Source organism: Apibacter sp. B3919 (assembly GCF_026537405.1).
In the GTDB taxonomy this organism is placed as follows: domain Bacteria; phylum Bacteroidota; class Bacteroidia; order Flavobacteriales; family Weeksellaceae; genus Apibacter.
Genome location: NZ_JAFNMG010000002.1, coordinates 288,358 through 403,700, shown reverse-complemented (window position 1 = coordinate 403,700; position 115,343 = coordinate 288,358). Strand labels below are relative to the sequence as shown.

102 protein-coding genes and 1 tRNA gene (1 of these 103 running past the window's edge) are annotated in these 115,343 nt (G+C 30.7%); 37 read left to right on the top strand and 66 right to left on the bottom strand.

The window, feature by feature from the left end; translation table 11 throughout:
- Positions 1-4 precede the first annotated feature (4 nt).
- From J3U20_RS05115 to J3U20_RS05100, 4 genes are all read left to right on the top strand, one after another.
- Positions 5-1,672 carry an amino acid permease gene (locus J3U20_RS05115; protein WP_160541899.1) on the top strand — a complete coding sequence of 556 codons (1,668 nt, stop codon included), beginning with the start codon at positions 5-7 and terminating at the stop codon, positions 1,670-1,672.
- A gap of 352 nt (positions 1,673-2,024) precedes the next feature.
- Positions 2,025-3,644, top strand: coding sequence for an aldehyde dehydrogenase family protein (locus J3U20_RS05110; RefSeq protein WP_160541898.1), 1,620 nt, complete (start codon positions 2,025-2,027; stop codon positions 3,642-3,644).
- A 370-nt stretch (positions 3,645-4,014) separates the two neighbouring features.
- Complete coding sequence (locus tag J3U20_RS05105; protein ID WP_160541897.1) at positions 4,015-4,926, top strand: DnaJ C-terminal domain-containing protein; 912 nt, start codon at positions 4,015-4,017, stop codon at positions 4,924-4,926.
- A 13-nt stretch (positions 4,927-4,939) separates the two neighbouring features.
- Positions 4,940-5,227: a chaperone modulator CbpM gene (locus J3U20_RS05100; protein WP_105298088.1), complete on the top strand. Its 288-nt coding sequence runs from the start codon at positions 4,940-4,942 to the stop codon at positions 5,225-5,227.
- Positions 5,228-5,325: 98 nt separating this feature from the next.
- Here the strand turns inward: J3U20_RS05100 and J3U20_RS05095 are convergent, their stop codons facing one another.
- The gene (locus J3U20_RS05095; protein ID WP_160541896.1) at positions 5,326-7,131 is read right to left on the bottom strand and encodes a TonB-dependent receptor plug domain-containing protein; all 1,806 of its coding nucleotides are present in this window, start codon (positions 7,129-7,131) and stop codon (positions 5,326-5,328) included.
- Positions 7,132-7,247: 116 nt separating this feature from the next.
- Here J3U20_RS05095 and J3U20_RS05090 point away from each other — a divergent pair, with 116 nt between their 5' ends.
- The gene (locus J3U20_RS05090; protein ID WP_160541895.1) at positions 7,248-8,741 is read left to right on the top strand and encodes a PLP-dependent aminotransferase family protein; all 1,494 of its coding nucleotides are present in this window, start codon (positions 7,248-7,250) and stop codon (positions 8,739-8,741) included.
- A 179-nt stretch (positions 8,742-8,920) separates the two neighbouring features.
- Here the strand turns inward: J3U20_RS05090 and araJ are convergent, their stop codons facing one another.
- Positions 8,921-10,075, bottom strand: coding sequence for an MFS transporter AraJ (araJ, locus tag J3U20_RS05085; protein WP_160541894.1), 1,155 nt, complete (start codon positions 10,073-10,075; stop codon positions 8,921-8,923).
- A 114-nt stretch (positions 10,076-10,189) separates the two neighbouring features.
- On the opposite strand from araJ, the gene J3U20_RS05080 reads away from it, so the two are divergent.
- Together J3U20_RS05080 and J3U20_RS05075 are read left to right on the top strand one after the other, a co-directional pair.
- Positions 10,190-11,047 (top strand): aldo/keto reductase, encoded by an 858-nt coding sequence (locus tag J3U20_RS05080; RefSeq protein ID WP_160541893.1) that lies wholly within the window; start codon positions 10,190-10,192, stop codon positions 11,045-11,047.
- Positions 11,048-11,328: 281 nt separating this feature from the next.
- Positions 11,329-12,465, top strand: coding sequence for a glycosyltransferase family 4 protein (locus J3U20_RS05075; protein WP_160541892.1), 1,137 nt, complete (start codon positions 11,329-11,331; stop codon positions 12,463-12,465).
- Here the strand turns inward: J3U20_RS05075 and J3U20_RS05070 are convergent.
- The 7 genes from J3U20_RS05070 to J3U20_RS05040 form a co-directional block, all read right to left on the bottom strand.
- Positions 12,462-13,487, bottom strand: a complete 1,026-nt coding sequence (locus J3U20_RS05070) for an FAD:protein FMN transferase (RefSeq protein ID WP_160541891.1) — start codon at positions 13,485-13,487, stop codon at positions 12,462-12,464. The two genes, J3U20_RS05075 and J3U20_RS05070, sit on opposite strands and share 4 nt — an antisense overlap.
- A 26-nt stretch (positions 13,488-13,513) precedes the next feature.
- The gene (locus tag J3U20_RS05065) at positions 13,514-15,712 is read right to left on the bottom strand and encodes a PepSY domain-containing protein (RefSeq protein ID WP_160541890.1); all 2,199 of its coding nucleotides are present in this window, start codon (positions 15,710-15,712) and stop codon (positions 13,514-13,516) included.
- 4 nt (positions 15,713-15,716) lie between these two features.
- Positions 15,717-16,199: a DUF2271 domain-containing protein gene (locus tag J3U20_RS05060; protein ID WP_160541889.1), complete on the bottom strand. Its 483-nt coding sequence runs from the start codon at positions 16,197-16,199 to the stop codon at positions 15,717-15,719.
- Between the two features lie 6 nt (positions 16,200-16,205).
- Entirely contained in the window at positions 16,206-17,675 is a 1,470-nt protein-coding gene (locus J3U20_RS05055) for an ankyrin repeat domain-containing protein (RefSeq protein ID WP_160541888.1), read from the bottom strand.
- Positions 17,676-17,815: 140 nt separating this feature from the next.
- Complete coding sequence (locus tag J3U20_RS05050; RefSeq protein ID WP_160541887.1) at positions 17,816-19,048, bottom strand: DUF4374 domain-containing protein; 1,233 nt, start codon at positions 19,046-19,048, stop codon at positions 17,816-17,818.
- Between the two features lie 30 nt (positions 19,049-19,078).
- A complete protein-coding gene (locus J3U20_RS05045) occupies positions 19,079-20,311 on the bottom strand; it encodes a DUF4374 domain-containing protein (RefSeq protein WP_160541886.1) in 1,233 nt (410 codons plus the stop codon).
- Positions 20,312-20,324: 13 nt separating this feature from the next.
- A complete protein-coding gene (locus J3U20_RS05040; protein ID WP_160550004.1) occupies positions 20,325-22,706 on the bottom strand; it encodes a TonB-dependent receptor in 2,382 nt (793 codons plus the stop codon).
- Positions 22,707-22,844: 138 nt separating this feature from the next.
- On the opposite strand from J3U20_RS05040, the gene J3U20_RS05035 reads away from it, so the two are divergent.
- The 10 genes from J3U20_RS05035 (at position 22,845) to recG (ending at position 35,266) form a co-directional block, all read left to right on the top strand.
- Positions 22,845-23,834 (top strand): helix-turn-helix transcriptional regulator, encoded by a 990-nt coding sequence (locus J3U20_RS05035; protein WP_160541884.1) that lies wholly within the window; start codon positions 22,845-22,847, stop codon positions 23,832-23,834.
- A 190-nt stretch (positions 23,835-24,024) separates the two neighbouring features.
- A complete protein-coding gene (gene serS / locus J3U20_RS05030) occupies positions 24,025-25,293 on the top strand; it encodes a serine--tRNA ligase (protein WP_160541883.1) in 1,269 nt (422 codons plus the stop codon).
- A 10-nt stretch (positions 25,294-25,303) separates the two neighbouring features.
- Positions 25,304-25,723, top strand: a complete 420-nt coding sequence (locus J3U20_RS05025; RefSeq protein WP_160541882.1) for a SufE family protein — start codon at positions 25,304-25,306, stop codon at positions 25,721-25,723.
- A gap of 12 nt (positions 25,724-25,735) precedes the next feature.
- Positions 25,736-26,734, top strand: coding sequence for a glycosyltransferase family 9 protein (locus tag J3U20_RS05020; protein WP_324125474.1), 999 nt, complete (start codon positions 25,736-25,738; stop codon positions 26,732-26,734).
- Positions 26,735-27,004: 270 nt separating this feature from the next.
- Positions 27,005-27,985, top strand: coding sequence for a pyruvate dehydrogenase complex E1 component subunit beta (locus tag J3U20_RS05015; protein WP_160541881.1), 981 nt, complete (start codon positions 27,005-27,007; stop codon positions 27,983-27,985).
- 117 nt (positions 27,986-28,102) lie between these two features.
- The gene (gene clpX, locus J3U20_RS05010; protein WP_160541880.1) at positions 28,103-29,299 is read left to right on the top strand and encodes an ATP-dependent Clp protease ATP-binding subunit ClpX; all 1,197 of its coding nucleotides are present in this window, start codon (positions 28,103-28,105) and stop codon (positions 29,297-29,299) included.
- Positions 29,300-29,394: 95 nt separating this feature from the next.
- Entirely contained in the window at positions 29,395-31,383 is a 1,989-nt protein-coding gene (locus tag J3U20_RS05005) for a T9SS type A sorting domain-containing protein (RefSeq protein WP_160541879.1), read from the top strand.
- A 15-nt stretch (positions 31,384-31,398) separates the two neighbouring features.
- Entirely contained in the window at positions 31,399-31,659 is a 261-nt protein-coding gene (locus J3U20_RS05000) for a hypothetical protein (RefSeq protein WP_160541878.1), read from the top strand.
- Positions 31,660-31,711: 52 nt separating this feature from the next.
- A complete protein-coding gene (locus J3U20_RS04995; protein ID WP_160541877.1) occupies positions 31,712-33,031 on the top strand; it encodes a TlpA family protein disulfide reductase in 1,320 nt (439 codons plus the stop codon).
- A 132-nt stretch (positions 33,032-33,163) separates the two neighbouring features.
- Entirely contained in the window at positions 33,164-35,266 is a 2,103-nt protein-coding gene (gene recG / locus J3U20_RS04990; protein ID WP_160541876.1) for an ATP-dependent DNA helicase RecG, read from the top strand.
- Positions 35,267-35,279: 13 nt separating this feature from the next.
- Here recG and J3U20_RS04985 read toward each other — a convergent pair whose 3' ends face one another.
- The 5 genes from J3U20_RS04985 to sppA form a co-directional block, all read right to left on the bottom strand.
- On the bottom strand, positions 35,280-36,515 hold the full coding sequence (locus tag J3U20_RS04985) for a M50 family metallopeptidase (RefSeq protein WP_160541875.1): 1,236 nt from the start codon (positions 36,513-36,515) through the stop codon (positions 35,280-35,282).
- A gap of 3 nt (positions 36,516-36,518) precedes the next feature.
- A complete protein-coding gene (locus J3U20_RS04980; protein ID WP_255571475.1) occupies positions 36,519-38,537 on the bottom strand; it encodes a penicillin-binding transpeptidase domain-containing protein in 2,019 nt (672 codons plus the stop codon).
- A 514-nt stretch (positions 38,538-39,051) separates the two neighbouring features.
- On the bottom strand, positions 39,052-39,879 hold the full coding sequence (mreC, locus tag J3U20_RS04975; protein ID WP_105298110.1) for a rod shape-determining protein MreC: 828 nt from the start codon (positions 39,877-39,879) through the stop codon (positions 39,052-39,054).
- 28 nt (positions 39,880-39,907) lie between these two features.
- Positions 39,908-40,936: a rod shape-determining protein gene (locus J3U20_RS04970; RefSeq protein ID WP_055425343.1), complete on the bottom strand. Its 1,029-nt coding sequence runs from the start codon at positions 40,934-40,936 to the stop codon at positions 39,908-39,910.
- A gap of 153 nt (positions 40,937-41,089) precedes the next feature.
- Entirely contained in the window at positions 41,090-42,856 is a 1,767-nt protein-coding gene (gene sppA, locus J3U20_RS04965) for a signal peptide peptidase SppA (RefSeq protein WP_160541874.1), read from the bottom strand.
- A gap of 31 nt (positions 42,857-42,887) precedes the next feature.
- Here sppA and folK point away from each other — a divergent pair, with 31 nt between their 5' ends.
- Both folK and J3U20_RS04955 read left to right on the top strand, forming a co-directional pair.
- Complete coding sequence (folK, locus tag J3U20_RS04960) at positions 42,888-43,298, top strand: 2-amino-4-hydroxy-6-hydroxymethyldihydropteridine diphosphokinase (RefSeq protein WP_160541873.1); 411 nt, start codon at positions 42,888-42,890, stop codon at positions 43,296-43,298.
- Positions 43,299-43,392: 94 nt separating this feature from the next.
- A complete protein-coding gene (locus J3U20_RS04955) occupies positions 43,393-44,814 on the top strand; it encodes an OmpA family protein (RefSeq protein ID WP_160541872.1) in 1,422 nt (473 codons plus the stop codon).
- 521 nt (positions 44,815-45,335) lie between these two features.
- Here the strand turns inward: J3U20_RS04955 and rplQ are convergent.
- The 28 genes from rplQ to rplC all read right to left on the bottom strand — a co-directional run bounded on the left by rplQ (position 45,336) and on the right by rplC (position 58,833).
- Positions 45,336-45,848 carry a 50S ribosomal protein L17 gene (gene rplQ, locus J3U20_RS04950; RefSeq protein WP_160541871.1) on the bottom strand — a complete coding sequence of 171 codons (513 nt, stop codon included), beginning with the start codon at positions 45,846-45,848 and terminating at the stop codon, positions 45,336-45,338.
- A 9-nt stretch (positions 45,849-45,857) separates the two neighbouring features.
- Positions 45,858-46,850 carry a DNA-directed RNA polymerase subunit alpha gene (locus J3U20_RS04945; protein WP_160541870.1) on the bottom strand — a complete coding sequence of 331 codons (993 nt, stop codon included), beginning with the start codon at positions 46,848-46,850 and terminating at the stop codon, positions 45,858-45,860.
- A gap of 24 nt (positions 46,851-46,874) precedes the next feature.
- Positions 46,875-47,486 (bottom strand): 30S ribosomal protein S4, encoded by a 612-nt coding sequence (gene rpsD / locus J3U20_RS04940; RefSeq protein WP_105298115.1) that lies wholly within the window; start codon positions 47,484-47,486, stop codon positions 46,875-46,877.
- Between the two features lie 27 nt (positions 47,487-47,513).
- Positions 47,514-47,906, bottom strand: coding sequence for a 30S ribosomal protein S11 (rpsK, locus tag J3U20_RS04935; protein WP_160541869.1), 393 nt, complete (start codon positions 47,904-47,906; stop codon positions 47,514-47,516).
- An 11-nt stretch (positions 47,907-47,917) separates the two neighbouring features.
- Complete coding sequence (rpsM, locus tag J3U20_RS04930; protein ID WP_105298117.1) at positions 47,918-48,295, bottom strand: 30S ribosomal protein S13; 378 nt, start codon at positions 48,293-48,295, stop codon at positions 47,918-47,920.
- Between the two features lie 4 nt (positions 48,296-48,299).
- Positions 48,300-48,416, bottom strand: a complete 117-nt coding sequence (ykgO, locus tag J3U20_RS04925) for a type B 50S ribosomal protein L36 (protein ID WP_073961215.1) — start codon at positions 48,414-48,416, stop codon at positions 48,300-48,302.
- 13 nt (positions 48,417-48,429) lie between these two features.
- Positions 48,430-48,645 carry a translation initiation factor IF-1 gene (gene infA / locus J3U20_RS04920; RefSeq protein WP_055425352.1) on the bottom strand — a complete coding sequence of 72 codons (216 nt, stop codon included), beginning with the start codon at positions 48,643-48,645 and terminating at the stop codon, positions 48,430-48,432.
- Between the two features lie 3 nt (positions 48,646-48,648).
- Positions 48,649-50,028 (bottom strand): preprotein translocase subunit SecY, encoded by a 1,380-nt coding sequence (gene secY, locus J3U20_RS04915; RefSeq protein ID WP_105298118.1) that lies wholly within the window; start codon positions 50,026-50,028, stop codon positions 48,649-48,651.
- A 6-nt stretch (positions 50,029-50,034) separates the two neighbouring features.
- Positions 50,035-50,484, bottom strand: coding sequence for a 50S ribosomal protein L15 (gene rplO, locus J3U20_RS04910; protein ID WP_160541868.1), 450 nt, complete (start codon positions 50,482-50,484; stop codon positions 50,035-50,037).
- Between the two features lie 6 nt (positions 50,485-50,490).
- On the bottom strand, positions 50,491-50,667 hold the full coding sequence (rpmD, locus tag J3U20_RS04905; RefSeq protein WP_055425355.1) for a 50S ribosomal protein L30: 177 nt from the start codon (positions 50,665-50,667) through the stop codon (positions 50,491-50,493).
- 4 nt (positions 50,668-50,671) lie between these two features.
- Positions 50,672-51,193, bottom strand: a complete 522-nt coding sequence (gene rpsE / locus J3U20_RS04900; protein ID WP_055425356.1) for a 30S ribosomal protein S5 — start codon at positions 51,191-51,193, stop codon at positions 50,672-50,674.
- A 14-nt stretch (positions 51,194-51,207) separates the two neighbouring features.
- The gene (gene rplR / locus J3U20_RS04895; protein WP_105298120.1) at positions 51,208-51,564 is read right to left on the bottom strand and encodes a 50S ribosomal protein L18; all 357 of its coding nucleotides are present in this window, start codon (positions 51,562-51,564) and stop codon (positions 51,208-51,210) included.
- Between the two features lie 11 nt (positions 51,565-51,575).
- Positions 51,576-52,121: a 50S ribosomal protein L6 gene (gene rplF / locus J3U20_RS04890; protein ID WP_105298121.1), complete on the bottom strand. Its 546-nt coding sequence runs from the start codon at positions 52,119-52,121 to the stop codon at positions 51,576-51,578.
- Positions 52,122-52,133: 12 nt separating this feature from the next.
- The gene (rpsH, locus tag J3U20_RS04885; protein WP_160541867.1) at positions 52,134-52,532 is read right to left on the bottom strand and encodes a 30S ribosomal protein S8; all 399 of its coding nucleotides are present in this window, start codon (positions 52,530-52,532) and stop codon (positions 52,134-52,136) included.
- Between the two features lie 63 nt (positions 52,533-52,595).
- On the bottom strand, positions 52,596-52,865 hold the full coding sequence (rpsN, locus tag J3U20_RS04880; protein ID WP_055425360.1) for a 30S ribosomal protein S14: 270 nt from the start codon (positions 52,863-52,865) through the stop codon (positions 52,596-52,598).
- An 8-nt stretch (positions 52,866-52,873) separates the two neighbouring features.
- Positions 52,874-53,425 (bottom strand): 50S ribosomal protein L5, encoded by a 552-nt coding sequence (gene rplE, locus J3U20_RS04875; RefSeq protein ID WP_105298123.1) that lies wholly within the window; start codon positions 53,423-53,425, stop codon positions 52,874-52,876.
- A 16-nt stretch (positions 53,426-53,441) separates the two neighbouring features.
- Positions 53,442-53,756 carry a 50S ribosomal protein L24 gene (gene rplX, locus J3U20_RS04870; protein WP_105298124.1) on the bottom strand — a complete coding sequence of 105 codons (315 nt, stop codon included), beginning with the start codon at positions 53,754-53,756 and terminating at the stop codon, positions 53,442-53,444.
- 15 nt (positions 53,757-53,771) lie between these two features.
- On the bottom strand, positions 53,772-54,140 hold the full coding sequence (gene rplN / locus J3U20_RS04865) for a 50S ribosomal protein L14 (protein ID WP_055425363.1): 369 nt from the start codon (positions 54,138-54,140) through the stop codon (positions 53,772-53,774).
- Positions 54,141-54,147: 7 nt separating this feature from the next.
- A complete protein-coding gene (gene rpsQ, locus J3U20_RS04860; protein WP_055425364.1) occupies positions 54,148-54,402 on the bottom strand; it encodes a 30S ribosomal protein S17 in 255 nt (84 codons plus the stop codon).
- A 32-nt stretch (positions 54,403-54,434) separates the two neighbouring features.
- Positions 54,435-54,611: a 50S ribosomal protein L29 gene (gene rpmC, locus J3U20_RS04855; protein WP_105298126.1), complete on the bottom strand. Its 177-nt coding sequence runs from the start codon at positions 54,609-54,611 to the stop codon at positions 54,435-54,437.
- 12 nt (positions 54,612-54,623) lie between these two features.
- Positions 54,624-55,046 carry a 50S ribosomal protein L16 gene (rplP, locus tag J3U20_RS04850; protein ID WP_055425366.1) on the bottom strand — a complete coding sequence of 141 codons (423 nt, stop codon included), beginning with the start codon at positions 55,044-55,046 and terminating at the stop codon, positions 54,624-54,626.
- Positions 55,047-55,065: 19 nt separating this feature from the next.
- Positions 55,066-55,761, bottom strand: coding sequence for a 30S ribosomal protein S3 (rpsC, locus tag J3U20_RS04845; protein ID WP_055425367.1), 696 nt, complete (start codon positions 55,759-55,761; stop codon positions 55,066-55,068).
- Positions 55,762-55,763: 2 nt separating this feature from the next.
- Complete coding sequence (gene rplV / locus J3U20_RS04840; protein ID WP_055425368.1) at positions 55,764-56,168, bottom strand: 50S ribosomal protein L22; 405 nt, start codon at positions 56,166-56,168, stop codon at positions 55,764-55,766.
- Positions 56,169-56,174: 6 nt separating this feature from the next.
- Positions 56,175-56,453, bottom strand: coding sequence for a 30S ribosomal protein S19 (gene rpsS, locus J3U20_RS04835; RefSeq protein WP_055425369.1), 279 nt, complete (start codon positions 56,451-56,453; stop codon positions 56,175-56,177).
- Positions 56,454-56,459: 6 nt separating this feature from the next.
- Complete coding sequence (gene rplB, locus J3U20_RS04830; RefSeq protein ID WP_105298127.1) at positions 56,460-57,281, bottom strand: 50S ribosomal protein L2; 822 nt, start codon at positions 57,279-57,281, stop codon at positions 56,460-56,462.
- A gap of 13 nt (positions 57,282-57,294) precedes the next feature.
- Positions 57,295-57,585 (bottom strand): 50S ribosomal protein L23, encoded by a 291-nt coding sequence (gene rplW / locus J3U20_RS04825; RefSeq protein ID WP_105298128.1) that lies wholly within the window; start codon positions 57,583-57,585, stop codon positions 57,295-57,297.
- A 4-nt stretch (positions 57,586-57,589) separates the two neighbouring features.
- The gene (gene rplD, locus J3U20_RS04820) at positions 57,590-58,219 is read right to left on the bottom strand and encodes a 50S ribosomal protein L4 (protein ID WP_105298129.1); all 630 of its coding nucleotides are present in this window, start codon (positions 58,217-58,219) and stop codon (positions 57,590-57,592) included.
- Complete coding sequence (rplC, locus tag J3U20_RS04815) at positions 58,210-58,833, bottom strand: 50S ribosomal protein L3 (RefSeq protein WP_055425373.1); 624 nt, start codon at positions 58,831-58,833, stop codon at positions 58,210-58,212. The genes rplD and rplC overlap by 10 nt, the downstream gene beginning before the upstream one ends.
- A 574-nt stretch (positions 58,834-59,407) precedes the next feature.
- Here rplC and J3U20_RS04810 point away from each other — a divergent pair.
- Positions 59,408-59,752: a hypothetical protein gene (locus J3U20_RS04810; protein ID WP_221410877.1), complete on the top strand. Its 345-nt coding sequence runs from the start codon at positions 59,408-59,410 to the stop codon at positions 59,750-59,752.
- Between the two features lie 438 nt (positions 59,753-60,190).
- The gene (locus tag J3U20_RS04805; protein WP_221410878.1) at positions 60,191-60,430 is read left to right on the top strand and encodes a hypothetical protein; all 240 of its coding nucleotides are present in this window, start codon (positions 60,191-60,193) and stop codon (positions 60,428-60,430) included.
- Positions 60,431-60,832: 402 nt separating this feature from the next.
- Here the strand turns inward: J3U20_RS04805 and J3U20_RS04800 are convergent, their stop codons facing one another.
- The 14 genes from J3U20_RS04800 to dut all read right to left on the bottom strand — a co-directional run bounded on the left by J3U20_RS04800 (position 60,833) and on the right by dut (position 78,965).
- Complete coding sequence (locus J3U20_RS04800) at positions 60,833-61,162, bottom strand: hypothetical protein (protein WP_160541864.1); 330 nt, start codon at positions 61,160-61,162, stop codon at positions 60,833-60,835.
- A gap of 154 nt (positions 61,163-61,316) precedes the next feature.
- Positions 61,317-61,727 (bottom strand): hypothetical protein, encoded by a 411-nt coding sequence (locus J3U20_RS04795; protein WP_160541863.1) that lies wholly within the window; start codon positions 61,725-61,727, stop codon positions 61,317-61,319.
- Between the two features lie 76 nt (positions 61,728-61,803).
- Positions 61,804-62,262, bottom strand: coding sequence for a hypothetical protein (locus J3U20_RS04790; protein ID WP_160541862.1), 459 nt, complete (start codon positions 62,260-62,262; stop codon positions 61,804-61,806).
- A complete protein-coding gene (locus J3U20_RS04785; RefSeq protein WP_160541861.1) occupies positions 62,255-68,920 on the bottom strand; it encodes an RHS repeat-associated core domain-containing protein in 6,666 nt (2,221 codons plus the stop codon). Before J3U20_RS04785 ends, J3U20_RS04790 begins: the two co-directional genes overlap by 8 nt.
- A 29-nt stretch (positions 68,921-68,949) precedes the next feature.
- The gene (locus J3U20_RS04780) at positions 68,950-69,411 is read right to left on the bottom strand and encodes a T9SS type A sorting domain-containing protein (protein ID WP_160541860.1); all 462 of its coding nucleotides are present in this window, start codon (positions 69,409-69,411) and stop codon (positions 68,950-68,952) included.
- A 144-nt stretch (positions 69,412-69,555) separates the two neighbouring features.
- On the bottom strand, positions 69,556-71,670 hold the full coding sequence (locus J3U20_RS04775; protein WP_160541859.1) for a prolyl oligopeptidase family serine peptidase: 2,115 nt from the start codon (positions 71,668-71,670) through the stop codon (positions 69,556-69,558).
- 84 nt (positions 71,671-71,754) lie between these two features.
- Positions 71,755-72,675: a PfkB family carbohydrate kinase gene (locus J3U20_RS04770; protein WP_160541858.1), complete on the bottom strand. Its 921-nt coding sequence runs from the start codon at positions 72,673-72,675 to the stop codon at positions 71,755-71,757.
- Between the two features lie 194 nt (positions 72,676-72,869).
- Complete coding sequence (locus J3U20_RS04765) at positions 72,870-73,784, bottom strand: DUF3078 domain-containing protein (protein WP_160541857.1); 915 nt, start codon at positions 73,782-73,784, stop codon at positions 72,870-72,872.
- 430 nt (positions 73,785-74,214) lie between these two features.
- A complete protein-coding gene (locus J3U20_RS04760) occupies positions 74,215-74,823 on the bottom strand; it encodes a DUF4254 domain-containing protein (RefSeq protein WP_160541856.1) in 609 nt (202 codons plus the stop codon).
- Between the two features lie 37 nt (positions 74,824-74,860).
- Complete coding sequence (tatA, locus tag J3U20_RS04755) at positions 74,861-75,055, bottom strand: twin-arginine translocase TatA/TatE family subunit (protein ID WP_160541855.1); 195 nt, start codon at positions 75,053-75,055, stop codon at positions 74,861-74,863.
- Between the two features lie 76 nt (positions 75,056-75,131).
- Positions 75,132-76,670, bottom strand: coding sequence for a murein hydrolase activator EnvC family protein (locus J3U20_RS04750; RefSeq protein ID WP_160541854.1), 1,539 nt, complete (start codon positions 76,668-76,670; stop codon positions 75,132-75,134).
- A complete protein-coding gene (locus J3U20_RS04745; RefSeq protein ID WP_160541853.1) occupies positions 76,670-77,464 on the bottom strand; it encodes a DUF4292 domain-containing protein in 795 nt (264 codons plus the stop codon). Before J3U20_RS04745 ends, J3U20_RS04750 begins: the two co-directional genes overlap by 1 nt.
- Before the next feature lie 5 nt (positions 77,465-77,469).
- A complete protein-coding gene (locus J3U20_RS04740) occupies positions 77,470-78,480 on the bottom strand; it encodes a sugar phosphate nucleotidyltransferase (protein ID WP_160541852.1) in 1,011 nt (336 codons plus the stop codon).
- A 50-nt stretch (positions 78,481-78,530) separates the two neighbouring features.
- A complete protein-coding gene (gene dut, locus J3U20_RS04735) occupies positions 78,531-78,965 on the bottom strand; it encodes a dUTP diphosphatase (protein ID WP_160541851.1) in 435 nt (144 codons plus the stop codon).
- A gap of 222 nt (positions 78,966-79,187) precedes the next feature.
- Between dut and J3U20_RS04730 the strand changes: the two genes are divergently transcribed.
- The 7 genes from J3U20_RS04730 to J3U20_RS04700 all read left to right on the top strand — a co-directional run bounded on the left by J3U20_RS04730 (position 79,188) and on the right by J3U20_RS04700 (position 86,585).
- Positions 79,188-80,747 carry a helicase HerA-like domain-containing protein gene (locus tag J3U20_RS04730; protein ID WP_160541850.1) on the top strand — a complete coding sequence of 520 codons (1,560 nt, stop codon included), beginning with the start codon at positions 79,188-79,190 and terminating at the stop codon, positions 80,745-80,747.
- Between the two features lie 26 nt (positions 80,748-80,773).
- Positions 80,774-82,039, top strand: a complete 1,266-nt coding sequence (locus tag J3U20_RS04725) for an exonuclease domain-containing protein (protein ID WP_160541849.1) — start codon at positions 80,774-80,776, stop codon at positions 82,037-82,039.
- A 165-nt stretch (positions 82,040-82,204) separates the two neighbouring features.
- Positions 82,205-83,221, top strand: coding sequence for a ferrochelatase (gene hemH / locus J3U20_RS04720; protein WP_160541848.1), 1,017 nt, complete (start codon positions 82,205-82,207; stop codon positions 83,219-83,221).
- 71 nt (positions 83,222-83,292) lie between these two features.
- Complete coding sequence (locus tag J3U20_RS04715; RefSeq protein WP_160541847.1) at positions 83,293-84,168, top strand: lysophospholipid acyltransferase family protein; 876 nt, start codon at positions 83,293-83,295, stop codon at positions 84,166-84,168.
- Positions 84,132-85,148, top strand: coding sequence for a glycosyltransferase family 2 protein (locus J3U20_RS04710; protein WP_160541846.1), 1,017 nt, complete (start codon positions 84,132-84,134; stop codon positions 85,146-85,148). Before J3U20_RS04715 ends, J3U20_RS04710 begins: the two co-directional genes overlap by 37 nt.
- Positions 85,149-85,216: 68 nt before the next feature.
- Positions 85,217-86,431, top strand: coding sequence for a diaminopimelate decarboxylase (gene lysA, locus J3U20_RS04705; protein ID WP_160541845.1), 1,215 nt, complete (start codon positions 85,217-85,219; stop codon positions 86,429-86,431).
- Positions 86,432-86,500: 69 nt separating this feature from the next.
- Positions 86,501-86,585 (top strand) — tRNA-Ser (locus J3U20_RS04700).
- Positions 86,586-87,038: 453 nt separating this feature from the next.
- Here the strand turns inward: J3U20_RS04700 and J3U20_RS04695 are convergent.
- The 4 genes from J3U20_RS04695 to J3U20_RS04680 all read right to left on the bottom strand — a co-directional run bounded on the left by J3U20_RS04695 (position 87,039) and on the right by J3U20_RS04680 (position 92,224).
- A complete protein-coding gene (locus tag J3U20_RS04695) occupies positions 87,039-87,506 on the bottom strand; it encodes a hypothetical protein (protein WP_160541844.1) in 468 nt (155 codons plus the stop codon).
- Positions 87,507-87,708: 202 nt separating this feature from the next.
- Positions 87,709-87,900 carry a hypothetical protein gene (locus J3U20_RS04690; RefSeq protein WP_160541843.1) on the bottom strand — a complete coding sequence of 64 codons (192 nt, stop codon included), beginning with the start codon at positions 87,898-87,900 and terminating at the stop codon, positions 87,709-87,711.
- A gap of 684 nt (positions 87,901-88,584) precedes the next feature.
- Positions 88,585-90,444, bottom strand: coding sequence for a hypothetical protein (locus J3U20_RS04685; RefSeq protein ID WP_160541842.1), 1,860 nt, complete (start codon positions 90,442-90,444; stop codon positions 88,585-88,587).
- Positions 90,445-91,006: 562 nt separating this feature from the next.
- The gene (locus J3U20_RS04680) at positions 91,007-92,224 is read right to left on the bottom strand and encodes a DUF6051 family protein (protein WP_160541841.1); all 1,218 of its coding nucleotides are present in this window, start codon (positions 92,222-92,224) and stop codon (positions 91,007-91,009) included.
- Positions 92,225-92,642: 418 nt separating this feature from the next.
- Here J3U20_RS04680 and J3U20_RS04675 point away from each other — a divergent pair, with 418 nt between their 5' ends.
- Positions 92,643-93,587, top strand: a complete 945-nt coding sequence (locus J3U20_RS04675; protein WP_160541840.1) for a 3-oxoacyl-ACP synthase III family protein — start codon at positions 92,643-92,645, stop codon at positions 93,585-93,587.
- A 556-nt stretch (positions 93,588-94,143) separates the two neighbouring features.
- Here the strand turns inward: J3U20_RS04675 and J3U20_RS04670 are convergent.
- Positions 94,144-94,692: a hypothetical protein gene (locus tag J3U20_RS04670; RefSeq protein WP_160541839.1), complete on the bottom strand. Its 549-nt coding sequence runs from the start codon at positions 94,690-94,692 to the stop codon at positions 94,144-94,146.
- A 253-nt stretch (positions 94,693-94,945) separates the two neighbouring features.
- On the opposite strand from J3U20_RS04670, the gene J3U20_RS04665 reads away from it, so the two are divergent.
- Positions 94,946-96,466 (top strand): lipopolysaccharide biosynthesis protein, encoded by a 1,521-nt coding sequence (locus J3U20_RS04665; protein ID WP_160541838.1) that lies wholly within the window; start codon positions 94,946-94,948, stop codon positions 96,464-96,466.
- Between the two features lie 783 nt (positions 96,467-97,249).
- Positions 97,250-98,581 carry an HTTM domain-containing protein gene (locus tag J3U20_RS04660; protein WP_160541837.1) on the top strand — a complete coding sequence of 444 codons (1,332 nt, stop codon included), beginning with the start codon at positions 97,250-97,252 and terminating at the stop codon, positions 98,579-98,581.
- A 94-nt stretch (positions 98,582-98,675) separates the two neighbouring features.
- Here J3U20_RS04660 and J3U20_RS04655 read toward each other — a convergent pair whose 3' ends face one another.
- From J3U20_RS04655 to J3U20_RS04635, 5 genes are all read right to left on the bottom strand, one after another.
- Entirely contained in the window at positions 98,676-99,623 is a 948-nt protein-coding gene (locus tag J3U20_RS04655; protein ID WP_160541836.1) for a DMT family transporter, read from the bottom strand.
- Positions 99,624-99,746: 123 nt separating this feature from the next.
- Positions 99,747-100,937: a hypothetical protein gene (locus tag J3U20_RS04650; RefSeq protein WP_160541835.1), complete on the bottom strand. Its 1,191-nt coding sequence runs from the start codon at positions 100,935-100,937 to the stop codon at positions 99,747-99,749.
- A gap of 47 nt (positions 100,938-100,984) precedes the next feature.
- Positions 100,985-102,391, bottom strand: a complete 1,407-nt coding sequence (locus tag J3U20_RS04645; RefSeq protein ID WP_160541834.1) for a T9SS type A sorting domain-containing protein — start codon at positions 102,389-102,391, stop codon at positions 100,985-100,987.
- Between the two features lie 229 nt (positions 102,392-102,620).
- Positions 102,621-103,814: a hypothetical protein gene (locus J3U20_RS04640; RefSeq protein WP_160541833.1), complete on the bottom strand. Its 1,194-nt coding sequence runs from the start codon at positions 103,812-103,814 to the stop codon at positions 102,621-102,623.
- 42 nt (positions 103,815-103,856) lie between these two features.
- Positions 103,857-105,239 carry a T9SS type A sorting domain-containing protein gene (locus J3U20_RS04635; protein ID WP_160541832.1) on the bottom strand — a complete coding sequence of 461 codons (1,383 nt, stop codon included), beginning with the start codon at positions 105,237-105,239 and terminating at the stop codon, positions 103,857-103,859.
- 191 nt (positions 105,240-105,430) lie between these two features.
- Here J3U20_RS04635 and J3U20_RS04630 point away from each other — a divergent pair, with 191 nt between their 5' ends.
- The 6 genes from J3U20_RS04630 to J3U20_RS04605 all read left to right on the top strand — a co-directional run.
- Complete coding sequence (locus tag J3U20_RS04630) at positions 105,431-108,226, top strand: hypothetical protein (RefSeq protein ID WP_160541831.1); 2,796 nt, start codon at positions 105,431-105,433, stop codon at positions 108,224-108,226.
- Positions 108,227-108,366: 140 nt separating this feature from the next.
- Entirely contained in the window at positions 108,367-111,030 is a 2,664-nt protein-coding gene (gene metH / locus J3U20_RS04625; RefSeq protein ID WP_160541830.1) for a methionine synthase, read from the top strand.
- 151 nt (positions 111,031-111,181) lie between these two features.
- The gene (locus tag J3U20_RS04620) at positions 111,182-111,859 is read left to right on the top strand and encodes a response regulator transcription factor (protein ID WP_105296639.1); all 678 of its coding nucleotides are present in this window, start codon (positions 111,182-111,184) and stop codon (positions 111,857-111,859) included.
- Positions 111,856-113,214 carry a HAMP domain-containing sensor histidine kinase gene (locus J3U20_RS04615; protein ID WP_160541829.1) on the top strand — a complete coding sequence of 453 codons (1,359 nt, stop codon included), beginning with the start codon at positions 111,856-111,858 and terminating at the stop codon, positions 113,212-113,214. Before J3U20_RS04620 ends, J3U20_RS04615 begins: the two co-directional genes overlap by 4 nt.
- Positions 113,215-113,343: 129 nt before the next feature.
- The gene (locus J3U20_RS04610; protein WP_160541828.1) at positions 113,344-114,468 is read left to right on the top strand and encodes an efflux RND transporter periplasmic adaptor subunit; all 1,125 of its coding nucleotides are present in this window, start codon (positions 113,344-113,346) and stop codon (positions 114,466-114,468) included.
- A gap of 15 nt (positions 114,469-114,483) precedes the next feature.
- On the top strand, positions 114,484-115,343 hold the 5' end (the start) of the coding sequence (locus J3U20_RS04605) for an efflux RND transporter permease subunit (protein ID WP_160541827.1). Its footprint extends 2,233 nt past the window's final position; the window shows 860 of its 3,093 coding nt (coding positions 1-860); its start codon is at positions 114,484-114,486; its stop codon lies off the right edge, out of view.

Sequence of the window (115,343 nt, the reverse complement as noted above, 5' to 3'; positions counted from 1 at the left end):
CGGAATGAATTTTAACACATTTTTTCGTAAAAAAAATATTTCTGATTTACAGGATACAACACAAAAATCTGAATTAAGCAGAGTATTAACTGTAAAGGATTTAACTTTTTTTGGAATTGCTGCGATTATAGGCGCCGGCATTTTCAGTACCATCGGAAGAGCCTCTTATGAAGGAGGACCCGCCATTTCATTACTCTTTATCTTAGTGGCTGTTGCTTGTATTTTTACCGCATTATGTTATGCGCAATTTGCTTCTATGATTCCGGTGAGCGGCAGCGCTTATACTTATGCTTATGTTTCTTTAGGTGAAATATTTGCTTGGACTATCGGGTGGGCTTTAATACTTGAATATGCTGTATCAAACATGGTGATCGCAATCTCTTGGTCGGGATATTTTGTGTCTATGTTGCAAGGTTTTGGCATTCATTGGCCTGATTGGCTTTCCATTGATTATTGGAATGCTCACAGAGCTTATCTTGAATATCTTGCACATCCTCAAAGTCTATCCCAAAATGATCTTAGATTATCGGAAATATATCAATCTGCTCCGGAAATTGCCAACATAAAAATAATATTTAATTTACCGGCGGGATTAATTACCTTATTAGTTACCACCCTGGCGTACGTAGGAATTAAAGAATCTACCCGTGTAAGTAATGCTTTAGTTTGGATTAAATTATCTGTAATCATAGGCATTATTTTAATTGGTGTATTTTATATAAAACCGGATAATTGGTCGCCTTTCTTTCCTAATGGTTTAGGAGGAGTTATGGGAGGAGTGGCTGCCGTATTTTTTTCTTTTATCGGGTTTGATTCTATATCAACTACAGCTGAAGAAGCTAAAAATCCACAAAGGGATTTGCCTCGTGCCATGCTATATTGTATTATAATTTGTACCGTTTTATATGCTTCAATTGCATTAATATTGACCGGTATGGTTAATTATAAAGAATTACGTGTTGATGACCCGTTGGCGTATGTTTTCAATAAAATAGGAATAAATTTTATAGCCGGAATCATTTCCGTGAGTGCAGTAATTGCCATGACAGGAGCCATTCTTGTTTACCAGATCGGACAACCGAGAATATGGATGACCATGAGTCGAGACGGTTTATTGTGGAAGCCTTTTGGTACTATTCATAAAAAATATCATACCCCCGGATTTGCAACTATTATTGCCGGTTTCTTTGTGGGAATACCTGCTATGTTCCTGGATATGCAGTTGGTTGTGGATTTGACAAGTGTGGGAACTTTTTTCGCTTTTATTTTAGTTTGTTCCGGAGTTTTATATTTAGATAACAAAGGTCTTTCTCATCAAGCAAAATTTAAATTAATTTATATCAACGGTCAATATTTAATTCCTTTATCTTTTTGTTTGGCAATTATTTTGTTCTTAACTCAAACCAATTATAAGGAAATCCTTGCCGATAAACCTTTATTAGCTATTTTTTGGATTATCTGGTTCGGTTTATCTTTAGGTGCATTCAAATATAAATTTTCGCTAATACCTATTCTCGGTATTTTGTTTAATTTATATTTAATGACGGAATTAGGATGGTCTAATTGGGGAATGTTTATATTATGGCTATTGATCGGATTATCAATTTACTTCTTATATGGAAGGAAAAACAGTAAACTCGAAAAATTAATTCAAACTTCTCATAATCATTAATTATTTTAAATTATTTATACTATAGTAATTTTATCTTCAAATAATTTTGTATTAAATAAATTACATTAATCTTAAATATTTTCATTTTCATAAAATTTTGCGTCTTTCCAATATAAATTTTGGATACAAACAATTAAAATATGCTAAAAGATATTTTTGTTTCAATTAACTATATATAATTATCCATCAATACTTTAGAAAATAAAGTTTCTTTTAATTTCAATATTTATTTTATTTCTTTCATATGAATTTAAAAATAATCATGACGAAAAAAAATAAACTTATTATCTTTGCAAACGCTAATTAGCTTGAAAGTAAATTTTTTCTTGCTCAATAAATATAATTAAGTATTATGAATCAGAACTTAATAAATTTTTTTCCAAAAGAAAATGAAATTCCTGAACATTTTCGACTTCAAAACGAAATCTCTCAGAAAAGAGTATTGATCGATGGAGAATTTATTGAATGGGAAGGTCCATTTCAAGAAGTTTATTCTCCTATTTATACCCGTTCAAACTCTACAGATGAGTTAGTACAAACTAAATTAGGGAGCTATCCAATCTGTACTTCTCTAGAAGCTGAAAAAGCCTTACAGGCTGCTTTAAAAGCTTTTAACGGAGGAAGAGGAGAATGGCCGTCTATGTCTGTTTCTCAAAGAATCTCTGCGATGGAAAATTTCATCGTTAAAATGGTTGAGCAAAGAGAAAAAGTAGTAAAATTACTAGTTTGGGAAATTTGTAAAAGCTATAAAGACTCCGAAAAAGAATTCGACAGAACGGTTGATGCAATAAAATGTTCTATTGAAGCTCTGAAAGAATTAGATATAAATTCATCTCGTACAAAAACAGATGAAGGGGTGGTTGCTCAGGTTAAAAAATCTCCATACGGAGTTGTCCTTTGTATGGGTCCTTACAATTATCCGTTAAATGAGACTTTTGCGACTTTGATACCTGCTTTATTAATGGGTAACACCGTATTGTTCAAACCACCGCGTCGTGGGACATTATTGTTTGAACCTTTATTAAATGCATTTAAAGAATGTTTTCCTGCAGGGGTTATCAATACTTTATACGGTAGAGGTAAAGATGTTATACCTACTTTAATGCAATCAGGTAAAATTAATGTATTAGCATTTATCGGATCCAGTAAGGTAGTAAATGGAATGATTAAAGAACATCCTAATGCAAACAGTCTTCATTCCGTGTTAGGATTAGACGCCAAAAATGCGGCTATTATCGACAAAACTGCTGATATCGATTTGGCAGTTAAAGAAGCTATTTTGGGTACTTTTTCTTTCAACGGACAAAGATGTACGGCTTTAAAAATACTATTTGTACATTCTTCAATTGCTGATGAATTCAATAAAAAATTCACTGAGGAAATATCTAAATTGAAAGTGGGAATGCCATGGGAAGATAATGTAACCATTACTCCGTTAGCTGAACCGGACAAACCTCAATATGTTCAAAAATGTATTGATGAAGCTTTAGAAAACAACGGTGAAATTATCAATAAAGAAAATGGAGGAGGACAAATTTTAAATTCATTAGTTAGCCCAACTGTAATTTATCCGGCTAATGAGAAAATGAATCTATTATATAATAATGAGCAATTTGCTCCTATCATTCCGATAGTTCCTTTTGACGATCTTGAATCTCCGATTAGCTATATTACCAATTCAACTAAAGGACAACAAGCAGCCATCTTCAGTAATGATGAAGATACTGTATCTTATCTTGTTGATGCCCTATGTTGTCAAGTAGGTAGAATCAATATTAATGCTCAATGTCAACGTGGACCTGATACGCTTCCTTTTAACGGTAGAAAAAATTCAGCTTTAGGTACTTTATCAACCATTGACGCATTATATGCCCTATCTATCGACTCTGTTGTAGCTACCAAGGATACTAAATCAAATGACAATTTGATTGACTCTGTTATAAAGAGTGGTAAATCTTCAAGATTAAGCTAATTTGAGGTTTTTTATCTTATAATATCAATTATTTTATAAAATGGAACCATCTATCTTCGTATAGATGGTTTTATTTTTTATGAAATATGCTAAGCTTTATTAAAAAGGGAAATTCATACATTTAAAAATTTATATCATTAATCGATCATTTCCTCATATCTCTTTTTTATCTTTTCAAATGCGGGACTCCGTTTTAGTTAACACTATTTTTTATTCTGTTAAATTTATAATAAGTTTAGAAAAAGTTTTCAATAGTGAAGTTAAACTGCATATATCAGATAAATATATGACAAAGTGTACTTTGGTTTAGAATTTGTACCGATACATTATACACGAAATATCCACGTATAAAAAATTTGACTTACACTATATGGCATATATTGATTATTATAAAGTTTTAGGATTAAGTAAAAATGCTTCTCAGGATGATATCAAAAAGGCATACCGAAAATTAGCCCGAAAGTACCATCCGGATTTAAATCCTAATGATAAAGAAGCTAATGTAAAATTTCAGCAGATAAATGAAGCTAATGAAGTTTTGGGCGATCCCGAAAAACGTAAGAAGTATGATCAATACGGCGAAAATTGGAAACATGCAGAACAATTTGAACAAGCACGTCAACAACAAGGAGGCGGTGGCGGTCAATACTATTATGACAATTCCGGTAACCCTTTTGAAGGTTTTTCCCAAGGTTTTGGTACGGAAGGTTTTTCTGATTTTTTTAGTGATCTTTTTGGTGGAAGAACCGGTAGAACTCATCGAAGAAGTTCTCAATTTAAAGGGCAAGATTATACCACAGAATTACGTCTTTCCTTGCGAGACGCAGCAACCACACATAAACAGACTCTTAACGTCAACGGTAAACAAATACGTATTACCATTCCTGCAGGCATCTCTAATGGTCAGCAAATAAAATTGAAAGGTCAAGGGGGCCCGGGTGCAAACGGAGGGCCTAACGGAGATTTATATATTACTTTTACTCTTTTGGAAGATCCTAAATTTAAAAGATTACATAATGATTTAACCACTACTGCAGAAGTAGACCTTTATACAGCTGTTTTAGGGGGAGAAATAACCGTTGATACTCTGGATGGCAAAGTTAAACTCAAAGTGAGTCCGGGTACACAAAATGGAACTAAAGTGCGATTGAAAGGTAAAGGATTTCCTGTGTATAAAAAAGAAGGAGAACATGGAGATTTATTCGTGATTTACCAAGTAAAAATACCTACTCACCTTTCTGAAAAGCAAAAAAATTTATTTAAACAATTAGCAGAATCATAAAATTATCTGATACATGAAAAATGATTTGATAACTATAGAAGAATATTCCATACATTATAATGTAGATGTATCATTTATTGAGGATTTAGAAAATTTGGGTATTATCCATACCGTTCAAAAGGAGGAAATAAAATACATTCCTTTTGATATTCTTTCCGATTTAGAATCTTATTCCAGAATGTTTTATGATATGGATATAAACCTTGCAGGAATTGATGCTGTAAAAAATTTACTTTTTAAAATACGTAAACTCCAACTTGAGATGACCGAACTTAAAAATAAGCTTAAATTTTATGAATAAATAAAAATATTCTGTTATTTAAAAATTTAATTTAGCTTTAGTAATATAATAGCCATACATTTTAAAAATGTATGGCTATTAACATATATGTACAAACTTTATAAAAAATTCTTAAAAATTACTCCTCCTTGTATCCATCTACCCGGCATGGGTACCAAATTTGATTCTGTATATTTAGTATTGAGTATATTGGTCATTTGGATGTATAACTGTAAATGATTGGTTTGATACATAAGACGATCATCCAATAAATGGTAATCATCTAAGTTTACTCTGTCATTGTATCTATAAATTATTTGATTGGATATATTCTTGAGAAGTTTATGCTCTACTTTTACTACTAACTGATGTCTTAAATTATCTAATGAATATCTAGAGTACGCTCGGTCAGAATATTTTAAATTTTTATCCAAATAAGTATAACCTAAATTGATTGATTTTATGAAGAGTGCCGTAAAAGAATAATTAAAATCAACTTCTACACCATCCGTATTTATTCTTGAAATATTTTCGGGCTTCCATTTACCTTCTTCACTATCTTTTGTCCAATCTATACTTTTTCTTGATTCCCTTCTAAAAAGGCTGATGGTAGTTTTTATGTTTTTATGATTCAATCGATATCCCAATTCATAAGACAAAGCATTCTCCGGTTTTAAATTAGTATTTCCTTCTGTGACCGGATCTGTATAATTAAGATCTGTATACGTAGGAACTCTATAGGTTTTTCCTAAATTAGCAAATAATTTATTTTGTTGGTTTATACTGTATCCAATATCAATTCCCGGATACCAAAAATTCCCAAAATCCGAATAGTCGGAAAAGCTAATTCCCGGAGTAATATCCAATCTGTTTTTAAAAAACATAAATCGATGTTCCAAAAATGCAAAATAAACTGTCCGATGATTTTTTCCTAAATTATTGGAAGATAAATATTCCTTTCTAAAGTCCAATCCAACGCCGGTGATTCCTAAAGAAAATGAATAGTTTGTATTGGCTTCGATTCCTGCATTATTACCTATATGAAGGTTTCTATATTTTGAGGGATTATGTCTTTCGAAAATATATTCGTCTTGAGACCTTCTCCAATAAGCATTGGATTCCCATTTGAATTTACCTGATTTTTGATTCCAACCAATGCTAACCAAGGAAGTTTGAATTGCTTCGTATTGATCTTTTGCTAAAGGGGAGGAATAAAATCCGTTAGCTCCAAATTTTTTATCAATAAATCCTCCTTGTAAACGAAGTTCTCCCCCGTTTAATTTATACTGATTCTGATACCATACATTTTTAACTTGATAGTCCGTATTATAACGATATCCATCAGATTGTGAAGTTTCCGCTTGAATAAACTGAGAAAATTTTTTTCCTGAAACATTTAATGATGCACCTAAAGATGTCGTATTAAAATCACCTAAAGATCCTGAAATTGTTAAATCATTCTTGGTAGACGGACGAGTAACAATATTAATAGCACCGGCATATGCATTTTGCCCAAAACGACGAGCTGCAGGACCTTTAATTATTTCAATTCGTTCAATGGAAGCTAAATCTAACGGAAGATTCATGGTATTATGTCCGGTTTGGCTATCATTCATGCGTATTCCATTGATAAGAATTAATACTTGTTCAAAAGAACTTCCTCTTATACTAACATCGGCTTGTACTCCATGCGCTCCTCTTTGTCTTATATCTATTCCTGAATAATAAGAAAGAACTTCTTCAATACTGGAGGCAGGCATAGCTTTGATTTGTTCTTTCGTAATTATCTGAACATCTTGTGAAGTTTTGTTAAAAGGTAAGGAAAGTGTTTTCCCTTGAATTACAACTCCTTCAAGTTCCTTACTCTCCTGCGCAACCAGTACTAAACATATAAACAAGGCAATAATTGAATAAAATAGTTTCATATTCTATTGTTCACAGCAAATTTTCGCAGTAATTAGTTAAAATTTATTTTTATACTAGTTAGTTTATACAAAAGTAGTAACTTTCCGGATGATTAAACTATACCAGTTTTATTATTATGACTAGTCCGGATTTACTACCTTATTATAGCTTGATACATATCGACCGAAACGCTAAAGTTTCTGTATATCTTCAAATTACCACTCAGATCATCAATGCTATTCAAAGAGGTTATTTAAGTATAGGTACGAAACTTCCCGGAACGCGTATTTTAAGTAATCTTATTCAAGTAAATCGCAACACAATCGTTAAAGTATATGATGAATTGCATGCACAAGGATGGATTGAAGTTCATCCCAATAAGGGCAGTTTTATCATTCAAAAAGACAATGTGACTAATAAAAAAATTAAATCCATATCTAAAGATTCTTTGACTCATTATCCTTCTAAAACGGGATTTTCATATAGAACTTCCAATTTATTGGATAACCCTTTTGAATCTTCAACTTGCTCATGGATGTTAAACGATGGTGGACCCGATACTCGACTTTTACAAATGAATACCTTATCAAGCCTCTATTCATCAAACCTTAAAAGAAAAAGACATTTTACCAAAGGAAATAATGAAGTTCCTGAAAAAAGTGAATATCTAAAAAAAAACTTATCTAATTTTTTAAATCTATCTCGGGGATTACATATTTCACCAAAAAATCTACTTATCACGCGAAGCATCGAAATGGGAGGTTATATCGCGGCAGAATTACTTATTACCCCAAAAGATATTGTATTGGTCGGAGAACCTAGTTATTTTTTGATCAATATGATTCTGCAAAAAGTTGGTGCAGATATAATAACCATTCCTGTTGATGATGAAGGTATATCTCCGGATGCTGTTAAAAAAATTTGTCAAAAAAGAAAGATTCGTATGTTATATATAACTCCGCACCATCATTATCCAACAACGGTTTCTTTAAGTGTAAAACGTCGTATGGAATTGTTGGAATTATCTCAACAGTATGGATTCATTATTTTAGAGGATGATTATGATTATGATTTTCATTACGAAAACAATCGGATTCTGCCTCTTGCTAGTGCAGATACCTCGGGAATGGTCGTTTATATCGGTTCGTTTGGAAGATCTTTAGCCCCGGGATTCCGTAAAGGCTTTGTGATCGCTCCTGAGAATTTAATTTTAGAAATGCAAAAATTATCAAACATGCTTGACAGGCAAGGAGATATTTTTATGGAATATGCTTTGGGCGAACTTATTGAAGAAGGTGAATTTAACAGACACCTGAGACGTACCTCTGCTATTTACAAAGAAAGAAGAAATTTTCTGGCATCTATATTAAACACTCATTTGAAGGATTATTTAAATTTTTCTTTGCCAACCGGTGGATTGGCTTTTTGGACACAATGGAATTCATCGGTAAATTTGATGAAATTACGAGAGTATTGTCTAAAGGAAGACTTGCTCATTCCTAAGTCCTTGCTCTATCAAACGCACAATTTATCTGCTATGAGATTGGGATTTGGAAGTTTTACCACAGAAGAAATGGAGGAAATCATCTATAAAATCAAATCAGCTTTATCACGTTTAGAAAAAAAATAGATCCATTATCCACAATTAATCAATCATTTAATAAAATATTTATAAAAATTATATTAGATCGTAACGACATTTTTCAACGTTACTACTTTTCGTTTTGAAATTTTAAAACCGACAGTCTATAAGTAAAATTTGAAGTTTTTAAGTTGATTTTTGAATCAATTAGATAATAGTACAATTACTCAGTTACTCAGCTTGGCTCTGAAATGGGTGTAATATATAAACACTAGAAACCCAATGAATGTTAATACAACACCCGGCAAAGCACTATATTCATAGGGATAATTTTTACTGATAGGAATACCTCCTAAATAAGCGCCTAAAGCATTTCCTATGTTAAAAGCTACCTGTGCCATTGCTGAACCTAACATCTCTCCTCCTCTTGAGTTATGCAACAATAAAATTTGTTGAGGAGCTGATACAGCAAAAAGACACCCCGTACAAAGGAACATAAGTAGTAACGAAAGGATTTGAGATTTGCTGAATAAAAAGAAAAATAATAAGGATAGCATCGCCAACCCTTGGGTAACTGTAGCTACCTTTTGCGGAGAATATTTATCCGATAATTTTCCACTCAACAGATTTCCAACTACCATTCCCAAACCTGCAAACATCATTACTCCTGTCATAGATTCTTCTGAAAAGCCAACCGAATGGGTCATAATTGGATTTATATAACTATACCAACAAAATATACCTCCATTTCCTAAAATGGTTGTTACGACAATCAGCCACGGATTCAAGTTCTTCAAAAAATGAAATTGATCTTTAAATCTAGTATAGGGAAGCGGTTTCAATTCAGGAACAAATTTTTTAATGGATATGAAAATTATGATTCCTAATAAAGCTATAAGAAAGTATGTAATTTTCCACGAAAAATGATGGCTTATGAATGTACCCAAGGGAACCCCTAAGAGGTTAGCAATCGTCATTCCTGAAATCATTCCCGAAACGGCAGAAGTTCCTTTTCCCTTAGGTGCCAGTTTACTGGCAACAATGGAACCGACACCAAAATAAGCGCCATGTGGAAGACCTGAAATAAATCTGAACAATACATTCAATTCATAATACGAAGTCAAAGAAAAAAATAAATTACCAAATATGAAGATTAAAATAAGAATTAACAATATTCTTTTTAAGGGAAGTTTACCGGATATTAACACCAGTAAGGGGGCTCCGATAGCAACCCCGAGAGCATAGGCCGATATAAAATGCCCCGCTTTTGGTATGCTTATAGACATATCTCGTGCAATATCCGGTAGTATGCCCATCATGCCAAATTCAGACATTCCCAATCCTAAAGTACCTAAAGCTAACGCTATGGTAGATTTTTTCATATTTTTTCAACTGCCTGTTTACTAAACAAAATTATAGGAAATTATTCCTTATTCCGCAGTTTCCGGCAAAAAAATATTTATCGTATATTTGGTTAAATTATAATACAGGAAATCATGAATATAACAGATATTTCAGGAACAACTACTCTTTCCAACGGTGTAAAAATGCCTTATTTGGGTTTAGGCGTGTATAAAGCTGACGGAGGGCAAGAAGTAATCACTGCTATACATGATGCCTTAGATGCAGGATATCGTCATATTGATACGGCTGCTTATTATTATAATGAAGAAGGAGTTGGAAAAGCCATCCAATCTGCTTCAATTCCTCGTGAAGAAATTTTTGTAACTACCAAAATATGGTTCAGCAGACAAAGATATGAGGACACTTTTAAAGCATTTGATGAATCTATGGAAAAACTTGGTCTTGATTATCTTGATCTATATTTAATCCATTGGCCTCATCCGGATTTCTATTTGGAAGCATGGAAAGCAATGGAAGAATTATATAAGGCGGGTAGAATACGTGCAATAGGTTTATGTAATTCTTTGCAGCATCATATCCAAAAAATTATAGATTTGGGACAAACCGTTCCTATGGTTAATCAAATGGAATTCCACCCCAATTTAGTACAACAGGATTTATTGGATTTTTGCAAAAAAAATCAAATTCAATACGAAGCTTGGTCTCCTTTAAAAAGAGGGGCTTTGTTTAACGATCCTTTACTTTTAGAATTAGCTCATAAGTATAATAAAAATGTAGCACAAATTATTATTCGATGGGATTTGCAAAAAGGGGTAGTTACTATTCCTAAAAGTACAAAAAAAGAAAGAATTATTTCCAATGCTGATGTTTTCGATTTTCATTTAAGTGATGAAGATGTAAAAAAAATAGATTCTTTAGATTCCAATGATCGAACCGGTGCTCATCCCGATCATTTTTTGGAATATTTTGCTAAAAAGGGAATCAAATAATGCAACTATCATATAACTCATTTTTTAAAGAACGATTCATTTAAACTCAAAAAAATATATCAATTTTTTTGGAGTTTAATTATACATATTGAAATATTTATTAATTCTTTTTTATAAATACTATTTCTTATAACCTTGAATTTGCTTTATAGACAAAAAGTATATACTTAATGTAAGAGTAAACTTTCCTAAATTAAATTTCAACTAATTACAGCTAAAAAATATTTACATAATATTGTAAAAATTTTTTAGACGTTATCGTAATTAAAACCAATTCCTAAATGAAAATTGCATACTGTATAGGTAACATTCATAATTCCGGAGGAATAGAACGTGTGATTTCAATTAAAGCCAATTATTTGGTTGACAAAGGCTATGAAGTTCATATTGTCGTTATTTATCCATCTTCTCAAAAGCCTTTTTTCAACTTTGATTCCCGTATTAAATTTCATTATTTGAATTTGGATTTTGAAAAAGATAGGGGATTGAAAAAACATATTAATTTTAAAAAAAATAAAAAAATTTTTCTTCAAACTATCGGAAATCTTTTTCAGAAGATTAAGCCCGATATAGCTATATCCACTTTTTGTAAGTACTCGAAATATATTTTTGAGTTAAATGATGGAAGTAAAAAAATTATTGAACGACATTTCGCTAAATACAAACGTGCGCAATATTATTCAAAATTGGATAATTATTTTCTAGGAAGAATCATAACGTATTTATACCGTAAAACAGATTATGATATTGGTAAGAATTTTGACCGATTTATAGTTTTAACGAATGAAGATAGAGAATCCTGGGGAAATACTCTTCCCAACCTTGAGGTAATTGAAAATCCACTTACTATATTACCTAAAACTCATGTATCTCTTGAAAATAAAATAGTAATTAGCTTAGGCCGATTAAACCAGCAAAAACAGTTTGATCATCTTATTGAAATATGGAACACTATTGTTCAAAAACATCCGGATTGGAAATTGTTACTATATGGAAATGGTGAGAAAAAAAGAGAGCTTGAAGAAATGATTGATCGATTAAATTTAAATTCCAACATTGAATTACATCCGGCGACTTCGGATATAAGCTCTGTTTTGATAAATAGTTCCATTTATGCTATGACTTCAAAATATGAAGGATTTCCATTGACATTAATTGAATCTATGGTTCATGGAGTCCCTCCTGTTTCCTATACCTGCAAATGCGGACCTAAAGAAATTATCCATGATGAAGTAGACGGATTATTAGTTCCTTTTAATGATAAAGAAATTTTTGCTCAAAAGCTCTCCTACTTAATAGAAAATGAAACTATTAGAAAACAAATGGGAAAAGCGGCTTCTGAAAATATTCTGCGTTATTCACAGGATATAATCATGCAAAAATGGATGAATTTGTTTCAGCGATTAGTAGAAAGTTAAAGTCGGGGTGCAGACTTTATCTTTTTATTATAAAATTCTACTTTTGTTTTAAAATACTTTGATTTACGAATTTTCCCCGCATCTGTAATAATGAGGCAACTATAATCCGGATAGTGGTTAATGAGTTTGCGTCCGGCTTTTACTCCTAGTACCATTATTGAGGTACTGAATCCATTGGCCGTTTCTGCATTCGGACCTATCACACTGACACTTTTAATTCCTTTTACGGGATATCCCGTGCGAGGATCGATAATATGAGAATATTTTTTTCCTTCTAATTCGACATATTTTTCATAAGAACCGGATGTTGTGACGCATTCATCTTTAAGTGTAAAAAAACCTGTTATGTCTGAAGGCTCAAAAGGATTAATTATTCCAATGTTCCAATATTCTCCATTAATTTTATGCCCCCAGACACTTATATCTCCTGAAGCATTGATTATCCCCGCTTTTACATTATTCTTCACCATTAGTTCTTTTGCTTTATCAGCTGCATATCCTTTTCCAATGGATCCAAATCCTATTTTCATTCCGGGGAGCTTTAAAAAGAGAGTAGAGTGTAAAGTATCTATAATGATATTTTTATAGCCTATTTTCTTTATGGATTCTTTGATTTGCTCCTCTAAGGGCACTTTTTTCATAGAACCGTCAAATTTCCAAATTTTATCCATAGCTGCAAAACTTATATCAAATGCTCCTTCTGTAATCTCTGAAATTTTAATTGCTCTTCGGGTAAGTTCCAATACTTCTCGATCTACTTTTACGGGTTGTATACCTGCATTTTGGTTAACCTTTGAAACTTGCGAATCAGGCTTCCAATCCGATATTAAATTTTCAATCCGTACTATTTCATCGATAGCCTTATCTATGTATTTTTCTGCTTGTAGGGAATCTTCTGCTAGTATTGAAAAGTCAAACTTACAACCCATTAAAGTTGCCGTGCGGTTTCGTTGTACTTGCGAATTACCGTTTATGCAAGATAATACAAATAATGCTGCCAATAGTACATATTTCCCTCTCATATTTTTACTACTTCTCTTGAAATTGATTAATAACAATCGGTTACAATTTGTCCTTTTCTTTTGTAATCATTACATTTTTTTAGACTATTTACAAAAACTACCTCATCCAAGACTTTTTCTACCTCCAGTTGCATTTGCAAAGCTCCACAAATCATGATTACTCCTCCCTCTTCCAATAAATTAACAAAAAAATCTCTGTCATTTTGAATTAAATCCATCACATATTTATTTTCTGTATCTGATGAATACGAAAAATTATATTGTTCTAAATATCCTTGGTTCATTTGTTCCTTCAAAAAACAAATATATTGATCTACTATTTCACATCGCTGTCTGAATCCGCAATACAAATAAGTTTTAACTTTGGTTAAATTTTGATCGATCATTCCTAAAAAGGGACCTATTCCTGTTCCATTGGCAATCATAACTACTTTATTTGCTTTTTCGGGAAAATGAAAAGAAGTGTTAGTTAAGATTTTCCCGTATATGGTATCTCCTTTTTTCCGATTTATTAAATATTCTGACGCCAAGCCGCTCGGATAATATTTTATTGATAACTGTATGTTATGATTGACTTTAGCTATGGAATAATATCTTTCCTTATTGTCTTTACAGGGATAAACAGCAAGGATATCTCCTGAAGTAAATTTTTGTTTACCGGGATGTATTTGTACTATAAAAGTTTCTTTAGAATCATTAGGTATGTAAACCTCCTCTATCTTCATTTTTATACGATTTTTGGGTTTACTTGTATAAAATTTGGCATCAGCATATAGTTTGATACCCGTTTTATTATTCCATTCTTTTATCCATGTTGTGAATTCATCTATTGATTGGTCGTTTACTGTGTGTAAATCTAATATCGATTCGCTCCATGCCTCTTTTTTGATTTGTTCGTCTACAGTTTTAGCAAACAAACAGTAATCTTCATAGGATTTTGATCCAAACCCAACTACACTGAACTTAACGTTTTGGTTTTGTGGATTTTCTTTTAGAAGTGTTTCGAATTTACGCGCATTTGAAGGAGCATCTCCCAGTCCATAGGTTGAAGTTAAAATTAGTATATATTCCGCTTTTGGAAATACTTGGTACTTATTAAGCTCTGTTAGATAGGATCGATAATTTTGCGAAACCATTTGTTGATGAATTGAATGAGCCATGTTGAACGTACTTCCATTTTCTGATCCTACCAAAAGTATAATTTGACTATCTTCAGGTAGGTATTTATTTTTAAAATTACGTTTTCCTCTTTTCCAAGTTATTGTAAATCCTGAAACTATAAAAAACAATATATATACACCGGCTATAAAAAGAATGACAGCCCAAACTACATGAGTTCTGCCGGTATGAAGGTCTAAACTTAGAGTTGCTAACTTTTTTGAAATCGGATCATTAACTTGAGAGACAACCTCACCTGTTAAAGGACTGACGGTTAATTCTTTATCTTTTAATTTTAAAATTAAATATTCGTCGGGATCATCGGAAAACGGAAATTCTATTTTACGAACTTCTGAAAGTTTAATTCGTGAAAAAAGAGGGATATCTTTATATAATAGTTTCTTTGTTGTAGTTTGATCTTGAGGGGAATGAAAAATAATTTTCTCACCTTCTTTGGAAAAAAAATGAAACCTTTCTAAACATAGATAACTTCCGGTTAATGAAATTATACCAATAGGTATAAGCAGTACACGTCCAAACAAAGTATGGTAATATTGAGAAAAAGATGCTTTTTTTATTTTTGAAAAAAAGTTGCTGAATTTTTTCTGTCTTTTTATTATAAGTATGCTTCCCGAAGTTGCTATTAAAAAAAGTAAAAATGAATTGATACCCACAAGTATGCGTCCTGTTTCATGCATAAACAGGGATCTATGTAATGAGGCAACCCACAAGATAAAAGAATTGTTTTTTTGTGGTTTTCCTATGATAGTTCCCGTTTTAGGGTTTATATATCCTACTACCTCCTCCCCATTCGTATCGGTTCCTTGTAATTTTACAAACGATTTTTCATTAATTTCCAATTCAGAAATTTCCTGAACAGTAGATTGTAATGCTGAAAGAGTCTGCGCAATACTAATACGATTTAAATCATGAATGCAATATGGTGACGTATTTTCTTCAATGGTATAAAAAGCAAGTATGGATCCCGTTATGGAAGCCATACTCAAAAATATGAAAGAAACTAATGCTAAAGTTAAGTGAGCATATCTCCAAATGGAAAGCGTCATTGAATTATTGAATCTTACTTAGTCTCACATAATTTATATATCCCGTTCCGGATATTTTACCCGTAAAGGCTTGAGAATTTAAAGGGATTTCCAGATCTTTTACATAATAATTTTGATCTTCAACAGCGGTTTCAAATCGGAGTTTATATCCCTTATCAATTTTAGAATCTTCAATTTCCAACGTGGTTATGCTACGGTCTCCGCCGGTTACGGATGCTCCGGTTTTAGCATCTATAGTTTTCTTTTTTGAATTGTATTTATGCCATTCTTTTAAGGTATTATACCATCTTTTATCTTCTCCCATTATATATAATGTCTTTTCATATTGACCTTGCGGAGAAATTAATGATACTACTATGTAGGCACCTTCTCCTATATAATTATTCATTTGAAGTAAACATTTATATTTATGAGTCTGTGCATGGCCCATAAAAGGCAACAACATTAGAAGTAAACTGTAAGCTGCTATTTTAATATTCATCTTCATAATAGATTATTTTAAGAAATCAACGGATACTTTATTTTGAGTTAAGATTTTGTTTTCTTTTGCTAAATCATAGGCTGTTTCTCCAAACTCTGTTTTTAGGTCTTTTTTTGCACCTAAAGATAGCAGATATTTCAAAATAGTATCGTCTTTAGCAATCATTGCGGCTCTTTGTAAAGGAGTTATCCCCTCGTTATTAGCTGTATTAACGTCTACTTTCAATCCTGAAATTTTTTTAATCAAATTGATATCATTTTTACCGACTGCTAAATGATAGAAAGTATTGCCTTCTTCTTGTTTTGCATTAAAATCTACTCCTTTATCTTTTAGTAATTCTAAATTTGCATCAAAATCTTTATTTCTAGGATGATAGGATTGGATAAGATAATAAACCAAACTGTTTCCTTTGTTATCTTTCTGATTTATATTAGCTCCATTAGCAAGTAACAAAGCAATCATTTCCGGTGTACTAGATTTTACTGCTAACATTAGAGCACTTTCTCCTTTATTGTTAACTTCATTGATATTTTTAACTAAAGGTAAAAATACTTGTGTATTTTTAATATCTTTTCCTGAAGCACTTTTTATAAATGCTGTATTTCCTTCTTTATCTTTTTTTTGTGAATCAACCTTTTTAGAAATAAAATAGTTGATAATTTCTGCCTGATCCGGTTTTGTTGCGACTATATGAAGTACGGTTTGTTGATCGTCATTAACGACTAAAGGATTTAATTTTATATCTTCTACCAAATATTTAAAAACATCTAAGGTATTGGCTGTTCTCCGTGTAGCTTCAGCTGCCAGTAAGAGAGCATTGTTGGTGCTTTTTACCCCTCTTGTTTTCAATTTTTTTAGTAATTCTATATCGCCTTTTCTGGCCGCATAATCAAATGCTGTGCTTCCTTTATCGTCTGTGTCCAATAAAGAAAGACCTTTGGATTGTAAATAATCGGTAAGGTGAAGATCAGAATCATAGGGAATAGCTAAAAGCAATATGGTTGCCCCGTTTTTATATTTTTGCTTAGGATTTAATCCGGCATCAAAAAACAAGCGATAGATTTCAACATTGGTTTGACCTGCATTTGCTGCAAATACTAAAGGAGTGAGCCCGTGGGAATCTTCTAAATTGATATTGCTCTTTTTATCGATTAAATATTTTATTAATTCAGTATTTCCTTTTAAAGCTGCCCAATGTAAATAAATTCTGTTATCATGAGTTAATTTATTTATGTCATTTCCTTTCTGTTTTAACAGGTATTTAATAGTTTCTAAAGGGGCTTCATTTAGTATGGCAACTGTAACAGCGTCAAATTTGTTATCATTAAACTCATTCGGACTGTTACCTTTTTTAATTTCTGTTTCAACTGCTTGTAAATCGGGTTTATTTTTCCAAAAGTTATTATCTAACAAGGTATTATTTATTTGAGCATTCATCCAAATGGATGCCATGCAAAGTAGAGTTACGAAACTTCTTTTCATTTTTTTTATATTTTAAATGAGAGCACTATAATAGTAATTTTTTTGCAATAATACTTATATAGACTAAATAAAAACAAAATAGTTTAAAGCAGTTGAATAAATCAACTGCTTCTATTAAAAAATTATCTGAGTAAAATTAATTAATTTTTCAAGAAAGTGACCGCTCTAATATGCTCCTTATCATTGGAAAGTTCAAATCCTTTATTTGCTGTTGCTGTTACCGGATCTATGGCATATATGGCTGAATTTCCGCTTACCGGATTTAATGGTAAATATATTTTACCTTTATATGCTAACGGCCATCCGTTACTTGACACTTGGGTATAGTCCATAATTCCTTCTACCCATTTAAAAGATTTAGATTCCATTTTAACGACTGCAAAACGTGTTGCTTTGGAACCGTTTCCGGTATTTGCTGTTTCGTTGTAAAATTCAAGTAAAAAGTAATCTTTAGTAATCGGAAAAACTTTTCTGAATTTATATCCTCCTGAAGCGGTTTCAATATCAAAATAATAATTTGAATCGAATGTTTGAGAACCTTTATTTATTTTTAAAGCCCCTGCTTTTTTAGCAGTGGTATTTCCGGATCCGGCACCTGAAAATACATATACGTTTCCTGAGCCATCCGGCCAAATTTGAGAATATACAGCACCTTTCCATTGGCCTCCTGAAAAGCTTAGACGCGAATCGTTGATGACAGATTTAATAGTCATGTTATAATCCATCAAGGCTACATAAACATTATCTGAATTTGTATATTTAAATGCAGCAGCTATTTCATTATTTCCTCTATCTGCAATTCCTGTAATGGTTGGTTTTTTGTCATCAATCATATGCGAACTTAAATCGATAGGTTTATCTATCATGGAAATATTATCTCCATTTCTTTCATACAGGAAGCTGTTGTCTTTATTGGATATGGCATAAATATATTTTCCAAAATTTCCTGTTACTGAAAATCTACCAATAATTATCGGACTTCCTTGTAATTCTTTCATTTTATCATCTGTGTCATATTTAAATGCTCTGCATCCTGATTTTCCTTGCCCTAAATCTGATCCGTTGGGATAAATAAATCCAACCAATGTGCTTGCATTGTTTACTACGATCTGTGTAAATGAACTGGTTGTTTTCACTGAATTAGAATTTCCTGAAATACTATCTCTACCGCTATCTAAATGATTGACAGTCAAAAAATAAGTTCCTGTACCTAATTTTCCACTCCCGGGAGCAGCTGCTATTACAAACTTATCTGCTTTAGTAGGAATGGGTTGTGTGGCTACCGTATTATCATCATCGCTACTACATGATATAGTCATGCATCCGGCCAAAAAGCTTACTAATACTTTTTGGATAAAATTTGTTTTTTTCATACTATATTTTATTTAAGAGTTTATTGAAATTTATTGTTTTTTTAATAGGGATAATCCCGTAATACCATCTGCTTCAACCACTAATCCTGCTTTAGCTGAAGTAGTTTTAGGATCGATCACGTATACGGTAGGCTGCTCATTGGATGTGGTAACCGGCAGATATATTTTACCGTCATAACTTAATGGCCATCCCGTTGCCGTAATTTGTTCTTTAGATGGGAAACCATCTCTTAACCAATTAAAATTTTTGGTGCTCATTTTTAGAATTGCATATTGAGAGGCAGGACTTATAATGTTATAGTCTAATTCGTTATAAAATTCTAACAGAAAATAGTCTTCCGTTATATGAAATACTTTACGAAATCGATAGCCCCCTGAGGCTTGTTCAATATTAAAATAGTAATCTTTATCGAAGGCAGTACTTCCTTTTTTTATACATAACGCACCCGCAGGTTTTGTGGTAGCGCTTTCGTATGAACCTGAAAATACATAGGTATTTCCGTTATCATCTTTTCCTATTTGAGAATACATGGCAGATCTCCATCTTCCTGCAGAATAACTGATTCTATCATCCGAATAAATTCGTTTAACATTTAAATTTGCGTCTAAAGCTAACACATGCACTTTATCGGGATCATTGGGACTAACGGCTGAGGTAAGAAATTCTCCATTTTCGGTATCAACAATTCCGCTAATCGTTGGATTATAACCGTTTCCAACTATATTATCGGTATGTAATGTTTTTTGGGTTATAGACATATTTGTTCCTTCTTGTTCTATAAAACTGAAGATGGCTCCTGTCGTTCCGTCTGCTAAAGCCTGTGATCCTCGTGCAGAAATCATATAATTTCCGAAATTTCCAACGGTATTATAACTGTTTACTTGAAATCCCATATCCTGATCTCCTTTTAATTTTTGAATTTTGCCGTTTGGAGCCAAAATGAAACAATATCCAACGTATGCCCCTCCTTGTCCGTATACCAGCCCTACTAATGATTTATAGTGGTTATTTATAAAATGTGTAAATACTCTTCCTACTTCCACGCCATTTCCCGATAGCGAGATTCTGCCTATATCCAGATTATCGGAAGTTAACATATAGCTGGAACTGCCCATAGTTGCAGCTATAACAAATTTTTGTGTAGCAGAATCTGTTCCCGGATTTTCTGATAGGTTATCATTGTCATCGCTCCCACATCCGATTATGAAAACTGATAGTGCTGCTATTAAAAGGAATTTTCTTTTAAATGATCTATTTCTCATATTATTGATTTATTTACTTTTTATGTGATTTTGAAAATGAATATCTTAGCTTGATATAGTAAGCCCTACCGGGCTTTTGTAAACTGTAGTTGTCATAAAGAAATTCATTGGTGATATTTTTAAGTTCCAATGAAACACTCAATGCACTTTCGTTGAGAGTGTAATTTATAATTAGATCATGTGATAGTTGTTGGGGTAAAGTGTATTTCGACTTTTTATTTCCCAAACTTTCCCAATTAAGATAAAATTTCTCAATAAAGTTGAATGTATAACCAATACTTAAATTATTTCTTCTTTTTACCCGATCGTTAATAAAATATGCTGCATCAATTGCTCCGAAAAAATAAGGTACATTGGGTATTCTGTCATTATAGGTGATATCTTTCCTATTTCCACTGACGGAAGAATATCGCTCTTTATTCCTTAAATTTTGGTAAGTTACATTTCCTCCTAACGAAAATTTATTTCTGTAATAGAATTTTATTTCAGCATCTATTCCAATATTTTTTACTTTTCCGTGGTTGACATAAGTTGCTGTTCCATAATGTTGTTCAATAATTCTTCGGATATAATCTTTAGTATCTCTTATATAAACACTGATATCAAAGTAGATAACATTATTATTTTTAAATTGTTTATTTAAAAGGATTCCTAGATTGTAATTCATGGAATTTTCAGCTTTTAAAACTGAATTTCCCAATTCTAATACTTCATCTCCAAAGAGTTCATTATCTGTGGGCAGACGGTATGCCTTTTCTAATGATCCCTTAAACTGAAAATCTTTCAAAAAATAAGTGACGGCTAAGCCATACCCGTTGGTGTTAAATTTTTCCGTGTTCTCAATATATTTTGTACTATTGGTTATGGTAGAAATATTTTTAGGACCTTTCACTTTTTGATAGTAATATTTACCAAAAACAGTCGTATTCCATATATTTTTATAATTAAAATTATAAGAACCTCCTAAAATATTTTTCAAATTGGTTCTTCTCATAGTATCGCGCACGGAACCGATTTCCACTATAGAAACCCGATCGGATTTCTTTCTTTTGTAGCCGGATAGAACATCATTTATTGCAAAGGAATGCATATCATTCCATCGATAAGTTAAATTTGCTGTTGATGAATAGTTATCATTATAAAATTTTGAAAGAGAATAAATGCCTTCTCCTCTGGTTTTTTTGGGTACATAGTCTCCTAACCAATTGTATTGTCTGGCTGCCGTGTCCGTATTTTTATTATAATTTCTATTATAATTTGCTGTGATTTTAACATTTAATTTATTGATCAAAAAATTATTTTTTCCGTAAACTAAAGAAGGCATAACAGTTGTACCCATTCTTTTTTTCATTCCGTAAACAATTTCCATTAAATTGGCATTTTGTATGTCGGAAAATTCTTGTCCTAATGTAATCCCTATTAGAAATTTATCTGCCCATCGTTTCTTAATAAAGCCTAATTTTAAAATACCTGTTTCATTGTGATATTTTCCATGAAATCTTTTGACCCAAAATTTTTCGGATGAAAAGACATTTGTTTTCAAATCCAATATAGAAGTCTTTACTTTGTAATTATTATCTGAATAATTTTGAAAAGCATTAAGTTGAATCGTAAATCCTGATTTTGAGGTATGGCCCATATTTAAATCGGTTCGGTAGGTATTAAATGAGCCGGAAGAATACGATAAATCCATATAGGTTTTAGTACTTTGAGCCGTCACAATGTTGATCACTCCACCTATTGCATCAGTGCCAAATTCAATAGGCACCACTCCTTTATATATCTCGATTCGATCCGCTATATTTACCGGAATATTATTTAATTGAAAAGCAGAACCGAAACCCTGCATAGGAACACCATCCATGAATATTTTAACATGTTTTCCCGTAAAACCATTTAAAGAAATTGACAGATCCGAACCTACTCCTCCGGCTTCTCTTATTTTTACTCCGGGTGCTTTCTCAAGCATATGAGCTAAATCTAATGAGCTATTATAAAATGATTTAGCATCTAAAACTGTTACATTATACGGAGTTTCTTTAGTTTTTTGTAAGGCTGATTTTCCGATAATTACAACGTTATCGATATCGGTAAAAGTGATAGGTTTAAGTTTAATGGATATATTTTTCTTTTCTCCTTTTTTTAAATAAACAGGAATACGTTGGGTTTCAAATTTAGGATTTGAAAACGTTAACCCATAGCTTCCCTCAGGAAGAATTATCTTATAATATCCTTTTTGATCGGTTTTAGTTATATAATCTATATTGTCTACCTGAACAGAACAATTTTCCAACACTTGATTATTAGAGGTAACTATTCCTTCTACTACTGCCATTTGAGAGTATAAACAGGTTGAAAATGAGCATATAATTAGAATATTGATAATTACTTTCATGGAGCAGTAAGTTTAAGACCACAACAATTTTTTATTTCTTATTTTTGTTTAGACTAAATAAATATTATTTGCGAAAGTATAATTTTAGAACCATATAATAATATCATATTTGGTATAAAAAATAATATAAACAGTATCATGAATATTTATTCGGAAATAAATCAAGATCTTTTACTGACTATTGAATTGGAAGACAGATTAAATATTAATTCACCTATAATTACTAAGAAAAACCATTTTAAAAGACATTTTGCCAGTGGTATTCAAAAAAGTATATATACCGATGGCTTATGTATTCTTATTCAAAAATTTACTGTAGCGCATAATTGTATTCAAACATTAAATATTGAAAAGGATTACATTCAAGTATCATTATTATTACAAGGAAAAGCAACTATTGAATCTTCTAAAAATAAAACCATTTATGGTATTAAGCCCGGTATTTTACAAATGACTTATCAAAATAAAAATAATATAAAAATTAAGATAGATTCTTATGAAAAGACATTTTATTCTATTAGTATTTTCATATCTAAACCTTTTATTTTTTCAATCTTAAAAAATGAAAAATGGTTTTTGGATAGTATTTTTTGTAAAGATATTCAACGGAATACTTATTCTGATTTCAACAAAATAGTTTTACCGATAGATTTCAATATGCTTACCGTTATAAATGAATTAATTGAAATTAAAGATACGGGAGTATTCGGTCACAGTTATTATCAAATTAAGTTAAAAGAGTTATTTTTAAAAATCTTTATAAAATTATCAACCAACAAGAAAGAAATAAAGTCTATAAAAGAGGAAGATTTCAAAAAAATTGAACAAGCTAATGCCTATCTAACTACCCATTACGAAGAACCGCCTACCATTAACCAGCTATCTAAAATTATTCATTTAAATGAACTAAAATTAAAAACGGGATTTAAACAGGCTTATAGTTGTACCATTCATTATTATATTATACAATTACGCATGAAAAAGGCACTTCAAATGTTGAATAACCATTACCCAATAAACGAAATTGCATTGGCAACAGGTTATAAAAGCACTTCTCATTTTATAACCTCCTTCAAAAAAATGTTTGGAAAAACACCTAAACAATACATACTAGATGAGTCACTTTAGACTTTAAATAAATCGATCGTTTCTTATTTGAAAAGATTTTTCGTTCTTTTTCCATCTTATTAATTCTTTAAATGATTTTTATTCATCAGATATTTTTTAATGTCTGAACGTATATTTAACTGAGCTTTTCTATTCCTTATTAGATATTTATTTTTTTACACTAAATTTGCCATTTAAAGTTTACATTGATATGTTACAGGTTGCATATATTAAAGATAATAAAGAAAAGGTCTTAGCCGGATTAAAAAAAAGAAATTTCGGCAAATTAGAACTTATCGATGAAATTATTTCACTGGATGAATCCAGAAAAAAGATTCAATTTGATTTGGATTCCCAGCTTTCGGAAATGAATAAAATTTCGAAAGATATTGGAATTCTAATGAAAGCAGGTAAAAAAGATGAAGCCGAAAATGCTAAATCACAAACTCTTTCTTTAAAAGAATCCACTAAAAAGTTGCAACAAAATTTATCTGAAACAGAGGAAAAGTTAAAATTAACTTTATATGAAGTACCCAATATTCCAAACGATTTAGTTCCTGTAGGAACAAATGAAGAGGATAATCTAGAGGTATTTAAGCATACTGCACATGAAAATATCATAAATAATGCTTTACCTCATTGGGAACTTACTAAAAAATACAATTTAATAGATTTTGAATTAGGAGTAAAAATAACCGGTGCCGGTTTTCCCGTTTATAAAGGAAAAGGAGCTCGATTGCAACGCTCTTTGGTTCAATATTTTCTAGATAAAAATGCTGAAGCCGGTTATATGGAAATTGTTCCGCCATTTGTAGTAAATGAAGCTTCCGGATACGGCACCGGACAACTTCCTGACAAAGAAGGTCAAATGTATTATATTAATGAAGACAAATTATATTTGATTCCTACCTCAGAAGTTCCGGTAACCAATATGTACAGGGATGTATTGCTTAACGAAAATCAACTACCAATTAAATTAACTGCTTATTCTCCTTGTTTTAGAAGAGAAGCCGGTTCTTATGGTAAAGATGTTAGAGGGCTTAACAGATTACATCAATTTGAAAAAGTTGAAATTGTTCGAATCGAAAGATCAGAAAATTCTTATGAGGCATTGGAGGAAATGGTTGAACATGTAAAATCTTTATTGGAATCACTACAACTCACTTACCGAATACTACGACTATGTGGTGGGGATTTAGGCTTTACCTCAGCAATTACTTATGATTTTGAAGTTTGGTCGGCTGCTCAAGAAAGATGGTTGGAAGTTAGCTCAGTATCAAATTTTGAAACCTTTCAAGCAAACCGATTAAAATTACGATATAAATCAGAAGGAAAAAATCAGCTTTGCCATACACTTAATGGTTCATCTCTTGCATTACCTAGAGTTTTAGCTGCTTTACTTGAAAATCACCAATCGGAAGAAGGAATTAAAATTCCGAAGGTATTAGTTCCTTATACCGGTTTCGACTTAATTAATTAAATATTTTTCCATGACAATTTCTGAAATACAACAAGGACTTATAAATGAATTTAATTTATTTGACTCTTGGGAACAACGGTATGAATATGTTATTGAATTAGGTAAATCTCTGCCCGAAATGCCTGAAAAAGACAAAACTCAAGATAAATTAATCAAAGGATGTCAGTCTCAGGTTTGGCTAACTACTCGTTCGGAAAATGGTAAACTATTTTTTGAAGCAGATTCTGACGCCATTTTACCGAGAGGAATAGCTGCCATGTTAGTACGCATCTATTCAGGACAACCCATTGAAGACATTTTAAAATCGGATGAAAATTTTATTGAAGAAATAGGTCTTCAAGAATTTTTAACTCCTACTCGAGCTAATGGGTTATTGGCAATGATTAAACAAATTAAATATTACGCAATTGCTTACTCTGCAAAAAAATAATTAGTAAAAAAAGTGAGTAAGATCAAAGAAAAAATTTTAGTCTTTCGTTTTTCTGCAATGGGAGATGTCGCAATGACTGTACCCGTTATAAGAGAATTTATCGAGCAAAATAAAGATGTTGAGTTGCTGATAGTTACCCGCCATTTTTTTGCTCCCTTTTTTCAATCAATTCCTAATATAACCTTTATAGGAGTGGATATCGAAAACTATAATGGAATTTTAGGTTTAAAAAAACTTGCTGATGAATTAAAGGTTTACGAACCTACTATGGTAGCTGATTTACACAATGTCTTAAGAACTAAAATTTTAAAATTATTTTTATCTAAACATGTAAAAAAAATTGCTACCCTTGATAAAAATCGTAAAGAAAAAAAATTATTAACTCGAAGAAAAAATAAAAAACTTTATCCACTTCGCCCTGTATCCGAATATTACGCCGATGTTTTCAGAAGATTGGGATTTGATTTAAAATTATCTCATAAATTATCATCAAACCCTATAAAGAAGAAAAACTCCATAGGCGTTGCACCTTTTGCAAATTACAAGGAAAAAATGTTACCTTTAGATAAAATGAAAGATATTTGCATACATCTTGCAAAAGATGATTATCAAATATATTTATTTGGAGGCGGAAAGGAAGAAACTGAAATTCTTGATTCTTGGCAGAAAATGCATTCAAATATTCATTCTTTATCAGGGCAAATTACCTTAAAGGAACAAATGAATTTAATTAGCCAATTGCCTTTAATGATAACTATGGATTCTGCCAATATGCACATATCTTCTTTAGTGGGAACCAAAGTTATTTCCATTTGGGGAGCTACTCATCCTTTCGCCGGTTTTTTAGGTTATGGTCAACAATTAAATGATGTGATACAAATAAATGATCTTCCTTGCCGACCTTGCTCGATTTTTGGAAATAAACCTTGTTATAGAAATGATTGGGCTTGTACAAGAAATTTGGAATGTTCCTATATCTTAAATAAAATAAAAAGTCAAACTATTTTATAATTAGTATTTTTATACTGTCTATATACCTAAAATTATTTCATAATCACAACATCTCTAATTACTTAGATTAAAAACTTACAGTATATCAAAAATTGATAACGTTCGATAAATTAACTTATTAACAATATAAAATACTACCAAAACCTATAGTCAATTTATTTTATATAAAATTATTTCTTAATTTTTATACAAATTTTCTTTTCTTTTTAAACATAAAAGAATTTGATTGTTCAAAAAATTTGTACTTTTGCCGTAATAATTTTAAGTACAATGAAGGAAGTTCAATTTAGACAAGCAATTTGTGAAGCTATGAGCGAAGAAATGAGAAGAGATCCTTCCATTTATCTGATTGGCGAAGAAGTTGCTAATTATAATGGAGCTTATAAAGCTTCCAAAGGAATGGTAGACGAATTCGGTGCCAAAAGAGTCATTGATTCCCCTATTGCAGAAAGTGGTTTTACCGGAATTAGTGTTGGCGCAGCCATGAATGGATGCCGTCCTATTGTAGAATTTATGACATTTAATTTTTCCTTGGTTGCAATCGACCAAATCATAAATAATGCAGCTAAAATTTATCAAATGACCGGTGGTCAATGGAATGTACCAATCGTATTTCGTGGTCCAACCGCTTCAGCCGGACAATTAGGAGCTACTCACTCTCAAGCTTTTGAAAGTTGGTTTGCCAATTGTCCCGGATTAAAGGTTATCGTACCTTCTAATCCTTATGATGCCAAAGGATTATTGAAATCCGCTATTAGAGATAATGACCCTGTTATTTTCATGGAATCTGAGCAAATGTATGGTGACAAAATGGAGATTCCTGAAGATGAATATCTTATCCCTATAGGTGTTGCAGACATCAAGAAACCAGGATCCGATGTTACTATTGTCTCTTTTGGTAAAATAATGAAAGTTGCTTTACAAGCTGCTGCTGAACTTGAAAAAGAAGGCATAAATGCAGAAGTTATTGATTTAAGAACTGTTCGACCTTTAGATTATGACACTGTTATTAATTCCGTTAAGAAAACCAATCGTTTGGTATTATTAATTGAAGAATGGCCTTTTGCATCTGTTGCTAGTGAAATTGCTTATATGGTACAACAAAAAGCTTTTGATTATTTGGATGCACCTATAAAAAGAATTACAACTGCTGATACTTCAGCCCCTTATTCTTCTTCTTTATTTTCTAAATGGTATCCGAATGTGAACCAAGTAATAACCGCAGTTAAAAATACTTTATATAAAAAGTAATCGTAGTTATTTTCTTTAATAATATAAACTAAAAAATATTTTTTCAGGTTTCAATTTTAATTAATAAATTAATTTTGAAACCTGAATTTTAAATTAATATCAGCTTTATTAAAGCTTATGGAACAAAAATGTACTTTTTGCGGAAGAAAAAAATCTGAAGTTCAACTATTAATTGCCGGACTTCACGGACATATATGCAATGATTGTATTGAACAAGCACATAACATTGTTGTACAGGAAGAAAATTTTAAAGACGACAGCAATTTTGAATTGCAAGTAAAAAAACCTAAAGAAATAAAAGAATTTTTAGATCAATACGTAATAGGTCAAGAAAACGCAAAAAAAACGTTATCTGTTGCTGTTTACAATCATTATAAAAGGTTAGCACATTCTTTAGAAGTTGACAGGGAGGTTGAAATTGAAAAATCCAACATATTGATGGTTGGTGAAACAGGAACCGGAAAAACTCTAATTGCCAAATCAATTGCTAAACTTTTGGATGTTCCTTTTACTATAGTTGATGCAACTGTTTTAACAGAAGCCGGATACGTGGGTGAAGATGTTGAAAGTATATTAAGTCGATTATTACAAGCTGCTGATTATAACGTTGAAAAGGCTGAACAAGGTATAGTCTTTATAGATGAAATAGATAAAATTAGTCGAAAAAGCGATAATCCAAGTATAACCCGCGACGTTTCCGGGGAAGGAGTGCAACAAGCTTTATTAAAACTTTTAGAAGGAAGTATTATTAATGTTCCTCCTCAAGGCGGCAGAAAACACCCCGATCAAAAATACATTCAAGTAAATACACAAAATATTTTATTTATTGCAGGGGGAGCTTTTTCAGGTATTGATAAAATTATTTCAAACAGACTAAATAAAAACACGATAGGTTTCAGCAAAACGGATGAAAAGACACTTGAAGAAGAACACATTTTATCTCAGGTAAATGCTACCGATTTAAAAACTTTCGGACTTATTCCCGAACTATTAGGAAGATTCCCTGTAATAACTAATTTAGAGCCATTGGATGATGAGGCTATGTTACAAATTCTTACTAAGCCTAAAAATGCAATAATTAAACAATATCAGGCACTATTTAAATTAGATGGAATCAATCTCTCCATTACCGATGAAGTATTAAATGAAATTGTAAAAGAAACCAGAATTTTAGGTTTAGGGGCAAGAGGGTTGCGAAGTATCTCAGAAAACATATTTTCTAAAATTAGTTATGATATTGACAATTATAACGGAGATTTACTTATAGATATGGATAAATTTGTTGCGTTAACGAAACACAAATCAATAAAATAAAAAAAAAAGACTTGCGAATAATATTTTTATTTATATTTGCACTACTAGTATATATTATATTTAATAAATAAATTTAACTAATAAATGCTTAATAAATGAAAATGAAATTTATACCCTTGCTTTTTGTACTGGGTTGTATTGCAAGCAATTCACAAATAACCACCACTAACGGTGCTAAGTTTTTTGTGAGTCCAGGTACGACTTTATTTAGTACTGGAGATATAACCATAGACAACAGTTCTGATGTATTTACTAATAAAGGTAATGTTAAAATATCAGAAGGTACTCTAAAAAATAATGGAAGTCCAAATAAGTTTGTTATAACTTATGACGATGAAAAAAATTATGGTCAATTAATAATCGTAAACAATAAAAGTACTGTTGGAGGTGTTACCATCCAAAAACATCTATATGATTATGGTTCCGGTGAGGTTCTTTTTGGTGTGCCTTTTATCAAATATACCTATGATAATTTCTCAGGTGATTTAACTAATAAACTACTAAAACCAGAGCTTATTTGTGGACTATTTTATATTAATAATAATTGTAAAAATAGCTCTAGATGGAATCGTCACCCTTTATTTACATGGAGAGAAGATCGATTTAGATACGATCCATTTCAAAAGGATGAAAATTTTGTTCCCGGAAAATATTATTCTTTTAGAAAAGAATTGTATAATACCGGATCAAATTTTGATGGTGTAATTTCATTTCAAGGAACTCCTTATGTTGCGGGCACTAAACCTACTGACGGAGGTACAGCCTCTGCAGCAGATCTATCTGTACCTATAAGTAGTAGAGTTGCTTCAGGCTATAATATTGGTAATAATGCTAAAAATCCTTATGGATTATATTATTGGACTTATTTGGATGATCCATTTGCTGCTACTATTAAATTTACTAAAACTACTACCGATGAAGTGTTAAATTCAAACCGATACTGGGATAGGATGTTGCGTATGGTAAATCCTTATACTTCCAATATTGACATAACTATATTACTTAAAGATCAAATTCCAAACTTAATAGGAGGCGCAAGTGATGGACCAATCACTAATAAAATTGTGGATGGAACTACCCGATATGAAGGAAAAACACAAATGTTTACATTTGATAATGATGGAAAATTAATTGGTGATGATATAAGAATTATCCCTCCAATGACTAATTTTTTCATCAAAGCGAAAAGTGACTACGTAAAAGTTGATTTATATAAAGATAGTAAACCTCAAACATTTGAACAATCCAAATATGAATTTAATAAGGGGAAAGTATGGGGTACACGATCAAAATCTAATTCACAAGATCTATATCAATTAAATCTTGAATTAGTTTCCGGTAAAACTTTCTATGGTAATACATATCTAGCAGCCGGTCCAAATTTGATCACCGGAGAATTAAATGAATTTGAAGCCAAAATCAAATCCAATACAGAAAATGATAATGATGTAACTACCAATATCTATACCATACCGGAATCTATAAATGGTGGAAAATACCCCGGATATGAAGATACTGAATTATATATTAATGTAATTAACTCGGATAATTCTTCTAAAGTTGCTGTTCCAGTAGGAGTAACTGTTAATACTATGGATAAAGGAAAAGAATTTACCTTTAAATCAGAACTTAAGTATAACATGAATCCTATAAAAGAAGAAGGAAAATCTAACTTTGATAATCCTAATGCAAAATTTTATTTTCATGATAAACAATTAAAAGTTATTAAAGAAATAGATTCCAATTTTTCCTATTCTGTAACTCTTAATGAATCAACTAACGACAGATTTGAAATTTTCTGGAAAGAGCCTGGAACTTTAGGAAATGAAGACATTACTACTTTAAATGGTTTAACAACTATTTATAAGACCGGAAATGAATATAAAATTCACTTTGATCAAAATTGGAAAAAAGCAGAAGTAACTATATTTAACGTTTTAGGTCAGTTAATTTCCACAGAAACAAATATCGATACCCAAAATGATTATTTGCTACCCGTTCATACTACATCGTCATCTTTGTACGTTATAGTAGTGACTAATCAAATTACTGGTGAGAAAGTAACTAAAAAAATAGTTAAATAATAAAGTAAAATTGAAATGAAAAAATTGTTTTCCATAATATTTATAGCTTTAGTTTATAGTCAATCTTTTGCTTACAATATTTTGCAAGTTGTAGTTGAAACGGAAGAAGTACCTCCAATTCCAAACGCCGAAGGTGAGGTAGTAGCCTATGGTGGTGGGATAGGTATAATGGAACCAAACTCAACTCCAATTAATTTTATAGTGCCTTTTTTATTAATAAGTGCTATTTTTATAATGTTTTATATCTTTAAAAAGAAAAGAATTAAATCTATATAAAGATTTAAATTTCATAAATTAGCCTTGTTAAATAAATAACAAGGCTTTTTTTATGAAAAAAATTTCAATTACATTCTTATTAGTTCTAATAAGCTTAATAGCTCAAGCTCAATTTACTTTTAAAGGTACTATTGCCAATTATTCTAATAAAAGAATATTAGTTAAAATAGATAGAGCATTTGATGATATTTTAATAGGAAACATAACTACAAATTCAAATGGATCTTTTTCAATTCCTGTTAAAGATAACTATTCCGGTATAATTGAAATTTCATTACTGGATGCCAAGAAGAATTACATATTCATTTCTGATAATACCGATATAGATTTTAGCGCATCAATTACTACAAATGATGAATTTATTATAAATATACCGGGTAATCAAATTAATGAACGTTATCAAAATTATTTAAACTATGACATTAAAAAAAATTCTATTCTTCCTCAATTACAAAATATAAATTTTTATTATAATTCTAAAGATGATTTTTATTTACCCTTAAAAAATGAAATTCAAAGAATATCTGAAATGAATGAACCTGATATTTCAGAATTTCCATTTTTATCCTATTATTTAAAAACTTCAGATCTAATTAAAAACACTGAAATAGGAAACGGCGATGCTATTTCTAATAAAAATTTAATTTTAGATCATTTTAAAAATGCCGGACAACAATTTGAAACTTCCGGTGTAGGTAAATCTCTTTTATATAATTATTTTAAACTGTCTGCAATGGGAGCCACTTCTCAAAAAGATTGGGAAAATAAAATTGATAAAGCTATAGAAGTTTTATTGGATGAAGTTGGTGAAGAAACAAGCAGGGGACAAGAGATATTATCCGCAACTATCAATTTTCTAAATGGATATGGTTTAGTAAATCTTACTGATAAATATATGAAAAGAGCTGAATCACTAACATGCGAAATAAGTGCGGAACTTAAAAAAACAATTCAAGACAATAATTCTATAAAGGAAGGAAAAATAATTCCAAACATAAAATTTACGCATAAATTAAACGATAAGTATACGTATTTATATGACATTAAAACTAAATATAAATTAATTATGGTATGGGCTTCTTGGTGTAGTCATTGCCAACAAGAAATGCCATATGTTAAACAGTTTTACGAAAATTTTAAAAAATCGGGTGGAGAAATTATAGCCCTTTCTGTTGATTATAACAAAGAGGATTGGCAAAATGCTATTAAAGAAACTTCATGGTTAAACGATTCAGATTTAATATACTGGGATAGTAAATTTGTAAAAGAACTAAATATAACCGGTACCCCTACTCTAATTTTAGTAGATCAAAAAAATAAAATTTTAAAAATTACTTCTAAAATATCTGATATCAATAATTTAATTAAATAAGATACTCAAATATATTCTTTCACGTAAGAAGGGAATAATTCCCTTCTTATGTGTTTTCTTTAAATAGTAAATTTCAATTAATTTATATCGCTATTGCTAGTTATAGTAAGATCAGTTTCTTAATTTTGTAGAATGAGTGCATTATATCTTCAATCTTCTATTGAATATGTTAAAGGTATAGGAACTGAAAAAGCGAACTTATTAAAAAAGCAGCTTAATATTCACTCATGCGAGGATTTACTTAATTATTTTCCTTTTAGATATGTAGATAAAAGTAAAATTTATAAAGTAAATCAACTAGGCTCTTCTTCAGCTGAAATTCAATTAAGAGGTAAAATAATATCTTTAAAAGAAACAACTTTAAATAAGAAAAGCAGATTAACCGGTATATTTGAAGATAGTACCGGAAAATTAGAACTTATATGGTTCAATGTAACGAATTGGTTAGTAAAAAGCATTCCCTTACATGAAGAAGTTTTAATATTTGGTAAAGTAAATGCTTTTAATGGAAAATTAACCCTTGCGCATCCGGAAATCGAAAAAATGAATGATGCAAAACTAGCTCCTATAGTTTTAGAACCAATTTATTCAAACTCGGAAAAATTACAAAAAAGAGGGATCAATCAACGTTTTTTTAAAAAATCAATTAGGGAAATTTTAGTCGCTATTGATGATCAAATAGAGGAAAACTTATCGCAAGAAATTTTAGTAAATTATATATTAATTTCTCGTAAAAAAGCTTATCAACAAATTCATTTTCCAAATTCTTACGTTGATTTACAACAGGCCGAATACAGGTTGAAATTTGAAGAAATGTTTTTTTTTCAACTTGGTTTTGGATTACAAAAAATTCATAGACAACGTATAAATTTAGGAAATCCTTTTTCTAATGTCGGACATCATTTTAATGAATTTTATAATTTTCATCTTCCGTTCCAATTAACAAATGCTCAAAAAAAAGTAATTAAAGAAATTCGTAAAGACCTTAGCCGAAATATTCAAATGAATAGGTTATTGCAAGGTGATGTAGGAAGTGGAAAGACGATGGTCGCTCTCTTATCCATGCTTTTAGCTATTGATAATGGTTTTCAAGCTTGTATGATTGCTCCCACCGAAATTTTAGCCGTTCAACATTATAAAAGCATTTGTGAATTGGTTGATGAAATGAATATTTCTGTCCATCTATTAACGGGATCAACTTCGACCTCGGAAAGAAAACTAATCCATCAAGAATTACTGTCGGGAAAAATAAATATATTGGTGGGTACACATGCTTTACTTGAAGAAAAAGTACAATTTAAAAATTTAGGTTTAGCTATAATTGATGAACAACATCGGTTTGGAGTTGAACAACGCTCTCGATTGTGGGGAAAAAATTCGATACCTCCTCATATATTAGTGATGACAGCTACTCCTATACCGAGAACATTGGCCATGAGTTATTATAGTGATTTGGATGTATCCATAATTGATGAATTACCAAGTGGCAGGAAAGAAATTAAAACCTATCATAGAACAGATTCAAACAGGCTATCCGTTTTTGGTTTTCTTAAAAATGAAATTAAAAAAGGCAGACAAGTATATATTGTATATCCCCTTATAGAAGAAAGTGAAAGTCTTGATTATAAAGATCTTATGGATGGATATGAAAGTATAGTCAGAGATTTCCCAATGCCTGATTATCAAATAAGCATCGTACACGGGAAAATGAAAGCAGCGGATAAAGAATATGAAATGCAACGATTTGTCAATAATCAGACGCAAATTATGATTGCCACTACTGTTATTGAGGTGGGAGTAAATGTTCCGAATGCAAGTGTCATGGTTATTGAAAGTGCTGAGAAATTCGGATTATCTCAATTGCATCAATTAAGAGGAAGAGTGGGTAGAGGTGCTGAACAATCATATTGCATTTTGATGACCAAATCAGAGCTATCGAATGATGCTCAGAAAAGGATTAAAACAATGTGTGAAACAAACGACGGATTTAGAATATCTGAAGTGGATTTGGAATTAAGAGGACCCGGTAATATTTTAGGAACTCAGCAAAGCGGTACCATTGATTTTAAAAAAACAGATTTGATTCATGATAAGGTAATAGTATCATTATCTAAATCATGTGTTGATCATTTATTACAAGATGATCCTGATCTTACAAAGGAAAAAAATCAAGCTATAAGAAAATTCTTCTTAAAATATCATAAGAATAAAATCAAATGGTCAAAAATTAGTTAATACCAATGGATATTTAGATAAGGCTATTTTTGTCAGAATAATTCAAGCGCAAAAATATAAAAATAAATAAAGAAAATCCTAATAGTGAACTACCACCATAACTAAAGAAAGGTAATGGGATTCCTACGGTTGGAAACAATCCTATGACCATTCCTATATTAATTAAAAAATGCATAAATAATATGGACGCTAATGAATATCCCATAACTCTGGAGAATGCGCTTTTCTGTGTTTCTGCCAAATAATATATTCTTGCTATTAAACAAGTATAAAGCCCGATCAATAGGGTACATCCTACAAATCCCCATTCTTCGCCCACTGTACAAAATATATAGTCAGTCTGTTGCTCCGGTACAAATTTACCTGCTGTAACACTACCTTGTTTATATCCTTTACCCCAGAAACCTCCCGATCCTATGGCTGTTTTAGAATAAAGCAAATTATATCCTGCGGTATCTCTGTATTTTTTTTCTCCTTCGTATAGTACTAATATTCTTTCTTTTTGATGCTTTGGTAAATGCTCGAATATAAACGGTGAGGATATGCTTATAACACTTGATATTAGTACAAATACTATGATAAATAAAATATTAAAGTGTTGATTCCATTTAATTTTCTTTCTAAGCAAGAATAATAATAGAAATAGTAAAAGTGTTAATATTAAAATAACGATCCATGATGGAACCCAGATAGAAGTTAGAAATAAAATCGCAAAATAAAAACCAATGATGAACAACCATCCTGTCATTCCTTCTCTATATAAAGCGATAAAATAAGCAGTAAACACTAAAATGGATCCTACATCGGGTTGCAGCAAAATTAATACTATGGGAATAAATATAATTAGAAATGTTATTCCTAATGATTGATTATTTTTAATATTAAAATTAGGAGAATCTACGTAATTAGCTAACATTAATGCTGTGGAAATTTTAGCTAATTCTACCGGTTGTAAACTGAAACCTCCAATTCGATACCAGGCTTTAGCTCCATTAACATAGCTTCCAAACAGTAAAACACCGGTAAGTAAACATAAGCCAAATAAGTAAAATAAGCCCGCAAAATTCTCAAAAAATTTAGGACGAACAAGAAAGGTTGAAGTTCCTACTGTTAAAGATATTAACAGCCAGATGAATTGTTTAGTACCACTGGAACTATCAACGCTGTATATATTTGCGATACCAAATAAGGCTATAAGCAAATATAAAAATAACATTAAACCATCTACTCCCCTAAAAATTTTATTCATTTTTTAATCACCAATAAAATTATCTAATTTTTTTGCTGCTTCTCCCTGATTAATTATATTTTGTATTAATCGTTGCTTTTCTTTTAAGGATAGTTTTTTATTCGAATTAATCTTATTTATACTATCTTTTAAAGCTTGAGGTAAATTATTTGGAACATATTTTCCTGTTCTTTTTAAATAATCGTTCCATTGTCTCAAATATTCATTACTGAAATCAGATTTTATGATGCTTTCCTCCATTGATTTTCTTTCAATGGTTCCGGTAAGATATTTTTCTGCAAGTAGAGAGGCCATGGGTCCGGCATAAGTTGCTCCAAAACCTCCATTTTCAACGACTACAGCAATTGCTATTTTTGGTTTATCTACGGGAGCTATTAAGACAAATATGGAATGATCTTTTCCATGAGGATTTTGCGAGGTACCTGTTTTTCCTTCCTGACTAAATGTATTGGTAAAAATCCTATGACCCGTACCCGACAAAACTACCATACTCATTCCCTTATTAACAATATCAAAATATTTTTTCTCGACTTTTACTTGTTTGGGTACAGTAAATTGAGGATCTGTTATCGGTTTTCCATCTATAGCTTTTACAATATGAGGGGTGTAAAAAAATCCTCTGTTGGCAATAACAGCCGTATAATTTGCGATTTGTAATGGAGTTGCCAAAACTTCACCTTGCCCTATTGAATTCGAAATTATAGTATAGATATTCCATTTATCCTTTCCGTAACGTCTATTATAATAATTAGCATCCGGAATATTTCCTTTACTTCCCACTGCTAAATCATTATGCATAAATTCGCCGACGGCAAAACTTTTAACTATATCACTCCATTCATCAATGCTTTTTTCAATGTTACCCGGATACTTGTTAAGTATTCTTACGTAAGCCTCTGCAAAGAAATTATTACATGATTTTTGAATAGCTTTATCCATAGCTATAGGAGTATAAAAATATCCACAATGGCAACCTATCTTCCTGTTTCCATAATGAAAACCATGTTTACATATAAATGTTGTTTTTTCATCTATTACTCCCATTTGTAAAGCAGCTAAACCATTTATCAATTTAAAAGTAGATCCTGGAGGATATGCTGCTTGAGCCGCTCGATCAAACATTGGCTTATTCATAGAATCCATTTGAAGAGCATATATATGTTTATTCTTATCTCTTCCTACAAATACTGACGGATCAATAACAGGAGCTGAGGCCATAACCAATATTTCTCCATTATTGGGATCTAAAGCTACGATACCGCCTCTTTTATTAACTAACAATTTTTCTGCCAGATTTTGTAAATCATAGTCAATTGAGAGTGTTATATCTTTACCACTATGCATTTGCTGGTCATACTCTCCATCCTTATATGAGCCTATACTTCTTAATCTTCTGTCTTTTTGTATATATTTAATTCCTTTTATTCCTCGTAAATATTTTTCATACGATTTTTCTACTCCTGTCATACCAGCTAAATTACCGGGCATGTAATAGGACGAATCAGATTTTATATACTTTTCATTAACTTCATTAATATAACCCAATATGTTTCCTGCAGAATGGACCAAGTAATTTCTTTCTGGGGTTCGAACAATTGAAAATGCATTATATTTAAAAAGTTTTTCTTGTATTCTGGCTAAATCTTCACTAGTCAGACCTTTCATAAAGGTCATAGGAACCAGGTTATTGTAAATTTTCTTATTTGATTTAATACTTTTGATTTTTTTTATAAAATCAGCTTTCGAAATATTAACTAATTTGCAAAAACCTAAAGTATCAAAATTTTTTTCCATCTGGGATTGGGTAAAAGTCAACTCATAGGAAGGAGTATTTCCTACTAATATTTTACCGTTTCTGTCCATTATATATCCCCGTAATGGAATTTGATATTCTGCTTTTATTGAAGTATTTGCTGCGTTAAGCTTATATTTTTCTGTAAATAATTGTAGGTAGGATATACGCGCGATAAACAGTAACGCTAAGAAAATCAACACCCCTATTATAATCTGAAATTTTTTCACTATCCAATCTTATTTTTAAAGAAAGCGTAAATTATAATGATAAATAAAAATGAAAATACTGATGTTATAAGAGCGTCTTCTACTACATCTAATATCATAGATATTTTAAAACTTTCTAAAATAAAAAGACTTAAATGATGAATTAATATAATTATTATTATATACGATAGTAATTGAAGGAAATTTAAATCTGAAAAGTTTAATATTTTCATTTCTCGATCTAAATCTGAGATATATCGAAGTACTGTATTTCTTATAAAAGAAATTAATACGGATGAGAAAGCATTAACGCCTCCGGTGTCCATAAAACAATCAATTCCAAATCCCAAAAGGAATGAAAAAATTAGAAACAGATAATTAAAAGATTTGTCATATGGATAAAAAATGATCCAAATAATATATATGATAGGATTATATTTATGGAAAAAATAGATGTTATTAAATACAAAAACTTGCAATAATAGTAAGATGGGAATTAAGATGAGATTTATTAATGTGTATCTGTTAAGCATTATTAATTTATAGAATCTTTCAAACTTTTAATTTCTTCTCTATCCAGTTTATCCACTACATATACTTTTTGTATATTTCCCATATCTTGAAATAATTCAACTGAAATATTCCAATTACCAGTCTCCTCATCTATGGATTTACTGCTCACTCTTCCAATTAATATACCTTCCGGATATATTTTAGATTTTCCATCCGTTTCAATAGTATCTCCTATCTTTACACCTACATATTTAGGTATATCTGATAAATGCATGATTCTGGGATCTTCTCCCTGCCATAATAATGTACCGTAATATTTACTTGATTTTAATCTGGCATTTATCCTGGTATTCCTATTAAGAATGGAAATAACTTTGGAATAATTTTTCGTACAATTGATAATCATTCCTACAACTCCGGTTGAGGTAACAACGCCCATTTCCGGACTCACACCTTGATCTGTCCCTCGATCTATAATTAAATAATTATTTGACCTTGTAATTGAGTTTGATATTATATCAGCAGTTGTATAATAATATTTTTGCTTATATTTTGTAGAATCTAACATAGCAAAAAACTCAGGCTTAATTTTTCCCGTTTTTCCTAGAAATTTATTTCTATATTCTTTATTCTCTTCTATTAGACGTTCATTTTCCTTTTTGAGATTTATATAGTACGTTAAATAAGATATTTTAGAATCTACATAACCGGTGAATGAAATTATTTTTTCTTCTAGTATCGAATTATGATAAACATTTCTGTTAAACGTAAAAAAAAGAGCTAATATCTGCAAAAATAGAAATAGCAGAAATCTACTATTTTTTGATAGAAAATTTATCAATACAGACATTAATAAGTTTTATCTTAAGAATAATTTATTATTTGATTAAAAAATTCTCAAATTTTTCAATATTTTTTAGTGCAATTCCAGTACCTCTCACAACTGCTCTCAATGGATCGTCAGCTATGAAAACAGGTAATCCTGTTTTCCTTCCTATTCTTTGATCGAGACCTCTAAGTAAAGCCCCTCCTCCTGCTAAATATATACCGGTATTATAGATATCTGCAGACAATTCAGGAGGTGTTCTTGATAAAGTTTCCATGATAGCATCTTCGATTCTTAAAATTGATTTATCTAGAGCTCTGGCCATTTCTTTATAATTAACCATAATTTCTTTAGGTTTACCGGTAATTAAATCTCTACCTTGAACTGGTAGATCTTCAGGCGGATTATCCAGTTCTTCAAGTCCTGAACCTACCTCCATTTTAATGTGTTCTGCTGTTTTTTCTCCGATAAACAAATTATGATGAGTTCTTAAATAATATAAGATATCATTATTAAATACGTCTCCTGCAATTTTAATAGAGTTATCACAAACAATTCCTCCCAAAGCTATAACTGCTATTTCAGTAGTTCCTCCCCCTATGTCTATAATCATATTACCTTTAGGCTGTGTAACATCAATACCAACCCCTATGGCTGCAGCCATAGGCTCATAAATTAATTTTACATCCTTAGCATTTACTTTAGCTGCAGAATCTTTTACTGCTCTTTTTTCAACTTCTGTAATACCTGAAGGAATACAAATAACCATCCTCAATGAAGGATTAAAAATTTTTCCTTTAATTCCCGGAATTTGTTTTATAAATTCTCTGATCATATGCTCGGACGCGCCAAAATCAGCTATTACACCATCTTTTAGAGGTCTAATAGTTTTTATATCATCATGCGTTTTCCCCTGCATTTGCTTAGCTATCTCTCCGACTGCAATAGGCTTCATGGTCCTTCTATCTATAGCTACTATAGAAGGACTGTCTACTACTACTTTATTATTATGAATGATTAGGGTATTTGCTGTACCCAAATCAATTGCTATTTCTTGTGTAAGAAAATCAAATAATCCCATTTAACTTTTAAATAATTGTACTATTTGGTTGAATAAATTCTCGAAAAAATTATAAAAATACTTTTCTCAAACTTTTAAGTTTTGCAAAGATATAACATCTTTATTGAAAATGATATATTAGTTAGAATATTTTTATTCAAGACTTTTTATCTGTTATTTAATTTCTACATCATACGGCATTAAGTACATTATTCCTTGATTACTTTCTATATTTTTTATTTTTTGATATAATTTATAATGATCCTTACCTAATTCATATTTAATAAGGTTTTCTATTATACCCGATTGATTCAAATCATTGTCATCAGAGGTAAACATATTTACTATAAGATCCCAATTGGTTTTTTCTTCGGGATAGGAAACTAAATTATAGGATGTTACCCCTGCTTTTTTTGCAGCATATTCAATTGCCTCATTGAATCCGCCAATTTCATCTACCAAACCCTTTTCTAATGCATCCCTTCCGCTCCATATTCTACCTTGTCCCACCGAATCTACTTGAGCATAGGTCATATGTCTACCCTTCATTACTTCATTAACAAATTTATTATATGTTATATTAATCCCCTTATTCATTATTTCTTTAAATCCTTGAGATGTTCCCTGAGTAATTGAGTAATATTTTGAGTTTGTATTTGTGGAAACATAGTCTGAAGTAATGCCAATAGTATTGGCTAATTTTTTAACATCCGGGATCATGCCTAAAACGCCTATGGATCCTGTTAGTGTGTTATCTTGGGCATAAATTTTATCAGCAGCCATAGAAATATAATATCCTCCGGAGGCTGCTATATCACTAAATGATACTATTAAAGCTTTTTTCTTTTTTAGCTCATATAATTCATACAAAATTTCAGCAGAAGCATTAGCGCTTCCACCAGGTGAATTTACTCGTAAAACTACTGCTTTAATATCATCATCATTTTTTATTTCATTAATAAGGTTGATAAACGTTTTGGAGTAAACCTCTGTGTCTCCTTTACCTGTATATATTTGCCCTGATGCATATAATATGGCTATTTTATCATTAAAAAATGATACATCGTCAGTAAATTCTTTATATTGTTCCAAAGATATTTTATTAATGGAATCCTCATCTGTCAAACCTAATCTCTTCTTAATTAAATTATCATATTGGGATTCATAGATCAACCTATCTACTAATCTATTTTTATATGCTAATTCCGGAATAAAACCATATAAACTATCTACAGAATTATTTAAACTCTCGTTAGTAATTTTTCTTGAAGAGATTATATCAGATGATATTTTATTCCAAAAATTCTGTAACAAATTTTTTAACTGATATCTATTTTCTTCTGAAAGATTATCTCTAAGATACGGTTCAACGGCTGATTTATATTTACCGTGTCTTATAACTTCAAAATTTACTCCAAACTTTTGTCCTAAATTTTTATAAAATAAAACTTCTGCAGATAAACCCGCCAATTCTATACTTGCATTTGGATTAACGTATAGAGAATCGGCCACAGAAGATAAATAATATGATCTTTGATCACATTCATTACTATATGAGTATATAAACTTTTTACTTTCTTTAAAATTTAGCAAGGCTTGACGAATTTCTGCTATTTGAGAGTATCCGGCATTTATATTGGATAATTTAAGACTTATTCCTTCTATTTTATCATCTGTTTTAGCATGATTTATTACATCTAAAATATCTTTTAAATAAACATGCTTAACATTATTTAATAGTGAAATTGGTACTTCTCGATCATTTGAGGATTCCAAAATGGAATTGTTTAGATTTATTTCTAAAATTGATTTATCTTTAACAACAAATTTAGATGGAATAAATGCTATAATATTTATTAAAATCAAGCTAAATACAACTATACTGGTTAACAACACAATACCAACAACGGTTGCCAATACTTGAATGATAAATTTTTTCATTTCTTTCTATTAACAAATAATTAATTAGTAGATGAATAAGGTTACTTTGTTACTAGGCAGCAATTTAGGAAATAAAAAAAATAATATATCATCAGCTATAAATTTAATAGATTCCAAAATTGGTTCAATTTTGAAAAAAACCAAATTAATTGAATCTGAACCTGAAGATTATTATTCGTCAAATACTTATCTAAATATTGGAATTATCGTTAGTACCGATTTGTCCCCTATTAAACTTTTAAAATCTATTAAAGAAATTGAAAGATCATTAGGTAGAATTAATGACAGTTATTTTAGCGGAAAATATGAGGATAGAACTATAGATATTGATATAATATATTTTAATTCTATAACATATTACTCCACTTCTTTAAATATACCTCATATTAATCATATTTCAAAAAGAAATTTTTCTAAAAAAATTTTATATGAACTGGTTTAATATATTTTTTTATTTAAAAAATTTTGATAATTTTACAACCTTCAATCATTTTGTATAGGAGAAGACTTAATATACTTACTAATTAATTATAGTTATGAATAAAAAATGTATTCTATTTTTACTTGCAGTTATTTGTACATGCTTAAATGTACAAGCTCAAAATGTAGATAGTAGTAATTTCACTGATGATTATGTAAAATTTACTAATGATCAAAAGCAATTTAATGACTGGTCTGTATCTATATATGGAGGTGTTCCGTGGTTAATTACATCTGACTTTACCTCTATAGATAACGGGGCATCTAGCAAATGGAGAGTTGGATATGATTTTCAAGCTTCGATAAATAAACAAATTTCACATGTCTTTGGATTAAGTTTATTAGGTCAGTTTGGTGAAACTAAGCAAGGATATGGTTCAAATAAAGTAGATGCTAAAACTAATTATTTCGCATTAAGCGTTTTAGGAGATTTAAACGTTTCTTCTTTATTTAGAAGAATTGATAACAGATCTCCTTACAGATGGGCTCTACATACATATGCCGGTTTAGGAACAATACAATATAAAGCTAAAACTAAATTTATTGAAAAAGGTTCAACCGTTTATGAAACTATGGCTGATGAAGATATGGGACTTAAGTCTATATTTGCTCAGGTAGGTACCGGATTAACATATAAAATTAATAAAAGATGGGATGCATCTTTAAGAGCTATGTATGTAATCACCGGTGATGAACTATTTGATGGGTCCGGTAATAACGGACACTATGCCGAATTGCATAAAGGTGGTAAATCCGATAATTTTTTAACAACATCTTTAGGTGTTACCTATAAAATAGGAAAACATAATGAATATTTAGGTTGGGTTGATCCATTACGTGAAATGTTTACAAAAATCAATGATGTAGCAAGTCAACAACAATTAGAAGTTTGCGTATTTGGTGATAAAGATGATGACGGTGTTTGTGATGATTGGGATAGAGAATTAGACACTCCTAAAGGTGCTCGTGTTGATGGTTCCGGTAGAGCATTAGACGTAGATATGGATGGCATTATAGACTTATATGATAAATGTCCTACTTTCCCTGGTCCTGCATCAAACGATGGATGTCCTGAACCGCAAAAACTTGCTGAGGATGCTATTAATCCATTAATTGCTACAATGGGAGGTATCCAATTTAATCTTGATTCAGACAAAATTCTCTTAGAATCGCAACCTATTTTAGATCAAGTAGCAGATATTATAATTAAATACGGTCAAGGTACAAGATTTTTAGTTGAAGGACACACTGATGCTAGAGGAACAGATGCTTACAATCTTAATCTATCAAAAAGAAGAGTAACTTCTGTGATTAAATATTTAGTTTCTAAAGGTGTGCCTCCTTATCAATTAACAGGTAAAGGTATGGGATTCACTAACCCTAAATATCCTGAATGTAAACCTGCTTCTAAATGTCCTGAATGGAAAAATAAAGAAAACAGAAGAGTGGTTTTCAAATTACTTGATTCTGCAGAATAAAAAAACTAATGATATAAAAAAAGCCTCTTATATAAGAGGCTTTTTTTATTTAATAATATTTAAAACCTACCACTTCAAAGTTATATTTATTTACTATTTATATAAAATAATTAGTTGTTTTTAAGTATTTAAAACAATTTTTAAAACTTTAAAAACCACATATAAAGCATGATTTTATTATTTATAAGTGAAACTATTTAAATAAATAAAAATATTACATTAAACATTCAGTTTGGACCTGCGACCTGCATAGAGTATTTTATTTTAATAAAATTTAATTTATTATTAATATAAAAGACCTTTTAATCTATTTTATTGAAATACTGTCATATTTAAACGTTTATAAATAATAATATAGTTTCAATTAATTATTTTATCTAATATATAAGTCTTTAATGAATAGATACTAATATGTTGATCTATAATTAATCGATTTGTAAATCTATGTAAGTAAAAAGGGATAAGTATAAAATAAAAAAGCAGGTTTAAAAACCTGCTTTTTTTTAAATTGAATTTATTTTTTATTCTTTTGTTTCATCTGATTTATTCTCAGATTCAACTTCACTAGTTTCATTAACTACAGCTTCAGATGTTGATTCTGCAGAATCCGCCTTTTTAGTTGAACGACGACTTCTTCTAGTTACTTTTTTATTAGATTCTCCTGAATTATAGGTTTCATTAAAATCCACTAATTCAATAAGAGCTGTATCTGCACCATCTCCTAGCCTAAAACCAGTTTTAATTATTCTACAATACCCACCATTTCTAGAAGAAATTTTGGTTGCTACTGTTCTAAATAATTCAGTAACCGCCTCTTTACTCTGAAGATAACTAAAAACCGTTCTTCTATTATGAGTAGTGTCTTCTTTAGATTTAGTTAATAATGGTTCTATATACGTTCTTAATGCTTTAGCTTTAGCAACAGTTGTGTTAATTCTTTTATGAAGAATAAGGGAAGTAGCCATATTGGAAAGCATAGCTTTACGATGTGATGCAGTTCTCCCTAAATGATTAAACTTTTTTCCGTGTCTCATGATTTCTTATTATTCTGCTTCTAATTTATACTTTGAAACATCCAAACCAAAAGTCAGATTCTTAGAATAAACTAAATCTTCCAATTCGGTCAGAGATTTTTTACCAAAATTCCTAAACTTCATTAAATCTGATTTTGTAAAGGAAACTAATTCTCCCAAAGTTTCAACTTCTGCAGCCTTAAGACAATTAAGAGCTCTAACAGATAAATCCATATCAACTAGTTTAGTTTTTAATAACTGTCTCATATGAAGAGCTTCTTCGTCATAAGTGTCTGCGGATGAAACAACATCTGCTTCTAATGTTATTCTCTCATCAGAAAATAACATAAAATGATGAATTAATATTTTAGCTGCTTCTGTTAAAGCTTCTTGAGGAGTTATTGAACCATCTGTTTGAATATCTAAAATAAGCTTTTCATAATCAGTTCTCTGTTCTACACGATAATCTTCAATGCTATAACTAACATTTCTAATTGGAGTATAAATAGAGTCAATTGCTATAGTTCCTATTGGAGCGTGATTAGATTTATTTTGTTCTGCAGGTACGTACCCTCTTCCTTTATCTATATTAAAAGTTATATTAAATTTAACTGATTTATCCATATGACAAATCACTAAATCAGGATTTAAAACTTGATAAGAAGAAATAAATTTACCTAAATCTCCGGCTGTCAATTCTGATTTTCCGGATATTTGAGCTGTTACAATTTCATTTCCACCTTTATTGATTTGATTTTTAAATCTAACTTTTTTAAGATTCAATATGATTTCAGTCACATCTTCTATTACACCCGGAATAGTTGAAAATTCATGTTCAACTCCTTCAATTCTTATTGATGTAATAGCATACCCTTCCAACGAAGATAATAAAACTCTTCTTAAAGCATTTCCAACGGTTAATCCAAATCCAGGCTCTAAGGGTCTGAATTCAAATTGACCTTTAAAATCATCTGATTCAACTAAAATTACCTTATCAGGTTTTATAAAGTTTAAAATTGCCATATAAATCTTAGCTAATTTTTTGTTTTATTTAGAATATAATTCGACTATCAATTGTTCTTTGATATCTTCAGGAATTTGAATTCTTTCAGGAACTACTTTAAAATCTCCTGATAGTTTTTCATCATTCCATACTAACCATTCATAAGTTTTATGAGAATTATTAGCTAAAGCATCTTTAATTACTTGTAATGATTTAGATTTTTCTCTAACTCCAATCACATCACCCGGTTTTAAAAGATAAGAAGGTATATTTACAATCTCTCCATTAACTGTGATATGTTTATGTGATACTAATTGACGAGATCCTGCTCTAGTATTAGACAAACCGAATCTATAAACTACGTTATCTAGTCTAGATTCACATAATTGTAATAATACTTCACCGGTAATCCCTTTACTTCTTTGTGCCTTGTCAAACAAATTTGCAAATTGTCTTTCTAATATACCGTAAGTATATTTTGCTTTTTGTTTTTCAGCCAACTGAACTGCATATTCAGATTTTTTAGCACCTCTTCTCTTGTTCGGACCGTGTTGTCCTGGAGGGTATTTTCTTCTTTCAAAATACTTATCTTCCCCATAAATAGCTTGTCCGAATTTTCTAGCTATTTTCGTTTTTGGACCAATATATCTTGCCATTATAAAATTTGAATGATATTAATAGTATTAAACTCTTCTTCTTTTTGGTGGTCTACATCCATTATGTGGTATAGGAGTCACATCAATGATTTCACTAACTTCAATACCAGCATTATGAATAGTTCGAATAGCGGATTCTCTTCCAGCTCCCGGACCTTTCACAAAAACTTTTACCCTTCTTAATCCTAATTCATACGCAACTTGCGCACAATTTTCAGCTGCCATTTGTGCTGCATAAGGGGTATTTTTTTTAGAGCCTTTAAAACCCATTTTTCCAGCAGATGCCCATGATATTACTTCTCCGTTTTTATTAGTTAAAGAGATAATAATATTATTAAATGAGGCTTGGATATGAGCTTCTCCTACTGCTTCAATTTTAACTTTTCTTTTTTTAGCTGTTTTTGATGCTGTTTTTGCCATGTTTCTATTTATTATTTAGTGGCTTTTTTCTTATTAGCTACAGTTTTTCTTTTACCTTTTCTTGTACGAGAATTATTTTTGGTTCTTTGACCTCTAAGTGGTAAACCCAGACGATGTCTGATACCTCTCTGACATCCAATATCCATTAAACGTTTAATATTTAATTGAATTTCAGAACGTAATTCTCCTTCTACTTTAACGTTTTCGGAAATGAATTTTCTGATAGCATTAACTTCATCGTCATTCCATTCAGAAACTTTTTTATCCTCACTAATTCCTGCATCTTTTAAAACTTTAGCTGCAGTACTTTTACCAACACCGTAAATATAGGTAAGGCCTATAACTCCTCTTTTATTTTTTGGTAAATCTACACCGGAAATTCTAGCCATAGTATTAACCTTGTCTTTGTTTAAATTTAGGATTTTTTTTGTTTATAATGTATAGACGACCTTTACGTCTTACAACAATATCATCTGAACTTCTTTTTTTAAGTGATGCTCTAATTTTCATTTTTCTTTCTATTTTAATATCTGAAAGTTATTCTTCCTTTTGATAAATCATAGGGTGACATTTCCAACCGTACTTTATCTCCAGGTAATAGTTTAATATAATGCATCCTCATTTTACCAGAAATATGTGCGGTTAAAATGTGGCCATTTTCTAATTCTACTCTGAACATTGCATTAGACAATGCTTCAATAATAGTTCCGTCTTGTTCTATATGTTTTTGTTTTGCCATATATTAATTCGGATTTCTACTTAATCTTGACTGCATTAAACCATCATAATGGTGGTTTAATAAATAAGTATTAATTTGTTGTACAGTATCTAATAATACACCTACCATAATTAATAAAGAAGTTCCACCAAAAAATAAAGCAAATTTATCGGTTGCGGTGAGACCGATAATTTTAACTATTGCAGGAAGAACTGCTATAAGAGCTAAATAAATAGCTCCAGGTAGTGTAATTTTAGATAAAACATCATCTAAATAATCAGCTGTTTCTTTACCTGGTTTTACACGTGGAATTAATCCTCCATTTCTTTTTAAATCATCAGCCATTTGATTTATAGGAATTGTAATAGCTGTGTAGAAAAAGGTAAAGACAATTATTAATAGGGCAAATAATAAATTATATTGCCAACTAAATACTTGACTAAATCCTGCCCAAAAAGTATTAGTAGTTGTTTCAGAACGAACCAATAAACCCGGTATGAACATTAGTGCTTGTGCAAAAATGATAGGCATTACACCGGCTGCATTAACTTTTAATGGTATATATTGCCTAGCCGCATTTGTTATGGAACGTAATGATCCAGATTTTGTTCTACTTACGTATTGTACAGGAACTTTTCTTACGGCTACAGTCAACATAATACATAATATGATAACTAACAACCAAGCAATTACTTCTATAAACATCATGATAAGTCCTTTTCCGGTATCTCCCATTTGTACACCAACTTCTTGAACAAATGCTGTTGGAAAACCTGCTAAAATACCAACCATAATTAAAATAGATATCCCATTACCGATTCCTTTGTCAGTTATCTTTTCCCCCATCCACATAGCAAAAATTGTGCCTGAAATTAAGATTATAATACTAGGCACCCAAAATAAGAAAATATTATTGGGATCTACTAAATAGGCTGTTCTAAATTGCTCAATAGGTAGAAAGACTTGTGTAATAGATGTCAAATAGGCAGGAGCTTGTATTAAACATATTAAAATTGTCAACCACCTAGTAATCTGATTAACCGTCTTACGACCGCTTTCTCCCTCTTTTTGTAGTTTTTGTATATAAGGTATAGCTAATCCCATTAATTGCACCACAATAGAAGCAGATATATACGGCATAATACCTAAAGCAAAAATTGATGCTTTACTGAATGCACCTCCCGTAAATGAAGATAATAACCCTAACAGGCCGGTAGCCTGTTGGTTTCCACCATTGTTTTTGTAGATTTCAAGAATATTATCTACTTCTACCATATTGATAGCAGGAAGTGAAACATGCGTACCAAATCTGTATACCAATACTAGAACAAAAGTGAAAATAAGTTTATCTCTTAACTCTTTTATACTCCAGATATTCTTTAATGTCTGTATAAATCCTTTCATGCTATTTTATAAGATGTTAGCTTTCCCTCCGGCTTTTTCTATAGCCTCTTTTGCTGATTTAGTATATTTATCAACAGTTATATTAACGGTTGATTTTAATTCTCCTCTACCAAGAATTTTAACTAAATCATTTTTAGAAATTAATCCATTTTGGATTAAAGTTTCTTTAGTGATTTCAGTAGAAATTTTATTACTATCAATTAAACCTTGAATTGTGTCTAAATTAATACCCACATATTCTTTTCTATTGATATTCTTAAAGCCAAATTTAGGAATCCTTCTTTGTAAAGGCATTTGACCTCCTTCAAATCCTACTTTATCTTTATGTCCTGAACGAGATTTATCTCCTTTGTGACCTTTAGTAGAAGTACCTCCTTTACCACTTCCTTGACCTCTACCTAGTCTCTTGCTATTATGTGTTGAACCTTGTGCAGGTTTTAAAGTATGTAAATTCATATCTTATTATTCTTCAACAGTTACTAAATGTTTTACTACTGCAACCATACCTAATATTTGTGGGGTTGCTTCATGTTCAACGGTCTTATTCAATTTAGTTAAACCTAATGCTTCTAAAGTCAGCTTTTGATTTTTCGGTCTTTTAATTGAACTTCTTTTTAAAGTTATTTTTATCGTTGCCATGTTCTTATCCTTTAAATACTTTAGAAAGTGAAACTCCTCTTTGTTGTGCAATGGTTTCAGCACTTCTTAAGTTTAATAGTGCTTTTACTGTTGCTTTTACTACGTTATGTGGATTTGAAGATCCTTTAGATTTTGAAAGTACATCTTTAACTCCTGCAGATTCCAATACGGCACGAACTGCTCCCCCAGCAATCAAACCTGTACCATGAGATGCCGGACGTATAAATACATCAGCACCGCCATATTTTGCAGATTGTTCATGTGGAAGTGAACCGTTTAATATCGGTACTCTAACTAAATTTTTCTTAGCATCTTCTACAGCTTTTGAAATAGCGCTAGCTACTTCTTTTGATTTACCTAAACCAAATCCTACAACTCCTTTTTCATCACCTACAACCACAATAGCTGAAAATCCGAATGCTCTACCACCTTTGGTTACTTTTGTTACTCTTTGTACACCTACTAAACGATCTACAAGTTCTAACCCACCTGGTTTTACTCTTTCAATATTATTTATTCCTAACATAATTTTTTAATGTATTAAAATTTTAAACCTCCTTCTCTAGCACCATCAGCTAAGGCTTTCACTCTTCCGTGATATATGAAGCCATTTCTATCAAAAACTACAGTTTCAATACCGGCTACTTTAGCATTTTCAGCTAATTTCTTACCTACTAAAGCAGAAATTTCAGTTTTAGTTCCTTTTTCTCCGGCAATTTCTTTTTGACGCGAAGATGCGTAAGCTAAAGTTTTGCCAGAATTATCATCTATAAGTTGAGCGTAAATTTCTTTATTACTTCTAAAAACTGACAAACGAGGTTTTTCAGCTGTACCGAATATATTTTTACGTACTCTCCTTTTAACTCTTATTCTTTTTTCTCTTTTAGTTAATGCCATAACTTAATTTTTTATGCAGATTTACCTGCTTTTCTTCTGATTTGTTCTCCTACAAATTTAACTCCTTTACCTTTATAAGGTTCAGGTTTACGAAGTGATCTTATTTTTGCACAAACCATCCCTAATAAATGTTTATCATACGAAGATAAAGTAATTATTGGATTTTTACCTTTTTCAGTTAAAGTTTCCACTTTTACTTCCTGAGGTAACTCTATAACTACTAAATGCGAAAATCCTAAAGCCAATTCTAATTTTTGGCCTTGATTAGATGCTCTATAACCTACCCCCGCTAATTCCAATTTTTTGGTGAATCCTTCAGATACACCAACTATCATGTTATTAATAAGGGCTCTGTATAATCCATGCAAAGATTTATGTTCTTTACTGTCGGATGGACGTTGAACTGCTAATTCAGAATTTTCAATATTTATAGTTATTCCTCCGGTAAGTTCTTGTTTTAACTCGCCGTTTTTTCCTTTAACTGTAACTACATTATCTTTATAATCAATGGTAGTACCTGTTGGAATATTTATTATTGCTTTTCCTATTCTTGACATTTCTTCAATTTTTTAATAAACATAACAAATTACCTCTCCACCAACATTTTCTTGTCTAGCTTTCTTATCTGTCATTACTCCTTTTGAAGTTGAGATAATAGCGATACCTAATCCATTTAAAACTCTTGGAAGTTCTTTACAACCGGAATATTTTCTTAAGCCCGGTTTAGATGCTCTTTGAATTTTTTTGATAGCCGGAAGATTAGTTGCTTTATCGTATTTTAAAGCAATTTTAATAACTCCTTGTACACTACCTTCTTCAAATTTGTAGTTAAGGATATATCCTTGATCGAAGAGAATTTTAGTAATCTCTTTTTTAATTTTTGATGCAGGAATTTCAACAACTTTGTGTCCTGCTCTCATGGCATTTCTTACTCTTGTTAAGTAATCTGCAATTGGGTCTGTAACCATATTTATTTAATTTTAGAGTATAGAATTTAAATTCTACTTTTAAAATCTGTTATTTTTTAATTTTTACCAACTAGCTTTTTTAACTCCCGGTATTAATCCTTCGTTAGCCATTTCTCTAAAAGTTACTCTGGAAATTCCAAAAACTCTCATATATCCTCTTGGTCTTCCTGTAAGCTTACATCTATTATGTAATCTTACCGGAGAAGAGTTTTTAGGAAGCTTTTGAAGTGCTTCGTAGTCTCCGGCTTCTTTTAAAGCTTTTCTTTTAGCGGCATATTTAGCTGAAAGTGCTTCTCTTTTGCGCTCACGCGCTTTCATTGATTCTTTAGCCATACTATTAATTAATTCTTTTTAAATGGTAATCCAAAGTGGGTTAATAATGCTTTTGCTTCCTTATCGGTTTTTGCATTAGTTACAAAGGTAATATCCATACCTTGAATTTTCTTCACTTTATCAATATTTATTTCTGGAAATATGATTTGTTCAGTAATTCCTAATGTATAGTTACCTCTACCGTCAAAACCATCTGATTTTATTCCATTAAAATCTCTAACACGAGGTAAAGCAGCAGTAATTAATCTATCTAAAAACTCATACATTCTATCACCACGTAAGGTAACCATTGCGCCGATAGGCATTCCTTTTCTTAGTTTGAAACCGGCTTCATCTTTTTTAGATAGACATGGTATTGCTTTTTGTCCTGCAATTAAAGAAATTTCTTCAACTGCATAATCAACAATTTTTTTATCTGCTGTTGCTGCCCCTAATCCTTGGCTTATCACAATCTTTTCTAGTTTTGGAACTTGCATCACAGATGTATAACCAAATTCCTCTTTTAGAGCAGAGATGATTTTATCTTTATATAATTGTTTCGGTCTTGCTATGTATTGCATAATCTTTCAAATTTAATTAAATCACTTCTCCTGATTTGGTTGCAACTCTAACTTTTTTCTCACCATCCATTTTATAACTTACTCTTGTTGGTTTTCCGGATTTTGGATCCAATAGAGCTAAGTTAGAAATATGTATAGAAGCTTCTTTTTCAATAATACTTCCTTGAGGATTTTCTGCTGAAGGTTTTCTATGTTTTTTAACTATATTAACTCCTTCAACTATCGCTCTGTTTTTTTCAGGATAAATTACTAAAACTTGTCCTTGCTTTCCTCTGTATGATCCGGCAAGAACTTGAACTTTATCTCCTTTTTTTATTTTAACTTTTGCCATTTTTTTTAATTTACCTTATAATACCTCAGGAGCTAATGATATAATTTTCATATACTCTTTATCACGTAATTCTCTGGCTACCGGTCCAAAAACACGAGTTCCTCTCATTTCTCCTGCTGCATTTAACAATACACATGCATTATCTTCAAAACTAATATAAGAACCGTCTTTCCTTCTTACAGGTTTTTTAGTTCTAACCACTACTGCTTTGGATACTTGACCTTTTTTAGCGTTTCCTGATGGAGTAGCATCTTTTATAGTAACAACTATTTTATCACCTACAGATGCATATCTTCTTTTTGAACCTCCTAACACTCTGATAACTAAAGCCTCTTTTGCTCCAGTATTATCTGCAACTTTTAATCTTGATTCTGTTTGTAGCATCTCTAAATTATTTAGCTCTTTCTAATATTTCTACTAATCTCCATCTTTTACTCTTACTCAATGGACGAGTTTCCATAATGCGAACGGTATCTCCTTCATTGCATTCGTTTTTCTCATCGTGAGCAGTATATTTTTTAGTTTTTAAAACGAATTTCCCATACATGGGATGTTTCATTCTGCTTGTCTCACTAACAACGATAGTCTTATCCATCTTATTGCTAGATACTACTCCGATTCTTTCTTTTCTTAAATTTCTTTCCATAATTGAAATTAAATTCTTTTTCGGATTTTAAATTACTTTAAGGCTGTTAACAACCTTGCTATTGTTTTTCTCATCTCTCTTAATTGAATCGGATTTCCAATTGGAGACACTTTATGTGATAATCTTAGTTTAGCATACTCAGCTTTTGTTTCAGCTAATTTTGCTTTAACTTCTTCTTGACTTAAATTTCTTATATCAACTGCTTTCATCGATTTTATTATTTATGATTGCACAAAATCGTTAGCAACAACAAATTTAGTTTTCACCGGTAATTTTTGAGCTGCAAGTCGTAATGCTTCTTTTGCAACATCATAAGGAACTCCCCCTATTTCAAATAAAATTCTTCCCGGTGATACTCTTGCTACCCAATATTCCACAGCACCTTTTCCTTTCCCCATACGAACCTCAGCAGGTTTTTTGGTAATAGGCTTATCCGGGAATATTTTAATCCATAATTGTCCTTCTCTTTTCATATATCGAGTGGCAGCAATACGTGCAGCTTCTATCTGTCTTGCAGTAATAAATACTGAATCTAACGCTTTAATTCCAAAAGTACCGTATGCTAATTTACTTCCTCTGTAAGAAAGACCTTTCATACGTCCTTTTTGCTGTTTACGGAATTTTGTTCTTTTTGGTTGTAACATAATTACCTAAGATATTTTTTTATCTTCTTTCTTTAACTTTTCTTTTCTGAGTCTTTTTCTGAAGACCTACTAACGGAGATAACTCTCTTTTACCATACACTTCGCCTTTCATAATCCATACTTTTACCCCTAAGCGACCATAAGTTGTATGAGCTTCAGCAATATAATAATCGATATCAGCACGGAAAGTTGACAAAGGAATTCTTCCTTCTTTAAAAGATTCTGATCTTGCCATTTCAGCACCGTTTAAACGTCCGGAAATCATAATTTTAATTCCTTCAGCGTTCATTCTCATTGTAGATGCGATAGCCATTTTAACAGCTCTTCTATATGAGATACGGCTTTCAATTTGACGAGCTACACTTTCTGCAACTAATTTTGCATCCAGTTCAGGTCTTTTAATTTCAAAAATATTTATTTGAATTTCTTTTTTAGTAATCTTTTTTAACTCTTCTTTTAATTTATCTACTTCCTGACCACCTTTTCCTATGATAATTCCAGGTCTTGCTGTGGTGATGGTAATAGTAACTAATTTCAAAGTTCTTTCGATGTAAATTCTGGAAACACCTGCTTTGGATAATCTTGCTTCTAAATATCTTCTGATTTTATAATCTTCTGCTATTTTATCTCCAAAGTTTTTTCCACCATACCAATTAGAATCCCATCCTCGAATGATTCCTAATCTATTACCTATTGGATTTGTTTTCTGTCCCATACTTAATTTACTTCGTTTTTGTTTCCTAGAATAATTGTTACATGATTAGATCTTTTTCTAATCCTATATCCTCTCCCTTGAGGAGCAGGACGTAATCTTTTTAACATAGATCCACCGTCAACAAAAATTTCTTTTACATAAAGTTTAGCTTCTTCGATGTCTTTACCTTCATTTTTAACTTGCCAATTAGCTATGGCACTTAATAAAAGTTTTTCTAATCTGATTGAAGCTTCTTTTTTTGAATATTTTAATATGTATAATGCTTTATCAACATCAACGCCTCTAATGATATCTGCTACTAATCTCATCTTTCTAGGCGAGGTAGGACAATTATTCAAGCGAGCAATTGCTAAATTTTTCTTAGCTTCTTTACGTGCTGTTGCACTATTTTGTTTTCTGTTACCCATTGCTTATTATCTGTTACCTTTATTTTTATTTCCTGCATGACCTCTAAACACACGAGTAGGTGAAAATTCTCCTAGCTTATGTCCAACCATATTTTCAGTTACATATACCGGTACAAATTGTTTTCCGTTATGTACTGCAAACGTTTGACCAACGAAATCCGGAGATATCATTGATGCTCTAGACCATGTTTTAATCACGACTTTTTTTCCTGACTCTATATTTGCTTGAACTTTCTTGTTTAATTTATAGTGAATATAAGGTCCTTTTTTTAACGAACGTGCCATACTAGATTATTTTCTTTTTTGTAAAATATAACGATTCGATTCTTTCTTCTTTGAACGAGTCTTGTATCCTTTTGCAGGCATACCTTTTCTAGATCTTGGATGTCCTCCGGTTGATCTACCTTCACCACCTCCCATTGGGTGATCTACAGGGTTCATTGCTACCGGCCTTGTTCTTGGTCTTCTTCCTAACCATCTGCTTCTACCTGCTTTACCAGATACGATTAGCTGATGATCTGAATTGGATACTGAACCAATTGTTGCCATACATTCAACTAAAATCATACGAGTTTCTCCGGAAGGCATTTTAAGAACGGCATATTTACCGTCTCTGGCTATAAGTTGTGCGCTGGTTCCGGCACTTCTTGCCATTTTTGCTCCTTGTCCGGGACGTAACTCAATACATGAAATAACAGTACCTAAAGGTATGCTTTTTAATTTCATTGCGTTTCCAATTTCAGGAGCAACACTCTCTCCTGAAACGACTTTTTGTCCTACCTTAATACCGTGAGGAGACACAATGTAGCGTTTTTCACCGTCTGCATAAACCAATAATGCGATAAATGCAGTTCTGTTTGGATCATATTCTACTGATTTTACAGTAGCCGGAATGCCAAACTTATTTCTCTTGAAATCGATCTCTCTGTATCGTTTCTTGTGTCCACCTCCGGTATAACGCATGGTCATTTTTCCGGAATTATTTCTACCTCCTGATTTAGAAATTCCTCTTAGTAAGGATTTTTCTGGTTTTGAAGTAGTGATTTCTTCAAAATTGTTAACAATTCTGAATCTTTGTCCGGGGGTGATAGGTTTTAATTTTCTTACCGACATGATTCTTTATAAATTATATATTTCCAAATACATCAATGGTTTGACCTTCTTTTATGTCAACCATTGCTTTTTTCAATTTATTAGTTTTTCCAACTTGAAGACCTGTTTTTGTATATTTTGATTTAACAACAGGTGCAGAAATTAATGTTCTTACTGCAACTACATTAACTCCGTAAGCTTGTTCTACAGCATATTTAATCTCTGACTTATTCGCTTTAGTATTTACTAAAAAAGTATAACGATTTCTTTTTTCAGCGATTTCGTTAGCTTTTTCTGATATAATAGGTTTTATGAGTACAGACATAATTCTATTTTCTTAAATTTTCTTGTATTTTTTCTACTGAGCTTTCAAACAAAACCACTTCATTCGCTTTTAAGATATCATAACTACTTATCTCGTTATATCCTAATACTTTAGCGTCTTGTAAATTTCGTGATGACAAGTATACATTTTTATTAGACTGCCCTAAAATAAACAAAGCTTTTTTGTTAGCTAGTCCTAAATCTTGTAAAACTTTAGTAAAATCTTTTGTTTTAGGCGCTTCAAAATTTAAGTCTTCAACTACTTTTAAGTTGTTTTCTTTTAATTTTTGGCTAAAAACTGATTTTTTTGCTATTCTTTTTAATGATTTATTTAATTTGAACCTGTAATCTCTTGGTCTAGGTCCAAATACTCTTGCTCCACCTCTGAACAAAGGGTTGTTGATATCCCCTTTCCGGGAACCTCCTGTTCCTTTTTGACGGTGAAGTTTACGAGTTGATCCACTTAATTCGGATCTTTCTTTAGATTTATGGGTTCCTTGTCTCTGTGATGCCAAATATTGCTTTACTTCTAAGTAAACAGCATGTGTATTTGGTTCAACTCCAAATATTGTTTCGTCTAAAGTAACCTTTCTTCCGGTTTCTTTTCCGCTTCTATCTAGTACTACTAATTCCATCTTCTTACAATTACATATGAATTTTTAGGACCCGGAACTGCACCTTTTACAATTAAAAGATTTTTTTCATTGTCCACTTTTATAACCTGTAAATTTTGCACTGTCACTTGATTTCCACCCATTCTTCCAGCCATTCTCATTCCTTTAAATACTCTGGATGGATCTGATCCTGCTCCAATAGAACCCGGAGCTCTTAATCTGTTATGCTGACCGTGTGTTGCTTGCATAACTCCTCCAAAGCCGTGTCTTTTAACCACCCCTTGGAATCCTTTACCTTTTGAAGTTCCGGTAACGTCAACATATTCTCCTTCTGAAAATAAATCAACTTTTACTTCTTCTCCAATTTTCAATCCGTCAAACCCATGACGAAACTCCACCATTTTTCTTTTTGGTGTTGAACCTGCTTTTTTGAAGTGACCTAAAAGGGCTTTGCCGACATTTTTTTCACTTCTGTCATCGAAACCTAGTTGAACCGCATAATAGCCGTCCTTTTCTTCGGTTCTGACCTGTAAAACTGTACATGGACCCGCTTCTATAACAGTACAAGGAATGTTTTTACCTTCCTCGTCAAACAAGCTGGTCATGCCAATTTTTTTTCCAATAATACCTGACATTTGTTCTATTTATATATTTTTTCGGACTGCAAAATTAAAAAATTTTTTTCACAATTTAACATTCTGATTCAAAATTTTTTATAATTAGTTTTTATTTTGATTTCAATGGTTTTAACTTGATTAAAATTTTAATTTAAAATTTATCATTATTCCATCCAATTTTTGGTAAATCTATTTAGAACAAATTACTTATATTCTTATCTTTTTACTATTTGTTATACTTCACTTCATAATTCAGTTTTTTTTATCAAATAATCTTTAGCATATCTAAAGTTATATTTCCGGTTGTTATATAAAAAAACTATTTCTTCTTTATTAGTTGCAACTCCCCCATATATTTCTTCTTATTGCCTTCGGAGTCACATTGGATTATTATTCTTCTATTAATCTAAATTACTCAAATTACTATTGGAGTTTTTTTATTCTTGATCGCATTCTGACGAACTATTGTAGAGCCCATTCTGTGTTTAGTTTAAATTTTCGTATATTATTTTCATACTAATATGAGGTAAATCACATAAAATAATTTTATATTTGTAATAATATTTGTTCTTTATGATAAATGATTATAACAATGGATATCAATCAATTACAAAATAAAATCATCGATATCACCATTTGGAAAAAAGGCGAACAACGAGCACCACATAAGCCTTTATTGCTACTATATGCTTTATCAAAATACAAACAAGGTCATGCTCGTTTATTTCATTATAAAACTGAAATTGAGGCACAGTTACTTGATTTATTGAAGTGTTTTGGTCCTAAGCGTACGCATTACTATCCTAATATGCCATTTTGGCGATTGAAAAATGATGGATTCTGGCAATTAACCAATATTGAAAATTGCATCAATATTAATAATCCAAGTAAAGAGCCGACCGGTAGACAGCTAGCTTTATCACAAGTTTATGGGTGATTTGATGAACCATCCTATCAATATCTTAAAAAAAATCCATCTGCTATCGATCACATAGCAGAACAGATTTTAAGTCAGCATTTTCCTGAAAGTGTGCATGAAAATTTAATTAATCGACTTGATTTTGGTTTAACCGATTTTAATCGTCAACGTGATCCTATGTTTAGTTAGTCTTACAAGCTTAAAAATTTGCGGTTTTGAATTTAATGCATGAATCAATATCAATTGCACTTGAAGCCGCCCTTATATCAAGTAGAATTAATGGGCATCAAATGGTCAAGAGACTAATTTGGAATTTTGAAGGGAAGGATTTTATCGACCAAGATTTAAGGAAGATTATTTGCATGACCAATTTGTTGAATGGCATGTGGGAGAAGTGTTTAGGATATAGCGAAAAATACTAATTCTACTAGAAATTAATTATTTAAAAATATGGTTATGAACAGAATAATAATGAAAAATTGGATTATTGAAGCTTTAAATCACTTAGGTGGAAAAGCACGACCAAGGGATGTTAGCAAATATATTTGGGAACATTATGAAACTGAATTAAAGAATTCCGGTGATAGCCTTTATACTTGGCAATATGATATTCGTTGGGCTGCCCAGTCATTAAGAAATGAAGGTGTATTAAAACCGGTAAATAATCGACGAGATTTGCCATGGGAATTAGCTTAAATTATAGTCAGTTTTTTTTATCCCTTAGCATCAATTTTCAAATTTTGTGATACTATTCATTATTTTGAAGTGTGAAAGGATAATGAATATGCTTATTATTTCCATTTAATAAAAGCTGAATTCATCTGTAAAAATAACAAATTTATAAGGGATTTGATTAATCATCCTATAAGTGTATTATATGCCTTTTTCTTATGCTTTTTTAATAAGTTCTCTGTTCGGCCTATATTCGGCCAAAAAAACTCCTCTTTTTTTAGATTCTTCTATTGTCTCACTTGTTTGAATTGATCTTGTCCTATCTGGAACATCGATATTGCACCCTACCATACCTAATAGGAATACATATGCTAAAATATTTCGTGTTTTTTTATTCATACCATTCTTCGGATCCGTATAAAAAAACTATTTCTTCTTTATCAACAGCAATTCTCCCATACATTTTCTTTTTTTTCCTCCGTATATATAATAAATTAAAGTGTCTTTGGATAATTCTTCTTCTGTTAATATAAAGGTAAGATATTTCCCCTTAACACCCACATTACCATTGGAAGTATCTCCATTCATGCATCTTTCCCATGTTCGGGAGAGACCTATACTATCTATGGCTTCTATGTATAACTCATGTCCTCTTTGTTTTTTGATATTTCCAAGGGTATCATATACCCAGTGGATTTCTGCCCATGCTTTTTTTATTATTTCTATTTGGCCTATATTCGGCCAAAAAAACTCCATTAGCCTTCGATTCCTCTATTGTCTCACTTATTTGTGTAATCTTTGTTCTATCGAGTACATCGAAACCGCACCCTATCATATTTAGTAGGGATACACTTGTTAAAACTATTTGTATTTTTTTATTCATACCATTATTCTGATCTGTATAAAAAATCTATTTCTTCTTTATTAACAGTAACTCTCCCATACATTTTCTCTTTTTTCCTCCGTATATATAATAAATTAAAGTGTCTTTGGATAATTCTTCTTCTGTTAATCTATAAGTAAGATATCTCGCCCCATCAACCATATTTCCATTGGAAGTATCTCCTTGTTCGCATTCTGACCAACTATCGCTAAGACCTATACTGTCTTTGGCTTCTATGTATAACTCATGTCCTTTTTGTTTTTTGATATTTCCAAGGGTATCATATACCCAGTGGATTTCTACCCATGCTTTCTTTATTAGTTCTCTGTTCGATCTATATTCAGCCAAAAAAACTCCATTGGCCTTCGATTCCTCTATTGTCTCACTTATCTGAGTAAATAATGTTCTATCAGGTACATCGATATTGCATCCTATCAAACTTAGTAGGAATACACTTGTTAAAACTATTTGTATTTTTTTATTCATACCATTCTTCGGATCCGTATAAAAAAAACTATTTCTTCTTGATCAATTGCAACTCTCCCATACATTTTCTTTTTTTTCCTCCGTATATATAATAAATTAAAGTGTCTTTGGATAATTCTTCTTCTGTTAATCTATAGGTAAGATATCTCGGCCCAGCAATCATATTACCATTGGAAGTATCTCCTTGATCGCATTCTGACCAATTATCGCTAAGACCTATACTATCTTTTGCATTTATATATAGTATTTGTCCTTCATATTTTACTGTATTTCCAAGAGTATCATATACCCAAGGAATTTCTGCCCATGCTTTTTTTATTAGTTTTCTGTTCGATCTATATTCGGCCAAAAAAACTCCTCTTGCCTTCGATTCTTCTATCGTCTCACTTATCTGAATTACTCTTGTTCTATCAGGAACATCGATATTGCATCCTATCATACTTAGTAGGGATACACTTGTTAAAACTATTTGTATTTTTTTATTCATACCATTTTTTTGGATTATAATGATAATATATATTGTAAAATCCATTATTAGGAATAAAAGTTCCCGCTCCTCCTCCATAGATTCCTATGGAGTTTAACGCATTTTTAACTACATGAAAACAGTTGGATAATATAAAATGGTATCTAGACGAAGCACTTTGATATGCTACATTCAATGCTTGGGCTACTTCTCTATAACTTAATTTTTTTATAGTCATCATCTTATTATAATCTTTGGTTATTTTTTCATAATTCATCATAGAATTATATGAAGAAAAATATTCATCTGTAACCCTTGGTTTCCCCCCAATTATTTCATTACCATTTTGATCACGCCCATCTTTGGATATAAAGCGATAGGATCTTGCTCCGGAGTCTTTTAATTTTCCTCCTATTGCTGAATGACCGTATCCATTAACAGATTTAGTATTTTCAAATATATACAGCTCTCCTCGCTTAGGATCCAGCATTTTATGTGCCACATGATTCAATCCGCTTACTATTAATCCTGTAGCCGCACCTTGCCAGAAATTTCCGTCAGACAATACCGATCCAAAGCCTCCGCTTAAAGTTCCAAAAAATAGGGTTCCGCCTATTGTATTTTCGTCCGTTCCTGCAAGCATACCTCCAATTCCTACTGTTGAGGATACCAGACTACTTATACCTCCACTGCTTATCCCTTGTTGTATATCTCCCCCGCTTATTCCCTGTATGATTCCTTGTGTCAATCCATTCATAACTCCCTCTATGCCTGAGGCTAAAATATCAACCTGTAAATTTGTCAAGGTTTGCGTAGAAGTGCATATTCCGGTTCGTATTACACCCGCCAGACTTCCTACACCATAAGCAGCAACTCCACCGGCACTGCCCAAGGCTAAACCTTTTAAAAAGCCTCCCCATAGAAAAGAGTCGGTGCATAATGCATAAGTGGTATAAGTTACGGTTCCTATAGCAGCTCCTAATACTGCCGCACCTAACCAGGCTGATCCTGCTAGAGTAAATAATTCTCCGCTCGGGTCGGTATATTTTAAAGGATTATTCAATACATATCCATAGCGATTGTAATTCTGTGAATTGTAAGGATCTTGGATATTATTATCGGGAGATAAAAATTGTTTTAAAACCGGATCGTACATACGTCCGTTCATATGAATCAACCCTACTTGGCTAAAATGTTCATGACCGGTATATCCGCGGTCCATAAATATAAGTTTCGGATTTTTAGTTTCTATATTTCCTTGTCTATCGGTTACTTGAATAAGTTTCCCCCAAGGATCATACAATCTTTTTTCAATAATACCTCCTTTTTCATTTGTTATAGCCAGTATGGAACCTTGATAATCTCTATGAAAATAAACTAAAGATTCATCCGTTTTCTGATAATTCCCTTTTTTGAAATTAGTGATATTGGCAGCCGGTGCTTCGTAGGGATCCCCCCCTATATAGGTTATAATCGTGGTTGAATTCTTATCGGTAACAATTTCTACATCTTGAGCAGTTGAATAATATTTTTTTTGTACTTCCTTTGAATTTAATTGAAAGGAAGCCGAACTGCGGTTACCTTGTATATTGTAGATAAATTTTAAGTCATGAATATTCTTATATTCCTTATTAGAGCCATAAGATAATTTTTCTACTGCTCTAATTGATGATGGTTTTTTAAATGCGTTGTATCTGATTTGTTGAAGTGGGGCAGTTTCGTAATAATTTCTACCCTTTGAATTAAGATATATGTCGGATTTTTTATAATGTGCCAATGTTTGATATTGATATTCTCCTACATGCGAATTATCGGTAATTCTCCCATCGTTTGCATAGCGAAGTGTATGAATTCCATTGGAATCGTACCAGGTAACTAATCGCTCAAATCGGTCATAATCAAACTCTTCATTCCAATTGGAGTAATTATTGATTCGAGTATTTAAGTTCCCGTTTCTCCAATTAAATTCATATTCAATATCAAGGAGATGAGATCGTCTTGATGAATGCCTCATTCTTGTCATATATCCAGCCTTATCAATAGTATTATGAATATTTATACCATTACCCAACTTAATCGAAAGGGCTTGCATTCTTTCATTGACTCCTGTTATTTGCCAAACAGGTACATATCTTCCATTTTCTAAACGATCTATTTTTTCCAACATTCCGTTGTTTTCATTATAGCCGTAAGCAATTATGACAGAAGAATATAAATTACCATAGTAAACTATTTTTTCTTCGTTTACTATTTTTCCATAAAAATCATATTTATATTTATTTAAATATGTCACATCCTGCGTAATTTCTTCTGTTCCTACCAACAGGTTATTGTTGTTGTAAGTATAATTATACGTAAAACGTTGATTGTTATAACATCCGTATTCTTTTTTCAATAAACCTGTGTTGGAATATTCATAATTAACATTTAGATAATTACCTATATCATCCATTTTTTTAGAGAGTAGTCTTCCGGTGGGTGAATAAGTATAAGTAGTAGTTCCTTCCGGAGAGGATTCTTTCAACAATTCTCCATAATTATTATATTCCTGAGTATAAGGTTTGGTGCTGACCGAAGGATCCTTAAAAGATATTCTTCTACCCCACCCGTCATATAAATAAGTCAAAGTGTGGTCACCATATTTAGCTGTTTTTTGATTTCCGTTGGCAAAGTAGGTATAGTGAATTATTTCACCATTATCGTTAAGCATACGTATATTTCCATTTGCATCTCGAGTTAATGTTTGTTTTTTAACTTCATCATCAGTAGTAACGGACAATCCTTTATAAGTAGTCGTTATGGTTTTACCTGTAAAAAATTTTTGCTTTACAGGTCGGCTGAATTCGTCGTATTCTATGGTATTCCATCTTAAGGGTTGTTGCCCTTCAATGTATGGTTCACTTTCTTTTATTTTTCTTCCTAATGCATCATATACGGTTTGTTTGGATATATACATTTCAGGTTGATCTCCTTTGATCGTGGATTTTATTTCATTTCCAAATATATCTTTATGTATCCGGGAATATTCATGGGTATCTTCATCGAAAGTGGTAATTTTTATCCCTCCCCCTTCTGTTCTTTCATATAGGGTAATATTAAATAGTGGATCAATTGTAGAACCTATTATTCTTACATCTTCAACTTTCCCCCAATTATCATATCGTGATTCTGTAAGTACACCCTGTGGACTGGTATGACTCAATACCTGCCCCAAATTATTATAAGTGAAATATTCGGTTAGATTATTTATATCTGTTTTTTTAACAACAAATCTTCCGGTAGAATCATATTCTTCTTTAGTTGTTCGAGGAGATACTCCCGGAGCAGATACTGTTTTTTCAATCAAATTGCCAAAAACATCATACTTCATATCCTCGGTTATATAATCAGTACGGTGCCCTTTTTTCATTACCTTGGAAACTAAGTTACCTGAGTAGGAATATTTCTCTTCCGAAGTATATTCATCTCCATATGCTGATATTTGGCTATTGGTTTGAATTAATCTTCCTACATAATATCTGGTATCATAGGCATACGGAAAATCATCGTACGTATAATTTATAGTTTTTATTTCTACTCCATTATCGATGGTTTTTTCTTTTATATTATAAAATCCATCATAACTATATATTGTTTTAGTTTCAACACCTGTTAAGTAATCTTTTTCATTTTGTTCATCAAGTAATTTTGTCCACTTTTTATCACTCGATCTTATGATTGAATATTCAAAATCTTTTTTACTTATTAAATAGTCTTCTTTCTGCTCATTCATAATCAAACTAAGATTATTTCCTCGAGTTATCCAGTTGGATAGCGGGAGACCACGATATTGAGGTGAATATTGAGTAACATTCCAGTTAATTGAAGAAATATTTTGAGATTTCCAACTTGATTCTGCAACTTTTTTAAAACCTAGTAATCCCAATCCTTGAGCATGAGATACTAACCCGAAATATTTGTACTCTTTTTCGCGTTTTTTTCCTCCGGCTGTTATAGAGAGTTTTTTGACAACATCCAAATTAGATGCTTGTGAAATTTCTTTAAAGGGATATTTTTCTGTTAAAGAAGAATGATAAACTCCTTCTATATTTCCTAATCCGTTATTTTTTGAATTAGGTTCCAATGGAGCATATTCAATTTGAGTAACGATATTTCCATCAGATTCTGAAATGCCCGTCAATAATATATCTTTTCTCAAATCTTTATTAAAAGCGCCTTTCCAAATTTCGTTTCCTTGTACAAAAACTAAATTCCCTGTTTTTTGATTATTACTATAATCCGCAAGAAGCAAGGTAATTGGATCACTATATCCGTATTTAGACCATATGCCGGTATCAATGGGTGAGGCAAACATCGGTTTTTGTTCTCCTCCCAAATTCTCATAGTATTGCAAACTTGCTTTTCCGTTTCTCGATCCGTCCCATCCGTTTCCATATGATTCATATATTGAAATTATAAAATCTGATTTACCGTCTTTATTGAGATCTGCTACCCTATAGGTTTTATATCTTCTTCTTTTGGTTTGACTTTTACCTTTCCATAAGGGAAGATATTCTGCTAAATTTTGATAAAAGACTTTTTCAAAATCGTTTCCTTTGGATAAATATAAATACCAGTTAGAAGATCCTTCCTTTTCAGGAATCAAAAGGTCTGTTTTTCCGTCTCCGTTGAAATCGCCAAAAAGAACGGGTTTTATACCATCATATTCCGGTATATTACCACTTACTATAACTTTCAACTCTTTGTCTTTGGTTAGTGTCGAAATACTAAAATCGCCTACTTTTCCATAACCGGCTTTTTTATTAAAACTGATAATATCTGATTTTCCGTCTCCATCAAAATCAATCACATAATTGTTTGTATACATTAAAAAATCAGCTTTATTTAAAACTCGATAACTTTCCTTATCAGGCAATAAGGGATTCATATCAACATAATACGGTAAAATATATTCTTTACTTGGGCTGGTTATACAATGGAGGTTCGGCCTTCTTGAATGTAGATAGTCTCCATTTCTCCAGTAATCTGTACCGTCTATATCACGTAATCTTTTTATACTTTTATCAGCACTCCCCAAAACTATGATCTCAGATATTCCGTCTCCATTAAAATCGCCTTCGATGAAATCATAATATACTTTATTGGTATAAGTAAATTTTTTACTCGGATCACCGGCACATTCATCTGCATGGAAACCTCCGTGCGGATACTTAATTTTTCTAGTATAGTTTTGTTCAAATTTATTTTGTTCCTTATTAAAGTTAGATACAGTCAAAATTAATTCATTATCTGTATGATTTTTGAAATCTGAAGGTGCCAAATAACTCAAATCGTTATTCTTATAAGTTACTATAGATTGAAAATTATTCATTTTACCCCGAGTTAAGGTTGAAATTGGATAATTTAAAAGCTTTTCTGTATTTATCTGAATTACACTACCACTTTCTTTTCCAAGATTTTGAAATAAATCTTTATACAACTTCCCTCCGGCTATTACATCTACTTGTCCGTTTCCACTGAAATCTCCGATCATTTTTATATACTTTAAATCCCATAAAGCATCGGATTTATCTTTTATATATGAATCAAATGTATTATTGGTTGTATTATAAGAAAAATTAATTGGATTGGACGGGTCTCCATTTCCATTAAATTCTTGTACTGAAACCACTCGTTGGTAATTGCCTGTGATTGCCTTATGATTAATTTGATATTTTCTAAATAATTGATTACCTGCAGTTACCTCTATTTTATCCAATATACGGTTATTGACCATTTTTATTCCATGTACATAAGCAAACTCCGGACGCTCTCTTTTTTTATAATAAAATTGAATAGTGTTACTGTACCCGGTATCTTTCTTTTCATTTTTTCCCCATACTATTTTATTAATATAGGTTGTATTTTGATTCCTGTCATAAAAGTACTCAATATAATTACCTTGTAAATCAACCCATTTTTTTATAAGCCATTCGGTTACACCTCGGGAATCGTCTGATGAACCGTATAAAGCCATGGTCCCATCCGGAAAAAGTACTTTAAAATATTTTGGCCTTTTCCCATCTATTCCCGGCATTGATACCATACCCACAGACACAATATAAAGATTCGAATAAATTTCAGTTTGATATACTGTATTTTCTTTTCCGTAGTCTCCTTCTCTAATAACTAAACGTTGTCCATCTAAGGAATACTTATCATTTTCATTAAAATTAACTCCATCCACAAATCCATCAATATCTATTCGGGTAGAAACTAATGAAATAGAAGAAATTCCGGCTATATTCCACCCATACCCGGCTATTCCATTATCTGAAGAGCTGTTGTAAGTTAATGCTATTTGGGGAGCAACATTTTTTATTCCGGGCGGTAAAGCTATGGGAACTTTATAATTAGTTGACCCGAAAGTGGAAACATTTAATTCTCCTTTAGAATCCGCAAAGTGGGCTAATGGTCCGTTTTCCGGAGGGTACAATTCGTTGCGATCTTCTTCGATGAAATCACCTATTACACGAAGCAAAGGGTTATCAGGGTTCTCTAGATCTTTCTTATCCATTTTATTTTTAATTCCATTTACGTTTTTATCTAAATCATTATTTTCAGATAAAAGCGATTGGGCTGTCATCGGTAGTGTCATAGAGAGAAAGACAGACATACCTAGGGTATATATAAATTTCATTTTTATGTAATTAGTTTGAGGGTTGTGGCTTATTTTTTAATAATGGAGTGATTAATTATTCTTCCATCTGAACAATATATTTTAACATAATATACTCCTGAAGGCCTTTGACTCATTGAAAGAACTGCTTTTTGATCCGAAGCCCTAAATTTAACTTCTTCTATCAGTTTAGCATTATAAGCAGACAATTCTATCTTAACTAGTAAGTTAGCTATTTGAGTATCCCACTTGATGATTAATTCAGTTTCCACCGGATTAGGATATATCTCTAATCCATTTGTGGCAGTATACATTATAGGTCCATCAGGAACGGGAATAATAATGACTGGCTCAGGATTTAGCGGCAAGGGAATGGACTGCGAATCATCATCATATTGCAATATTCTTAACTCTTGATTTCCGGAAATATCATAACCAAAGTGAAGACTCTGGGCAGTTAAAGAAATTATTCCTATTAACAAACAGAATAGAAAGAAGAAAAAATATTTCATAGTAATGAATTTAAAATAGTTATTATCTATCAAAGATATAAAATAAAATTAAGTCAATACTATGTAATTATATTTTTATTTAAAAAAATAAGGGATTGCTATAAAATAAAGCAATCCCTCGGGGTTATTTTTGGTTTTTTTTATCTATTTTAACTCTTTAATTCCGAAATTTTTAAAAGCAAAAGCAAATTTATCTGCAGTTTCTTCAATAAGTAAATCAATAGGTTTTCCGGCTCCATGTCCGGCCCTGGTTTCAATTCTTATTAAAACCGGATTTTTGCAATTTTGTTTTTCTTGTAATTCTGCAGCAAATTTATAGGAATGAGAAGGAACTACTCGGTCATCATGATCTCCGGTTGTAATTAATGTTGCAGGATAGCAAATTCCTTTTTTAACATTATGTACCGGAGAATAGGATTTAAGATATGTAAACATTTCTTTATTATCTTCTGCTGTTCCATAATCATATGCCCACCCGGCTCCGGCGGTAAACGTATGATATCGTAACATATCAAGAACACCCACAGCCGGTAAGGCAACTTTGGCTAAATTTGGCCGCATGGTCATTACTGCTCCTACTAACAATCCTCCATTGGATCCTCCCGATAAGGCTAAGTATTCTGAAGATGTATATTTGTTGGATATTAAATATTCACCGGCGGCTATAAAATCTTCAAATACATTTTTTTTCTTTAATTGAGTTCCTGCGTCATGCCACTTTCTACCGTATTCCCCTCCTCCTCGAAGGTTAGCAACTGCATAGACTCCTCCATTTTGTAACCACACGGCAGTCGCTACAGAAAATACGGGAAGCAGACTAATTTCGAATCCTCCATATCCATATAAAAGGGTTGGATTTTTCCCATTGAACTGTGTCCCTTTTTTATAAGTAATTGTCATCGGTATTTTCGTTCCGTCTGATGAAGTATAAAAAATTTGTTTACTCTCAAATTGATTTGGATCAAAGTTTATCTCAGGTTTTTTGTACAGCTCTGATTTTCCGTTTTCCGTATCTAACTTAAAAACGGTTGATGGATATATGTAGCTGGTAAAGGAATAATATATTTCTTTTTGATGAGATTTTCCTGTAAAGCCTGTTGCCTGACCTAATCCGGGTAATGGTAAGGTTCGTATTAAGTTACCATTTAAATCGAATTGCTTCACCTCAGAATGTACATCAACAATATAGTTAGCAAAAAAATATTTATTAGCACCGGTCACATGTAAGACTGATTCAGACTCCGGTATGATCGTTTCCCATTTCGGCTCTTTCTGCCCTAATTGTGTTACATTCAATCTAACCAATTTTTTATTGGGTGCCTGTTCATTGGTTTCAATATATAACCAATCTCCATCGGTAGTGATTACTTCGTAATTATTGGTAAAACCGGTTACGATGGGTTGTATTTTATTTTTATTTTGGGTGTCCAGAATATATAGTTCATTACCCGATGTTGAATTAGCTGCCGTTATTATTATATATCGTTGATCTTCGGAAACCTTTGCATTGATATATCTTCTTGGTGTTTCTTCTCCCCCGAAAATTATCGGGTCTTTGGATTGAGATTCCTTTAAGGAATGAAAATACAAGATATGATGTTCTGTTTTCCCCGATAATTGACTTCCTTCTTTCGGCTTTTGATAACTCGAATAATAAAATCCTTCATTGGATTTCCAAGCTATGTTTGAAAATTTAACGTGAGTTAATGTATCTCCAATCTGTTTTTTAGTTTGGGTTTCTATTACTACTACTTTCCTCCAATCTGAACCACCTTCCGATATTTGATAAGCGGCTAGGCTTCCGTCTTTACTGAAAGAAATATCACCTAAAGAAGATGTACCGTCTTTAGAAAAGGTATTGGGATCTAAAAATACCTCTTCTTTTCCTCCGGAAGTTAATTTTCTATAAAGCACTGATTGAGATTGCAAACCATTATTCTTATAATAATAGGTATAGTTTCCTTCCTCAAAAGGTGCTGAAATTCTTTCGTAATTCCACAGCTTTTTAAGCTGGTCTTTTAGTTGATTTCTAAACGGTATGTTATGTAAATATTCAAATGTCAACTCATTTTGAGTTTTTATCCATTGTTGAGTTTTAGGAGATTGATCATCTTCCAACCATCTATAAGGAGCCGGAACTTTTTCTCCAAAATATTCATCAAACACCGATTGTTTTTCTGTACTAGGATATTTCATGTGTTGTGCATTTACGGTTAAGCATGAGACTAAACTTAACGTAATTATTTTTGGTTTTATCATAAAAACTAATTAATAATTATAAAATTAAAAAAAACCTTTAATTAACAAATTAAAGGTTAGATAAAATTATGGATGTTTAAAATATTAAAAGCTGTAATTATATTCGGTCAAATTTTTAAATTCATTAAGTCTATTTTCATACTCCAAGGAAGATAACTCTTGCAATTTCTCTGTACCGAATTTTTCAACCGTGAAAGAAGCTAATGCACTTCCCACGATAATGGCTTTTTTCATGTTTTCATAGGATAAATCTGCCGTTTGGGTTATATAGCCTGCAAATCCCCCGGCAAAAGTATCACCGGCACCCGTTGGATCAAAAACATCTTCTAAAGGCAGAGCGGGAGCAAAAAATATTTTATTTTCATTAAACAATAAGGCACCATGTTCACCTTTTTTTATAATCACTACCTTAGGACCCATGCTTTGAATTTTTTTTGCTGCTTTAACTAAGCTGTATTCCCCCGATAATTGTCGGGCTTCTGCATCGTTTACTGTTAATACATCTACTTTAGAAATAATTTGAAGCAATGAATCCCAAGCGGTATTCATCCAGAAGTCCATAGTATCTAAGATTACCAATTTTGGTTTATCAGTCATTTGTTCTAAAACAGATAATTGTATGGCGGGATGTAAATTTCCTAACATTACAATTTCAGAATTTTTCTGAGAATCGGGTATTTTGGGCTCAAAATTTTCCAACACATTTAATTCGGTGATTAATGTATCTCGATTATTCATATCAATATGATATTTTCCTGACCAAAAAAAAGTTTTTCCGTCTTCTATTTTTTTTACTCCTTCAATACCTATGGAATTTTTATGAAATACCTCTATATATTCAGGTTTAAAATCACCGCCAATTACAGAAACAAGGTTAACTTCTGCTCCTAGCTTGGAAGCAGCCAAACCTATATAAGTGGCAGCTCCGCCTAAAATTTTATCAGTTTTCCCAAATGGGGTTTCTATGGCATCGTATGCTACGGTACCCACTGCTAGTAATTTCATTTATTTTAATTAAAATTGTGTGTCTACAAAGATAAACCTATTGTAAAAGATAAGAAAAGTTTTACCGTAAAATATATCCTGTTTTATAAAAAATTTTTTACTTAAATGCCTATACTTCAATAGTTATTTAATATATGTTTAAATTCATTCAGGTTGATTTTTATTTTCGACAACTAATTCTATTCTCCTTACGGCTATTTATTTTTTGACTTAAATCCGTAGGATAAGCCTATCCCAAATGTTTGTCTTGTTTGAACTCTTTCTATTTGATCGTGATCATAAATTAGGTCAAAGGTTAGTTTCGTGGATATATGATTATTGACTTTCATATCTATAACACTTCCAAAATTCACATCAACCCTTTCGGTGTGAGATAAGTAATTAGTAAATAAAGACAAAGCATTATCCCAAACAACATTTTTCATGATTTCAACTTTATATTTAGCGGTAACCATTGCCCCAAGTTCCATAAACATACAGTCTCCGTCATGTTTTAATCCGTAATTATTTTTTTTCTGCAATTTTCTGTCCAGAACAAATGTATTTTTAGAGGTTATGGGTAATAATGATAATTGAAAATTTCCATCCGGTTTATATTCAAAACCAACCCCTAACGTTAAATAGCCCGGAGACATAAAAGAGGAAATTCTGTCTTTGGAAGTGTAATCCGGATGGGCAGAATAATCATATCCGTTAAACATTTGTGTTTTAAAAGACATATCTATACTTGCATACCAATTCTTTGATATGCTCCTTCCATACATCGATTCAAGTAACAAAATATCATCAGTTTTTCTCATCTTATCGTTTTTGTTGTTAACTTGACCATAACCGATAGTTATTGTATTTTTAAAAATATTTTTTCCTTTTTTGTAATCTAAGGAATATTTTATTCTTGCTGATCCTCCAAAAGAATTTGTTCCTCCGGCTATCCAATGTGAAAATGAACTTTGATTTACTATAAGTGAATGGTCTCCACTAATTTTCCAATTTTTAGTTTTTTTGGGAACAGTTACCGTATCTGTAATAGGATTTTCTGTACCTAATTGTTGAGCATAAATAAAATGTGAAAGGATGGATACAAATAAAAATAATAAAATTTTCTTCATCATTCTTGATCGATTTATTGGTTTTAAAAAAAGTTAAATATAGCAAGTATTCAATTTACGCATTAGTTTACTTTTATTTATCAATTAAAGGATTGAATTGATATTGTTTTTCTTGTGTTATATAAGTTTCTTGTTAAATGAAATAAATAATATACGAATATATTCGTATATTATCTAAATTCAAAATTAAATATGCGTATTGTTGATAACCTTATTAATTATTTATTAAATAATGAGAATTTTTAATTATTTATTGGTCGCAAAATACTTCATAGAAATATAAATGGAGAGTGTTTTATAGAGAGGTAAAATCAAAATGAACATGAATGCGAAAAAATAAAAATAACTTTAAGAGCAATATCATATATAGCTGAATAATAACAACAGCTATATATGATGTAACTAATTTATATTAACTAAAAGATAAATTTTATTTTTTGCTTTTATAAAGAACCGGATTTAATTCGTCATCATTGTACATCTTCATTTGTTTATATACTTTCATATACTTTTTCCCGGTTGAGTAGTCTTCTAAAAGTTCTTCTATTGCAGTAGACAGATCCAAATACTGTTGTTGTAAAACATCTAATTTTTTCTGACAGCTTTCTTTGTGTTCTTGGCCCGCATCCGGACGTTCAACCTCAGCTTTCATATGATATATCTTTAAAGATAAAATCGATAAACGATCTATCGCCCAAGCAGGACTTTCCGTATTTATTTTTGCATCGGAAAGAATTTGAACGTCCTTATATTTATTTAAAAACCAGCTATCCAAATTTTCTACCCGATCAGTCCTTTCTTGATTAGATTTGTCAATCCACCTTTTTAATCGTAAGGCTTCAATCGGATCAATATTTTCATCTCTAATTAGGTCTTCCAAATGCCATTGAACGGTATCAATCCAATTTTTTAAATACAATAAATGTTCAAGGCTATCTTGAGGATATGGGTTGTTAATTTTCTGGTTTACATCATCTTTTACATGATAATCCTGAATACTTTGGTTAAATATTTCCCAGGCTTTTTCTGTAAATTTCATGTTGTTATTTATTATTTTACTAATAATTAATTTGTGATTAGTTTTCGTCTTTAGAATTGGATGATGATTGAGAATCTTTTTTCTTTTCATCATCTGACTTAGTAGCATCTTTAAACTCCTTCAAACCTGTTCCCAAACCTCTCATCAATTCAGGAATTTTTTTCCCACCAAACAATAATAATACTACAATCAATATTATTACTATAGACATAGGATGTTCAAATAATCTCATAATTTTTTTGATTTGTTTCAAAGTTAATGAATTTTTGAAAATTCTTAACTTCAATAATACATTTTCTATAAATAACTTACATACCGGATAACCAGTTGGATGGATTTTGAGGTACAGTACCTTTCCATACCTGGAACCCTAAAAGGGTGGTATTCGTATCGTCTGTGTAAATTTTACCTAACGCTTGACCTGTTTTTACTTTGTCTCCTACGGAAACAATAACGGTTGAAAGGTTTGAATATAAGGTAAAATAATTTCCATGACTGATCAATACTGCTTTCCCTCCTCCGGGAACTATCAAAATTCTGCTTACCGATCCGTTAAATACGGATTTAGCCAAACTACCCGGTGCAGCAGCTATCTCAACGCCTTGATGCTCTACATAAATATTCGGTACTACCGGATGTGGCGTTCTACCAAATCCGGAAACCACTGTTCCTGCAACCGGCCAAGGTAGTGAGTTTTTATTGGCTTCAAAATTTCTAGACAGTGTTTCTGAAGCACTCGTATTTATGTTAGGAATATCTAAGGACTTCTTCTTTGCAACTGCTTTTTCTTCTGCAATTTTTGCATCTTGTGCTTTTTGGGATGCTAATTTTTCGGCTGCCGACTTTTCAGCAGCTGCCTTTTCAGCAGCTTTTCTAGCGTCGTCCGCTCTTTTTGCGGCTGCTTTATCATTAGCCTCTTTTTCAGCGGCTAATTTAGCGGCTAATGCTTGTTCTGCTGCTTTTTTAGCTGCAGCCGCTTTTTGCGCAGCCATTTTTTCTGCCGCCATATGAGCCTCCATTGCTTTTTTAGCTCGTTCTTCTTCTATTGTTTTTTTTCGTAATCTTTCCGCTTCTTCTGCCTTTCTTCTTTCTTCTGCCTCTTTCGCCTTAACAACTCTAAGCTCTTCTGCAATAATTGCTTGAACCTGTCTTTCCAAAGCCTTTCTTTGTGATTGCTTTTGCTTTATTTTTTCGGCTAAATCACCTTGCTCCTTCATATATCGCTCAACTAAAATTTCTTTTTCTTTCTTTTCTGTGTTTAGTTGATTGATTTGGGCTTGTTGTTGAGCCAAAACCTCTAATTTTTCTTTTTTTGCGGCTTCTCTTAATTCGATGGTATGCAAAATTTGCTGTTGTTTTTCATTAATTTCAGCAACTTTTTCATCTTGGAATTCCGAATATTTCTGTAAATATTTTATGCGTCGAAAAGCTTGAGATATATTTTCTGACGATAATATGAATAAAATCTTATTTTGAACGGATTTATTTTTGTAAGATCGTATCAATACATCTGCATAATCTTCTCTGAGCTTTTTTAATTCTCTTCGTAATTTATTAACTGCTAATTGATTTAAGTATATTTCTTCATCTAACACTCTGGCTTCTTTCCGTGTGGTGTTGATCAATTTTGCCCGTACGCTTATTTTTTTATTAAGATTCGCAATATATGTAATAGATGTTTTCGATTCATTTTTACTTGAAATCAAAGCCTTGTTTAGTTCGGCAATCTCTTGTTTTAACTGAGCACTCTGTTTTTGAAGGTCTTCTTTCTTATAGGGTAACTGACTATAGATAAATATAGTTAGTAAAAGAAAGAAAAATGTATATATTTTTTTATTAATAGCCATTAATTAATTTTTCTTTGCGAATATCCCTTTGGAATTTCAAAAGGCGTTTCCATATTAACGAACTCAAATTTATTATAATTCAATGTAATTTTAATCTCTTTTTCTCCTTTTATGAAAATTTTAATATTTTTTGGCAAAATTTTATTCTCAATACTTATATAATCATCATAATCTATCTGTAAATACGTATTTTTTGATGGATCATCCATACGTATCTGTCTCAAATTAGAATTGGAATCGAAAGTAAGTCTTCTTGAAAAATTTCTTGCATCTTTACCGCTGCCTACTTTCATAGTTTTTTTGGAAGTAAGTATGTAGTAATTATTCTCAATTGAAAAATTAAAATCGTTGATATCTAAAGGAAAAAATAATTTACCTATCAATAAATCTTCAATATTTTTATAGGTTAAAAAATCTACTTTTAAAAGATTATTTAGATAATCAAAATTTGAATCAACATATGTTTTTCCTAATCTTTCATACATCTTAAATCCTCCCGGATAAATGGAAGCTCTTGCTAAAGGAAGAATTAAAGATGCGTTAGCCCAAATTTGATTTCCTTTATCGATATATAGGGTTAAGGCTACCGAAGGATATGAATTCCCCGATTCTATATCTGCATTGGCTTTTATCTTTAAAGTAGTAAAATCGACAGGTTGAGCAATAGTTTTAACTAAATTTTCAACACTTGCATTTTCATACTTAATTTCTTTTTCATTGATGGATATTCCTTTTTGGGTTTTACATGAAAATATCAATGCAGAAGCCAAGAATAGAATCAGTAATTTTTTCATATCTTTTATTTAGTTTCCAATACACTAAAGTCACCTAAGCTTAATGATCGAGAGACCCCAATATACTTAGCCGAATTACCAATCATTGAATTGGTAAGATTTCCGTGACTGATTTGAGTGTTTTCTTGTATCAACGAATTTTCTATATTACTTTTATTAATTTTAGTTCCATTGCCTAAAGAAACATTGGGACCTATTTTTGAGTTAATTATTTCTACATTTTCACCGATGAAACACGGTGGAATAATTAAACTGTTTTCAATTTTAGCACTTTCAGGATATAAAGCTAATTCATCTTTTTCATAATTTAAAATTTTAGAATTAGTTTCTACCGTTACATCCTTGTTTCCACAATCCATCCAGTCATCTACTTTTCCGAGTGTAAATTTAGCACCTTTATCTCTTAGAATATCTAAAGCATTGGTCAGCTGATATTCATTAGCTACTTTAATATCGTTATCAATCAAATAATTTATTTCATTCATTAATTTATCTGCATCCTTGAAATAATAAATACCAATAATTGCTAAATCTGAGACAAACTCTTTCGGTTTTTCAACGATTCCTTTTATAATACCGTATTCATCTAATTTCACCACTCCAAAAGCACTCGGATCTTCCACTTTTTTAACCCAAATTACTCCATCTGAGTCTTTATCTAATTGAAAATCTGCTTTAAATAAAGTATCCGCAAATGCAATTATAATGGGGCCTTTCATACTTTCTTTAGCACAATGAATGGCATGTGCCGTTCCTAAGGGACATAATTGATGATAGATAGTACCTTTAGCTCCTAATTTTTCAGCAATATCAATTAATTGATTTTCCGTTTCTTGTCCAAAATCGCCTATTATAAATGCTATTTCTTCTATTTTATCATCCACTACTTTAGCGATGTCTTCAACTAATCTTTGAACGATGGGTTTTCCTGCAATAGGTATCAACGGTTTTGGAATAGTCAATGTATGCGGCCTCAACCTTGACCCTTTACCGGCCATTGGAACAATAATTCTCATAATTTATCTAATTAAAATGTTCTTAAAAAGTTTTTTTAGTATTACTAATTTTATTTGATACCTGAACTTCCATATCCCCCTGCACCTCTCACCGTTTCACTCAATTCTTCCACTTCTTCCCAAACTATTGTTTCATGTTTTGCTATCACTAATTGCGCTATCCTCTCTCCATCATTTATAGTAAAATCTTCTTTAGAAAGATTTACTAAAATTACCCCTAATTCACCTCTATAGTCAGCATCTATTGTTCCGGGAGAATTAGGACAACCTATTCCGTGTTTAATGGCTAATCCACTTCTTGGACGGATTTGCCCTTCATATCCGGGAGGTATTTCAATATATAGTCCTGTAGGTATTATTTTTCTTTCCAAAGGCTTTAATAATACAGAAGCTTCCAAGTTTGCTCTTAGATCCATTCCTGCGGAAAAGGCCGTTTTGTATTCGGGAAGCTCATGCTTTGATTTATTTATAACTTTAATTTTCATTATAATTATCCCTATTTTTATTACTTTACAAAATAATAATAAAATTCACAAATTACAAAAAATAACTTAAATTATCTAAATACTTATTTAAAGGATAGCCATTTTAAATTTATACATAAATAGGAATGTAATATAATAATATACATTTAGCAAAGATATCCTCTTACATACTATATAAAAACACTAACTTTACAACTTTATAATAATTATAATTTTCTTATAATGAAAGAAATGTTTATTAAAGACCTTACTTCTCGTTATAATTATAAGGGAGAAAAAATAATGCTTGGAAAAGCTATGTTAGATGGCCAAATAGTACCGGAAGTTGAAATATCAGTTCCTTTAAAAATGATAAACAGACACGGTTTAATTGCGGGTGCTACGGGCACCGGAAAAACCAAAACTCTTCAGGTATTGGCCGAGCAACTTTCTCTTAAAGGTGTTCCAACCTTATTAATGGATATCAAAGGTGATTTAAGCGGTATTGCAAAAGCAGGTGATCCTAATAATCCAAAAATACTGGAACGTTATAAAAAATTAGGTTTATCTTACCATACGCAAGGTTTCCCGGTGGAATTATTAACTATTTCACAAGAAAAGGGAGTCAGACTCAGAGCTACGATTACTGAATTTGGACCTATATTATTAAGTAAAATCCTTGAACTTAATGATGTTCAAACCAGTATCATGTCAATACTTTTTAAATATTGTGATGATAAAAAACTTCCCTTACTTGATCTTGACGATTTACGAAAAGTTTTACAATTTGTAACCGACAATGATCAAGGCAAATCGGAATTGGCTCAAAACTACGGTTCTATTGCTCCCAGCTCTTTAGGTTCAATTTTAAGAAAGATTGTTTTTTTGGAACAACAAGGCGCCGGTCGTTTTTTTGGAGAACCCAGCTTTAATACAGACGATTTATTGGAAGTTAGAAACGGGTTGGGAGTTGTGAGTATTATTCGTTTAACAGATATTCAAAATCAACCCCAATTTTTTTCAACTTTTATGTTGAGCTTATTGTCTGAAATATATCAGACCTTTCCTGAGGTAGGTGATCTTGACAAACCTAAACTTGCCATTTTTATAGACGAGGCCCATCTTATATTTAATGAGGCTTCTAAAGCTTTACTTAATCAGATTGAAACTATGGTTAAGCTTATACGTTCCAAAGGGATTGGATTATATTTCTGTACCCAGGTTCCGGGAGATGTTCCCGAAGGCGTTTTAAGTCAGTTAGGATTAAAGATACAACATGCTTTGCGCGGCTTTACCGCAAGGGACAAAAAAGAGATAAACAAAGCGGTAGAAAATTATCCGACTTCTACATATTATAAGGCTAATGATCTGATACAACAATTAGGTATAGGAGAAGCATTTGTAACTTCATTAGATGAAAAAGGAATCCCTACTCCTTTGGCAGATACATTCATGATATCACCGAGTTCTCGTATGGATGTACTTACTTCCGATGAAATTGATGAGATTGTAAATAATTCAGACTTGGTTAAAAAATATGCGGAAGATATTAATAAGGAAAGTGCTTATGAAATTCTTAGTGAAAGAATGAATGCCGTTTCTGATGATAAAAATTCTACAACTACAGAAACTCAAACGAACAAAAAAGGAAATACAACTACTCAAAAATCCGAACCCTCTTTATTTGAAAAAATAATGAATTCACCATTTGTTAGAGATATTGGAAGAACATTTGTACGAGAAGGGTCAAAAATGTTTTTCGGAGCTTTAGGGGTTAAAAAAAATACAAGAAGAAAAAATTAATTTTTGACGAGTATAGATATTTTTATATGGACTATGCAATTTTAGATGTGGAAACCAGCGGTGGTAAATTTAATGAAGAAAGTTTAATTGAAATCGCCATATATAGATTCGATGGAGAAAAAATTACAGATTCTTTTAGCTCTTTAGTCAACCCTGAAAAGGATATACATTTTTATGTTCAAAAGCTCACGGGCATTACGCAAAAAATGGTAAAAACTTCACCCAAATTTTATGAATTGGCAAAGCGAATTGTTGAAATCACGGATGATGCCATTCTTGTTGGACATAATATTAGTTTCGATTATCGCGTAATACGCAGTGAATTCTCTCGTTTAGGATATGATTATCAACGACCCACCCTGGATACTATCACATTAAGCCGAAATCTAATTCCGGGTATGACCTCCTATTCTTTAGGTAAACTTTGTGATTCGCTGGGAATTCCTGTAAGTGATAGACATAGAGCTCATGGAGATGCTCGCGCTACCGTTAAATTGTTTCAGCTTTTATTAGCTAAAGATTTACATAAAAATATTATTGGATCATCCATAAAGCATAGCAACTACCAATCTTTAAATAAAAAAATACTTTCTTTTTTAGAAAAGCTTCCCCTTGAAACCGGAGTTTTTTATTTTCATGATGAAAATGACAAAATTATATACATCGATAAAGGTTTAGATATATCAACTAAAGCCAGACAGATTTTAACTTCAAAAAGTAAAAAGTCAAGAATTTTACAAGTTAAAACCAAAGAAATCAGTTTTGAGCTTACCGGTAATGAAATTATTGCGAACATAAAGGCTTTAAATGAAATTAAAATTAATCGCCCCCTTTATAAGCCTACTAAAGAAAATTATACTACTATATTCGGTATTTTCTTTACGCCACCCACTTTAAGCATTGATTTTATCAATTTTAAAAATAAAAAATATGCTTTATTCGCTTTTGAAACCTTAGATAAAGCTGAAGATGCATTACTTTCTTTACAAAAAAAAATAGATAGTGGTGTAAATATACTTTCAGAAATAAATTTTCAAGAAGATACGTATATTTTATTAACAGATAAGGGAAGAACATTCGGTGAAAAATCTTTTTTGTTTTTTGAAAACGGTCATTTTAAAGGATACGGTTTTTATTCCCTGCACACACAAATAAAAAATGTAGAACAGATAAAAAAAATAATGGTTCCATCCACCATAAATGCTGAAATTTTACTTCAAATACGTAATAAATTTTTCATTTCAAATAAGTTACAAAAAATTATTATTTCAGAACCCAACCTTTTCAGTTAAATTCAATTTAAACATTTTTTTTAAAAAGTATATCATTCTATTTTTCTATAAGGTGTGTATTACGAATTAATTAATTATTTTATAATATAATCAGTTCTTATTATGAGAAAAAGAAATTTTTTACTAATAGATTCTTATTTTTGTAATTATATATACTAAAAAAAGATGAAAGGGATACTTTTGGTCAATCTGGGATCACCAAAAACTCCATCAGAACAAGATGTTCGAGTTTATTTGCGTGAGTTCCTAATGGACAAACGGGTAATTGATGCGCCGTGGTTAATTCGTAAATTCATTGTGGAATGCATGATCTTACCTAAAAGACCTAAAGAATCTGCTCATGCCTATCAAAATATTTGGTGGAAGGAAGGCTCTCCTTTAGTTGTAATTTCAAAAAGAATTACTCAACTATTGCAAAAAAAGTTAAAATATCCCATTGCATTAGCGATGAGATATCAAGAACCTTCCATTCAAAATGGTCTGCTCGAATTAAAAAATCAAGGAGTTTCAGAAGTTTTGGTTATTCCATTATACCCTCAATATGCAATGAGCACAACTGAAACTGTAGTAGAAAAGACTAAAGAAATTCAAAAAAAGTATTACCCGGATATATCAATAAGCTTTCTACCTCCTTTTTATAATGATGAAGAATATTTAGAGGTTTTAAGCAATTCTATAAAAAAACAGCTGCCCGAATCCTACGATTTGATTTTATTCAGTTATCACGGTCTTCCAGAACGTCATATTTACAAAACCGATCCGACTAAGCAGTGCCGAATTGACGATACTTGTTGTTTCGAAAAAGGATTGGCATCTCATCCCTACTGCTACCGACATCAATGCTATTACGTTACCGAAAAAGTTCGCCAAAAATTAGGTTTAGATACATCTAAAATCAGGCAAACTTTTCAATCCAGATTAGGCAGAGATCCCTGGCTAAAACCTTATACTGATAAAACTTTGGAATCTCTTCCTTCTGAAGGGGTATCTAAAATAGCGGTTGTGGCACCTGCTTTTGTATCCGATTGTCTTGAAACTTTGGAAGAACTTGCGATAACGGATAAAAAATTATTTATGGATTGCGGTGGCAAAGAATTTCATTATATAAAATGCCTGAATGAAGATGAGAATTGGATTAATTGGTTACAAGAAAAAATTAACAGTTTTTTATATCAATCTTAATCAATGGTTTATCCAATAGAAAATTTAAATTATAAAATTCTTTACTACTTTTGTTTTAATATTCAATTGTTTTGAAAAGGTTAATTAAGAATATATTACTTCAGATATCCAAAGTATCTTTTCCCGTTCTATATGGTATCTCAACATTTTTATATTTTATCATTTATTATATCATTGGTTATAGAAAAAAAATTGTCAGAAATAATCTCTTAATTGCTTTTCCTGATAAAACCAAGGAAGAAAGATTGAATATTCAAAAACAGTTTTACAGAAATTTTATGGATTTTATGGTTGAACTGATTAAAACATTTTCGATGAAGGAGGAAGATTATGATGAGAGAATCAAATTTGTAAATTTGGAAGTTTCGCAACAATGCCATAAAGAAAAAAAAGATATCATTATGCTTATCGGACATATGTTCAATTGGGAGTGGTTAACAGGAATTTCCATGGATTTAAGTCAGAAGCATTCATATGCTGTATATAAAAAAGTGGCAAATAATTTTTTTGATCAGGAAGTACATGAATCTCGCGCCAGGTTTGGAACTATTCCTCTTTCGGTTAAAGAGGTGGTAAGATCCATGATTAAATTGCCTAATGACGGTTCTCATGTATTTTTGTTTGTTGCGGATCAAAGCCCCTTTAAAAGTAGAATTCATTATGAATTAAATTTTTTTAATCGAATAACTCCCGCATTTAATGGATATGATAAAATTGCTCGAAAAAAAGATTATGCGATTGTGTATGTTGATATGGTTAAGGTGAAAAGAGGAAAATATGAAGCTCATTTGAAACGTATTCTTCCTGATGGCGACCAATTCAGGGAAAACGAAATTGTCGAAAAATTTTACTCTGAATTAGAACAAAATATAAAATCCAATCCAAGTCTTTGGCTTTGGTCTCATAAAAGATGGAAATACACAAGCGGAATAGATTATCAACTTTAGCAATTGCTATACTTAACTATAATGGAACTGGCTGGTTTGAGAAATTTTTACAAAAGGTAATCGATTACAGTCCGGGCTCATCTATTTATGTAATTGATAATGCCTCAACGGATGATTCTATATATTACTTGCAAAAAAATTTTCCGTCGGTAAAAATCATACAAAACAATAAAAATTATGGTTATGCGGGTGGATATAATGAAGGGTTAAAATTTCTTTCCGAAGATATTTATTGTTTATTAAATTCTGATGTGCAAGTTACTGAAAACTGGACAGTACCCATTTTAAAATTATTTCAAGACAATTCAAATATTTCAGCTATTCAGCCTAAAATTAGAAGTTACAAGGAAAAAGATTATTTTGAATTTGCAGGAGCTGCAGGTGGTTTTATAGATAATTTAGGTTATCTGTTTTGTCGCGGAAGAGTTTTTTTCAGTCTCGAAAAAGATACGGGACAATATAATGACAACTGCGAAATATTTTGGGCAACCGGAGCTTGTTTATTTATAAGAAGGGAGGATTTTTGGGAAAATGAAGGATTCGATTCCGATTTTTTTGCTCATATGGAAGAGATTGATCTTTGCTGGAGATTAAAAAATAAAGGTAAAATTATTTATTATTGTTCAGAGTCTACGGTATATCATGTGGGAGGTGGCACTTTGGATGTTTACAATCCTGAAAAGACTTATCTTAATTTCAGGAATAATCTTTTGATGCTTATTAAGAATTTACCGTCCGATCAAGTGGTATGGATTATTTTATTCCGGTTGTTATTAGATGGATTGGCAGGAATTAGATTTCTTTTTTCAAATGGTTGGAAACATTGTTGGGCCATCGTTCGGGCTCATTTTGCTGTTTATCGAATGTTGCCTAAATTTTTAAAAAAACGTAAAGCCGGAATCAAAAATTATTATAACAAAAAATACATTATATTTCAATACTTTGTTGAAAAAAGGAATACATACACGCGCTTAAAATAAATTCTTATTAATTTATTTAGCTATCTACTTTTTTATAACTTTACAAACTGTATATTTTTTATAAAACTATGGAATTAGCAAGAATACAACAACTTGAAAATTTAGCCAAAGAATTTGGCACTCCTCTTTATGTTTATGATGCCGATATAATTAAAAATCAATATAACAGGCTAGTTAAAGCATTTAAAAGCGTTAAAAAAGTCAAGTTAAATTATGCGTGTAAAGCTAATACCAATCTTAATATTTTAAAATTCATTAAAAGTATTGGTTCCGGATTGGACACTGTATCCATACAAGAAGTTCAGTTGGGTTTAAGAGCCGGATTCGAACCAAAAGAAATTATTTACACTCCCAACGGGGTTTCTTTTCAAGAGATTAAACAAGCCGTTCAGTTAGGCGTTCGTATCAATATTGATAATCTTTCGATTTTAGAAACTTTTGGTCATGAAATAAAAAATTATCCTGTTTGCATTCGAATTAATCCTCACATTATGGCAGGTGGAAACACTAAAATTTCAACCGGCCATATTGATTCGAAATTTGGAATTTCCATTCATCAGCTTCCTCATGTTTTGCGAATCGTAAATAATACGGGAATCAAAGTGGAAGGAGTACACATGCACACAGGTTCCGATATTCTTGATGTGGAAGTTTTCCTTAAAGGAGCTGAAATACTTTTTAATGTAGCTAAGGAATTTCATGATCTAGATTATATTGATTTCGGAAGCGGATTTAAAGTTGCTTATAAGGAAGGAGATCATGAAACCGATATTAATTATTTGGGTAAAAAATTGGGAGAGCGTTTTAATGAGTTTCAAAAAACATATCCTCATGAATTGACCCTTATGTTTGAGCCGGGTAAATTTTTAGTTAGTCAATCCGGATTTTTTATTGTTTCAGTAAATGTAATCAAGCAAACTACTTCAACTGTTTTTGCTGAAGTTGACAGCGGGTTTAATCATTTGATACGCCCTATGTTTTATAATGCTCACCATACCATTACTAATATTTCCAATCCTGAAGGAAGACACCGATTCTATACTGTGGTAGGCTATATTTGTGAAACTGATACTTTTGGAACGAATCGAAAGATAAGCGAAATACACGAAGGTGATTTGCTTTGTTTCCAAAATGCAGGGGCTTATTGTTTCTCCATGTCCTCCAATTATAACTCAAGATTGAAACCTGCTGAGGTTTTATTAATAAACGGTAAACCTCACTTAATCAGACGAAGAGAAAATTTAGACGATTTATTAACTACTACGGAGGAAATTTCTATTTAAAAAATTTGGAAAAAGAAAAAAGGTTTGTATATTTGCAACCGTTAAAAATAACCTACCTATAAGGTAGCCGGAGAGATGGCAGAGTGGTCGATTGCGGCGGTCTTGAAAACCGTTGACTGTAACAGGTCCGGGGGTTCGAATCCCTCTCTCTCCGCTAATAAACCCGCTTATATAGCGGGTTTTCTTGTTTTTACGCGGTTTATAGCCCTTTTTTACGTTTTTTTACCTGTGCCATATTCTGCCAATTTTTTAATACCTTTTTAAAGAAAGTATCAAATCTTTTGATACTTTTTGAATATAAAATAGATTTAACTCATATTAGTTACAAAAAATGGCATTTACAGAGTTATATTTTCCTTTTAAAGCGCTAAAAACTATTTCTATACATTTATTAACACTATTAAAGTCAGTCATAAATCCTTAAATATATTAACTTTATACTAATAAGATTTTCAACCAAAAGTATATTATTATCTAAATTTTACGGGTTTATTTTACAATAAAATATATTTTTAAATAAATTATTTTAATGCATAAGATTATTCCATCATAAAACAATCGTTACATTAATTTTAAATGAAATTAAAAATATATACTATTGATATGTTTATTCTTGATTTTTCTTATTTATTTTCTTATTCAACAGTAGTCTTTTACATGTAAAACCTATTACAATAACTAATATAGATATAATTATTCCATAATTTGAGAATACATATTGTATATGTTCCCCTCGTTGTGAATTAACCTGTTTAATTTTAGTTTCTTTTATTGGTTTACTTTTTTCGACATATGCATAATCTGCCTCATAAATTTGATCAGCGGAGTCATTCGGATCATCGGGTTGATAACTTTCTTTGAATTTATTTTTTTTTCTTTTCAAATAATCGGTTAGCCCGGTAGCAGCAGCAAAGGCATCGTAATCAATTCCTGCTTTTTTACCTCCAATATATTTATAAACACGTTTATTATACTCCGGATCAGTTGATATTTCTTTCCTAAATCTTTTTAAATCATAACCTTTTTGGGGTCCATTTAAATAAATGTATAAATCGAATATATATTTATCATTCATTTTATTTTCTTTGAATTGATAATTATTTAATTTAAAAAATCTCAATACATTTATATCTAAACTTATTTAATTCAAATTTTAAAATATAAAAATATTGAGATTTAAAAATCAAGTACCTTTTTTATAATTTTAGATTTGGAAATATCACAATAAAAATTTTCTTATTAATCTATTGATTTCTTATTTTTCCAATGTAAATATCTTAACGGTGTGACCAACAATAATAGCTTCCTTGTTGTGCACAATTTCGGCATTGGTACCCGTCTTTTTTTATTTTAATACATTGACCGTACTGGCAATTTCTTTCTTGTGATACCTTTTCTGAATTTGTAAATGAAGTTAGAAAGCTCACAGCTGTTAAAGTAAAAGATGTAATAATTAATAATTTTTTCATGATTATAGTTATTTAAGGACTTCAAACTCAAAAGTCAATTTTTTTAATAAAAATAAGCTGTGAGTTTGTAGTCTCTTAATTGTAATCTGAAAGAACCTAAAATAAATGAACAAGTATTTTTCCTCCATTGGATATTTGCCATCGTTTCTACTTATTATCATATATATTTAAATTTGGTAGAATTCAGATAACAAAATAAAAAGCTAACAGCTTAATCTTAACCTATAAACTTACTCAAAATTACAAATAAAATAAAATGTGTAATTATAATTACTTTTAATTAACTGAATAAATAATTAATTATTATCATCAAGTGAAATTTATTAAATAATAAATATAAATATTGATCTAATATATGTTAATATTATTAATATCACACATTATCGCATGATTCCTAGTGAACATCTATGGAAACATCAGATGTGATTAAAAACTACTCTTAAAATTGTTGAAATTGCAAACTTAGAATCAAAAGTAAAAGTACCATAAAGGGCAATTATCTAATTTAAGAATTATATTTATTTTCTTTTAAATCAGAATTTAATTCTAAATTTTAATTTTTTTATTGAATTTAAATACATAAAATTATTACAATAATTCAGTAACCTTTTACTAAAAATATTATTTTAGTTAATCAAACGGAAACTTGAAAAAACTATAATGTTTTACATGGTTTCAATCGATTTATTCTCTCGACTGAGAATTAATTCCGTTGGTTTGAGCTGTTTCTATAGCCCAAGCAATTGCATTTGCGGTAAAAATTGAATTATATATAGTATGAATAGGTCCTCCTATATTAACATTTCCATAATTAGGCTTGGGTATTGGATAATAAGGATATGTATAATCGTTAATTGTAACTTTATCTATTAACATAGGATATTTATAAGAACTTGCATCATTTCCATTCATTTTATTAGGATAATTAGTAAGTGACGAATTAAATCCTCCATCTCCAACAAAGATTAAATTATATTTTTTATGTTTAAATGCAGAAATTCTTCCATCTTCAGTTCCTGAAAATATTTCAAGATCTTCTATAGGCAATGATTCTAAAACTGCTGTTTGACTAGTATCATCTCCCCATTTTTTTCCTCGTATGTCTCCAAAAGGACCATTTAAAACAGAACTATCCGCATCTGTAAAATCCCATACAATACCATTTCCTTTTTGATCAGTATACAATGAGCCTTTGATCGGCAAATCAGGATATAAAGCTTTAAAAAAACGTTCTACACGACTTTGATCTTCTATAAAAAGAAGCATAATCCCTTTTCTTTTAAGATACTCTACATAAATTGGAGCTGATTTAAGCGTGATTTCAGATGTTTGCCCTGTAATAAGTATATCCGGTGGATTATCCCCCAGCAACAAATTTTCTAACTCTATTTCTTTGGGAGAATCTAATATATTTTTATTATCAATCCATCCTTTAAATTTAACTATACTGTTTGGTGAAGGACCAAAATTTTCGGAACTGTTTACCATTAAAGATAAATTACCACCATATGGACCGGTTGACAAAGCATTATATACTCCCGCACCGGTAGCATATAATTTCACATAATCATAATAATAAGTCATGGGTACCGATGCTGAACAACTGGTTGATAATTCACTGTTAGAATATATAGTTAACTCTTTGGGTGAATAACCTTCCGGAATTCCATATCCTTGCAGCTTTACCGTTTGAGTTATTATATTATTATTGTTCTGCTGATCTCCTTCTAATGTTAAATTTTCAGTCTTAAAACCAATACCATCAACAATATTTGTATATAAAGATAATGGAGCTCCAATGTTAATCGGATTAAAACTTATGGTTACTTCAATATAATTATTTGGCGATAATTGAGATCCACTTGTATAAGATCCCTTAACGGATATAGAAGAACAATCTAAATTATATGCCGATTTCATTACCCGCTGTTTTACAACGACATTAAATTTACATGAATTAACTTCATTTATTTCCTGAGTTGTTAAAGTAAATTCATCTCCTGAATTATTTTCAGGGGTAAAATCTATAGGAGTACCATATCCCGGAATTTCAATTGTGTAAGTCCCTGTTGAAAGAAATTCTCCTGATTTAGAAAAAAAATACCTGTTATCCGGAGAAGAAACAGCATTAATTGTATAGGGCCCCGGTTTAGTAACATGCACCGTTACAGCGATTTTATTTTCCGCGGTAAGAGCTTCATCGTTAACATAATTTCCTAATACTTTAATAGTGGAACAATCTATGCTGAAATCAGCACTTAACTTATTACCGCAAATACTAATCCATCTCGCTTCGATCTTATTCCAGTAATTAAAGCAGTTTTCAGTTGTATTAAATATCAACAAACCATTTTTGCTAACAGTGGTTTCAATAGAATCTCTTTGTTTCTGACTTAGTCTTGGTATTAAAATTCCCTTGTTATTTTCAGGGGAAGAGATATCTAACATCGTTTGTGGATCCGGAAATTCATTTCCAATTCCTACTTGCGCATTAAGTGTGTAAATAAATAATAAGAAAATAATCAAATAGTTAGGCTTGCTCATAATCAAATTTTAGTAGTTATAGTATTATTATTAATTGTATTTTTTAAAATTATAAAATTTTTCACAATTAATTAGCCTTTTATACATAAAATTTTGAATATTTATTAAAATTCTTATATAAAAATTATAAATTATTAATTAGGTTCGTAAAAATTTTTACCCTTTACTTCTTGATAGCTAAAACGTTAAATATTTAAATAAGAACCATAAAATAATTTATGTAATTAAAATTTATTAAGAACAAAAAAGAACAAAAATGTGTAATTAATAATCAATAGACTATTTATCGGTTATTTAAAATTGATGAATTTTTTTAAATCTACTCTATAAATAATAAACTATTAGATTTAGTCAGAAAATTTTTAAAACTTACCATCTATGATTTCAATTTGCAGAATATATTATGTTTTTTTAAGCATTATATGATTTAATATAGAAAATTCTAATTCTAATTTAGTATACATCAAGCTAAACCCGGATAAACAGCTACTAAATTTAAAATAGTTTGTATTTTTTATACCAAGTAAAAAGGATGTTTTTAAACAGATGGAAGAACAATAATTTATTTTTCCATTAAGAAATTACAAATTTTATCAAATGTATAGGTAAAACATTCATCAACTTCATCTGAGATTTCTTTTCCACAAGGAAATGGGTCTTCGTGAATATATGTGTATGGATAATCCATTAATTCAATTTTTACCGGAATATCTCTTGCCGTTCCTTGCAATGTATTCATAATTTCGTAGGAAGGAATCACTTCATCTTTAGCCAAAGTGATTACATAAAATTGATCGCTGATTTTTCTAAATGTTTCTTCCCTTTCTTTAATTAGGTTTTTATAACAAAGCATACTCCTGAAATTAGGCCCCTCCGGTTCAGTATACATATAGTGTCGAAGAATCTCGTCTCTTTTCATATGACTTTCCATATGTTCAACAATAAAGGAATATAACCCAACTCCGGCTTCACTATCCAAAATAAATTTGGAAACGGGTGTTAATCGGTTAAATACGGCACCTCCACAAAAAATGGCACATTTGGTATCTGAAAAATAACCGTTTCTGTTGCTCATTTTTAAAACTTCAGCTAAAAAAGCACCAATGGAATAGGCAAAAAAGTCAATTTTAGCATCTTTATCAATTGCCGGATGTAGATCTTCTTTAATATCTTCAACAAAATCTATAACATCGTAATAAGATTGTAAACCCGACCAAATAAACCGTTGAGGTTTATTATTTATACGTGTACTTATTGCTACATTTGAAAGGCTGGAACATATAAGTATGGGAATTCTTTTTTTTCGTTCCTCACTTACCCGATACATTTCTCTGGAATTACTCCACAACAAGGGAGCCCTATTCATATGAAATGCCATTGGAAATAAAACAATAGCTTTTCCGGTTTTTTCTGCTAAATAGGTTGCCCAGGGTAAATACTTACTCCAATACTTTTCATTAAACCCATGAAATAGAATAATTATTTCTTTTGCCTTTTTTTCTTTTTTAGGCATTATTATATGATAACGAAACTCAATATTCTCGGATATATCTGCATCTTTTTTATTAAGCATCTTTTGTATGACATCCGGATCATGATCGTTAATTGGATTACTTAAGAACTCATAATCATCATTATTACCTAAACCACCTGGAAGTATAAATCGATAATTTGATTTAAATGAAAAATTTCTTATAACCAAATTCTCGTCTATTTCAATTTCATCCGTTGTATAATTTTCAATTTTCTTTAAATAATTAAACAAGTCTAAATATTTCATTTATATGTTAAAATTTGTAGTTAGGTATTGACTCACAAATAATTATACTATTATTAGGTATTTTAGGCTACAATTATAATAATTTTTCCGAATATATATAGGATATAAACCCATATTTTTTCGCAATAATAAAGATAATTTAATTTTATTATTAAAAAAAATATTCGCATATGATTCAATATTTTCTTAAAAACAAAAAATACATTATAAATATAAATTTAACCAATTAGTTAAATTATAATCATTTTTTTTGAATTAATTTTACAAATAATTTGCAATGGCATAAAATTTGATGTTAAATTACCCTTAATAATATGTTAATATATGCGTTCTTTTAATAAAACTCAGCTAAATAAATTAAAAAATAACTTATTAGAAGACTATATTTGCAAAAATTTTAATAATTAAATATTTTAAAATGTTTATAAATTCTAAAGGATGTTATATACCTACTAAGAGAGTTACTAATAGTTATTTTGCAAAACTTAATGATTTATCAGAAGATTGGTATTTTAAGAGGACCGGGATTTTGACCCGAGCCAGAGCTTCAGAAGAAGAAACTATAGACTACATGAGCATTAAAGCCGTTGAAGATGCTGTTAAAAATTTGCCTTACGACATTAGTGAAGTAGATTTAATTGTATTTGCTTCTTATACACCCAATGATACGGTGGGGACTACAGCTCATATTATTCAAAAAGAGTTTAACATAAACAATGCCAAAGCTTTTTATATATCTTCTGCTTGTTCTTCTGCCATCAATGGTATGGAAATTATTAATTCTTTTTTTAAAAGCAAAATATCTTCAAAAGCATTATTAATAAGTGCTGATAGAAACTCCAGCTATTCAGATGACAAAGACATTCAATCCGGACATTTATGGGGAGATGCTGCCGTTGCTCTATTTTTTTCCTCAGAACCTATGCGTCCAAATGAAGCTGAAGTTATAGATATTAATACACTTGGTCTTGGTAATATAGGCTATGGACCTAAAGCGGTTACTATGGAGCCTAAAAATGGTTTACATATGCCTTATGGTAAAGATGTATTTACTCAAGCGTGTATATATTTAACAAAGCTAACAGATGCTATAATCAAGAAAAATGGTTATACGATATCTGATCTAACTTATTTTATCGGTCATCAAGCAAATAAAAGAATTTTAAATAATGTATGTCATGAATTAGGGTTAGATGAAAATAAATCGCTTACAAATGTGGAAGAATTAGGCAATACAGGGTGTGCAAGTGCCCCTTTGGTTTTTGCTCAGAATTATGATATTTTTAAAGAAGGTGATCTTGTATGTCTTTCCGTTTTTGGAGGCGGCTATTCTTGCGGTACATGCTTAATTAAATTTAATTAAAAACTAACTGATATTAATTTTAAGTTCTTACCATTTCAAATTTCATTGCTATAAGAATCATAAAATTTTAATATCTTGTTTATTCAGAATGTATTATAATACATTCTTAAAATTTTATTTTGCTAATTTTTAACTATACAAAATGTAAATTATTGTATAGCCGGGTATTGTTTTTTATAATTTTAAAGTGTTGTTCTTTATTAATAAACAGTTCTATGAATTCTAGTAAGAAATAATTTTAAAACACATATCTATATTAAACATAATGTAGTTTATAAATCCGTTTTAGAAACTTTTAGTAATCATGCTAAAAGATTTACAAAACTTATAGAGATCTTTTTATAGATTTTAAATAATTATCTTTAGTTAACTACTTTATAAGTAAGATTTAACTAATCATATGTATACTTTTATAAAAGACAATTAACATTTATATGTGTATTTTCAATTAAAAAGTATACTAATATTGATAAATTTTAAACAAGATCTTTATTGGACGATAATGCAAATATTTATTTTTAATAAAATTCTATGAAGCTAGTATAAATATTAATTTTTACTGTTTGGATTTTTCAAATGCCTCACAAATTACTTGATGAATTAAAGGCATATACTCAGCCATATGAGAAATGGCATGTAAATCATCCAATTCCATCACCTTTAAAGATTCACCAAATACTTTTTTATAATATTCCGGATAAAGAACCTCATCATTTTTAGAGATAATAAGATGTATATTTTTGTTTAAAATGTTTTCAGAAGTAGCCGAAAATATTTTTTCTTTCATTTCGGGAGGAATCCGTTTTTGATCTTTAATTTGTTCCGAAGAGAAAACAGGATTAGTCATAACATAATGAATATCTTTAAAGAAATTTACCAAATTCCAAGCAAGATTTGCCCCCATACTGTCTGCCATAATAATTTTATCCCCTTTATCTTCCTCGAAAATTTTTGCTTTTTCTTCTAAAAATTTAGGAATGTCCATAAATTCATCCCATTCCCAATATATAAGGCTAAATTCTTTACTATTGCGATAAAAATTTTGTAAGCAATTGAATTTTTTTCCTGAAGTTTGATATCCGTGAAGAAAATATATTTTTTTCATTTGTAAATTTAGCTTGTCTAGTAGCTATTTAGATAATTATATTTATATAGGCCTATGCAATATCAATTGCGAACTTAATAATCTTATAAACCTCTCTGTTAGTTCATTATAAATTTCATTAAGCTTTTACCCTATTTTAAAATTGACATCTGTAAACCTAATCAAATTTATTAAATTTGTCAATAATATAAAATTAAAAATTATATTATTACATTTATCGTAACTGAAACAGAAATTATTTAAAAAGAACTCATTGTATAAGAAGTTATTTAGTCAGACATTAATATATGGATTAAGCAATGTTTTAGTCCGAGTATTTCCATTTATCCTTACTCCAATGTTAGTGCGAGCTTTCGGTCCGTCTAAATATTCAATATATGCTGATTTTTATTCAGCCGCGGGTATACTTTCTGTTTTACTTACCCACGGAATGGAAACTACTTTCTTTCGTTTTTTTCAAAAATTTAAAGACCACGAAAAAAGACAAAATGCAGTTTATTTTACTTCATTTTCCTCTGTTTGCATTGTTTCTCTCTTATTCTTAGTGTTTGGCATACTTGCCAGACACCCGTTAGCCTCAGCATTTAAACACCCTGATGAGGTAATTTTTTTAGTATGGTTTCTATTTATTCTTGCTGCTGATGCTATTTCAGCTGTTCCTTTTGCAAAACTCAGGATTCAAAACAGATCATTATATTTTGCTTCTTTAAAAATACTGAATTCAGTAACCATGTTTTTTTCCACAATTATATTAATATTTTGGATTCCTAAACAAATTGAAAATGGTGGAATTGGCGCTGTTTTTTTTAGTAAGATTTACAATTTTGATTATGGAATAGGTTATGCTTTTGCTGCAAACTTATTTGCAAGTATTATTACATTCCTTGCTTTAATTCCTACCATGCTTGATGGCAAATATGCTTTTGAATTTTCTTTATGGAAAAAGATGTTAAAATATGCGTGGCCAATTACCATTGCCGGTCTAGCCGGGATTGTTAATGAAACCATGGATCGACAATTTATTAAATATCTCCTTCCGGAAGGTATTGCCGAAGTTCAAATGGGTATTTACAGCGCTGTATACAAAATTGCTACTTTTATAACGTTGTTTAAGACTGCTTACCTGTTGGGGGTTGAGCCTTTCTTTTTTTCTCACGCTGACGACAAAAATTCAGGAAAAACGTATGCTACTTTAATGAAGTATTATGCTATATTTAGTGCCTTCATTTTATTATTCTTAGTAGCCAACTTAGATTGGATCGGTCGTCTTTATATTAGAAACACCGACTACTGGAGCGGCTTCCAGGTTGTGCCTGTTTTATTAATAGGGTCTACGTTTCTGGGAATATATCTCAATTTATCCATTTGGTATAAATTATCTGACAATACTCATTATGGTGCTATTATATCAGGAATTGGCGCATTCATAACTGTTGTTTTAAATTTTATTGGATTGAAATATACGGATCTTGGCTATTGGGCGTGTGCAATTGCAACTTTTGTGTCATACTTAACCATGATGCTTATATCCTATTTTTGGGGACAAAAAGAGTATCCTATACCCTACAATTACCGAAAACTGATTTTTTATATAGGAGGAAGTTCATTGTTAAGCTTTATTGCCTATTATTGCAGCAATCGAATGGCCGTGAGAATTGGGGTTGGTAATATTTTATTTTTTATTTTCTTATACCTGACTTTAAAAATTGAATATAAGGATGTCCAAATTTTTAGAAAAAAACTCGTACAACTGAAAAAACGCAAAAAGAACTAATTTCCAGTAGTATTTACTACATTCAATTTTTTTCTATCATAATAGATATCTTCGTTATTAAACATTTATCAATCTATAGCCCTACTATCTCTTACATATAACCAAGAACAACCTTGATTGTTAATGATACTTTTTTAAAAGACAAACAATTTTAAATTAAAAAATTCAATTTTATTATTTTATATCATTATGATTGATAATTAAAATTTTATAAAATAAATATATAATTTACATTTATTGTTTAACCGCTTGTTTAACGTACTTTAACCATAGAATATTTAAATAAATATATTTATTTATTCTATTAATTATAATAATTAAATATATAAATAAATATTTATAATAGCATATTAAAATAAATTTACTATATTTGCATTAATATTTATTTTATCTTATAATTATAATTTTGAGCATTCACAGATAGATATTCTTATTTATGCTGTGAAAACAAATAAAGCGGTCATTGTATGGCCGCTTTAAATTTTTAAAAAGTTTAATGCTGTACTCAATTGTAATAAATTATGTGTATTATAATAAGATCTAATCAAAATTAAATTTCCTTACCAGGTCATCAATGGTAACAGTTAAATTTTTTCTTTGTACTAATAGTCTTACTTGATCATCAATATTTGGAAATTCAAAGGGAATTAATCCTAAATATGTTTTCTTATTTTAAAAATCCATTCAGCAATAGAACTTATATCATTATTCAATTTACCCGAAATCATTTATTTTGAATTATTTTTTATTTATTATCTTTATTGTATAACAAATAAATATAGCATGGTACTATCAAGACAAAGTTTATTTCGCAAAATAGATAATTCACCATTGATTGTATTCCGTATACTATTTGGATTTTTGCTATTGGCGGAAACTTGGGGGGCAATTTTAACAGGTTGGGTAAACATCAATTTAATTACTCCTAAAGTCTTTTTCCCGTTTATTGGTTTTACATGGCTCCACCCTCTACCGGGATATGGTATGTATATTTATTTTATTTGTTTAGGTATATTGGGACTTTTGGTTATGATGGGTTATAGATATCGTTTAAGTCTTTTATGTTTTACTATATTATGGACGGCTCAATATTTAATGCAAAAAACAGCTTATAATAATCATTATTATTTTTTAATTCTAATATGCATTATTATGCTCTTTTTACCTGCGAATGCTTATTATTCTTTGGACTCAAAAAGAAATAAAAATATAAGATCTTTGACCATGCCTCAATGGTGCTCATTCGTTTTATTATTTCAAATATCCATTTTATATTTTTTTGCATGTATTGCTAAACTTTATCCTGATTGGTTAGATGGAACTTTTACGCGTTTATTATATTCCAATAAAACTAATATCCCTTTAATCGGTCAATTTTTCACCCAAAAATGGTTTTATATTTCTATAGCTTATCTTGGAATTATATTTGACGGATTGGTTGTTCCTTTAATGCTTTGGAAAAAAACTCGAACGTTAGCCTTACTTGCCTGTTTAATATTTCATCTTGCTAATTCGTTTATTCTAAACGTAGGAATTTTCCCCTATTTTGCCTTAAGCTTTACCGTTTTTTTCTATCCTCCGGAAACTATCCGTAAAATATTTTTCAAAAAGCGTCCACATATTTCTTTTGAAGAAAATAAATATAATTACTCTAATAAAAAAACAGTGTATTTTCTTTTAGTAATTTATTTCACCATTCAATTGATTTTACCTATACGTCATTATTTCATTAAAGGAAATGTATTTTGGACTGAAGAGGGGCATCGGTTAAGTTGGAGAATGATGCTGAGACAGCGTAATGGGTCTACACATTTTACTGTTATTGATAAAAAAACTAAAAAAATTCTGCCGTTTCGTATGCAGGATATATTTACTGATAAACAAATACTTAGAATCAATTGTTACCCTGACTTTATATGGCAAGCGGCTCAATATATAAAAGAGGATTCCAAATTGCGTCATAAAGATGTAGAAATTTATGCCGATACTCAAGTATCCGTAAATGATCATCCCTATAAGAGATTTATTGACCCAAAAATTGATTTAGCAGAAGTAAGCTGGGACTATTTTAAACATTCCGATTGGATTCTTTTATATGATGATTACAGAAAATAGATTTTTATATTAAATTTAACAGACAAATGCTAAATAAAATTGAAGCTTGCTACTTGTATTGTTTAATATAGTAAGAATAAATTAAATCATATCATTACTTTTTTTGGGATACTATAATCCCAAAAACACCCACTATTATAAGGAGAATACCAACTAACATCATTGAAGAAAAGGGTTCTGAAAACACTACTACTCCTATAATAACAGCGGTAATGGGCTCAAATGCGCCTAAAACTGAGGTGAGAGTAGATCCTATTCTTCTAACCGCCTCAACTAAAGTTATAATTGATACTATGGTTGGAATTAAAGCTAATAATGTTATATTTAGAACACATGAAGTATCTTTTACCGGAAACCATTGAAAAGAACCGGTCAATAAACAAAATATAAGAAGATAAACCACGCCAATAACTTGAATATAAAAGGTATATCTAAGCACTGGCATATCTTTTACGGTTGATTTAACGGATAATACCAGAAAAAATGCATAAAATATTGCAGCTGAAAGAGCAAACACTATTCCTTTGAAATTGATGTGACCTATTCCTTCCCCCAAAGATAAAAGGGCAACACCAACAACAGCCAATAGTATTGATATAAAACCTTTAACGGAAATTTTTTCACGAAAAAAGATTCCCATAATGATGGTAACAAAAACAGGATATAAAAAATGGACGGTAGTGGTAACTCCTCCTCCTAAATACGTATAGGATAGAAAGAAAAAGAGTGAACAAGTATTGCAAAGTAAACTTAGAACTGTTAATGCTTTAAATTCTTTCAAGGAAACTGAAAAATGTACTTTTTTTATTTTCATCAGTATTGCGACAGCAATACACGCCAATAAAAATCGATAAAACAAAACAGTATCAAAATTCAATCCTTTTTTCATTAAAGGAATGCTAAATAAAGGAATTAATCCATAGGTCATGGATGAAATAATTGCGCTCAATGATCCTTTAAAAAAGAATCCTTTTCCATATTTTCCAACCAGTGCTTTTGACTTTCTTGGTAAGCGTAATAATATATACCTTGCTGCCCTCATTTTTAGTGCAAAATTTGCTGCAAATGTATTTCTTATATTTCACAAAAAAAACTAGATTATTCAAAAAATAATCTAGTTTACATATGTTTTAATTTTTTTAGACATCAAATGCCGATTAACTAATTATTCGACTAATGGACAAAGCATTGGATCGTATTTAGCATCAAAATTATCTGTTATCGTAAGTATTGATATATTCTCTTGACTTTTTGAATGATTATTATTTATTCCTATTAAAAATTTATTTTTTTCAATAGGTTTTAATATATCTAAACTTGTAAATTTATCTATGTCTAATTGCGTACTCCATAAAAATCTACCTTGATCATCAATTCTAAATAAGTATCCATAGCTTAAACCTCTAGTTCCGATTTTAAAAAATTTTCCTCCAATAATATATCCTCCATTTTCTGCTTCAATAAGTGTATTTACTATTTCATACAACTTTATTGATTTAGAATAGTAATCTCCTTTCATTAATCCATATATCTTACTAAAAACTAAATTCCCTTGTTCATCCCATTTAGTTATTCTATAATCAGAACTTGTTTCATATGTTTCATCACTTGCTATAATATAATTTCCAAATTTATCTTGAATAAGTATCTGATTATATCTTGACTTTGAAAAAATCTCGGGAGATAGTTCTTTTTCCCATGTTATACTACCTCCATCTTTAAATTTAACGAGGTAAAATTTATTATTTCCCTTATCATCTTTTCTGTTATCTAACAAAATAAATTGATTATCAATTGTCCTTATGAGATTAGTTATATTTTTTATTTTATATTGATCTTGAGAAATCTTCCATTGGATTTCTCCTGCATCTGACAATTTATAAAGCCATACTTTACCCCCTTCAAAACTTCCACTGACTATATAACCTCCATCGTCTGATGATATTAATTTTGATACTTCACCCACATTTTTTTCCCAAATTTTGTTTCCAAAATAGTCAACTTTAATCAATTGGGATCCATTTATCAGAATTAAAAAACCTGATTCACCTTCCGCAATGAATTGTCCGGATTGTTCAGACTTTCCATCTGATAAAAATTTTGTCCATAAAAGATCACCTTCTTTATCTAATTTCGTTATATAAACTGCTTTACATGGCATGAAAATAACCCCAGTCAAAGAATCTTTCAGATATAAATCTTTAGAATAGCCTGTAAACATAAAATTTCCATCCTTAGTTTTTATCATAGATGACATTTGATAAGTATTTAAAGTTTTTTTCAATTCCACAGTTGGATCTTGTGCAGACAGGGTTGCATAAATCAAAATTCCTATTAATATAATTATATTTTTCATTATCTATTTATTATGTTTATGAATTAATTAACTAAAAATATTTTTACTTAGTTTTTAAGTATTTTTTGAACATATACATCTGACTCACTCTCTATTTTTAGTATATAAATTCCCGGTATAAACATAGACATATCTATTTTATCCAGATATTTGTATTCTTGTAAAATAATTTTTCCTGTGATATCTGTAATAAATATTTTCTTTACTTTTTGATCAGTAGGTATTTTTATATTTAGATAAGCATCTACCGGATTTGGATATAAAATAATTTGCTCTTCTTTATTAGTCTGATTTTCAATTCCTAAAAATTTACTATCTTTTATTTTACTAATTTTATATTTATTTACTAATATATATTCATTACTTCCCAAATCTTTGATGAATGAGATTGTATTATTATCATCATTAGTAAAAGTTTTTTTCCAAATAATTTTCTTTTGCTTATTAATTTTAGTTAAAGTTGTGTTTTCCGACAATAAATAAAAACCGTCTGCCGTTTCAAGTGAATTTAAAATCGATTTATCGTTATTTTCACCAATAAAAGTTAAATTAGAAATCTTTTCCCCCTCTTCATTTATTTCAATTATATTCAACTTATTATTTGCAATTTTATAGGAAAATAATAATTTTTTACTTTTATTTCTTACATAATTTATTTCAGATAAAGCATTATACATTTCCTTGATTTCTTTATTTTCAATGTTAATGCCGTCTTTATTTACCTTCAATAAATAGGAACTACCGAATTTGCCTGACATATATTCCTCATATTGTGTTATAAAAATATAGTTTTGATCGAGATCTTCCCTAATAGCTATACAATACCCACCCAATGATTTATCTAAAATAGTACGCCATTGTTCTTCTCCGGATTTATTAACTTTAATTATTATTCCTTCATATTTATCTATGTGTGGGTCTGTTTTTTTTACCGTAATAAGATAACCATCACTAACTGGTAGTACAGACATAATTTGCAAATCTTTGAAACTGTAAGAAATTAATTTATTTCTTCTATCCAATCTCTGATTAAAATCTATAAATTTTGTTGAAATCTCATATCCGTTACAATCGGTTTTCATTATCCATACACCATTTTCTCCTTTTTTAGGAAAATCAAAATAATCATATTTGTCTATTCCAAAAATAATATAACCGTCTTTTTCTCCCATTAACCGATATACTTCTCTGTCTACTCCATAAATATCTTCACTTAAATGCATTTCTTTACCAACTTTTCCATCTATATCAGTAAAAATTAACTTTGAACTTGTTCTATTCCTTCCATAAAAGTATATTTCTTCATTAACAGCTAAAGCATACCCGGATAATGTTTTAGCGACATCAGCAATAGAATAGTTTAAATTATTTTCCCAAAGTACCTCTGCACTTTGCGCATTGCTTTCTTGCAAGGTAAGAACACTTGCCCATAGAACTAGTAAAATTTTTTTCATAAATCACTTTTATTTTTTAGTGCATAAAAGTAGTAATCTTGGATAAAACACTCTACGGGATTTTAATATTTATTATAAAAAAGTATTATCCGACTATGAACAAATGGAAACTATGTTGTTTGGAATAATAAATTTTTCTTTAATTTTTATATTTCATAAAAAAACTAGATTATTTTTCAAATAATCTAGCTTTATAATTAATAAAATTTTAAATCACTTTTTTTAATCTTTAATCTTCTGCCGGACACAACAACGGATTAAATTTAGAATTTAAATTATCTGTAATTTTAAAAATATTTGTTTCTGAAAAATAATTCATTGGATTAAACTCTGAGTATATAGATACCATATAGGTATTTTTACCCATTGGAATTAAAGAATCAATAAAATTAGCCTTATTAAGATGAAAAGATTCATACCATTGTACATTTCCATTCTCATCAATCTTAAATATACTACTATCAAAATAAGTTGTTGTATTAAATTTCTCCTCACAGATAAAAAGATATCCTCCTTCTTCCGATTCAATAATTTTTCCTAAATAGGTTGAATAAAAGTCATTACCTATTGCAAAACCATATAATTTATTAAATATTACATTAAAATCTTTATCTAATTTCACTAATCTGATATCTTCTGAACTTAAATTATATTTGACTTCATGATCAGAAGTATCTTCTGTACTGAAAACTAAATAATTACCGGACCTGTCTTGATAAAAATCTAGATTTTTATTAGATTGATAAATGATATGATTAGGTATTTGTTTTTCTGATATTATTTCACCATAATCAGTAAATTCCATTATATAGAAATTTGAAGCATCTGATTTATCTTTCTTTTTTACTAACGCCAAATAATTTCCGTTTAAAGATTTTTGTCTTATTGAAACATATACTGCCTTATACTGATCTTTAGTTATTTCCCATTCTATTTCACCTTCTGAATTTAACTTATATATCCATATATCCTCTTTTTTATTAAAAGTGTTTGAAAGAAAAAAACCTCCTTTACTTGATGCCAATATATTTCGAGGCATTATAATACCTGTTTTCTTTCTAAAATAAATAATTCCTGAATTATCAATTTTGATCAATTGACCATCCTCAGTAAAAATTGAATACCCTTTATCATTCTCTATTAAAAAAATACCTTTTTCACTTGTATTTACCTTTTCTAATTTTCTTGACCATATAACCTTGCCTTCATCAGTTAATTCCTTTATTATTATGGAATAAACATCTTCAAATTCAGGCTCAAAATACCATGTATTTTCTAATAGCACATAATTGCCTTTCGTATTCTTTATAATAGTTTTTACTTGATTCGAACCTTCAAAAGTATTTAAGGTATTAATCTTAGGGTTTTGCGCATATATAACTGTAAAAAATAGTATGCTTAGTAGTATAATTATATTTTTCATTGTCTCTATTTTTTGGTGAATTATTAAATAAAAAATAATTTTTTACTTTTTAAGTATTTTTTGAACATATACTTTATATTCGGTTTCAATTTTTAAAAAGTATACACCAGGCAGACACATTGAAACATCTAATTTATCCTGATATGTATTGTGTTCAAACACCTTTTTCCCACTAATATCGGTTACCAATATTTTTTTGATTTTTTCTCCTTTTGGAACATTTATATATAAATAGCTCTCAACCGGATTAGGATATAAAAATACGTTCTCTCTTTTTTCAGAAACATCATCTATTCCTAAGAATGGCTGCTGATCCTTAAGTTTTAAAATATTAAAATTATTAAAAGCTATATATTCATTATTTCCTAAATTAAATAGATTATTATAACCGTAATTATTATTTACTTTTTCTTTCCATAAGATTTCTCCTTTTTTATTTATTTTAACAAATTCATTTCCTCCAATAAGATAGCAATCATCATCAGTTTCCATCCAAGTGGAATCATTTTCCATAACCATATCATAGATAATCTTAGATATCACTTTTCCATCTTCATTTAGCTCAACTACCATAAATTTATTTTCTTCATTTTTAACTGAAAATAAGAGCTTATTTTTATTATTTGTGATGGGTTTCATTTTAAAATCACCCAACTCAACTATTTCATGTTGAGTCAAAATCTTTCCTTCCTTGTCTAACTTGACATAAAAATTTTTATTGGATGATCTATAACTTTCTTTAATATACCCTATTATACAGTACTCGTTATGAACTGTTTCTTTTAAAACCTCAAGATTTTCAAAACTTAACTTTTCATCAAAATTAACTTCCCATAAAACTTGACCATTCTTATCAAGTTTGTAAACAACTTTAACAAATTGATTGTTTTTATCGTATATTTTTGCTGTAAGTAAGTAGCCGTCACTAATTGTTTTAACGGATAGAATTTCAATCGTTCCATATCCACTATTATTCTTATCAAAAGATTTCTTACTCCAAATAATTTTTGTTTCTATTACACCACCATTGCAATCGGTCTGCATCATCCATAAATTATCCAATTTATTTTTTGATTTATCTGAAAATTTCTTTTCATCTATACCAAAAATAACATAACCGTCAGAATTGGGAATTATCTTATTAGCTATTCTGATTCCACCATTTAAATCAGTATCTAAGAAATTTTCCTTGATTAATTCACCGTTTGGGTTTAGAAAAAATATTTTAGATAATATCCCTAATCTTAATGAACAATCTCCAATTAGCGCAACTCCCCTAGATCGGGTTTTGGCCATATCATTAATGCCAGGATAACAAAGATTTCCCTCATCTAATTTTTTCTCCCAAACTGCTTTTGAATTTTGCGCATTAAAATTTTGTAAAGTAAGAACACTTACCCATAAAACTAATAAAATTTTTTTCATAGATCATCTTTTTAATTATTAATGGGTTAAAGATAGTAATATTGGATAAAATATTATCTAGGATTTAAATTTTTTCAAAATTAAAATTCTCTTATCATTTACTTTTCCAACCCAATAATTCACTTTTATTTTTATTTTATTATTCTTGGATTTATTTTTTATATATATTTGATAAAAAAGAATCCAATTGTATGAAATGGAAAAAAATTTCATTAGGATTAATTTTTCTCTTTATTCTGGGAGTTGTACTTAACTTCGGAATTAATAGTTGGATTAAAAACAGTTTACCTGATTTCATTTCTAAAAGAAATGATACACCATATAAATTTAATTATTCTGATGTTACTTATTCGCTCCTCCAGGGAGAAATGAACATAAGTGATATCAATATTGCTCCCAAGTCCAACAAAAAGGGCATTTATACCATCAATGTAAAGAAAATAGTAATACACGGGGTAAAATTTATACGATTTTTATTATTTAAAGATTTAGCTGCAGATCTTATCGAAATTGACCAACCGGATATCATTTGTAAACAATATGCCGATTCATTAAATCACAAAAATGATTTAGTAAAATACAAGCTGGGAAATTCAATTCAAATTGGAAAATTTGAAATTAATAAAGGAAATTTAGCTCTTTACGACAAGGCAGACGGAGCTAAAAAAGCTTCTTTACGAAATCTAAACCTTCACCTTTCCGGGGTATTATGGGATATGGTGGATAATGAAAAACGTATACCGCTTACTTACGATAAAGTAAAATTGGATGTGTCAGATATATTTTATCAGCTCGATGAAATTCATCATTTACAATTAAAAAAGTTTAAGTTTACCAACGGATTTCTTGAAACCAATCAAATACTTTTATATCCAAATATATCCGAAGAGAGTTTTAAAACCGGAAATTATTTTCAAAAAACCTTACTTTCTATAGAGGTCCCAACCGCAAAGGTCAAAAATTTAGATTGGGGATATGATAAAAACGGTTACTTTTATCTTAAAACCTCTAAAATTGAAGTTGATTCCACTCATATCGCAATCATTGAAAAATATTCAAATTCAAAACCTAAAAACATTACGGAGCATATAGACCGAATAATCCCTTTTAATTTGAGTATTGATACCATCCAAATACTTAAATCGAAATTAAATTTCAATAATCATTTAACAAGCAATAATGTTAATATCGAAATTCTAAAAATAATCAACAAAGTTAATGATAAAATCACCCTGGAACGTTTAAAATTATATGATAATTCTTTAATTATAAAACAACCTTATGAAACTAAGTCAGCTAAAAACAATGCAGGCAAATTTACCTATTTATTCGACGATGTTCTTGAGATAAAAAATTTCATCATAGCTAATTCACATATACAATACTTCAATCCGGCTAATAACTCATTATTGGAAATGGGAAACATTAATTATTCGATTCATGATATTAATATCAATACGATATTTACTAATACAAAAAAATATATTCCTTTCTCCTACTCAAATTTTCAATTGGAAGCAAACCATATATTTTATACAGGATTTAAATTTTATAATTTCAAAATAGATAAAATGATTTTATCTGACAATAAATTTGAAGCAAAGAATTTAAACATTCTTCCTACTATATCTCCTCAAAAATTTGCAGCACAAAAAATAAGCAAAAACCTCTATAAAATCCATATGGATCATATACTACTCCCGAAAATAAAGTGGGATTTGAATAACAATAAATTCAGTTTACAAGCTTCTTCTCTGATTATAAATGAAATGAAAGCTTCAATATTTCAAAATCCAAAAGTTAAAGTCAAATCAAAAAATATACATTTCAACACGTACGACCTGGATACAGAAATTCGTTTAGATACATTTTTAATCGGCAAATCCTCCATCCATCAATATAATGCGGCCAATACAACACTCACTACATCAACAAAAGATTTAAAGCTTTCACTATACGACATTAAGGTAAAAGACTCATCCGATACCCATACCTTCGGTTTCCCTTTTTCTTTTTCAAAATTCAATATAACAGGTAAAAATATTTACCATGATATGGGATCTCATACGTTACAAATGAACCATCTGTTACTTACCCATACTTCCCTATATGCAAACACAATAAATATACTGCCCAAAAAAAGTCAATTGAATTTTATGAAAAAAAAGGGTATTGATGCTTATACGGTGAATCTTTCCAAAATTACAATACCCAAATTAAATTGGGGGTCATTAGATAAACAAATAAATTTTATTGCTCCTAAAGTCATCGTTGAAAATATGCAAACCACTATCCATCAATACGACATTCCTGACAATGTTTACAAACCAGTTTACAAACCTTTTTTCAGCGAAAAACTTAGAAAATTAAAATTTAAGTTAGACATTAAAGAAGTCCATTTTTATAATTCTTCCTTAACATATGAAGAAGAATCCCTTACTAACAATATTGGAAAAATTTTCTTTACCAACATCAATGCAAAAATTAAAAATATTTCCGGTGGATATGATGTTTCTCATTTACCCGATGTAGTCATAGATTTTAAAAGTACTTTCATGAAATCCGGAAAACTATCTGCCAGTTGGAAATTTAATACATTAAATAAATCGGATAATTTTACCGTTAAAGGAAATTTATACGGACTTCCTGCCGAAAAATTGAATCCATTTATAAAACCTTATTTACATATATCGGCAAACGGAAATATCCAAAAAGTTTCATTTAATTTTGATGGCGATAATACAGTTGGAAACGGTACATTCGGTATGAATTATAAAAATTTAAAAATTACCCTATATAAAAAGGATGGTGAAAGAGAAAAAAAATTCCTTTCTTCTCTAGCAAATCTTGCCTTAATAAAAAATTCAAAAGACTCCTTAAAAATGTCGAAAATTAAAAAAGTAGAAAGAAGTAAAGACAAATCATTTTTTAATTTTCTATGGAAACTAACACTCAGTGGACTTAAAGAAACTTTATTGATTTTTTAATAAAAAATAAGATTTACAAGAATAACATACATTAAATTAAACAATGTTTTCTTCATAAAATAAGTAATAACGAATAACATAAAACATTCAACAAGATAAGTTACAAAAATCGTAACTTTGTTTATTCTTTGAATTACCCCATGCAGAATACATTAAAATTATCAGGATTAGAAGTTTTTACTGTTTATCCTGGAAGCAATTTAATAAACATCGGTGAAAGGACCAATGTTACCGGATCGCGTAAATTTTTAAATCTGATAAAAAATGAAAAATTTGATGAAGCTCTTTCAATTGCCCGAGATCAAGTGGATGGAGGAGCTCAGATCATTGATATTTGCATGGATGAAGGCTTAATTGACGGCGTGAAAGCTATGACTACCTTTTTACGTTTGATTGCTTCTGAACCCGATATAGCACGAGTTCCTATCGTTATCGATTCATCAAATTGGGAAGTCATTGAAGCCGGATTAAAAAACATTCAAGGAAAAGGAATAGTTAATTCCATCAGCCTTAAAGAAGGTGAAGAAGAATTTATAAAAAAAGCCAAAATAATCAAACGATACGGCGCGGCCATGATTGTTATGGCATTTGATGAAGAAGGACAAGCCGATAATTTGGAAAAACGAAAAATTATATCTCAACGCTCCTATAATATTTTGGTTCATCAATTAAACATTAACCCCTCTGATATCATCTTCGACCTAAATATTTTCCCGGTAGGTACCGGAATGAAAGAACACCGAAGAAATGCGCTTGATTTTTTTGAAGGAACTCAATGGGTGAAAGAAAATCTTCCGGGGTGTTTCGTTTCGGGAGGAGTAAGTAATGTATCCTTTTCGTTTAGAGGGAATAATAAAGTTCGGGAATCGATTAATGCAGCATTTCTATATCATGCCATCCAATACGGATTGGATATGGGAATTGTCAATCCCACTCAACTGGCCATTTATCAAGAGATTGAACCGCAATTACTAAAAAAGATTGAAGACGTCTTATTTGATAGAGATGAAGAAGCTACCGAAAGGCTTATAGAATATGCAGAAACTATTGTTGAAAATAAGGATACAAAAGAGCAAAAAATAGAAGAATGGAGGTCGTGGCCGATTGAAAAAAGATTGGAATTTGCTTTGATAAAGGGCAATGCGGACTACATTGAACAGGATGTTGAAGAAGCCCGTTTACAAGCCAATAAACCTTTGGATGTAATTGAAGGCCCTTTAATGGATGGAATGAATACGGTTGGCAAGTTATTTGGAGCGGGTAAAATGTTTCTTCCTCAAGTGGTTAAAACTGCTCGAGTAATGAAAAAGGCCGTTGCATACTTGCAACCTTTCATTGAAGCAGAAAAAAACGGAGAATCTCAATCTAACGGTAAAATACTAATGGCTACCGTTAAAGGTGATGTTCATGATATCGGTAAAAATATAGTCGGAGTCGTATTGGCTTGTAATAACTATGAAATTATAGATTTAGGAGTTATGGTTCCTAAGGAAACAATTATCGAAACCGCCATCCGTGAGAAGGTGGATTTGATTGGACTTAGCGGTTTAATTACTCCTTCTTTAGATGAAATGATCCACGTGGTTGAAGAACTCGAAAGAAGAAATCTTTCATTTCCGGTAATGATTGGAGGAGCTACTACTTCAAAAATCCATACCGCCTTAAAAATTGCCCCTAAATATAGTCATACAGTTGTTCATGTCTTAGATGCCTCTAAATCTGTTACCGTTGCATCTTCTTTACTCTCTTCACAAAGCGAGGATTTTAAGAAAAAAATATCAGAAGAATATGCCCATTTAAGAGAAGGCTATTTAAATAGAAGTACTGAAAAAGAATATCTTACGCTAGAACAAGCTCGTAAAAATAAACTAACTATTGATTGGAATCAATACATTCCCTGTAAACCCAAACAGCCAGGTGTACAGGTTTTTTCTTCCATACTCCTGGAAGATCTAACGGAATATATCGATTGGCAACCCTTTTTCAGAACTTGGCAACTGACAGGAAAATATCCCGATTTGCTTTCAGATGAAGTAACCGGCGATGAAGCCACAAAATTATATCACGATGCATTACAAATGATTGAAAAAGTAATTGCTGAAAAACTATTGCAACCCAAAGCCGTAATTGGATTATTTAAAGCCAATTCCAATGAACAAGACGATATTGAAATTTACTCGAATGACAATAAACTAATTCATACATTTCGAACCTTACGGCAGCAATCTGTAAAGTCAGAAGGAAAACCAAACTTAGCCCTATCCGACTTTATTTTACCTAAAAACAAAGAAAATTTACACGACTATATAGGATGTTTCGCTGTTTCTATTTTTGGAGCAGAAGCCTTGGCCAAACATTACGAAACAAACCATGACGATTATTCGGCTATTATGATAAAAGCTGTTTCGGATAGATTTGTGGAAGCCTTGGCTGAATACATGCATCATAAGGTAAGAAAAGAAATTTGGGGATATGCTCCCGATGAAATCTTGGACAATCAATCACTATTTAAAGAAAAATATCAAGGCATACGTCCCGCTCCCGGTTATCCTGCTTGTCCGGATCATTTGGAAAAGCTCACTATTTGGGAATTGTTGGATGTTACGGATCGTATTGGAGTACAATTAACTGTGAGTCTTGCAATGTATCCGGCTTCTTCAATTACGGGATATTATTTTGCCAATCCACAATCTAACTATTTCGGATTAGGGAAAATTACGCAAGAACAAGTTAAAGATTATGCTAAACGTAAAGAAATAAAACTTGAAGATGCACAATATTGGCTTAAACCTAATTTAGCCTAAGAATCTTACTATTTCACTTTTATTCTTGTATTAAAAAGTAATGAATTAAATATTTATAAAAGCTAAACAAGAGACTACTTTTCTTTATAGAGAACATTACTAAGCCAATAATTCCTTATCTAATATAAAAAGAAAAGGTACATTTGCAATTATGAATATTCTATTAGTTGAAGATGATTTAAGAGTTTCGGAACTGATAAAAAAGGGTCTTGAGGAACAAGGATTTACTGTAACCTTAGCTTATGACGGTTTATCGGCAAAAAATTTGTTTCTAAGCCATGATTTTGACCTGATAATCACGGATATTATATTGCCTGAAATTAATGGAATAGCTCTTTGTAAAGAAATAAGAATGTTAAAACCGGAACTTCCCATTATCATGTTAACCGCATTGGGAACTACCGACGATAAAATTGACGGTTTTGATGCCGGAGCAGACGATTATCTAGTCAAGCCTTTTGAAATGAGAGAGTTGACAGCAAGAATAAAAGCTCTGTTAAAAAGATCATCCAAAAATAAATTAGGATTTATCTTAAAATTTTGTGATCTGGAAATGAATTTGCAGACGAAAATTGTGAAAAGAAGCAATAAAGAATTAAATCTTACCCTAAAAGAATTTAAACTCCTGGAATTTTTATTGCAAAATCAAGGCAGAATTATTTCCAGAACGGAAATTGCCGAAAAAGTCTGGAATACTCATTTTGATACGGGAACTAATTTTATAGATGTGTATATTAACTACTTACGAAAAAAAGTAGATAAAGATTTTGAAAAAAAACTTATTCATACTCGCTCCGGTATGGGATTTATATTAAAATCCGATACATGAAAATTCGTATTCAGATCACTCTATTGTTTTCTTTGATTACAGCATCCATATTGCTGATATTTGCCACTATCATTTATATTTCAGCCAAACAAAACAGAGACAAAGAATTTTATTCTTTATTAAAAAAAGAAGCCATAACCAAAGCAAATCTCTATTTTAAAGCGAAAGTCCCCCCACAAACTCTTCAACAAATTTATCATAACAATTATCAAACAATTCAAGAAGTTGAAGTAGCTGTATACGATAAAGAATTTCATCTTCTCTATCATGATGCAGTAGATATTGATTTTGTGAAAGAAACTCCTGAAATGATTCATGAAATTTATTCCAAAGGAGAGATCAAATTTCATCAGGGCGACTGGCAAGTAATAGGACTTATCTATTCCTATAATAACAACAAATACATAATTACTGCGGCTGCCTATGACCAATACGGATACAATGAACTCAAGTCCTTATTGAGAAATTCATGTATTATCTTTATATTTTCCATACTTTTTATCATCCTTGTCGGATTTTATTTTTCTAAAAAAGTATTCCAACCGATTAAAAACCTAACCACGGAAATGAAAAAAATATCAGCCAATCATTTAACGGTTAGATTGAAAACCAAACCTGATAAGGATGAGCTTTCCGAATTGGCAATTACATTTAATCAAATGCTGAATCGGTTGGAAAATTCTTTTGAAACGCAAAAACATTTTGTTTCCAATATTTCCCATGAATTACGAACCCCGTTAGCAGCCATTATTGCTGAACTGGAACTTTCTTTACATCATCAAAAAACATCGGAAGAATATCAAAGGATTTTGAAAAACGCCTTATCAGATGCTAAAAAAATCACTAAATTATCTAATAATTTGCTTGATCTGGCAAAAGCCAGTTATGATCCCTCTAAAATAACATTTAAGCCAACAAGGATCGATGAAATCCTTATAGATGCCTGCAGTCAAATACAACAAGCAAATGCTGCCTATCAAACAAAATTATTTTTTGAAGATGATTTCATTCTCGATAATGAAACAGTACTAATGGGCAACGAATATTTGTTAAAAGTAGCCTTTATCAATCTTATTGAAAACGGATGTAAGTTTTCCGAAGATCACCTGTGCCATATATCCATTTCAACTAGTAATTCAAAACTTCAACTGAAATTTTCAGACCGTGGAATTGGAATTCCAACGGAAGATATCACCAAAATTTTCACTCCTTTTTACAGAGGAAAAAATAAAAGCTTTACCTACGGAAACGGAATCGGCCTTTCTCTTACTAAAAAAATTATTGAACTGCATTCCGGAACTATCAACGTAACCAGTCAATTGCATCAAGGTACTACCCTTACCATTCTATTATAACCTTTGTATTGCATTCTTTTCTAATAAAATTCTAATTTTTTTTTAAATCTTTTTTAATATTCATTAACAATTAGTTACCTTATTTTTGTATACAAAAAAAATTAAGAATTTTTAAAAAAGGCGGAAAATATGAAAAATATAAAAATCCGAAACATCAACTTACTAATTTTAGGATTATGCTTTATAACTTTTTCATGCCATAAACAAAATACAGAAGAAGAAAAGCCGGAATTTACTGTTAGTGGAAACACAATTATTTTACCGGATAATTCTAACATAAAAAATCACTTAAAAATAGAACCCGTAAAAAGTGAATGGTTAAGCCCCGACTTAGCAACCGTAGGAGTCGTCAGGGCCATACCAACCGGTTATGCGGAAATAGTGCCTCCGTTTGCAGGCAGAATTACCCAATCCTTTGTAAAGCTCGGACAAAAGGTAGACGTGGGTTCTCCTCTTTTCGCCATCAGCTCTCCCGAATATTTCAACGCTCAAAAAGATTATTTTGAAGCGCAACAAGAATATTCCTTATCAAATTTAAATCTTAAAAGACAAAAAGACTTATTAGAGCACGGAGTAGGAATACAACGAGTGGTAGAAGAAGCTAAAACCGATTACGAAACCAAAAGATCCGCACTTGAAAACGCAAAAGCTGCGTTAAAAGTTTTTAATATAAATCCCGGCAGTTTAAAATTAGGGCAACCCTTAGTTGTTACCTCTCCAATCAAAGGGGAAATTATTACCAGCAAAATAGTTATCGGTCAATATATCAAAGAAGAAGCTGAACCTATAGCCACCATAGCAGAATTAAATAAAGTATGGATTGCCGGACAAATAAAAGAAAAAGACTTAGGATTCATTAATAAACTAAAAGAAGTTACCATACAGGCAGACGCTTTTCCCGATAAAAATATAACCGGCAAAATATTTCACGTCAATGAAATGGTGGATGAAAACACCCGAAGTGTTGAAGTTTTGGTAGAATGCGACAATTCGGACAGATCCCTGAAACCGGGAATGTATGTGAACGTTCATTTTAAAAATGAACCGGAAGAAACTTTAACAGTTCCTACCCGAGCAATCTATCAAGTAAACGATGATCAATTTGTATTTGTACAAGTAGATAAAAATAAATTCATCAAGAAAAAGGTTAAAACCAAAGATATTTCAAAAGACAAAACCGAAATAAAAAAGGGAATTAAAGCAGGAGAAAATATAGTGACCGAAGGAGGAATATATTTACTGGAAGCCCAATAAAACAAAAAGAAAAACATGAATAAACTTATTCAAACAACTATACACAAACGTTGGGTACTGGTTGCCCTTTTTGTTATGCTTGCTCTATTCGGGTATTATTCCTGGAAGCACCTTTCCATTGAAGCCTATCCGGATATCGCGGATGTAACATCTCAAGTGGTCACCCAAGTTCCCGGATTAGCGGCGGAAGAAATAGAACAACAAATAACTATTCCGGTGGAACGGGCACTAAACGGTCTTCCGGGAATGCATGTAATGCGCAGTAAAAGCACCTTTGGACTTTCCATTATTACCATCGTATTTGAAGACGGTGTAGATGATTATTGGGCGAGGATGAGAATACAAGAACGATTAAATGATGTAGAATTACCTTATGAAGCTACTCCTGAATTAGACCCTTTAACTTCTCCTATAGGAGAAATTTATCGATACATTATTGAAAGTAAAACGCACGATTTACGCGAATTGACCGATTTGCAAAATTTCGTAATTATTCCACGAATTAAGCAAGTAGCAGGAGTTGCCGATGTAACAAATTTCGGAGGAATTACTACCCAGTTTCAAATTGAGCTGGATCCCAAAAAACTCGATCAGTATCAATTATCGTTAGGAGAAGTCATTAAAACCATTGAAAATAACAATGTTAATGCAGGTGGAAGTATTTTGCCTCATGGAGATTTAGGATATGTTATTCGTGGAATCGGATTAGTTAAAAACCTGGAAGATATCGGTAAAATAGTAGTCAAATCGGAAAATGGAGTTCCTATTTTATTAAATGACATAGGAAAGCTTAAATACGGAAACATTGAACGAAAAGGAATTTTAGGTTATACAGATAAAAAAAGAAACTATTCTGAGAGTATTGAAGGAATCGT

What these genes read in the sequence shown, in the direction of transcription:
- rplQ (WP_160541871.1), bottom strand. Translation starts at nt 45,848, where the DNA reads ATGAGACACGGAAAAAAGTTTAATCATTTAGGGAGAACTGCATCACAT.
- J3U20_RS05055 (WP_160541888.1), bottom strand. Translation starts at nt 17,675, where the DNA reads ATGAAAAGAAGTTTCGTAACTCTACTTTGCATGGCATCCATTTGGATG.
- rplC (WP_055425373.1), bottom strand. Translation starts at nt 58,833, where the DNA reads ATGTCAGGTATTATTGGAAAAAAAATTGGCATGACCAGCTTGTTTGAC.
- folK (WP_160541873.1), top strand. Translation starts at nt 42,888, where the DNA reads ATGAATAAGGTTACTTTGTTACTAGGCAGCAATTTAGGAAATAAAAAA.
- J3U20_RS04760 (WP_160541856.1), bottom strand. Translation starts at nt 74,823, where the DNA reads ATGAAATTTACAGAAAAAGCCTGGGAAATATTTAACCAAAGTATTCAG.
- J3U20_RS05075 (WP_160541892.1), top strand. Translation starts at nt 11,329, where the DNA reads ATGAAAATTGCATACTGTATAGGTAACATTCATAATTCCGGAGGAATA.
- J3U20_RS04640 (WP_160541833.1), bottom strand. Translation starts at nt 103,814, where the DNA reads ATGAAAAATATAATTATACTACTAAGCATACTATTTTTTACAGTTATA.
- J3U20_RS04725 (WP_160541849.1), top strand. Translation starts at nt 80,774, where the DNA reads ATGGACTATGCAATTTTAGATGTGGAAACCAGCGGTGGTAAATTTAAT.
- J3U20_RS04775 (WP_160541859.1), bottom strand. Translation starts at nt 71,670, where the DNA reads ATGATAAAACCAAAAATAATTACGTTAAGTTTAGTCTCATGCTTAACC.
- infA (WP_055425352.1), bottom strand. Translation starts at nt 48,645, where the DNA reads ATGGCAAAACAAAAACATATAGAACAAGACGGAACTATTATTGAAGCA.
- rplW (WP_105298128.1), bottom strand. Translation starts at nt 57,585, where the DNA reads ATGTCTGTACTCATAAAACCTATTATATCAGAAAAAGCTAACGAAATC.
- rpsN (WP_055425360.1), bottom strand. Translation starts at nt 52,865, where the DNA reads ATGGCTAAAGAATCAATGAAAGCGCGTGAGCGCAAAAGAGAAGCACTT.
- J3U20_RS04645 (WP_160541834.1), bottom strand. Translation starts at nt 102,391, where the DNA reads ATGAAAAAAATTTTACTAGTTCTATGGGCAAGTGTTCTTACCTTGCAA.
- J3U20_RS05060 (WP_160541889.1), bottom strand. Translation starts at nt 16,199, where the DNA reads ATGAAGATGAATATTAAAATAGCAGCTTACAGTTTACTTCTAATGTTG.
- J3U20_RS05005 (WP_160541879.1), top strand. Translation starts at nt 29,395, where the DNA reads ATGAAAATGAAATTTATACCCTTGCTTTTTGTACTGGGTTGTATTGCA.
- rplP (WP_055425366.1), bottom strand. Translation starts at nt 55,046, where the DNA reads ATGTTACAACCAAAAAGAACAAAATTCCGTAAACAGCAAAAAGGACGT.
- rpsS (WP_055425369.1), bottom strand. Translation starts at nt 56,453, where the DNA reads ATGGCACGTTCGTTAAAAAAAGGACCTTATATTCACTATAAATTAAAC.
- rpsK (WP_160541869.1), bottom strand. Translation starts at nt 47,906, where the DNA reads ATGGCAAAAACAGCATCAAAAACAGCTAAAAAAAGAAAAGTTAAAATT.
- rpmD (WP_055425355.1), bottom strand. Translation starts at nt 50,667, where the DNA reads ATGGCAACGATAAAAATAACTTTAAAAAGAAGTTCAATTAAAAGACCG.
- sppA (WP_160541874.1), bottom strand. Translation starts at nt 42,856, where the DNA reads ATGAAAAAATTTATCATTCAAGTATTGGCAACCGTTGTTGGTATTGTG.
- hemH (WP_160541848.1), top strand. Translation starts at nt 82,205, where the DNA reads ATGAAAGGGATACTTTTGGTCAATCTGGGATCACCAAAAACTCCATCA.
- J3U20_RS05000 (WP_160541878.1), top strand. Translation starts at nt 31,399, where the DNA reads ATGAAAAAATTGTTTTCCATAATATTTATAGCTTTAGTTTATAGTCAA.
- J3U20_RS04800 (WP_160541864.1), bottom strand. Translation starts at nt 61,162, where the DNA reads ATGGAGTTTTTTTGGCCGAATATAGGCCAAATAGAAATAATAAAAAAA.
- rplO (WP_160541868.1), bottom strand. Translation starts at nt 50,484, where the DNA reads ATGAATTTACATACTTTAAAACCTGCACAAGGTTCAACACATAATAGC.
- J3U20_RS05095 (WP_160541896.1), bottom strand. Translation starts at nt 7,131, where the DNA reads ATGAAACTATTTTATTCAATTATTGCCTTGTTTATATGTTTAGTACTG.
- rpsM (WP_105298117.1), bottom strand. Translation starts at nt 48,295, where the DNA reads ATGGCTAGAATTTCCGGTGTAGATTTACCAAAAAATAAAAGAGGAGTT.
- J3U20_RS04710 (WP_160541846.1), top strand. Translation starts at nt 84,132, where the DNA reads ATGGAAATACACAAGCGGAATAGATTATCAACTTTAGCAATTGCTATA.
- J3U20_RS05090 (WP_160541895.1), top strand. Translation starts at nt 7,248, where the DNA reads ATGACTAGTCCGGATTTACTACCTTATTATAGCTTGATACATATCGAC.
- rpsH (WP_160541867.1), bottom strand. Translation starts at nt 52,532, where the DNA reads ATGGTTACAGACCCAATTGCAGATTACTTAACAAGAGTAAGAAATGCC.
- rplE (WP_105298123.1), bottom strand. Translation starts at nt 53,425, where the DNA reads ATGCAATACATAGCAAGACCGAAACAATTATATAAAGATAAAATCATC.
- J3U20_RS04985 (WP_160541875.1), bottom strand. Translation starts at nt 36,515, where the DNA reads ATGAATAAAATTTTTAGGGGAGTAGATGGTTTAATGTTATTTTTATAT.
- J3U20_RS05110 (WP_160541898.1), top strand. Translation starts at nt 2,025, where the DNA reads ATGAATCAGAACTTAATAAATTTTTTTCCAAAAGAAAATGAAATTCCT.
- J3U20_RS04995 (WP_160541877.1), top strand. Translation starts at nt 31,712, where the DNA reads ATGAAAAAAATTTCAATTACATTCTTATTAGTTCTAATAAGCTTAATA.
- J3U20_RS04690 (WP_160541843.1), bottom strand. Translation starts at nt 87,900, where the DNA reads ATGAAAAAATTATTAATTATTACATCTTTTACTTTAACAGCTGTGAGC.
- J3U20_RS05045 (WP_160541886.1), bottom strand. Translation starts at nt 20,311, where the DNA reads ATGAGAAATAGATCATTTAAAAGAAAATTCCTTTTAATAGCAGCACTA.
- J3U20_RS04685 (WP_160541842.1), bottom strand. Translation starts at nt 90,444, where the DNA reads ATGAGCAAGCCTAACTATTTGATTATTTTCTTATTATTTATTTACACA.
- J3U20_RS05070 (WP_160541891.1), bottom strand. Translation starts at nt 13,487, where the DNA reads ATGAGAGGGAAATATGTACTATTGGCAGCATTATTTGTATTATCTTGC.
- J3U20_RS04670 (WP_160541839.1), bottom strand. Translation starts at nt 94,692, where the DNA reads ATGAAAAAAATATATTTTCTTCACGGATATCAAACTTCAGGAAAAAAA.
- J3U20_RS04695 (WP_160541844.1), bottom strand. Translation starts at nt 87,506, where the DNA reads ATGAATGATAAATATATATTCGATTTATACATTTATTTAAATGGACCC.
- ykgO (WP_073961215.1), bottom strand. Translation starts at nt 48,416, where the DNA reads ATGAAAATTAGAGCATCACTTAAAAAAAGAAGTTCAGATGATATTGTT.
- secY (WP_105298118.1), bottom strand. Translation starts at nt 50,028, where the DNA reads ATGAAAGGATTTATACAGACATTAAAGAATATCTGGAGTATAAAAGAG.
- J3U20_RS05105 (WP_160541897.1), top strand. Translation starts at nt 4,015, where the DNA reads ATGGCATATATTGATTATTATAAAGTTTTAGGATTAAGTAAAAATGCT.
- J3U20_RS05115 (WP_160541899.1), top strand. Translation starts at nt 5, where the DNA reads ATGAATTTTAACACATTTTTTCGTAAAAAAAATATTTCTGATTTACAG.
- rplB (WP_105298127.1), bottom strand. Translation starts at nt 57,281, where the DNA reads ATGTCGGTAAGAAAATTAAAACCTATCACCCCCGGACAAAGATTCAGA.
- rpsD (WP_105298115.1), bottom strand. Translation starts at nt 47,486, where the DNA reads ATGGCAAGATATATTGGTCCAAAAACGAAAATAGCTAGAAAATTCGGA.
- J3U20_RS04630 (WP_160541831.1), top strand. Translation starts at nt 105,431, where the DNA reads ATGAAATGGAAAAAAATTTCATTAGGATTAATTTTTCTCTTTATTCTG.
- J3U20_RS04620 (WP_105296639.1), top strand. Translation starts at nt 111,182, where the DNA reads ATGAATATTCTATTAGTTGAAGATGATTTAAGAGTTTCGGAACTGATA.
- J3U20_RS04970 (WP_055425343.1), bottom strand. Translation starts at nt 40,936, where the DNA reads ATGGGATTATTTGATTTTCTTACACAAGAAATAGCAATTGATTTGGGT.
- lysA (WP_160541845.1), top strand. Translation starts at nt 85,217, where the DNA reads ATGGAATTAGCAAGAATACAACAACTTGAAAATTTAGCCAAAGAATTT.
- dut (WP_160541851.1), bottom strand. Translation starts at nt 78,965, where the DNA reads ATGAAAATTAAAGTTATAAATAAATCAAAGCATGAGCTTCCCGAATAC.
- rplR (WP_105298120.1), bottom strand. Translation starts at nt 51,564, where the DNA reads ATGGCATTAACTAAAAGAGAAAAAAGAATAAGAGTTAAAAGGAGAGTA.
- rpsE (WP_055425356.1), bottom strand. Translation starts at nt 51,193, where the DNA reads ATGTTAGGAATAAATAATATTGAAAGAGTAAAACCAGGTGGGTTAGAA.
- J3U20_RS04680 (WP_160541841.1), bottom strand. Translation starts at nt 92,224, where the DNA reads ATGAAATATTTAGACTTGTTTAATTATTTAAAGAAAATTGAAAATTAT.
- J3U20_RS04770 (WP_160541858.1), bottom strand. Translation starts at nt 72,675, where the DNA reads ATGAAATTACTAGCAGTGGGTACCGTAGCATACGATGCCATAGAAACC.
- J3U20_RS04785 (WP_160541861.1), bottom strand. Translation starts at nt 68,920, where the DNA reads ATGAAATTTATATATACCCTAGGTATGTCTGTCTTTCTCTCTATGACA.
- J3U20_RS05025 (WP_160541882.1), top strand. Translation starts at nt 25,304, where the DNA reads ATGACAATTTCTGAAATACAACAAGGACTTATAAATGAATTTAATTTA.
- J3U20_RS05050 (WP_160541887.1), bottom strand. Translation starts at nt 19,048, where the DNA reads ATGAAAAAAACAAATTTTATCCAAAAAGTATTAGTAAGCTTTTTGGCC.
- J3U20_RS04655 (WP_160541836.1), bottom strand. Translation starts at nt 99,623, where the DNA reads ATGAGGGCAGCAAGGTATATATTATTACGCTTACCAAGAAAGTCAAAA.
- J3U20_RS04945 (WP_160541870.1), bottom strand. Translation starts at nt 46,850, where the DNA reads ATGGCAATTTTAAACTTTATAAAACCTGATAAGGTAATTTTAGTTGAA.
- rpmC (WP_105298126.1), bottom strand. Translation starts at nt 54,611, where the DNA reads ATGAAAGCAGTTGATATAAGAAATTTAAGTCAAGAAGAAGTTAAAGCA.
- J3U20_RS04635 (WP_160541832.1), bottom strand. Translation starts at nt 105,239, where the DNA reads ATGAAAAAAATTTTATTAGTTTTATGGGTAAGTGTTCTTACTTTACAA.
- J3U20_RS04750 (WP_160541854.1), bottom strand. Translation starts at nt 76,670, where the DNA reads ATGGCTATTAATAAAAAAATATATACATTTTTCTTTCTTTTACTAACT.
- J3U20_RS04675 (WP_160541840.1), top strand. Translation starts at nt 92,643, where the DNA reads ATGTTTATAAATTCTAAAGGATGTTATATACCTACTAAGAGAGTTACT.
- J3U20_RS04810 (WP_221410877.1), top strand. Translation starts at nt 59,408, where the DNA reads ATGGATATCAATCAATTACAAAATAAAATCATCGATATCACCATTTGG.
- J3U20_RS04730 (WP_160541850.1), top strand. Translation starts at nt 79,188, where the DNA reads ATGAAAGAAATGTTTATTAAAGACCTTACTTCTCGTTATAATTATAAG.
- J3U20_RS04955 (WP_160541872.1), top strand. Translation starts at nt 43,393, where the DNA reads ATGAATAAAAAATGTATTCTATTTTTACTTGCAGTTATTTGTACATGC.
- serS (WP_160541883.1), top strand. Translation starts at nt 24,025, where the DNA reads ATGTTACAGGTTGCATATATTAAAGATAATAAAGAAAAGGTCTTAGCC.
- clpX (WP_160541880.1), top strand. Translation starts at nt 28,103, where the DNA reads ATGGAACAAAAATGTACTTTTTGCGGAAGAAAAAAATCTGAAGTTCAA.
- J3U20_RS04745 (WP_160541853.1), bottom strand. Translation starts at nt 77,464, where the DNA reads ATGAAAAAATTACTGATTCTATTCTTGGCTTCTGCATTGATATTTTCA.
- mreC (WP_105298110.1), bottom strand. Translation starts at nt 39,879, where the DNA reads ATGTCTGTATTGATAAATTTTCTATCAAAAAATAGTAGATTTCTGCTA.
- tatA (WP_160541855.1), bottom strand. Translation starts at nt 75,055, where the DNA reads ATGAGATTATTTGAACATCCTATGTCTATAGTAATAATATTGATTGTA.
- rpsQ (WP_055425364.1), bottom strand. Translation starts at nt 54,402, where the DNA reads ATGGAAAGAAATTTAAGAAAAGAAAGAATCGGAGTAGTATCTAGCAAT.
- metH (WP_160541830.1), top strand. Translation starts at nt 108,367, where the DNA reads ATGCAGAATACATTAAAATTATCAGGATTAGAAGTTTTTACTGTTTAT.
- J3U20_RS05015 (WP_160541881.1), top strand. Translation starts at nt 27,005, where the DNA reads ATGAAGGAAGTTCAATTTAGACAAGCAATTTGTGAAGCTATGAGCGAA.
- J3U20_RS04790 (WP_160541862.1), bottom strand. Translation starts at nt 62,262, where the DNA reads ATGAATAAAAAAATACAAATAGTTTTAACAAGTGTATCCCTACTAAGT.
- rpsC (WP_055425367.1), bottom strand. Translation starts at nt 55,761, where the DNA reads ATGGGACAGAAAACAAATCCAATAGGTAATAGATTAGGAATCATTCGA.
- J3U20_RS05035 (WP_160541884.1), top strand. Translation starts at nt 22,845, where the DNA reads ATGAATATTTATTCGGAAATAAATCAAGATCTTTTACTGACTATTGAA.
- rplV (WP_055425368.1), bottom strand. Translation starts at nt 56,168, where the DNA reads ATGGGTAACAGAAAACAAAATAGTGCAACAGCACGTAAAGAAGCTAAG.
- J3U20_RS05100 (WP_105298088.1), top strand. Translation starts at nt 4,940, where the DNA reads ATGAAAAATGATTTGATAACTATAGAAGAATATTCCATACATTATAAT.
- J3U20_RS05065 (WP_160541890.1), bottom strand. Translation starts at nt 15,712, where the DNA reads ATGACGCTTTCCATTTGGAGATATGCTCACTTAACTTTAGCATTAGTT.
- araJ (WP_160541894.1), bottom strand. Translation starts at nt 10,075, where the DNA reads ATGAAAAAATCTACCATAGCGTTAGCTTTAGGTACTTTAGGATTGGGA.
- J3U20_RS04650 (WP_160541835.1), bottom strand. Translation starts at nt 100,937, where the DNA reads ATGAAAAATATAATTATATTAATAGGAATTTTGATTTATGCAACCCTG.
- recG (WP_160541876.1), top strand. Translation starts at nt 33,164, where the DNA reads ATGAGTGCATTATATCTTCAATCTTCTATTGAATATGTTAAAGGTATA.
- J3U20_RS04740 (WP_160541852.1), bottom strand. Translation starts at nt 78,480, where the DNA reads ATGAGAATTATTGTTCCAATGGCCGGTAAAGGGTCAAGGTTGAGGCCG.
- rplX (WP_105298124.1), bottom strand. Translation starts at nt 53,756, where the DNA reads ATGGCAAAAGTTAAAATAAAAAAAGGAGATAAAGTTCAAGTTCTTGCC.
- J3U20_RS04765 (WP_160541857.1), bottom strand. Translation starts at nt 73,784, where the DNA reads ATGAAGAAAATTTTATTATTTTTATTTGTATCCATCCTTTCACATTTT.
- J3U20_RS05080 (WP_160541893.1), top strand. Translation starts at nt 10,190, where the DNA reads ATGAATATAACAGATATTTCAGGAACAACTACTCTTTCCAACGGTGTA.
- rplN (WP_055425363.1), bottom strand. Translation starts at nt 54,140, where the DNA reads ATGCTACAAACAGAATCAAGATTAAAAGTTGCAGATAATACTGGAGCA.
- rplD (WP_105298129.1), bottom strand. Translation starts at nt 58,219, where the DNA reads ATGGAATTAGTAGTACTAGATAGAAGCGGAAAAGAAACCGGAAGAAAG.
- J3U20_RS04615 (WP_160541829.1), top strand. Translation starts at nt 111,856, where the DNA reads ATGAAAATTCGTATTCAGATCACTCTATTGTTTTCTTTGATTACAGCA.
- rplF (WP_105298121.1), bottom strand. Translation starts at nt 52,121, where the DNA reads ATGTCAAGAATAGGAAAAGCAATAATAAATATTCCAACAGGTACTACC.
- J3U20_RS05040 (WP_160550004.1), bottom strand. Translation starts at nt 22,706, where the DNA reads ATGAAAGTAATTATCAATATTCTAATTATATGCTCATTTTCAACCTGT.
- J3U20_RS04660 (WP_160541837.1), top strand. Translation starts at nt 97,250, where the DNA reads ATGGTACTATCAAGACAAAGTTTATTTCGCAAAATAGATAATTCACCA.
- J3U20_RS04610 (WP_160541828.1), top strand. Translation starts at nt 113,344, where the DNA reads ATGAAAAATATAAAAATCCGAAACATCAACTTACTAATTTTAGGATTA.
- J3U20_RS04780 (WP_160541860.1), bottom strand. Translation starts at nt 69,411, where the DNA reads ATGAAATATTTTTTCTTCTTTCTATTCTGTTTGTTAATAGGAATAATT.
- J3U20_RS04805 (WP_221410878.1), top strand. Translation starts at nt 60,191, where the DNA reads ATGAACAGAATAATAATGAAAAATTGGATTATTGAAGCTTTAAATCAC.